Consider the following 86,610-nt stretch of genomic DNA (forward strand, 5'->3'; position numbering starts at 1 on the left):
CCTCGGCCACTTCCGGAGCGCTGCCCTGGGGCGGCGACACGCAGGAGGGTCCCCGCAGGACGAGCGCGCAACCCCGGCCGCCCGGCCGCGACACAGCCCGCACGCGCCGAGCCGAGGAGATCCTCGTGCGGGGCACCGCCCCACCCCCCACCCCGCCAAGCCCCGCACCACACACCCGCCACCACCGAAGCCCCGGGCAGGGAACCCGCACCCGCCCAAGCCCCCGCCGGAGCGAACCCCCACACCGCCGAGCCGCCCGCAGGGCAACCGGCAGGGGGCCGCGCATCGCGCCCCGCCGCGCGACATCCCGCCCCTGGCACCCCGTGAGGGAAACGGTGTAGCAACTCCCCATGACGATCAACGGCGGTATTTCCTTCTGGTACGCGACCGACCACAGCACCCCGGCCACCCCACCCCGCGCTCCCCTCACCGCCCACACCACGGCCGACGTCGTCATCGTCGGCGGCGGCTACACCGGCCTGTGGACCGCCTACTACCTGAAGCAGGCCGCGCCCGACCTGCGCGTCACCGTCCTGGAGCAGAAGTTCTGCGGCTACGGCGCCTCCGGCCGCAACGGCGGCTGGCTCTACAACGGCATCGCCGGCCGCGACCGCTACGCCGCCCTCCACGGCCCGCAGGCCGCCCGGCGTCTCCAGCAGGCCATGAACGAGACCGTCACCGAGGTCGTCGACGTCGCCGCCAAGGAGGGCATCGACGCCGACATCCACCGCGGCGGCGTGCTCGAAGTCGCCCGCACCCCCGCCCAGCTCGGCCGCCTCAAGGCCTTCCACGCCGCCGAGCTCGCCTTCGGCGAGACCGACCGCGAGCTCCACGACGCCGCCGCCACCCGCACGCGCATCGACATCGCCGACGCCGTCGGCTCCGGCTGGAGCCCGCACGGCGCCCGAATCAACCCGCTCAAGCTGGTCAGAGGCCTGGCAGAGGCCTGCGAACGCCGCGGCGTGGTGATCCACGAATCCACCCCGGTCACGGAGATCTCAGCGGGGAAGGCGGTCACCCCGTACGGGACGGCCCGCGCCCCGCACGTCCTGCGCTGCACCGAGGGCTTCACCGCCGCTCTGAAGGGCCAGAAGCGGTCGTGGCTCCCGATGAACTCCTCGATGATCGCGACCGCCCCGCTGTCCGCGGAGACCTGGGCGCAGCTCGGCTGGTCGGGCCGGGAGGTCCTGGGCGACATGGCCCACGCGTACATGTACGCGCAGCGGACCGCCGACGACCGGATCGCGATCGGCGGGCGCGGGGTCCCGTACCGCTTCGGCTCGCGCACCGACAACGACGGCCGCACCCGGCCGGCCACCGTCGAATCCCTCCGCGACCTCCTCTTCTCCTTCTTCCCGGTCCTCACCGGTACGGAGATCACCCACGCCTGGTCGGGGGTCCTCGGCGTGCCGCGCGACTGGTGCGCCACCGTCACCCTGGACCGCACCACGGGCTTGGGCTGGGCGGGCGGGTATGTCGGCTCGGGTGTCGCCACCGCCAACCTCGCCGGCCGCACCCTGCGCGACCTCGTCCTCGGCGAGTCCACCGGGCTGACCGGCCTGCCGTGGGTGAACCACCGCGTCCGCCGTTGGGAGCCGGAGCCCCTCCGCTGGCTCGGCGTGCAGGCCCTCTACGCCGCCTACCGCGCGGCGGACCGCCGGGAGGCGGCCACCCACACCCCGACGACGGCTTCCCTGGCCCGCCTGGCCGACCGCGTCTCGGGCCGCCACTGACGGAGCACGAGAACGCCGGAGGGCCCCGGGCGGATCACCCGGGGCCCTGCGCTGCTGGAGCCCCCTGTCGGATTCGAACCGACGACCTACGCATTACAAGTGCGTTGCTCTGGCCGGACTGAGCTAAGGAGGCACGGTGCACCCGCCGTGTACTGCGAGCGAAACCGCCATCACTCTACACAGCGCGCGAATGCCCCTGCCATCGCATTGGCCGGCCCTCCCCGGGGTACCCCAGCGCCGCCACCGCCGCCGCCGCGGCGGCGAGGTCCGCCTCCGGGTTCAGCGCCTTGACCACATCCCCCGTGAGGGGGCGCAGGGCGAACACGTGGCGGATCGCTTCGAGGTCGGCCTGCCGCCCGTAGTAGCCCTCCGCGAAGGCGTGGTAGGCCTCCGGCGTGCCTGCCGCCAGGACGTGGAAGAGGTGGCCGGTGCCGTCGTCGTCGTACTCCGTGTACTCCACCGGCCCCGCCCGCCAGGCGGTGTCGTGCGTCTCCCGCCAGAAGACGACCGTGGCCACCGGGACCTCGTCGTCGCAGAAGGCCGGCTCGTCGAGCAGCGGCCGGAACACCTCCGGCAGGGTGTCCACCAGGCCGGGCCACAGGGCCATGTCCTCGTTCGTGTAGGGGCTCATGGAGGACTCGTGGTCGAAGCCGCGGCCGAAGACCCCGTCGGGGGTGAAGAGGATCGCGTACTCGTCGCCCGCGCCGTTGTTCATCAGCGCGGCCCCGGTCCCCGGGCCCCACGCCGGGTCGTAGTCGAAGTGGCTGCCGCCCCGGCCGCCCATCAGGACGTCGAGGGCCGCGAGCGCCCTGCAGCGGTCACGCAGGACGGGCACGTCCGGGAGGACGGCGATCAGTTCGTGGACGGTGCGCGGGCGCGGTGCTGTGGTCATGCGCGCCATGGAAGCAGGCGGGTCCGACAGATCGCACAGAGTTCGAATTCACGGCGGCGCGGTGCTGACAGGACGGGGTACGGCGGGTAGCGTCGGGCGGAGTCCGATTTCTGGACTAGACCTTCCACTCGGATCGTCCGGCACGTTCCTGCCGGTAGAAGGGATTCATCACCATGGCTTCTGTCACTTTCGACAAGGCGACCCGTCTGTACCCGGGCGGCGACAAGCCCGCCGTCGACCAGCTGGAGCTGGAGATCGAGGACGGCGAGTTCCTCGTCCTCGTCGGCCCCTCCGGCTGCGGCAAGTCCACGTCGCTGCGCATGCTCGCCGGCCTGGAGGACGTCAACGGCGGCGCCATCCGCATCGGTGACCGCGACGTCACGCACCTGCCGCCGAAGGACCGGGACATCGCGATGGTGTTCCAGAACTACGCGCTCTACCCGCACATGAGCGTCGCCGACAACATGGGCTTCGCGCTCAAGATCGCCGGTGAGGACAAGGCCACCATTCGCAAGAAGGTGGAGGACGCGGCGAAGATGCTCGACCTCACCCAGTACCTGGACCGCAAGCCGAAGGCGCTCTCCGGCGGCCAGCGCCAGCGCGTCGCCATGGGCCGCGCGATCGTGCGCAAGCCGCAGGTGTTCCTGATGGACGAGCCGCTGTCGAACCTCGACGCCAAGCTCCGCGTCTCGACGCGTACGCAGATCGCCGCCCTCCAGCGCGATCTCGGCATCACCACCGTCTACGTCACCCACGACCAGGTCGAGGCCATGACCATGGGCGACCGGGTGGCCGTGCTCAAGGACGGCCTGCTCCAGCAGGTCGACACCCCGCGCAACATGTACGACCGCCCCGCGAACCTCTTCGTCGCCGGCTTCATCGGCTCCCCGGCCATGAACCTGGTCGAGGTCCCGATCACCGACGGCGGCGTGAAGTTCGGCGACAGCGTCGTCCCGGTGTCGCGCGCCGCGCTGTCCGCCGCGGCCGACGCGGGCGACCGCACCGTCACGGTCGGCGTCCGCCCGGAGCACTTCGACGTCGCCGAGAGCGGCGGTCTGACCATCACCGTGAACGTCGTCGAGGAGCTCGGCGCCGACGGCTACGTCTACGGCTCCACCTCGGCCGCCGAGGGCTCGCAGGACCTCGTGGTCCGCGTGGGCGGCCGCCAGGTCCCGGAGAAGGGCTCCACCCTGCACATCGTGCCGCGGGCCGACGAGATCCACGTCTTCTCGACCTCTTCCGGGCAGCGTCTGTCCGACTAGTCGTACCGGCACGGAGGTTGGAGGGGCGTTCCGTCAAGGGGCGCCCCTCCGCCGTTCGTTGCCGGAGCACATCCCACAGGAACCCCGGCAGACCGGGCCATTCGGGCGCGGTCGTCAACCCGAAATTCGAAAAACCACGTCGAACCATCCCCCGACAGGGTGACTAAATGTCGCCAAATCTTCACCGAGCGCTACTCTCGCCCTCGTGACCCACACTGCCCGCCGTATCGGCCGTTCCCTCGCCCTGGTCCTGCCCGTCGTCCTGGTCCTGTCCGGGACCCTCGCGGTCACGATGGTCCCCTGGGCGGACACTTCCTCCTCCCAGCTCGTGACCGCTTCCGCCGAAGGCGTCTCCACGCCCGCGAAGCCACGCGCCGCCCACGAGGTGCTGCGCACGCGGCTCGTCGGCGAACTGCAGCAGGGCAAGGAGCCGGACGAGGTCCTGACCCACCTCCAGCAGGAGGTGAACCGCCGGCCGTCCCTCGCCGAGCACTGCGTGGGCATCGCCCGGGCGCTCGGACGCGCCGCCGTCGAGGCGTACGGCCCGACGAAGGCCCAGTCGTTCGCCCGCCCCGTCTGCGACACCTCGTACGCCTCCGGCGTCGCCTCCATGGGCTGACACACGCCTCGTCCCTACGCTGGCCGTCATGACCGACGACCCCCGATCCGCCTCCTCCGCAGCCGCGTTCCCCGCCGCACCCACCCAGGCAGTCGTCCTGGCGGGCGGCCAGGGTTCGCGGCTGCGTCCGTACACCGACGACCGCCCCAAGCCGATGGTCGAGATCCCGGGTACCGGGCTGCCGATCATCGGCCACCAGCTGGCCTGGCTGGCGGCCGAGGGGGTCACCGACGCCGTCGTCTCGTGCGGGCACCTCGCCGGGGTGCTCCAGGAGTGGCTGGCCGAGGCGCCGTTGCCGCTGCGGGTGACCACGGTGGTCGAGGAGGAGCCGCTGGGGCGCGGTGGCGGCCTGAAGTACGCCGCACGGCACCTGCCGGACCCCGGCGGCCCCTGGTACGCGACGAACGGCGACGTCTGGACCCGTTTCTCGCTCCGCGAGATGGCCGCCTTCCACGACGAGCGCGGGGCGGTCGCGACTCTCGCGCTGGCCCGGCCGCGGATCCCGTGGGGGGTGGTGGAGACCAACGAGTTCGGGCACGTACTGGACTTCATCGAGGCCCCGCTGTCGCCCTACCCGGTGAACGCCGGCGTGTACGTCTTCGGTCCCGAATTCGCGGCTCTGCTCCCCGACTTGGGTGACCACGAGCGCACCACCTTCCCGCGCCTGGCGCGGGAGCGGCGGCTGGCGGGCTTCCCGCTGCCCCAGGGTGCCTACTGGCGGGCCATCGACACGGCCAAGGACCTCACCGAGGCGGCACGGGAGTTGGCGGCACAGACGGGCGCCTGAGGCCCCTCACGGCCCCCGCCGCGCCCCCGCCGCGCCCCACCACACCCCCCGAGCACACCACCGGGGCCCGGCACGCTCGCGCGTACCGGGCCCCGGTGTGCCGGCCCCTGGCGGAGGGCTCAGCCGATGAGCCCGCCGATCAGGCCGGGCTGCTTGGTCGGGGCGGTGCCACCCCCGCCGGTGCCGCTGCCCGACGAGGACGACGGCGACTTCGGCGCCGTCGACTGCCGGGGGGTGCTGCGCGGGGTCTGCTTGCCGGTCGTGCTGCCCCGGGTCGCGGTGGGCGACCCGGAACCCGTCCCGGCCGTCTCCCGGGAGGGCGCACCCGACGCGGTCCTCCCGGCCTTGGCGGAAGGCTCGGACGGGGAGGGCGTCGGCGACGCGGGCCGCGTCGGCTGCTGCTGCGCGGGCTGCTGCCTGGTCGGCGTCTGCGGCAGCGGGCGGCCCGGCAGGTAGTTGCTGGGGGCCTCGCCGGGACCGGGGACGGTGACCACGGTGGTGGAGCGGACAGCGCCGCCCAGGAGCGAGCCCACCAGCAGGGTGAGCCCGCACACCACGGTCGCCATGACGGCACCGCGCCGCAGCACCCGCCGGCGCAGCCGCCAGATCTCGGAGCGCGGCCCGAGGGTGCGCCAGGCCTCGCCGGCGAGCCGCCCGTCGAGGGAGTAGACCGGCGCGCCCGCGATGATCAGCGGGCTCCAGGCGGCGAGGTAGATGATGTCGGGCGCGTCGTAGGCCGGGACGGTCTTCCAGCTCACCGTCATCAGCAGCGCGGCGGACAGCAGCGCCCCGAAGCAGGCGGCGAACCGCTGCCACAGGCCGAAGACCGTCAGCACGCCGACGATGACCTGGAGGAAGGCCACGCTGAGGCCCGCGCCCACCGGGTGGGCGAGCGCGAAGTCGCGCAGCGGCTCGGCCAGCGCCCACGGGGTCAGGGTGTGCAGCCAGGTGACCATGGAGCCGCGCTCGCCGCCGTCGAAGTAGACGGGGTCGCACAGCTTGCCCATGCCGGCGTAGATGGAGATGAAGCCGAGGAAGACGCGCAGCGGGAGCAGCACGACACCGAGGTTCATCCGGCGGCCGGGGTAGTAGGACGCCTGGCCGCGATTGTCGGCGGCGGGGCGCCGCGAGTCCGGCCCGGGACCGGCCCCGGGGCCGGACGGCTGCTCGTACGGGAGGTCCCGTACGGCGGCCAGGGGGCGGGTCTCGGCGGGGTCCCCGTAACTGCGCTGGCCGATGACGGTCGGCGTGGCCAGGGTGTCCTCGGCGAGGTCGTGGTCCAAGTCGATGCGCGGGATGACCTGGGTGGCGCCGCCGTCGTGCTCGTCGTGGCCGCGTACGGCCTGGAGCAGGCCGCCCATGGCCGCGGCGGCGTCTCCGGTGTCGGACTTGCCGCTCCAGACCACGGGGGCCCGGCGGCGGGTGGCCCCGGCGGCGGCCACCGCGGCGCCGCCCAGGACGGGCGCGCGGCCGGGGGCCTTCGCGGGCTTGGAACGCGCGCTCGGGCTCGGTGCGAGCCGCACGCGGAAGCTGGCGTGGTTGACGATGACCTGTGCGGGGTCGCACGGCACCTTGACCATGCTCAGCGCGGGCTGGTCGTCGAACCCTGACGTTCTGGTGTCCACACTCATCTAACCGAGTGATCAGTGTTTAGGACACTGCCTTGACATCAGGGATCTGTCCGAGACCCGTCAAGATCAAGCCACCCCGCCCGGAACGGGCGGGGTGACACGCTCACGGGTCATATTCACTGAGCCGAGTGGATCAATGCGATCAGGTGCGGGGGCGCACGGCGCGGCGGCGGGCCGCCTCGTACAGCACGACGCCCGCCGCGACACCGGCGTTGAGGGACTCGGCGCCGCCCGGCATCGGGATGCGCACGAGGTAGTCGCAGTTCTCGCCGACCAGGCGGCCGAGACCCTTGCCCTCGGAGCCGACGACGATGACGACCGGGCCGCCGAGCGCCTCCAGGTCCTGCACCTCGTGCGTGCCTTCGGCCGCGAGGCCGACGACCGCGATGCCGGCCTTCTTGTAGTCCTGCAGGGCGCGGGTGAGGTTGGTGACGCGGGAGACCGGCGTACGGGCGGCGGTGCCGGCCGAGGTCTTCCAGGCACCGGCGGTCATGCCGGCGGCGCGGCGCTCGGGGATGACCACGCCGTGGCCGCCGAAGGCGGATACGGAGCGGACGATCGCGCCGAGGTTGCGCGGGTCGGTGACACCGTCGAGGGCGACGATGAGCGGGTCCTCGCCGTTGTCGTGGGCGGCGTCGGTGAGGTCCTCGGGGTGCGCGTACTCGTACGGCGGGACCTGGAGGACGAGGCCCTGGTGGTTGAGCCCGTTGGTCATGCGGTCGAGCTCGGGGCGCGGGGCTTCCATCAGGTTGATGTTGCCGCGCTCGCCCGCGAGCTGGAGCGCCTCGCGGACGCGCTCGTCGTTGTCGATGAACTGCTGCACGTAGAGGGTCGTGGCCGGGACGCCGTCGCGCAGCGCCTCGAAGACCGGGTTGCGGCCGACCACCATCTCGCTGGTGCCCTTGGGGCCGCCTCGGCGTGGGGCCGGACGGCGCTTGGCGGCCTGGCGGGCCATGGCGTTGGCGATGCGGTTCGCCTTGTGCTTCTTGCGGTCCTCGGCCTTGGGCGTGGGGCCCTTGCCCTCCAGGCCCTTGCGCCGCTGGCCACCGCTGCCGACCGTGGCGCCCTTCTTGTTGGACGTGCGGCGGTTCCTGCGCTGGCTGTTCCCGGCCATGACCTCTACCTGTTTTCGTTGGTGCTGCGATATGTACGTATGAAGAGTGTGCCGCCCGGGACGCCGGGCGGCACAGTCGGACTGCTCCGGGTGCCGGGGGCTCAGCGGGGGCCGAGCGTCCAGCGCGGACCCGTCGGGCTGTCCTCGATGACCAGACCGGACTGCTGGAGCTGGTCGCGGATGGCGTCGGCGGTCGCCCAGTCCTTGCGGGCGCGGGCGGACTCGCGCTGCTCCAGGACGAGGCGTACAAGGGTGTCGACGGCGCCGTGGAGGTCCTCGCCGCGGTCGGCCTCGCCGGCCCAGTGCGGGTCGAGCGGGTCCAGACCGAGGACGCCCAGCATGGCCCGCACCTCGGACAGCCGGGCGATGGCCGCGTCCTTGTCGTCGGCGGCGAGCGCGCTGTTGCCCTGGCGGACGGTGGTGTGGACGATGGCGAGCGCCTGCGGGACCCCGAGGTCGTCGTCCATGGCCTCGGCGAAGGCGGGCGGGACCTCCTTCGCGGCCTCGACGGGCCCGCCGGCCTTCTCCACGACGCGCTGGATGAATCCCTCGATGCGCGCGAAGGCCGACTCCGCCTCGCGCAGCGCCTCCTCGCTGTACTCGATCATCGACCGGTAGTGCGGGGTGCCGAGGTAGTAGCGCAGGACGATCGGGCGCCACTGCTTGACCATCTCGGAGACGAGGACCGAATTCCCGAGGGACTTCGACATCTTCTCGCCCGACATGGTGACCCAGGCGTTGTGGACCCAGTAGTTCGCGAACGCGTCGCCGAAGGCCTTGGCCTGGGCGATCTCGTTCTCGTGGTGCGGGAAGACCAGGTCGAGCCCGCCGCCGTGGATGTCGAACGCCTCGCCCAGGTACTTGTGCGCCATGGCGGAGCATTCGAGGTGCCAGCCCGGGCGGCCGCGGCCCCACGGCGTCTCCCACGACGGCTCGCCCGGCTTGGCGGACTTCCACATGGCGAAGTCGCGGGGGTCGCGCTTGCCCGTCTCGCCCTCGCCGGAGGGCTGGAGCAGGTTGTCGAGCTCCTGGTTGGACAGGCTCAGGTAGTCGGGGAACGAGCGCACGTCGAAGTAGACGTTGCCGTCCGCCTCGTAGGCGTGGCCGCGCTCGATCAGGCCGCGCATCATCTCGATCATCTCGGGGACGTGGCCCGTGGCGCGCGGCTCGTAGGTGGGCCGCAGGCAGCCGAGGGCGTCGTACCCGTCGTTGAAGGCCTGCTCGTTGTCGTAGCCGATGGACCACCAGGGGCGGCCCTGCTCGGCCGACTTCGTGATGATCTTGTCGTCGATGTCGGTGACGTTGCGGATGAAGGTGACGTCGTATCCGCGGTACGCGAACCAGCGGCGCATGACGTCGAAGTTCAGGTAGGACCTGATGTGCCCGATGTGCGGGGCAGCCTGCACGGTGGCGCCGCAGAGGTAGATCGAGACGCAGCCCGGAACGAGCGGGGTGAAGTCGCGGATCTGCCGGGCGCTGGTGTCGTACAGGCGAATAGTCACGGCATCCAGGGTAGTGCGCCTGTAGCAGTGCCCCGCGACCTTTGGGGGCGCGGGGCCGCTTTGTTGCCGAAGATGTGCCGTCTCCGCGGGCGTTCAGGCCCGGTTCGTCCGGTACACGAGAGCCGTGGCGATCGCCGCGAGGCCCTCGGCCCGGCCGGTGAGGCCCAGTCCGTCGGTGGTGGTGCCCGATACGGAGACGGGGGCGCCCGCGGCGGCCGCGAGCGCCTTCTGCGCCTCTTCGCGCCGCTTGCCGATCTTCGGGCGTACGCCGATCACCTGGATGGCGATGTTGCCGATCTCGAAGCCCTCCGCGCGCACGATCCGGGCGGCCTCCGCCAGCAGGGTGACCCCGGCGGCGCCGGACCACTCGGGGCGGGAGGTGCCGAAGTGCGCGCCGAGATCGCCGACTCCGGCGGCCGAGAAGAGGGCGTCGCAGGCCGCGTGGGCGGCGACGTCGCCGTCGGAGTGGCCGGCGAGGCCGTCCTCCCCCTCCCACAGGAGGCCGGCGCACCACAGCTCGCGGCCGGTCTCGAAGGCGTGCACGTCGGTGCCGATCCCGACGAGGGGGATCGGCGGGGCGTCGGAACTAGAACCCATCGGTGGCCCTCCTGCGGGCGAGTACGGCCTCTGCGAGGACCAGGTCGAGCGGTCGGGTGACCTTGAAGGCCTCTTCGTGTCCGGGGATCACCACGACGGGGACACCGAGGCGTTCCACCATGCCCGCGTCGTCGGTGGCGCCCTCGCCGGCGACGGCGATCGCGGCGTGCGCCTCCAGGAGCGTGGCGAGGTCGAAGCCCTGCGGGGTCTGCACGGCGCGCAGCCGGGACCGCTCGGGCGTGGCGACGACCGGCTCGGGCTCGCCCGGCCTGCCGGGCTCGACCTCCTTGACCGTGTCGGCCAGCGGGAGCGCGGGCACCACGGCACGGGCGCCGTCGCGCACGGCCTCGACGACGGCGTCCACGGTGTCCACGGGGACGAGCGGGCGGGCCGCGTCGTGGATGAGTACGGAGGTGACGTCCTGCGGGAGCGCGTCCAGGCCGGCCCGTACGGACTCCTGGCGGGTCTCCCCGCCCGGGACGACGAGGACCTCGGTCCGCTCGGGCAGCGTGTGCTCGCCCAGCAGGAGGCGCACCTCGGCCGCCTCGGCGGCCGGGGCGACGACCACCACGACGGACACCGCACGGGAGCGGGCCATCGCGAGGACGGCGTGCACGAGCATCGGGGTGCCGCCGAGGGCCCGCAGGGCCTTGGGGGCACCGGGACCGAGGCGTACCCCGCGGCCGGCGGCCGGGATCACCGCGGCGGTGCGGCGGGGGCGCGTTACGTCAGACATCAGTAGCTCCGAGCCAGGTTTCCGAGCCAGGTTTGTGACTTCGGCCGACATGGGTATGGCCTGAAGGGTGCCGGGTGCGACGCCCTCGCCCCTTCCGTGACGACCGGTCGAGCAGGCTGCCCGGACCCGGCGCGCCAGTGAGGATTCAGGCGTACGAGTACGGGTACGGCAGTACGGGTACGGGCGAGAAATGCGGATACAGACATGCCGCAGCGCCCGGCAACAGGTTTCTCGTGGAGGAGAAACCTTGTCATCGGGCACCGCGGCAAGCTGTGCACACCGTGCACGGGGCCTCGCGTCAGGACGCGAGAACCTCGTCGAGGAGGGCCTCGGCCTTGTCCTCGTTCGTGTTCTCAGCGAGCGCGAGCTCGCTGACCAGGATCTGGCGCGCCTTCGCGAGCATGCGCTTCTCGCCCGCGGAGAGCCCGCGCTCGCGCTCACGACGCCACAGGTCACGCACCACTTCGGCGACCTTGATGACATCGCCAGAAGCGAGCTTCTCCAGATTTGCCTTGTAGCGCCGGGACCAGTTCGTCGGCTCTTCTGCATACGGTGCACGAAGCACCTCGAAGACCCGGTCCAGCCCGTCCTGGCCGACTACGTCGCGAACGCCGACGAACTCCGCATTGTCCGCAGGCACACGAACCGTCAGGTCGCCCTGGGCGACCTTGAGCACCAAGTAGGTCTTGTCCACGCCTTTGATCTGGCGAGTCTCAATGGCCTCGATCAGCGCGGCCCCGTGATGGGGATAGACCACGGTGTCGCCAACCTTGAACGTCATGTGACAGGTACCCCTTCCGTGGCTATCCAGGGTAACACGAGAACTGACTGTTATGAATGGCGTTTTCGCAGGTCAGGGCACATCTCGGGGCTTGACAACAGCGACAGGAACGTGCTGCGGAAGGCTTCCGGAAGGGGGTATTCGCAGGTCGGGGGCGCTGCGCGGACCAGGCGAAAGGGCCACGCTACACCCGGTCCACACCCCCACCAGTGTGACGTACGTCCCGTTTTGCCGGGTTGAGAGTCGCGAAACCCAACTGCTCCGTTCGGCTGGCGAGTGCCCGTACGAGAGCCGGTTCCGGCCCAATCCGGAATTGATCACCAAGTGGCGTCCGGCAAATCCGGGAATTGATCAACGGTCGGCGGTCGCACGATATGCGAGCGCCGCGTGATCGGCGAGGGGGAACGGCAAGGTGAACCCCGGACGGAATGCAAGATCGAGGACCACCCCCAGGGCGGCGGTCGCCCTGCGGAGGGTCGGGTGCGGGGGCGGGGCGGCGGCTCGGTAACCTAAGCGCGCTGACACACCCTTAGAGCGGCTTTGCCTCGGCCGTTCCGGGGGTACCTCCCAGCGGTTGCCGGGAGAGCCCACCCTTCCGTTCCGTTCGTCCAAGGAGTTGCCGCCGCCGTGAGCCGCAGCCTTCGACGCGGCGCCCTCGCCGCCACCGCCGTCGTGTTCTCGATCGCCTCGCTGGCCGCATGCGGTGCGGGCAACGACGCGCAGTCCCTCCAGATCAAGCCGGACAACGCCGCCGCCACCAAGGGCGACATCGAGATCCAGAACGCTCTGGTGATCACCCAGGGCGAGAAGGACAAGAAGGGCCCGGCCGTCGTCTCGGCGACCGTCTTCAACAACGGCACCAAGGCGCAGACGCTTGACGGCATCACTCTTGCGGATGGCAAGGGCAAGGTAGTGCTGAAGCCCGCCGAGGGCTCCGGCAAGATCACCGTGCCGGCCGGCGGCTCCGTGGTCCTCGGCGGCAAGGGCAATGCCTCCGCCGTGGTCGAGAACGGCTCCGAGGCCGCCAAGAACGGCGACGTGCAGAAGGTCGTCTTCCAGCTGAGCAGCACGGGCGGCGTCGAGCTCCAGGCCTTCGTGGTCCCGGCCGCCGGCATGTACGCGGGCTTCGGCCCGTCCGCGGCCCCGGCCCCGGCCGGCAGCCCGTCGGGCAGCCCCTCGGGCACCCCGGCCGGCTCCCCGTCCGGCTCCCCGTCGGGCGCGGCCTCCGGCAGCCCGGCCGGGTCCCCGTCGGGCGCTGCGGGCGCGTCGCCGTCGGGCTCCGCCTCGCACGCCGCGGGCCACTGAGGCACGCCGTACGCACACGCACACGGAAAGGGCCCCCGTCCGCTTCGGCGGACGGGGGCCCTTTCCGTGCCGGCTCCGGCCCCGCGGGCGTGTGTACGGGGTGCGGGCCTACGGCTCGAACTTGTAGCCCAGGCCGCGGACCGTGACCAGGTAGCGCGGCGCGCCCGGGTCCGGTTCGAGCACCTCCCGCGTGCGCCCCTCGCGCTGCGAGGCCCTGGGGGGCCTCACCGGCTTCGGGACGCTGCGCCGGCCTCCGACCGGCCCCGCGGGTGTGTGTGCGGGGTGCGGGCCTACGGCTCGAACTTGTAGCCCAGGCCGCGGACCGTGACCAGGTAGCGCGGCGCGCCCGGGTCCGGTTCGATCTTGGCGCGCAGGCGCTTGACGTGGACGTCGAGGGTCTTGGTGTCGCCGACGTAGTCGGCGCCCCAGACCCGGTCGATCAGCTGCATGCGGGTCAGCACGCGGCCCGCGTTGCGCAGCAGCATCTCCAGCAGGTCGAACTCCTTCAGCGGGAGGTCCACCTTGCCGCCGGCGACGGTGACCACATGGCGGTCGACGTCCATCCGCACGGGGCCCGCCTCCAGGGCGGCCGGGGTGACCTCCTCCGGCTCGCCGCGGCGGCGCAGGACCGCGCGGATGCGGGCGACCAGCTCCCGCGAGGAGAAGGGCTTGGTGACGTAGTCGTCGGCTCCTATCTCCAGCCCGACGACCTTGTCGATCTCGCTGTCCTTGGCCGTCACCATGATCACGGGCACGTTGGAGCGGCCGCGCAGCTGCCGGCAGACCTCTGTGCCGGGCAGACCGGGGAGCATCAGGTCGAGGAGAACGAGGTCGGCGCCGTTGCGCTCGAACTCGTCGAGCCCGTCGGGGCCGGTCGCCGCGATGGCGACCTCGAAGCCCTCCTTGCGGAGCATGTAGGACAGGGCGTCGCTGAAGGATTCCTCATCCTCGACGACGAGCACTCGGGTCACGGAAGGACCTCCGGGGCAGGGATGGCTGGAGCGGTTCTGGTTCAGGCTGGGGTCGGGTGCGTGCGAGGGGCGGCCGCCGGGGACGACGCGGCCGCTTCGGGGAGCCGCAGGGTGAAGGTGGAGCCCTGGCCCTCCGAGCTCCACACCGACACCTCGCCGCCGTGCGAGGCCGCCACGTGCTTCACGATCGCAAGGCCGAGGCCGGTGCCTCCCGTGGCGCGGGAGCGGGCCGGGTCCACGCGGTAGAAGCGCTCGAAGATGCGCTCGCGGTCCTTCTCCGGGATGCCGATGCCCTGGTCGGTCACGGCGATCTCGATCAGGTCTCCCCCGGGTGCCGTGACCCGGCGCCCGGCTATGCCGACGCGGGTGCGGGCGGGGCTGTAGTTGACGGCGTTCTCGACCAGGTTTCCGAGGGCGGCGGCCAGCTGCCCGCGGTTGCCCCAGACGCGCAGGTCGGCGGTGCCGCCCGCGGCCATGGTGATCTGCTTGGAGGACGCCGTGTGCCGGCAGCGGTCGATGGCCTCGGCGACCAGCGTGTCCACGCGGACGGGCTCGGCGTCCTCCAGCGGGTCGTCGTTCTGCACCCGGGAGAGGTCGATGAGCTCCTGCACGAGGTTGATCAGCCGGGTCGACTCGATCTGCATGCGGCCGGCGAAGCGGCTGACCGCCTCGGGGTCGTCCGCGGCGTCCATGACGGCCTCGGACAGCAGGGAGATCGCTCCGACCGGAGTCTTCAGCTCGTGGGACACATTGGCCACGAAGTCACGGCGTACGGCCTCGATGCGGCGGGCCTCGGTAAGGTCCTCGACCAGCAGGAGCACCAGGCGGGAGCCGAGCGGGGCGACCCGCGCCGAGACAGCGAGGGCCTCACCCCGGCCGGTACCGCGGCGGGGCAGGTCCAGCTCGACCTGGCGTATCTCCCCGTCCCGGCGGGTGTCGCGGGCCATGTGGAGCATGGGCTCCACGGCCAGCTTGCCGCCGCGTACGAGCCCGAGGGCGTAGGCGGCGGACGAGGCCTTGACGACGGCGTCGCCCTCGTCGAGGACCACGGCGGAGGAGCGGAGCACGGACAGGACGGTGTCCACGCCGGGCGGCAGCACCGCGTTGATGTCGGGGCGCATGGAGCTCCGGGTGGGGCGGGCCTGGTCGCGCTCGCTCCAGCGGAACGCCAGCATCGCGATGACGCCGGTGCAAAGACCGGCGATCGCTGCAGCTGCGGCGACCGCCGCGTTCACGTCCATGGATCCAGGTTAAGCAGGCACGACGACACTTCCACAGCCGTTCGGGTGGCACCTCGAACAGTCGTCGCCCAGAGTTCACCCTGGCGACGGGGTTGATTCACTTGTGGTGCCGGAGTCGGACGCGTTTGCGGCTCACCGTGTCAACGTGGGGCAGAAGGCCGCCCCGGCCCGCCCCGGGCACTGCCGCAGTAGTAGGTCGAGAGAGGGACACGAGACATGCGCGACGCGTACCACGAGGAACTGGACTCGATCGGAGAAGGCCTGGTCGAGATGGCCCGGCTCGTCGGTTCCGCGATCGGGCGGGCCACGACCTCCATGCTCGACGCCGACCTCAAGCTCGCCGAGAGCGTCATCGCCGCCGACCAGAAGGTCGACGACCTCCAGCACGACCTGGAGGCCCGCGCCATCGCGCTCCTGGCCCGTCAGCAGCCCGTAGCCACCGACCTGCGGATCGTGGTGACCTCGCTGCGGATGAGCGCCGACCTGGAGCGCAGCGGCGACCTGGCCCAGCACGTCGCGAAGCTCGCCCGGCTGCGCTTCCCGGACCGCGCCGTCCCGCGGGACCTGCACGCCACGATCCTGGAGATGGGGCAGCTCGCGCAGCGCCTGATGGCGAAGGCCGCCGAGGTCATCATCACGAAGGACGTCGACCTGGCGCTCCAGCTGGAGCAGGACGACGACGAGATGGACCAGCTGCACCGCACCCTGTTCCAGCACCTGATGGACGACCGCTGGAAGCACGGCATCGAGACGGCGGTGGACGTGACGCTGCTCGGCCGCTACTACGAGCGCTTCGCGGACCACGCGGTGTCGGTGGCCAAGCGCGTGGTCTACCTGGTGACGGGCGAGCACGCGGACGACCTCCAGCAGCCCACCCAGGTCGAGGGCGCCTGACCGTCGAGGGCGTCTGAACACTGTGTGAAGGCGCGCGACGGCGCCGAGCCACTCAGCGCTCCCGTGCGCCGTTGACGCGCCGGTGCAGCTGGGCATGAATGAGGGGCGAGGGCGGTCAGCCGTACGAAGTCCCGTATGCCGCGGGGCACCGCCCAGCCGAGGAGGAACCATGCCCGATTCCCCCGTCCCCATCACCCCGGAGCAGGAGCAGCCGCCGAAGCCCGAGCCGCTGCGGCTCCCGCTGCTCGCGGCCTGCGGCTGCGGCTCCGGCTGCGGCTGCGGCTGCCAGTCCGGCGCCCCCTGCCAGTGCGGTGGCTGACCGGGCCCACCCGGTCCGCACCCCGCCGCACGACACCGCCGCACCCGGTGCGACGAGAGGCCCCCTGCCCCGCGGACGTCCCGCAGGCGGGGGGCCTTTCCCGGGGTACGGCCTCCCGGGTACGCAGCCGCAGCGCCTGGTCTCCGCGCCCCCGATCCTGAAGACGTCGGACCCGGTCGTTCGCGGTAGGCGCTGCGGGCCAGGCAGCTGTGGTGAACAGGGTGGGCATGGCCGGGGACGTTCCGGGCGGTGCGTCCGGCCACAGCGCCAGGGCCTCTCTTCCGGATCCTGCCGGGCTCGCGGCGCCCGCCCCTTGATCCGGCCGGAGCCGGTGGAAGGGCCCTAGCGCAGGAGCCACTTCCGGGTCAGCTCCATGACCTCCGCGCGGCTGCGACCGCCGTGGTCGGCGGCGATGAAGTGGGAGCCGATCCGCAGGGAGAAGGTGATCAGGGAGCGGACCTCGACGTCGTCCTCGTCGGCGCAGAAGGCGCGGAACAGCGAGCGGAGGTACTCCATGCGCCGACTGTCCGCGCGGCGCAGCCGCTCGGCGACGGCCTCGTCGCGCCGGGCCCAGTCGCGGATCGCCAGATCGGCGTCGACGCCGACCACCGGCCCTTCCTCGTAGGAGGCGACGATCGTGAACAGCCGGTCCAGCCGTGCCCTGGCATCTCCTCCGCCGCTCTCGACCAGCTCGATCACGGCCTCGGTGACCTCGCGCTCCCAGGTGTCGAGCATCTCGGTGAGCAGTGCGCCCCTGCTGCCGAAGTACCCGTAGAAGCCGCCCTTGCTGACGCCGAGCGCCTGCGCGAGCACCTCGACGCGGACAGCCTCCGGCCCGCCGGCGGCCAGCGCCCGCAACCCCTCCTCGATCCACTTGCCGCGCGGCGTGCGGGTCGCGCCCATGGTGTGTCCCTCCTCACGCGCCCCCTGTCTATACGGTGCCGTATAGACGAGTGCTAGCCTCGATCTATACGGCATCGTATAGACAGGGGCTTGACTCATGAGACTCCCCAGCACCGCGCACACCTCCCGTCCCTGGAGGATCCACGAGATCGCCGTCGACTTCCGGGTCGAGGACGTGTGGGCGCTCCCGACCCCGGGCGGTCCGGACGACCTCGCGCGACTGGTGTGCCAGTTCTCGAAGGACACGGGCGACCCCGTCCCCACCCGCGTGGGGCGCGCGCTCTTCGCGATCCGGTGGAAGCTGGGCGCGCTGCTCGGCTGGGACGCGCCCGCCGACGGCGTCCGCTCCAGCGTGCCGACGCTCCGCGACCGGCTGCCGGCGGACCTCCGCGAGGGCGACCGCGGCCCCGACATCCCGTCACTCCCCTTCACGTCCGTCTACCAGACGCACGACGAGTGGGCGGCGGAGACGGCGAACAGGACGATGCACGGCGTTCTGCACATCGGCTGGGTCCAGGACGGAAACGGCGGCCACCACGGCCAGATGACGGTCCTGGTGAAGCCCAACGGCCTCCTGGGCGCTGCCTACATGCTGGCCATCAAGCCCTTCCGCCACCTGGGCGTCTACCCGGCCCTCATCCGCTCGATCGGCGCGGAATGGCAGAAGACGACGGCAAGCGCCTCGAACTGACCCCGCGACACCGAAAAGCCCCCGCCGGCCGGCGAGCCGTGGGCGGGGGCGGGGACGGAGCAGGGGTGGTCAGCGCTCGAGGTCGATCGTGAAGCGCCTCGTGCCCGTGGCGATCGTGTCGGCGTGGACCGAACCGCGAGCCCGGTCGAACTCACCGGTGCCGCCGGTGATCCCGTTGTCGAACGAAGGCGGAGGCCCCGGCACGAGATGGCCGAAGACCATGCCCTGCACGGAAAGCTGACCGCCCGGGAGGGTGTAGGTCACGACGCAGTGCTCGGCTCCGCCGTCGGCGACCCGGGTGGTGGTGCAGGTACCGCCGGTCTCGCCGACCTGTTTGTCGTCCTTGTCGAAGAGAATCGAGCGGAAGACGGTCCGATCGCCCTGGGCGGGCGCGCCGCCGGGATTGACGGGGAAGCGCGTCTGCTCCGCGAGCCGGCCGATGAGGGTGATCACCCGGCCCTTTCCCTTGTCGTGGGCGGAATCGGTGTCCGCCGCGGCGGCGGCCGCGGCAGGGGCACAGGCGAGAAGGGTGACCAGCGCAGCGGCCGTGCCGAGACGGGCGGCTCTGATGGGGCGCATCGTGCGGCTCCTGAGGTTCATGCTCACGGATGGTCGGATGACGATCCCGTCATCCGATTTCCTTGATAGCCCCCTCTCGGCCGCCGCCCGGAGCTTCTCGGCGCGACCCACCGTCAGATCCGACCGATCAGAGCAAAGCAGGGCCCTGGACGGCCGGGCCCGGAACGCACGAAAGCCCCCCACCTGCGCCGTACGGGCAGGTGGGAGGCTTGATCGCGGTTCTCGCTACTTCTTGCCCTGGTTCTTGACGGCCTCGATGGCGGCCGCGGCCGCGGCCGGGTCCAGATAGGTGCCGCCCGGGTTGAGGGGCTTGAAGTCCGCGTCCAGCTCGTAGACGAGCGGGATGCCGGTCGGGATGTTCAGACCCGTGATGTCCTCGTCCGAGATGCTGTCGAGGTGCTTGACCAGACCGCGCAGCGAGTTGCCGTGCGCGGCCACCAGGACCGTGCGGCCCGCCAGCAGGTCCGGGACGATGCCGTCGTACCAGTACGGCAGCATGCGCTCGACGACGTCCTTGAGGCACTCGGTGCGCGGCCGCAGCTCGTTCGGGATCGACGCGTAGCGCGGGTCCTCGGACTGCGAGAACTCCGTACCGTCCTCGAGCACCGGCGGCGGGGTGTCGTAGGAGCGGCGCCACAGCATGAACTGCTCCTCGCCGAACTCCGCGAGGGTCTGCGCCTTGTCCTTGCCCTGCAGCGCGCCGTAGTGGCGCTCGTTCAGGCGCCAGGAGCGGTGCACCGGGATCCAGTGGCGGTCCGCGGACTCGAGCGCGAGCTGCGCGGTGCGGATGGCGCGCTTCTGGAGGGAGGTGTGCAGAACGTCGGGCAGCAGGCCGGCGTCCTTGAGCAGCTCACCGCCGCGGACCGCCTCCTTCTCGCCCTTCTCGGTGAGGTTGACGTCCACCCAGCCGGTGAACAGGTTCTTCGCGTTCCATTCGCTCTCGCCGTGGCGGAGGAGGATCAGCTTGTACGGTGCGTCGGCCATGCGTACGAGCCTAATGGACGCGCGGGCGCGCTCGCGCGCGGTGCCCGGCGGCGCCGATTGACGGTCCGGGTCAATTGACTGGCGCCCCGCACCCACCCCCTCGTAATGTGCACCTCGCCAGAGCGACGCTTACACCCTCGGGGGGATTCCGTATGTCCGCTGCCAGGCTGAGACGGGCCGCCCGGGAAAGCGTCTCGGGGTTGCCCCGGGCGTTCTGGTGGCTCTGGACGAGCACCCTCGTGAACCGGCTCGGGGCCTTCGTCGCGACCTTCATGACCTTGTACCTGACCCTGGACCGCGGCTACTCGGCCTCCTTCGCGGGACTCGTGGTCGCCCTCCACGGTCTGGGCGGCGTGATCTCCTCGCTCGTGGCGGGTGTGATGACCGACCGGCTGGGGCGGCGCCCCACGCTGCTGGCGGCCCAGGCCTCGACCGCCTTCTCGGTGGCACTGCTGGGCTTCATGCAGCACCCGGCGGCGATCGCGGCGGTGGCCCTGCTGGTCGGCATGACCTCGAACGCCTCCCGCCCGGCGGTCGCGGCGATGATGGCGGACATCGTCCGCCCCGAGGACCGCGTACGGGCCTTCGCCCTCAACTACTGGGCCATCAACCTCGGCTTCGCCGTCAGTGCCACGGCGGCCGGCCTGATCGCCGAGTACAGCTACCTGGCCGGCTTCCTGGGCGAGGCCGCCCTCACACTGGCCTGCGCGGTGCTGGCGTACGTCAAGCTGCCGGAGTCCCGGCCGGAGCGCGGCGGGTCCGGCGCGTCCTCGGACAAGAGCGGCGCGGAGCCGGAGATCGGGCTGGGGGCCGTGCTGCGGGACGGGCGGTTCTTGGGCGTGGTCGGCCTGTCGTTCCTGATCTCGCTGATCTTCACGCAGGGGTCGGTCGGCCTGCCGGTCGCGATGGGCTCCGCCGGGTTCTCACCCGGGGACTACGGGCTCGTCATCGCCGTCAACGGCTTCCTGATCGTCGCCCTGCAGATCCCCGTCACCCGCTTCATCGAGCACCGCGACCCGCAGAAGCTGCTGGTGGTATCGGCGCTGCTGGCCGGTTACGGCTTCGCGCTGACGGCCTTCGCGGGACCGGTGTGGGCGTACGCGCTGACGGTGTGCGTGTGGACGCTCGCCGAGATCGTCAACTCGCCGACCCAGATGGGTCTGGTCGTACGGCTTTCGCCGGTGCACGGGCGCGGGCGCTACCAGGGCGTCTACACCATGTCCTGGGCGGTGGCCGCGCTGGTGGCGCCGCTGATGGCCGGCTTCATGATCGACCGGTGGGGTGCGGACTGGCTGTGGGGGACCACCGGCGTGCTCGGCACGGTGGCGGCGGTCGGCTATTGGCTGCTGATGCGGGGGCTCTCCGAGGGTGACGGGGGGACGCCCCCGGCAGCGGCCGGCGGCACCACCGCTGCCCCGCAGGAGGCCCCGCTCCCCATCGGAGAACCGGCTCCGACCGGCCCGCTCCCCGTCCCGGACCCGGCCCGGGCGGGCTGAACGGGGCGAAGGGCCGGACTTCGCCTGTGGTCCCGCTCGTCCCCGCGGTGCGGGCGCCCGGCCCTGGCCGGCACGGGCGACACGCCCTCCCGCACCGTTCGGAGCGGTGCGGTGCGTCAGCCGCTCGGAGTGCCGGGCCCGGCCGCCTCGCCCTGCGGCCGCGTCAGGTGCTTGAAGGCGTCGAGGTTGAAGGTCGGCTCGCCGCGCGAGACCCGCCATTCGTACTCACGCCGGATCGCGCTCGCGAAGCCCAGCTCCAGCAGTGTGTTGAACGAACCGTCCGCGGCCTCCAGCACCGTGCCGAGCAGCCGGTCCAGCTCCTCCGGGGTGACGACCGACAGCGGCAGGCGGGCGGTCAGGTAGATGTCCCCGAGCCGGTCGACGGCGTACGCCATCCCGTACAGCTTGAGGTTGCGCTCCAGCAGCCAGCGGTGGACGCCCGCCTCGTTCTCGTCGGGGTGGCGGATCACGAAGGCGTTGACCGACAGCGAGTGCCGGCCGACCCGGATGGAGCAGGTGGTGCTCAGCTTGCGCGTGCCGGGGAGCGTGACGACGTAGGAGCCCGGCGTCGGGCTCTCCCAGCCCAGCTCCGCGCCGGTCAGCGCGCTCTCGATGATCTCGGCGATCTCGGCGGTGTCAGCCATGGTGGGAGCGTACGCGACGGCGGTGATCGTGCATCGCCGCCGTGTAGACGTCGGCCGTGCCGCTCGCCGCGGTGTCCCAGCCGAAGAACTGCGCGTGCCGCGCCGCCTCCGCCCCCATCCGGTCCGCGAGCCCGGGATCGTCGACGAACCGGCGCAACTGGCGTGCGTAGTCGGCGGGCTCGTGCCCGGGTACGAGGATCCCCGTGACACCGTCGTTGACGGCGACGGGCAGCCCGCCGACCTCGGCGGCCAGCACCGGGGTGCCGGCGGCCTGGGCCTCTATGGCGACGAGCCCGAAGGACTCGCTGTAGGACGGCATGACCAGGACGGACGCCGCGCGGAACCAGTCCGCGAGCCCGTCCTGGGCGACCGGCGGGTGGAAGTGCACGAGGTCGGCGATGCCCAGCTTCGCGGCGAGTTTCTGCAGCCCCTCGGGCTTGGCGAGGCCGCTGCCGCTGGGCCCGCCGACGACGGGCACGAACAGGCGGCGGCGCAGCGAGGGGTCCCGGTCGACGAGGACGGCGACGGCGCGCAACAGGATGTCGGGGGCCTTCAGCGGCTGGATCCGCCCGGCGAAGAGAGGGATGACGGCGTCCTGCGGGAGGCCGAGGCGGGCGCGGGCGGCGGCCCGGCCGTCGCCCACGGTGAAGCGTTCGAGGTTCACGCCGGGGTGGACGACGGCCACCTTGGCGGGGTCGGCCTCGTAGTACCGCACGAGCTCGTCGGCCTCTTCGGCGGTGTTGGCGATGAGCCGGTCGGCGGCGGCGACGATCTGCGTCTCACCTATGACGCGGGCGGCGGGCTCGGGCGTGTCGCCCTCGGCCAGCGCCGCGTTCTTGACCTTCGCCATGGTGTGCATGGCGTGCACGAGGGGGACGCCCCAGCGCTGGGCGGCGAGCCAGCCCACGTGCCCGGAGAGCCAGTAGTGGGAGTGGACGAGGTCGTAGTAGCCGGGGCGGTGGCCGGCCCAGGCCTGCATCACGCCGTGGGTGAAGGCGCACAGCTGGGCGGGGAGCTCCTCCTTGGCGAGGCCTTCGTAGGGGCCCGCGTCCACGTGCCGTACGAGGACCCCGGGGGCCAGCTCGACCACGGGCGGCAGCCCGCCCGTCGTCGCCCGGGTGAAGATCTCGACCTCGATGTTGATCGCGGCGAGCCGCCTGGCCAGCTCCACGATGTAGACGTTCATACCGCCGGCGTCGCCGGTACCGGGCTGGTGCAGCGGCGAGGTGTGCACGCTGAGCATGGCCACGCGGCGCGGTTTGCGGTGGTGGCCGACGGCCGGCAGGCGCAGCCGGGGCGGCTCGTGGCGGGTGGCGGCGCGGGCGGCGGCGAGGCGCCCGCTCAGGCTGCCGCCGAGGCGGGACACGTACTGGCTCAAGGAAGCGGTTCCTCTCGGCTCGGACGGTGCGCGCGCGACGCTCGGACGGCATGACTGCGGGGGCGCGTGGGGCGCCCTGCAAGGAGTGCAACCCGGATGGCCGTCCCCCGCATTCCGGGGGATCCGCATTTCCTGCGGGTTCCTCGTGTTTCTTTGGGCCTTCCCGGGGCGCCGGGCGATTTTCACGGTGTGCGGGCGCTCCGCTTACCCTCGACTCATGGCCTCCCGCACCACCCCGTCACCCAGCCGCGCCTCCGGCCGTCCTGTGGGCTCGGTGACGCGCGGGACGACGAACCCGAACCGGTTGCGCCGGATGGACCGCTGGATCGCGGCCGCCCACGGGGCCGCGTTGCGGCGTGCGGGGGATCCGGTGGCGGTGGACCTCGGCTACGGGGCCGCGCCCTGGACCGCGGTCGAGCTGCTGGCGCGGCTGCGGGACGCGGCGCCGCGCGTGCGGGTGGTCGGCATCGAGATCGAGCCGGCGCGGGTGGCGGGGGCGAAGCCGTACGAGCGGGAGGGACTCGGCTTCCGGCACGGCGGCTTCGAGGTCCCGCTCGAGGGCGGGGAGCGGCCGATGCTGATCCGCGCTGCCAACGTCCTGCGCCAGTACGACGAGGAGCAGGTCGCGGAGGTCTGGGCGCGGCTGTGTGCGCGGCTGGCGCCGGGCGGGCTGCTGGTGGAGGGGACCTGCGACGAGATCGGGCGGCGGCACGTGTGGGTCGCGCTGGGGCCGGAGGGCCCGCGCACGGTGACGTTCGCGACCCGGCTGGGCTCGTTGGAGCGTCCCTCCGACCTGGCGGAGCGGCTGCCGAAGGCGCTGATCCACCGGAACGTGCCGGGTGAGCCGGTGCACGCCTTCCTGCGCGACTTCGACCGGGCCTGGGCGGCGGCGGCCCCGTACGCCTCGTACGGGGCAAGGCAGCGCTGGATCCGGACGGCGCGGACGCTGTCCGCCGACTGGCCGCTGGCGGACGGGCCGGTGCGGTGGCGGCAGGGGGAACTGACGCTGCGCTGGGAGGCGTTGCGCCCGGCGGGGTGAATGCGGGGCGGCGGGGAACCGGGGGGTGGGGGTAGCCCGTTGATCCGTGAGGGGCAGGGCTCGGGGTCCGTTGGGGCAGACAAGATCGAAACGGCATCCACAAGGGTGTCGGAATTCATCGACTCGTGGCACCATCCCGATGGCAGTGCGAAGTTACTGATGAATAGTCAGATCTCATCTCAGGTCTGACTCGGGTGCCTTGGGGGGACCATGGGGTCGGTAAGGCGACGACGAGGCGCAAGCTCTCTCGTGCTGCTGTGCGCGATGGCGGTGCTGACGGCGCCGGGCCTCGCGACGGGCACGGCGTACGCGGCCCCGGCCGTGCCGGGAGCTCCGGCCGCTCCCCAGCCCGGGCCGGGCGGCAAGTCCCTGGAGCAGGTCCGCAAGGACATCGAGGAGCTCTACCGGCAGGCGGGCACCGCGACGGACGCCTACAACCTCGCCGAGGCCGAGACCAAGGCCCAGTCGGACAAGATCGTCGAGATCGCCAACCTGGTCGTCGCCGGCAAGGAGCGGATCGCCACGCTGAAGACCCGCGCGGGCGCCGCGGCCCGCGCACAGTACCGCTCGGGCGGCCTGCCGCCGGGCGCACGACTGGCGTTGAGCCAGGACCCTGACCAGTTCCTCGACGGAGCCGACCGGTTGCGCCAGGGCGAGAAGGCCGCCTCGGACCTGCTGGCCGAACTGGACCGCACCCAGACGGACTTGCAGCGCTACGCGGAGGAGGCGAGCGAGCGCTGGCAGAAGCTGGAGGCGAACCGGGTCAAGCAGGAGGAGTCCAAGAAGCAGATCGAGGAGAAGATCAAGGCCGCGGAGGAGCTGGAGAGCAAGCTCGAGGCCGAGGAGCGGGCCCGGCTGATCCAGCTGGAGCAGGAAGCCCAGTACCGCGCCCAGACGGCGTGGCTGTCCACGGGCGCGATGAAGGACGTCAACGGCAAGGCGACGGACGCCGGCAAGCAGGCCGTCCAGTTCGCCACGGCACAGATGGGTAAGCCGTACAAGTGGGGCGCCGTGGGTCCCGACTCCTTCGACTGCTCCGGGCTGACCTCGCAGGCCTGGCGCGCGGCGGGCCGGGGCATCCCGCGCACCTCGCAGGAACAGCTGAGGCTGCTGCCGAAGATCGCGCTCAAGGACATGCGTCCGGGCGACCTGATCATCTACTTCGACGACGCCAGCCACGTCGGCATGTACGTGGGCGACGGTGCGATGGTCCACGCCCCGCGCCCCGGCCGCAACGTGACGATGGCGGGCGCGGGCTCCATGCCGATCAAGGCGGTGGTCCGCCCGGACGCCTGACCCCTCCCGGGCGGGGCCGCCGGTTCCAGGACCGCGGCCCGTGCCCGGCCCGCCCCCGGCCCGGGCACCAGGGGCGGGAAACCCCCGCCGCGGGGACGCCCCCCGGCGCCACAGACGGAAATCCCCACCGCCGGACGGCCCCTAGCGCGGCGCGCCCGGCACCCGGGCCGTAGGCGCCCCGGGCCGCCGGGGTGCGTACGGCGAGAGCCCACGCACCGGCCCGCGCCCCCCACTCCCCCGCCGCCCCGCCGCCCCGGGCCGCCCCGGGCCGCCCCGGGCCGCAGGCCACTCGATCCGCGTGCCGGCCCAGCCGACGGCGCTCACCGACATCCCACGGGCCCCGAGACAGAGGTGCGGCCACGCCTGCCGCTGCGCTGCCGACCGCGCCCCGACCCTGAGCCGACCCCCAGGCTGCGTGCCCCGACGGCCTGCCCGCCGTGCGGCCCGAGGCCCGGCCCGGACCCCGGCCCACTCCACCGCCGACGGGCCCCGGACGGAGTCGGCGCCGGTGGAGGCGGTGGTTCACGGGTCGGCGCAAGCGCGGGTCGGGGGAAGCGCGGGTCGGGGCGAGGCAACCCGGTGGGGGTCGGGGACGTCTCGGTAGACGGGACGGAACGCGGCCCCGTCGTGACCTTTGTCATCAGTGAGGCCGATTTTCCCCCGTGATGACGGCATATGACGGAGGCCTCCGCCAAGAACGGCATTCCGTTCGCGGGGCCGGGACCGCTAGGGTCTGCCGGAGCGCACCCTCGGGGGGAGGGAAGGAACCGGAAACGATGCCCGTACCCGTACCGCGGCAGAGGGACACCCCCGCCACGGAGAGCGGTCAGGCCGTTCTGCACACCGCCGCACCGCCCGCCTCCATCGGTGCCGGTGTCGCGCAGGCGACCCCTCAGACCACCGCCCTGACCCTCCTGGTCATCGAGGACGATCCCGCCGGCGGGCTCACCGTTCCCGAGATCCTCGACGCCGACGGCCACCGCATCCGGCTCCGCACCGCCCGCAACCTCACCGAGGCCGAGCGGCTGCTCACCCCCGACGTGCACTGCATCCTGCTCGACCTGTCCCTCCCCGGAAACGGAACCGCCACCGGCTCCGGCACCCGCGTCACCGGCGGAGCCACGACGGCCACCGCCACCGTGGAGCAGCAGCTCGCCGTCCTCCACCAGGTGCTGCGCCTCGCGCCCCGCCACGCCGTCCTCGTCCTCACCGACGAGGACGACGCCGAGCGGGCGGCCGAGGCCGTCCGTGTCGGCGCCCAGGACTTCCTCTTCCGGGACGAGCTGGACGGCCGGCTGCTGAGCCGCGCCATCCGCTACGCCGTGGAGAGAAAACGGGCCGACATAGCCCAGTACAAGCTTGCAGAATCGAAACTGCGCGCCCAGGAGAACGCCCGCCTGGAGCGCGGTCTGCTCCCCACCCCCCTCCTCGAGGGCTCCGATCTGCGCTTCGCCGCCCGCTACCGCCCCGGCCGCAGCAGGGCCCTCCTCGGCGGTGACTTCTACGACACCGTCCGCACCCCCGACGGCACCGTCCACGCGATGATCGGCGACGTCTGCGGCCACGGCCCGGACGAAGCCGCCCTCGGCGTCGAGCTGCGCATCGCCTGGCGCGCCCTGACCCTGGCCGGGCTGTGCGGCGACGACCTGCTGGCCACCCTCCAGGAGGTGCTCGAAGTGGAGCGCCCCTGCGAGGAGATCTTCGCGACGCTGTGCACCGTCGACATCGCCCCGGACGGACGCCGCGCGGGCCTGTGCCTGGCCGGCCATCCGGCCCCGCTGATCTCCCGTCCGGGCCGCCGCGCGCAGCTCCTCCCGTACGAGAACAGCGGACCGGCCCTCGGACTGCTGCCGCGGGCCCGCTGGCCGCGCCGGCAGGTCGAGCTCGGCGGCACCTGGAGCCTGATGCTCTACACCGACGGCCTCATCGAGGGGCGGATCGGCGAGGGGAAGGAACGCCTGGGCCAGGACGGCATGGTCGAGATGATCAACCGCCACCTGGACCGGGGGCTGAGCGGCGAGGGGCTGCTGGAGGCCTCGGTCACCGAGGCCCGCCGCCTCAACGGAGGCGAGCTCACCGACGACGTGGCCGTGGTCCTGCTCTCCCGCGCCGAAGGCTGAGCCGAGCCGGCCTCGGCGCGCGGCCGCGCGGCACCGCGCCGCCGCGCCCCGGAGGAGGGCTACCGGCCGCCGTTGTAGGGGCCGTACGGCCCGTCGCTGCTGCTGCCGCCGCTGCGGCGGCCGCCGCCCGAGACCTGCTTGAGGGCGGGCCGCACGTCCACGAAGAACACGATGGTCGCCACCAGGCCCGCGATCTGGAGGAAGAGCATCCCCAGGAAGGCGTCCACGAGCACGGTGATGCCGAGGATGACCAGCCAGAACGTCTTGCTCTGCTTGTCCGCCGCCCGGTACGCGTCGTCACGGGCCAGCAGCGCGAACCCGAAGGCCACCACCGCGAGCACCAGCATGGCGAGCCCGAGCAGCGGGATCACCCCTCGATCGAACCCGTCCATCAACATCGCTTCGACCGCCTTCTCACGCTTCCGCTTCGCACTTCCGTTGCCGGCTCACTCCACGCTACCGGCACGCGCCCCTGCATCAACCACAACGGGCCGGGCCCTGGAAGGGTGCCCGGCCCGTGGTCGCCCATGCGGGCGTGCTCAGCTCGCGTCGTCCGCGGTGACGACGGCCTTCTTGGCCGTGCTCTTGCGCGCGGCGGGCTTCTTGGCCGCCGGACGCTCCTCGGCCGCGTCCTCGGCCGCGTCCTCGGCCGCCGGCCCGGGCCGCGGCTCGACGACGACGGCGATGTCGACGATCTCCTCGGAGACCTCGCCGCGCCAGGCCCGTACGGCCTGCTCGCCGTGCTCGGCGACCTTGTCGTAGGTCTCCTTGGCCCGCACCGCGTACTCGGCGGCCACGCCGACACCGCGCAGCGCCAGATCCTGAGCGGTCTCCCCGATCTTCTTCGGGTCGATCGCGCCGAACACCTCGGCGACCTTGGCGGTGACCGCTTCCTGCACGGCCTTCGGGTCCGTGTTCTTCACGGCCTCGATGCGTGCGGGGGCCTCGGCGCGCAGCTGCTCGATGAGCTCCGGAACCTTCTTCGCCTGCTGGACGGCGAGGTCTGCGGTGCCGGCGGCGAAGTAGAGGGGAGTGGGGTCGGTGAGGGTCTTCTTCAGGTCATCGGCGATGGCCATGTGCTGGTCCTCCCGGATCAACTTCAGTCGGTCTTCGACGGCATCTCGTCGGAGGGTGTGCCGGGCATGTCCGGCCCGTCGGGAACGGCAGGCGCGTCGAGCGCGTTCTCCTTGCGGAACGACTCGTAGATCTGGAGCAGCACCTGCTTCTGCCGCTCGTTGATCGACGGGTCGGCGAGTATGACGGCTCGCGTCTCCACCTCGTCGCGATCCCGCTCGTCCAGGATCCCGGCCTGCACGTACAGCGTCTCCGCGGAGATCCGCAGCGCCTTGGCCAGCTGCTGGAGGATGTCCGCGCTCGGCTTGCGCAGCCCGCGCTCGATCTGGCTCAGGTACGGATTCGACACCCCCGCCGCATCGGCCAGCTGCCGCAGCGAAAGCTGCGCCTGCCGCCGTTGCTCACGGAGGTATTCGCCGAGATTTCCGACGTTGAGCGATGCCATGCTCCAGATCCTGCCCGACCCCGCTAACTTTTGCAAGCAGATGCTTGCAACATCTCCCGCTTGGCCCAGTCGTCGAAGCGGAGCCCGGGCCGGGTCCAGAGGGTGAGGTCGCTGCTGGTGGCGACCGCCAGGGTCAGGCCGGAAGGAGAGAACCCGGCCGCGCGCAGTTCGGAGTGCTCGGAGTGGAAGACGTGCCACCACGTCCCTCCCGGCGGGCCCTTGTGGGACCCGCCGTCGGCGGAGAGGATGACGCGGTCCTGAGGCCACTGGGGGCTGACGACGTCCAGGGTCCAGCCGTCCGGTGTGGTGCTGTGCAGGCCGCCGCCGAAGAGCCCGGCGATACGGACCGCCGTGCCCTCGATCGGGCCGAGCCCGGGACAGGTGAGCTCCGGCGACGCGTCCGGCGTGCTGGTGTCCGGTTCCGGGTCACGGTCGCGGGCGACCTTCTCGCCGGTGACCGCGTCGAAGAGGCCGTGGCCGGCGCCGGACACGACCATGACGAGGTCGTGCCCGCTGTCGGGATGGACGGCGAAGCCGATGCCGAGCAGGCCGCCGACGGGCCTCCTGTGTTCGGTTACGGGCCGCCACGGCTCCGGAGCCGGCATGACGCCGGCGGCGAGGTAGCGCTCGCGCAGCTTCCGCTGGTGTTCGGTGATCATGAGGCACCCTACGGGCAGCCGGCGCCCTCAGGCCGTCCCGATCACCACCGTCGCGTACAGCTCCTCCGAGCTGGCCGCCCGCACCGTCAGGCCGGCCGAGGTCAAGGCCGACGCCGTCGACGGGGCCTGCCGGACGCTCGTCTCGATCAGCAGGTGCCCTCCCGGGGCCAGCCAGGCCGGCGCCCCCGCCGCGACCCGGCGGTGGACGTCCAGGCCGTCGGCCCCGCCGTCCAGCGAGACCAGCGGCTCGTGGTCGCGCGCCTCCGACGGCATCAGCCCGATCTCCTCCGTGGGCACGTAGGGGGCATTGACCACCAGCACATCCACCCGGCCGCGCAGCTCCGGCGGCAGCGCGGCGTACAGGTCGCCCTCCCACACCCGGCCGCCGTACGGGGCCACGTTGCGCCGCGCGTACGCCAGCGCCGCCGGGTCGATGTCGGCGGCGTGCAGCTCCACCCCGCCCGGTGACTGCGCCGCCACCGCCGCGCCCAGCGCGCCGACCCCGCAGCACAGGTCCAGCACCACGGCACCCGGCCGGGTCAGCGCCACCGCCTCCTCCACCAGGAACTCGGTGCGCCTGCGGGGTACGAAGGCACCCGCGCCCACCTGTACGCGCAGGCCGCAGAACTCCGCCCACCCCACGACGTGTTCGAGCGGCTCACCGCCCACCCGGCGGGCCAGCAGTTCCGCCAGGTGGGCGTCGTCCCGGGCGGCGCTGCCCAGCAACTCCGCCTCCTCCTCCGCGAAGACGCAGCCGGCCGCGCGCAGGGACTCCACAAGTGACGTCAAAACCTCAGTCCTTCGATCCGCCATCAGCCGTTCTCCGTTCCCGTCCCCGTCCTCTGCCCGCGGTCCGCGGTCCGCGGGCTCAGAAGACGTCCGGACACCAGGGACGGCGCGCGGTGCGGAACACCGCGTCCGCCAGCGCGACCGCGCCCGGCCGCTCCTCCGCCACCTGACCGAGCGCGGCCAGCCGCGCCGCGGACGCCTCACCGAGGTACAAGGCCCCCAGCGCGGACACGTCCAGCCGCAGGTCGGCCGCCTCCTGCGTGCGCTCGCACACGCCCGCCCCCGCGTCCAGCCGGTAGCGGCCGGCCGCCGGGCCCCCCGCGTCCGCGACCTCCAGCACCAAAACCCCGGGCACCTCGTACGTCCGCGCGCCCAGCGCCCGTACGACGTCCAGGACCCGCACCCACAGGAAGTCGGCGGACGTCACGACGCGGGCCGAGCGCGGGTCCGGCAGCAGGTGCGGGAGGAGGTCGTCGGGGGCCCGGTAGCCGGTGCGGACCTTCACCACCCAGTCGATGGAGCACAGGAAGTGCCACAGCGCCCGCTCCGCCTGCGGGGTGAGCGCCAGCAGGTCCTGCACCTGCACGGTGTTCTGCGGGACCTTCGCGTCCGTCCAGTGGTCGTCGGCGGTGTAGACGGCCACGCCGTCCACCTCGCCCTCCGCCGTCCGGTGCACGGCGTGGAACTTCTCCTTGTAGGGCCGGTGCGACATCTCCTCCAGCCCCGTGGCCACGTTCCACCAGCGCTCGTCCCGGTCCACGGCCCCCGGCACGGCCGCCCGCACCCTGTCGTGCAGCCCGGGGCCGAACCGCCGGAACTCGGCGGCGTCCACCAGGTCGATCCGCCCGCCGTCCGCGGGCACCGACCACCGCCGGTCAAGCCCGGAGCGCGGTACGTCGATCTCCCATTCCGTGACGGTGGTTGCGGGCCCGAACCCGTACCGCCCGTAGATCGGGTATTCGGCGGCGATCAGCGTCGCCAGGACGTCGCCGCGCTCGCCGGCCGCGGCGAACTCGGCGGCCATCATCCGGGTCAGCAGACCCCGGCGGCGGTGGGTGGGCAGCACACCCACGTTGGAGACCGCGGACACGGGGACGGCGGCCCCGCCGGGAACGGTCAACTCCTGCGCGAAGGAACGGAAAGCCCCCACGCAGCGGCCGGTTTCGGGGTCGAACGCGCCCTGGGTACGGGCGAGATCGCCGTACTTGGCGCGCAGGGCGACATCGGAGTCGGTCACCCGGGTCGCGGTCAGGAAACCGGTGTGAACGGCGCGCAGCCAGTCGTGGAGTTCGGATTCGGCGATCGGCCGGACGTCAGCACTCATAGCGGCCCACGCTAATCGCCCGACCGGCGCGGGTCGCCCGAATTTCCTACGCGAGCAGGTCGTCCACCTGCGCTTCTCCCTCCCGGTACCGCCGGGTGATCTCCGCACTGCACTCGTCCACCGTGCGCTGGAGCTGCTGCCGGCGCCACGAGACCTGCTGCTCGTACCGCACCAGCCGCCCCATCCCGTCGTGCAGTTCGCCGTCCGTGCGGGCCTCCAGGTCCGACAGCTCCACGTCGGAGAGCATCTCCGCCGCCAGCACCCGGTACTCCTCGCTGTGCGGGGTGCCGAGCGTGACGTGCCGGGCGGAGGCGCTGCGACTGGAGGGCGCGTCGGCGAGGATCACCGAGAGCCGGTCCACCACCGGCGCCTCGGGATCGGTCCGACGGGCGAGCTCGGCGCGCAGGATGTCGATGCGGCCCTGGAGCAGTCTGCGCACGTAGCTCAGATCGGCCTCGTCGCGCTGCGCGTCACGGCGCAGCGCACGCAGCTCGGGCAGCCCGAGCGCGGTGGCCGGGGCCGCGGGCCCCGGCTCGTGCGTCTCGGCCGTGCGCTGCGCGGGCGGTCGTACCGCGGCAGCTGCGACGGAAGCGGATGATGCTGGTACGGAGGTACCAGAAGTATTCATGTGGTCCGTCCCCTCGACCGGTGCGGCGCACCCGCACCGCCTGCGTGCATCGTGCCACTCTCCGTGGCCCCGGTGCAGTCCCACTCCACCCGATCGGCCCCGGACGGGTGCACGGCTGGTACACAGGTGGTATGCGAGCTGTGGTGCAGAGGGTGGACGGCGCGAGTGTCGTCGTGGGCGGCGAGACCGTGGGCGAGATCGTCGGCGAAGGGCTGTGCGTGCTGGTGGGGGTGACCCACGACGACACGCCGGAGAAGGCGGCGCTGCTGGCGCGCAAGCTGTGGTCCGTGCGGATCCTGGAGGGCGAGAAGTCCTGCAGCGACAACGGGGCACCGCTGCTGGTGATCTCCCAGTTCACGCTCTACGGCGACGCCCGCAAGGGGCGGCGCCCCACATGGAACGCGGCGGCGCCCGGGCCGGTCGCCGAGCCGCTGGTCGACGAGGTCGTGGCACAGCTGCGCGCGCTCGGCGCCACGGTGGCGACGGGCCGGTTCGGGGCGGACATGCGGGTCTCGCTGACCAACCACGGCCCGTTCACCATCGTCGTCGACGTGTAGGCCCGGGCGTCAGGGGGCTACGACGACCTCCTGGGCGGCGGCCGTGCCGCCCACCAGCAGCGGGGCGTCGACCGGGACGTTCCGCTTGACCAGGGCGAGGGCGATCGGGCCCAGCTCGTGGTGGCGGACGGCAGTGGTCACGAAGCCCAGTTGGCGGCCCTCCTCGCCGTCGGCGGCGAGCCGGACCGGGGCGCCGTAAGCCGGGAGGACCACCTCGGAGCCGTCCAGGTGCAGGAAGACCAGGCGGCGCGGGGGCTTGCCCAGGTTGTGGACGCGGGCGACGGTCTCCTGGCCGCGGTAGCAGCCCTTCTGCAGGTGCACGGCGGTGCCGATCCAACCCAGCTCGTGCGGGATGGTGCGGTGGTCGGTCTCCAGGCCGAGCCGCGGCCGGTGTCCCTCCACGCGCAGGGCCTCGTAGGCGAGGAGGCCTGCGGCCGGGCCGTGCGCGGCGGCGAAGGACTCCAGCTCGGCGCGGGGCAGGAAGACGTCCCGGCCGTAGGCGGTCTCGCGTACCACGAGCTCCTTGGCGACCTCGGCGATCGAGCCGGCCGGCAGGTGCACGACCGCGGACTCGTCGGTGCGGTCGGCGACTTCGACACGGTAGAAGAACTTCATCGACTCCAGATAGGCGATCAGATCGCCCTGGGTGCCGGGCTCCACGTGCGCCCACGTCGTCTCGCCGTCGTCGACGAGGTAGAGGGCGTGCTCGATGTGGCCGTTGGCGGAGAGGATCAGCGCCTCGGTGGCCTGCCCGGCCGGAAGCTCGGTGACGTGCTGGGTGATCAGCAGGTGCAGCCAGCTCAGCCGCTCCGGTCCGGTGACGGCGACGACCCCGCGGTGCGAGAGGTCGACGAATCCGCGGCCTTCGGCGAGGGCGCGCTGTTCGCCGTACAGCTCGCCGTAGTGGGCGGCGACGCCCTCGTCGCGGCCTTCGGCCTGGACGGCGCCGGGAAGATGGAGCAAGGGGCTGCTGGTCATGCGACCAAGCCTACGACCCTGCTACGTGTGGGCGGCACGCTGCTTGGCGGCGCACTTCTTGCACAGTCCGAAGATCGCGAAGTGCTTCATGTCGGTCTCGAACCCGAAGGTCGTGCGGAGCTTCGCGGTGAACTCGGCGGCGATGTCGACGTCCGCCTCGATGACGTCGGCGCAGTCGCGGCACACCAGGTGGATGTGGTGGTGGCGGTCGGCCAGGTGGTAGGTCGGGGCCCCGTGCCCGAGGTGGGCGTGCGAGACCAGGCCGAGCTCCTCCAGCAGCTCCAGCGTCCGGTAGACGGTGGAGATGTTGACCCCGGAGGCCGTCTTGCGCACTTCCGCCAGGATCTCGTCCGGGGTGGCGTGCTCCAGCTCGTCCACGGCTTCCAGCACGAGCTGGCGCTGCGGGGTCAGCCGGTAGCCGCGCCGCCGCAGGTCGGTCTTCCAGTCCGCGCCCGGGGTTCCTTCGGTGCTCTCGGTGCTCACCACCCCGTCAGTGTATGTGTGCGAAGGGGACCGCGGTCGAGCCCGCGGTCCCCTTTCGTGCGCAGCGTGGGGAGGTTTCCGCTCAGCGGAAGAAGGCGATGCCGTCGTCCGGCATGTCGGGGAGGTTGCGCGCCATCTCGGCGACCTCCTCGGGCGTGACGACCTTCTTGAGCTGCGCCGACATGTACGGGCGCAGTTCGACCTCCGGGGTGGCCTTCTCGCCCACCCACATGAGGTCGCTCTTCACGTAGCCGTAGAGCCGCTTGCCGCCGCTGTACGGGCCGGAGGCCGCGGTACGGGCGACCGCGTCGGTGACCAGGTCGATCTGGGGCTTCTGGTCGGCGAGCTCGCCGTACCAGACCTCGACGACGCCGTGGTCGCGGACCATGACGATCTCGACCTTGCGGTCCTTGTCGATGCGCCAGTAACCCGACTCGGACTCCAGCGGCCGCACCTTGTTGCCCTCGGCGTCGAGGACCCAGGTGTGGGAGGCGTACTCCAGGAAGTCCCGGCCGTCGTGGCTGAAGACGACCTCTTGGCCGAAGTTGCACTTCTCCTCACCGGGGAAGTCGAAGACTCCCGCGCCCTCCCAGTTGCCGAGGAGGAAGGCGAGGGGGACGAGGCCCGGGTTCAGGTCGGACGGGATCTGGATCATGTGTGGCTGCTCAGGCGATCTGTGGGAGGGGTTCCGGGGCGGTCAGCTGAGCCGGTGCTCAGCGCTGACCCTGGTACAGCTTCTTGACGGCCAGGCCGGTGAAGGCCATGACGCCGACGCAGACCAGGACCAGCAGGGAGGTGAAGACTGCCTCAAGCACGGGGTGCTCCTCGGAATCGTTTCGGGGCTGTACGGGGCCGGTCCCCAAGCCTACTGGCCCGGAGACCGGCGCACGGTGTGAGGTGGGCCGTACCGGTCGGCCCACCGCGGTCAGCTCAGCAGCTGGCTCTGCAGGATCACCGTCTGGTGGAAGGGGACGGGGGCCACTTCTCCCTTGCGGGACTGGATGACCATGCCCAGGACGTCACCCGTCCGGAGGCAGCCGACCTTGGTCTGCTCCTCGCCCGTGACGGGCTTCATCTCCTGGTACACGCTGAGGTCGGTGCCGTCGAAGTTGGCGGCTCCGGGGAAGTCCAGCGCGGCGCTGTTCATCTGCGTGTTCTTGGCGCTGGTCCAGACGTCGTCCAGGTCCAGGGCCGACACGCCGTTCAGCTGCGCGTTGGTGTCGCAGCCCTTGAAGGCGTCCACGAAGCCGGACGAGTGGAAGCGCAGCAGGTAGACCCGGGTCCGGGTGCCGTCAGGCGTCGTCCAGCCCCGGCCGGCGATCTGACGCAGCCCGTCCCATTCGAGGGACGTCTTGAGCTTCTCGCGGGCTTCGGGCGCGTACTCCTCCAGGAAGGAATCGACCGGCACCGCGCCGTCCTTGTCCGTCCTGACCGCGTCGTCGGCCTTGGCTCCCTGGGGAGCGGGCAGGAGCAGGCCGGTGAGCCGCGCGTAGTGCGTCCCGTCCCTGTTGTCCGGGCCCTGGGGCAGCGGGGCGCCGGCGGGCAGCGCGGGCGGGGAGAGCTTCGGGAACACCCAGCGGCCGTCGCCCTCGGTGGACAGACCGGGGATGTCGGTGCGCTCCGGCACGGTGATCCCGTACGCGACCCCCGCGCCGACCGCGGCGAAGACGGCCACGGCGGCGGTCCAGCGCAGGGCGGCGCGCAGCGCCCGCCGGTCCTTCGGCGGTGCGGGCGGGGCCGCCCAGGGGGAACCCTCGGACGAGGGCTCGGCGGCGGGCACGGGCGACGCGTCGGCGGGCACGGCCTCGGGATCCGGAGCGGCCTCGCCATCGGGCACGGGCTCGGCAGCCGGCACGGGCGGCGCCTCGGCGGCAGGCGCGGGCGACGGCTCGGCGGCGGGCACGGGCACGGGCGCGGGCTCCGCCTCGGGGCCGGTGGTGGTCTGCTCGCTGCTCACGCGGACTCTCCGGGGGACTTGAGGTGGTCGAGTTGCTGCTTGAAGAGGCTCGCGGCGTCCTTCGCGGCGAATCCCTTGCTCCCGTACATGCGGAAGGTCACCAGGACGTCCCCTTCGACGGCCACGCAGTCGAGGGCGTCGATCTTCTCCTTGCCGTCCCTCCCGCCCTTGAGCGAGTCGTCCAGCCCGCACTTGGCCTGCGGGTAGCCGTCCACCTGGGGCGCCTCGCCGCCGGCGGCGGTGAGCTCGATCAGCTTCTTGGTGAACTCGGCGAACTTGGCCAGCTGCTGCGGATCCGCCTGGATCAGCCGGATCTCGGCGGCCGCGGCGCCGTGGCCTTCACCGCGGGCGTAGCTGCGACCGGCCATGCCCTTGAGCTTCAGGTCGGCCAGCAACTTGTCCCGTTCGGCCCGCTCACTGCTGGACAGGCCCGTACGGGCGTCCTTGAAGCTCTGCAGCGCCTTCTCGCTCGGAAGGTAGTAGTGGTTGCCCTCGGGGTCGAGGTCGGGGCCCGGCCAGTAGTTGGCGGGCAGCGGCATCAGCTTGCCCGTCAGCTCGTTGGGCGGCACGGACGGGACCGGGGCCGGCGTGCCGCCGGTCGTGTGGTCCTCGGCCATCCAGTACCGCGTCGGCGAGGTCCGGTCGGCGTCCGCGAGCGCGGCCGCTGCGGCGACCCCGCCGCCCGCCAGGACGACGACGCCCACGGCCGCCGAGACCAGCGCGAGCGTCCTGCGGTTCCCCTTGCGCACGGGCGCGGCCGCGGGCTCGACCGCCACTGCGGGTGCGGGCTCGACCGTTACTGCGGGTGCGGGCGCCGACTCGGGCCCGGTTGCGTTCTGCTGCTCGCTCACAGCCGCTCCATCTGTCGCTTGGCCAGTTCGACCAGGGCCTTCTCGTCGACGTCGCCGCGGTTGTTCGTGTACTCGATGCTCATCACGATGTCGCCGCGCCGGACCACGGCGCGGCCCTGCCGGAGCGGGTGGTAACCGGGCTCTTCGTGCGCCTTGGAGTCGATCCACATGTGCCCGAAGTCCGCCGGGGCACCGGGGAGGTCCTTGCCCGTGTTTCCAGCGTTCTCCTTGTCGGGCATGTACTCGACGATCTCGGTGTAGAAGTCGTCGGCGCCGCCGCGGTCGCGGAACTGGAGCAGGTTGATCTCGATGAAGTTGCGGTCGTTCTCGGCCCACCGGGCGGTGGCGAGGCGCTTGGCGTCCCTGATGAGCGAACCGACCGCCTGGGACGGCTCGAGGAAGTAGTCCGCCGAGAACGCGTCCGTGGACACCGGTCCGGAGAAGCTGTCCTGCACGCCGCCGGGGACGTCCACCAGCTTCTTGGCCAGATCCTCGTCCGCCTTGTGCCAGCGGTTGGCGTTGATCGAGCGCCGGCTCGTCGCCTCGTTCATGCCGGCCGGCTTCGGCCCGTCCATCTTCTGCTCGGCCAGCGGCTGCAGCGGGGTGGGCTCGCGGTGGTACTGGACCGCGTAGCCGGTGACGGTGCCGGCGAGGACACCGAGCACGGCGGCGCCCGCGATCAGGAGCGTGGTACGGCCCGCGCGGCGCCGGCGCGGGACCGAAGTGACCGGAGTCGCCGAAGTGGCCGAAGTGTCCGGCTCCGGGGCGCTCTCCTCCTCTTTCCGCTGCTCAGGGCTGGTCTGTTCGTGTTCCAACGGGGTCCCCCACAAAACTGGAAGCGCGGGTTGGTTACCCGCGCGTACCCCATGACCCGCAGCGTGGTGGAGCAGTTGTACGAAGACTGATCACGTTCTTGTCTCGTGGGGGGAGGTCAGTCCTCGCGGCGCCGCTTTCCGTCCAGTTCGTCCCACCACTCGTCGGACTTCGGGTCGCCCGAGGGGTCGTCCCACCAGCGGTCGTCCGGCCCGCGCAGGTTCCCGACCACCGCGGCGACCGGCAGCATGACCATGGCGACGACGCACATGGCCACGGCGGCCTCGACCGACCACAGGCGCACGAAGGACCAGGCGGAGACGAAGAGGAGAAGGCATCCGCCCATCAGTAGGAAGTAGGCGCGTCGGCGCCGGGCGTACATGCTTCCAAGGGTAGGACGGCCCGTCCGGGCAGGGAACGGCGCGAAGGGCCGCACCCCGTTCCAGTGGCGTCCAACCCCCGGGGGTGCGGCCCTTCGGCCGGTCGATCAGGCGATCACATGTGCGGGGCTCAGACCGCGATCGCCACGTCCGTCACGCCGCCGGCCTCGGCGACCACGACGGCACGGTCCGCCTGGGCACCCGGGACGAGCGCGCGCAGCGTCCAGGAGCCGGTGGCGGCGTAGAACCGGAACTGGCCGGTGGCCGAGGTCGGGACCTCCGCGGTGAACTCGCCGGTCGAGTCCAGCAGCCGCACGTAACCGCTGACGGGCTCGCCGTCCTTGGTCACCTGGCCCTGGATCGCGGTCTCACCGGGCTTGAGGGTCGCGAGGTCGGGCCCGCCGATCTGTGCTCCACACATGTTCTCTGTCCTGTCCTAGAGGTCGTACTACGAGGGCGTCGCGTGCCCGGGATTACTTGTTGGGGCCGAGCTCGATCGGCACGCCGACCAGCGAGCCGTACTCGGTCCACGAGCCGTCGTAGTTCTTGACGTTCTCCTGGCCCAGGAGCTCGTGCAGCACGAACCACGTGAGCGCGGAGCGCTCACCGATGCGGCAGTAGGCGATGGTGTCCTTCGCCAGGTCGACCTGCTCGGTCTCGTAGAGGGCCTTGAGCTCGTCGTCCGACTTGAAGGTGCCGTCGTCGTTGGCGTTCTTCGACCACGGGATGTTGCGGGCGCTCGGCACGTGGCCGGGGCGCTGCGACTGCTCCTGCGGGAGGTGGGCCGGGGCGAGCAGCTTGCCCGAGAACTCGTCGGGGGAGCGGACGTCGACCAGGTTCAGGGAGCCGATCGCGGCCACGACGTCGTCGCGGAAGGCGCGGATCGAGGTGTCCTGGGCCTTGGCCTTGTACTGGGTGGCCGGGCGGTTCGGGACGTCCTTGCCGTCGACCAGATCGCGGGAGTCGAGCTCCCACTTCTTGCGGCCGCCGTCGAGGAGCTTGACGTCCTGGTGTCCGTAGAGCTTGAAGTACCAGTAGGCGTAGGACGCGAACCAGTTGTTGTTGCCGCCGTAGAGGACGACGGTGTCGTCGTTGGAGATGCCCTTGGCGGAGAGCAGCTTCTCGAAGCCCTCCTGGTCCACGAAGTCGCGGCGAACCGGGTCCTGGAGGTCGGTCTTCCAGTCGATCCGGACGGCGTTGGTGATGTGGTTCTTGTCGTAGGCGGACGTGTCCTCGTCCACCTCGACGATGACGACGTTGGCGTCGTTCAGGTGGGCCTCGACCCAGTCGGCGTCTACGAGGACGTCGCTGCGGCTCATGGTGATCTCCTCCGGGGCAGTGTGCGGCGGGGCGGTACGGGTTGCGCTGTGCTGCGTGCCTGCGGATGCGCTCGTTTTCCTGCGCGGGGAGGCGTCAGGGATCAGGAGGCGGGTGCGGTCACGCGGGAAAGGCCTGTCGGGGCCGTCGTCCGGCTGATGGAGCGGATGCGCTCACACGTCACATGGATCGACAGAGCATGGCGGCGACGCGACACAGGTCTACTGCCCGTCGCTTCGTGAGGTCCGCCTGCTGATGCTTCATAGCCATGGATCGTAGGGACGAATCAGCCGCCCTGTCACCGGTGTGTCATATTCCGAGACAGGATCGTCCGGATTGTGAGATGGCAGCAGCTTTCCGGACGCCCCCGGCGCCTCCGGGGGCCGCTGCGCGGCCCGGCCTTCTGCGGATCGGACCGCCCTGTCTCACGATCCGGCCATCACCACGTTCGAGCCGCCCAGGGTGAGGTGCACACCGGTCTCGTCCGAGGTCAGGGCCGAGAGCTGGAGGCCCGCCGGAAGCCCGCTCTCGATATTGCGGTCGAAGTCGGTCTGCCGCCGGACCAGCCGCTCCAGGCCGGGGATGCCTTCGCCCGGCACCTCTTCGGCGCGCACCCGGACGATCTTGCCGCCCTTGGTGTCCGGCGCGTCCACGAGCGCGATCGTCGAGATCACGCTGCGCGACAGCTTCCGCCCGGCGAGGTCCACGGACGCGGTGACCTTCACCTTGCCGGGAGCCCCGCCGTAGGACAGGGTCGCGCCGGTCTGGGAGGCCGCGGTCAGATCGGCGTACGTGATGAGCGCGGTGCCCTCGGCCCGCTCGGCCGTGCCGCCGCTGTAGTCACCGTCGAGCCGCACGCCGCGGAAGCTCGCGCCGAGCTCCGAGAGCCGCGTCTTGCGGCCCTCGGCGGCGACCTCGACGCCCTTGAGCTTCAGGTCGACCCTGTCCAGGTCGTGGCTGAGGGCCTGGGTCAGGAAGGGGAACCCGTGGATCTCCACCTCCGTGCTGCCGGCCAGGCCCTGCCGGGCCTGTATTCGGTCGGCCAGCTGGTTCTCGGCGTAGCCGACCGCCCAGCGGTCCACGCCCACGAACAACGCTCCGAGCACCACTCCGACGATCACAACGACGCGCAGGATACGCACGTGCCCTCCCCCTACTTATCGGTACGTGCGGTCTAGTTGACCATGTCCGGCCATCAGGAGACCGTCAGCGGTGGTGGGCCGGCGCAGGTCAGAGAACCACCCGTCCGATCAGGTACACGGCGGGGGCGGCGGCCGCGAGCGGCAGCGCGACCCCGGCCGTCATGTGCACGAACTTCGACGGGTAGTCGTACGCCGCCACGCGCAGCCCGACCAGCGCGCACACCCCGGCGGCCAGGCCGAGCAGCGCCCCGCCGACACCGACGGAGGTGATCCCGCCGACCGCGACGCCCGCGCCGGCGGCCGATGCCAGCGAGACGCCGACGGACGTGGCGGTGGGCAGCGGCAGCGCACGGACGAAGACGGCGACGGCCACGGCGGCCGCCCCGACCGTGACGGCGGCGGTGTCGGCGGCCAGGTAGCCGGCGCAGATGATGGCGAGGGCGGCCGAGGCCACCGAGGCCATCAGCCCGTACATCCGCTCGTCGGGATCGGCCTGGCTGCGCAGCTGGAGCACGAGGGTGAGCAGCACCCAGGCGCCGAGGGTGCCGACGATCGCGCCGGCACCGTACGTCTCCGCCACCGCGAGCACGGCCGCGTCGGCGGCCAGGGCTCCGGCGAAGGCGAGGGCGATGCCCTGCCGGGCCGGCCACATGCCGTTGAGGCGGAACCAGCCGGCCGCGGTGAGGCCTTGGAGCGCGATCAGCGGCGCGAGCAGGGCGTACTGCCCGAGGGCGGCGGCCCCGGCGAGCAGCAGGCCGAGGGCGGCGGTCAGTATGGCCGGCTGCGGGCCGGGGTCGATGATCGGCGACCGGCCCTCGGCGCGGGCCTGGGCCGGGTCCACGGCGCGCACGGTGTTCCCCGCGAGGGTGGGCGGGGACCAGTCGGTGGCCTCCGGCGCCTCGGCGGAGTTCCGGGCAGGGGCCGGGTCGGCGGCCGCCTGGGGCGGGAGGCCGGCAGTCTGCTCGGCGGCGGACATGTGGGGCTCCTGATGCTGCCCGGGACCCGGGTACGGGGGCAGGTACGCGGTCTGCTCCGCCGCGCCGCCCTGCTCCTGCCCGGAACCGCGGTACGGCGGCAGGTACGCGGTCTGCTCCGCCGCGCCGCCCTGCTCCTGCCCGGAACCGGGGTACGGCGGCAGGTACGCGGTCTGCTCCGCCGCGCCGCCCTGCTCCTGCCCGGGACCCGGGTACGGCGGCAGGTACGCGGTCTGCTCCGCGGCAGCGGACCCGGCCACGCCCTGGCCGCCCTGGGACCAGTCCTGCGCAGGCACGGCGGGAGCCTCGTCGCGGAACCAGCCCTCCGGAGCCACGGGCTGCTGCTGGTCGGGCCCGGCGTACTGCCCGGCGGCGGCGCCGCGCAGCTCCTGGCCGGGGCCCCCGTACGGCGGCAGGTACGCGGTCTGCTCCGCGGCAGCGGACCCGGCCACGCCCTGGCCGCCCTGGGACCAGTCATGCACCGCAGAAGCCGCAGAAGCCGCAGGAGCCGGGGGCGGGGCAGGGGCGGGCTCGTCGCGGAACCAGCCCTCCGGGGCCAGCGCCTGCGGCTCCGGGCCGGTGGCCGGCGCTCCCCAGGCGGGCCCCTCGGCCGGGACCTGGGCATGGGACTGCCCCTGTCCCTGGCCCGGGTACGACGGGTAGGCCTCGGCCTGGCCCGGAACGGCCCCCGCACCCGGGACGGCAGCCTCGTCGCGGAACCAGCCCTCGGGCGCGACCGGCTGCCCCGGCACCGCACCCAGCGGCGGATGCACCGGCTGGTAACCGGTGTCCCAGGTGTCGGCCTGCCAGGTCTGGGTCCCGTACGGGTCCTGCGGCGGCTGCTGCTGCGACCGCTGCTGCTGCTGTTCTTCAGGCGTGCTCATCGGCTCCCGCTCACCCGCCCGCGAACGGCGGGAGCACCTCGACGGTGCCCCCCTCGGTCAGCGGTACGGAATCGTGCGGGCGCTTGCCCACAGGTTCTTCGTTCACGAGGAAGGAGCAGCGCAGCAGGACCCGGGTCAGCTCCCCGGGGTGGCGTTCCCGCACGCCCTCGAGCGCCTCGGCCAGTGTCCCCGCCGAGTACGGCTCCTCCGCAGTCCCGGCCGCGGCCTTGGCCGCCGCCCAGTAGCGGATGGTTCCGGTTGGCACTGCAGCTCCTATCGTCGGCTCTCTACCGTCGGCCTCCATGATGGCCCCTCCGGCCGCCGCCCCCGGCGTGCCCCGACGCGCCGTGTGTGCGCCGGGGGGTCCCGGCCCCGCCGCCCCGCATGCCTGCGTTCCGGTGAAAAACGGTGCATACGCAGGGCGGGAACGTGGCAGAAGGGTGGCAGGAACCACAGAAGCCGAAGCAGGAGAAGCCCGGACGGGAAACAGCGGGTGGGCTATTCTGCTGGCGAGAGGATCCGGGCAATGTTGCCCCCGGGTCCTTTTGTGCTTTCAGCACGTTGAACGAACCGAGAACAGTGGTGACCGGGCGGATCCCCAGGGCGCGGGGCGCGAGGGCACCAGGCGACACGTACGAAGCAGTACCGCGCACGTCCTCGACGGGACCGAGGAGGAACCGACGTGATGGACCAGCGAACCGTGCACCACCGTCCGGCCCGGGCAGGTGGTCGGTCATGAGCTCGCTCCTGCTGCTCACCAACGCGCTGCAGCCGTCCACCGAAGTGCTGCCCGCACTCGGCCTGCTGCTGCACAACGTCCGGGTGGCACCGGCCGAGGGCCCCGCCCTCGTCGACACCCCGGGCGCCGACGTCATCCTCGTCGACGGCCGCCGCGACCTGCCGCAGGTCCGGTCGCTGTGCCAGCTCCTGCGCTCCACCGGCCCCGGCTGCCCGCTGATCCTCGTGGTCACCGAGGGCGGCCTGGCGGCCGTCACCGCCGACTGGGGCATCGACGACGTACTCCTGGACACCGCCGGCCCCGCCGAGGTCGAGGCGCGACTGCGGCTGGCCACGGGCCGCCAGCAGCTCGGCTCGGACGACTCCCCCATGGAGATCCGAAACGGCGACCTGTCGGTCGACGAGGCCACGTACTCCGCCAAGCTCAAGGGGCGGGTGCTGGACCTGACCTTCAAGGAGTTCGAGCTCCTCAAGTACCTCGCGCAGCACCCGGGCCGCGTCTTCACCCGCGCCCAGCTGCTGCAGGAGGTCTGGGGCTACGACTACTTCGGCGGCACCCGGACGGTCGACGTGCACGTACGGCGGCTGCGGGCCAAACTCGGCCCGGAGCACGAGTCCCTGATCGGCACGGTCCGCAACGTCGGCTACCGCTTCGTCACGCCGGAGAAGGTCGAGCGGGCGGCGGCGGAGGCCGCGGCCCAGGCGGCGGCCCAGGTCGCCGCGGAAGCGGCCGCGGAGGGTTCCGCCCGGTCCTCGGGGGCGGCCACCCGGTCGGCCTAACGGCCCGGTGATCGTCCGGTCTTCAGGACGCCCTGCCCAGAGGTAGGTCACCCCGCGTAGACTGCCGCGCGTGGCCAAGGTGACGCGGGATGACGTAGCGCGACTTGCGGGTACTTCTACCGCCGTCGTGAGCTACGTCATCAACAACGGACCCCGGCCGGTCGCCCCGGCCACGCGCGAGCGTGTCCTCGCCGCGATCAAGGATCTGGGCTACCGCCCGGACCGGGTCGCCCAGGCGATGGCGTCGCGGCGCACCGACCTCATAGGCATGATCGTCCCCGATGCCCGCCAGCCGTTCTTCGCGGAGATGGCGCACGCGGTGGAGCAGGCCGCCGCCGAGCGCGGAAAGATGGTCCTGGTCGGCAACTCCGACTACCGCACCGAGCGCGAGGTCCACTACCTGCGGGCCTTCCTCGGCATGCGGGTCTCCGGCCTGATCCTGGTCAGCCAGGGCATGAGCGAGCAGGCGGCCAGCGAGATCGAGGCCTGGGACGCCCGCGTCGTGCTGCTGCACGAGCGCCCGGAGGCGATCGACGACGTCGCTGTCGTCACCGACGACATCGGCGGCGCCCAGCTCGCCACCCGGCACCTGCTGGAGCACGGGCACGAGTACGTCGCCTGCATCGGCGGGATCGAGAACACCCCGTCGGTCGGCGACCCGGTCGCCGACCACGTCGAGGGCTGGCGCCGGGCCATGCTGGAGGCCGGCCGCTCCGTCGAGGGCCGGCTGATCGAGGCCCCGTACAACCGCTACGACGCGTACACGGTCGCCCTGGAGGTCCTGGCGCGGCCGGACCGGCCCACGGCCATCTTCTGCGCCACGGACGACCAGGCGATCGGCGTGCTGCGCGCCGCCCGCGAGCTGCGCATCGACGTGCCCGGGGAGCTGGCCGTGGCCGGCTTCGACGACGTGAAGGAGGCGGCCCTCACGGACCCGCCGCTGACCACGATCGCCTCGGACCGCCCGGCGATGGCCCGTGCGGCGGTGGACCTGGTCCTGGACGACGGCCTGCGCGTGGCCGGCTCGCGCCGCGAGCGCCTCAAGCAGTTCCCCTCGGCGCTGGTGGTCCGCCGCTCCTGCGGCTGCCGCTAGGCCCTGTCGTCGACATTCCCGCCGGGCTCACGCCGCCCGGCCCCCGCACCTCGGCGTGTTGTCGGGGCGCTCGTGCCACCGGTACACGGCGGGCCGCCCTCCGCCTCGCGGTGCTTCCCCTCGGCCCTGCGGGCGGGAAAGACCCCATGGCGCCCGACGACGAGGGCTCGGCAGGATCCGAACGATTCGGCCCAGGGGTCTCCCCTCAGAAGCCGGCGAAGCAGTAGGCCACCAGGAGGAACACCGGCGGCAGCACCGCGGCCAGCGCCACCGACGCGCCGCTCGGGGGGTTGTCGCGATCCGCGACGGAGCGGCCAGCAGCAGGAGCGACGCCGGGACGACGGGCCACAGGCCGAACGGCGTCCCGAGCAGCGACACCCGCGGCAGCACCCTCCCCGCGAGCAGGCAGGCACGGGCGAAGGCCGCCGGTGCGGCGCGCCGCAGAAGAGGCAGCGCGGCGACGGCCGGGATTACCAGGTACATCCGGGGCAGGACGTCGCCCGTCCCCATGGTCGCCGCACACACCGTCGCGACACCCGTCACCGCTGCCGCCGTCGCCGCCAGCCTCCACGGGACGCGGGGCACCCACCCCGCGCCGCACGACCTCGTCCACGATCCCCCCACCAGAAATGTGAACACGTTCAAGACAGCCCCGGCGGGAAAGGAACGGGAAGTGCCCTCACATGGGGCATACATGGTTCTGTCGGGCTTCTCAGCCCCGACTCAGGAAGCTCTCATCAACGGCGGGGAGAGTCGTTCCATGACCGACAGCTTCCGCCGCGAAGGCGAGTACCCGCAGGAACACCGCCCCCAGCACGCGCCGTTCGGCGAGGACCGGCAGCACGGATGCGAGCGGCCGGCGCACGAGGCCGGGACCGGTAACGGGACGGGGCCGGGCACCGCAACCGGGGCGTACCCGCCGCCGCCCGCCTACCCGCCGGCCGCGCCCGGCTGGTACGAGGCGCACCAGCCGCCGGTCATCCGGGGAGAGACGGTCCCGGCGGCCGGCGGCGAAGGCAGCGGCGAAGCCGGAGCCGGCAACCAGGGGCCCTCCCACGCCGCCCCGGCCCGGCGCGCCAAGCGGCCCGTCGCCCTGCTGGCCGCCGTCGCGCTCGCCGCGGCCCTGGTCGGCGGCGGCACCGCGGCCGCCGTCCAGCAGCTGATGGACCGGCAGGCCGACACCGCCGGCGGGGTCAGCGGCACGAACGTCTCGCGGTCCAGCACCGGCACCGTCGCCGGCATCGCCGAGCAGGTCGGCCCCTCCGTCGTCCGCATCGACACCCGCACCGGCTCCGGGCAGGGCACCGGATCCGGCTTCGTGCTCACCGGCGACGGGGAGATCGCCACCAACAACCACGTCGTGGACGGCGCCACCCGGATCCAGGTGACGACGAGCGACGGCAAGAAGTACCCCGCCAAGATCGTCGGCACCGACCCCGACAAGGACCTGGCCCTGATCAAGCTCGAGGGCGCGAGCGGCCTCAAGCCCGTCGAACTCGGCGACTCCGGCAGCGTCAAGGTCGGCGACCAGGTCGTCGCCATCGGCTCCCCCGACGGCCTCACCGGCACCGTGACCAGCGGCATCGTCTCGGCCCTGAACCGCGAGGTGAAGGTGCCCAAGTCGGAGCAGAGCCCCCCGCAGGGCCGGCAGCAGGGCGAGGACAGCTGGCCCTTCTCCTTCGGCGGCCGCCAGTTCAACGGGGACACCGGCTCGGACACCACCTCGTACAAGGCCCTCCAGACCGACGCCTCGCTCAACCCGGGCAACTCCGGCGGCGCCCTGGTCAACATGAACGGCGAGATCGTGGGCATGCCCTCCGCGATCTACTCGCCCTCGACCGGCAACTCCGCCGCCGGCAGCGTCGGCCTCGGCTTCGCCATCCCCGTCGACACGATCAAGGCCGATCTGGACTCCCTGCGCAAGGGGGGCCCCGGCGGCCAGGGATCCCCCGGCACCTCCGGCGGCGACTCCTCCGCAGACGGCTTCGGCACGTCCTTCTAGTCGCCGTGCGAGGCTGGAGGCGCCGCCACCCGCCGGATCCCACAGCCGGCCACCACACCTGGGAGACCCATCCATGAACCCCGCCGAAGGCGAAGCGCGGATCCTCGTCGTCGACGACGAACCGGCCGTACGCGAGGCCCTGCGCCGCAGCCTCGCCTTCGAGGGCTACGCCGTGCAGACCGCCGTCGACGGGCTCGACGCCCTCGACAAGGCGGCCTCGTACGCCCCCGGCCTGATCGTGCTGGACATCCAGATGCCGCGGATGGACGGGCTCACGGCCGCCCGCCGGCTGCGCGCCTCCGGCAGCGTCACCCCGATCCTGATGCTCACCGCCCGCGACACCGTCGGCGACCGCGTCACCGGCCTCGACGCGGGCGCCGACGACTACCTCGTCAAGCCGTTCGAGCTCGACGAGCTCTTCGCGCGCGTCCGCGCCCTGCTGCGCCGCAGCTCCTACACCGCAGCGCAGGCCGGCGCCGCTCCCCACGAGGACGCGCTGACCTTCGGCGACCTGCGCATGGACCTCGCGACCCGCGAGGTCACCCGGGCGGGGCGCCCGGTGGAGCTGACCCGTACCGAGTTCACGCTGCTGGAGATGTTCCTCGCGCACCCGCGCCAGGTCCTGACCCGCGAGCAGATCCTCAAGACCGTCTGGGGCTTCGACTTCGAGCCCAGCTCCAACTCCCTGGACGTGTACGTGATGTACCTGCGCCGCAAGACCGAGGCGGGCGGCGAGCCGCGCCTGGTCCACACCGTCCGCGGGGTGGGCTACGTCCTGCGCGCCGGCGAGGGCGGGCCCGAGTGAGCCCGGTAGCCCGCTTCCGCGCGCTGCCGCTGCGCTCCCGGCTGGCCCTGCTGGTCACGGTGGCGGTGGCCGTGGCCGTGGCCACCGTGGCCGGCGTGTCCTGGGTGGTGGTGCGGGCCCAGCTCGACAACCAGCTGAACCAGTCCCTGATGGCCACCAACCCGACCAGCCAGGTGCTGGACCGGCTGCGCAACGGCTGCCCGGCCCGCCCCCCGGCCCAGCCCCAGCAGGACATCGCCGAGAAACTGAACGCGACCGTCCAGATCGTCACGGCGGACGGCAACCACTGCTGGGTGAGCGGCCAGACCGACCTGCCGGTCGTCGCCCTGGACCGGGAGGTCGCGACGGGCCTCAAGAACAAGGCCCTGCACGACGCGACCACGGACAACGGCGTGCGGATGCGCGTCTACACCTTCGCCGCGCAGACCACGCCCGGCGCACCGATCTTCGCGGTCTCCGTGGCACGGCCGCTCTCCGACATCGACAAGCCGCTGTCCACCCTGGCCTGGGTGCTGCTGCTCGTCTCCGCCCTCGGGATCGCCGGCGCCGGCGCGGCCGGCCTGTGGGTGGCCCGTACGGGGTTGCGGCCCGTCGACGAGCTGACGGACGCCGTCGAGCACATCGCCCGCACCGAGGACCTGACGGTCCGGATCCCGGACGAGGGCGACGACGAGATCGCCCGCCTGTCGCGGTCCTTCAACTCGATGACCGCGGCCCTGGCCTCCTCCCAGGACCGGCAGTCCCAGCTGATCGCGGACGCCGGGCACGAGCTGCGCACCCCGCTGACCTCGCTGCGCACGAACATCGAGCTTCTCGCGCGCAGCGAGGAGACCGGCCGGGCCATCCCGCCCGACGACCGGCGGGAGCTGCTCGCCTCGGTCAAGGCGCAGATGACGGAGCTGGCCTCGCTGATCGGGGACCTCCAGGAGCTGTCCCGGCCGGACGCGGCCTCGCCCGGCCCGCTCGGGGTGGTCGCCCTGCACGAGATCGCCGCGGCGGCGCTGTCCCGGGCCCGGCTGCGCGGTCCGGAGCTGGCCTTCGCGTCGGACCTGGAGCCCTGGTACGTACGGGGCGAGGCGGCGGCGCTGGAGCGGGCGGTGGTCAACGTCCTGGACAACGCGGTGAAGTTCAGCCCGCCGGGCGGATCGGTCGAGGTGACGCTGCGGGCGGGCGAACTGACCGTACGGGACCACGGGCCGGGCATCCCCGCGGCGGATCTGCCGCACGTCTTCGAGCGGTTCTGGCGGTCCCCGTCGGCCCGCGCCCTGCCCGGCAGCGGGCTGGGCCTGTCCATCGTGGCCCGTACGGCGGCGCGCGCGGGCGGCAGCGCCGAGCTGCGGGCGGCGGCGGACGGCGGTGCGGGCACGGAGGCGGTGCTCCGCATCCCGGGGGCGCCGACGCCGCCGCCCTCCGAGCCGTCAGTTGTGCCGGATCAGTGAGGCGACCAGGCCGGAGCGGGTGTTGGGGAAGTCCATCGGGACGATCCCGAGCCCGGTCCGGCCGGCCATCTCCGCGCCGTCGACGAAACCGTGCACCTGGGGGTTGAGCCGGTCGGAGTTCCAGCGCGGCGGCATGTAGGCGGAGGTGCTGACGTAGTTGACGAAGAGCTTGCCGGGCTGCTGGACCGCCTTGCGGAAGTGGTTCTCGATCTTCCCGCGCTTGGCGAAGGGTTCGGCGTTCCAGTCGTCCTGGATGTCGAAGACACTTCCGTCGCCGTAGCGCAGGCCCGGCAGGCCGCCGTTGTCGGCGAGCAGGACCACCTTGCCGCGGGCCTGTCCGAGCGTGGGCAGGGCGTCGGCGATCCGGAACAGCGGTCGCCAGCCGCGGTTGTCCAGGTAGTCGTCGAAGACGGCGCGGAAGGTGGCGTCGCTCTCCCCCGAGTACTCCTGCTTGACGCGCATCAGGACGGTCTCGCGGGGATGCGCGGCGAGGAAGGCCGCGCAGGCGACGAGGACGTCGCCGAACATCAGGTCCTGGAAGAAGGACCCGTGGTGGATGGCGAAGGATCCGCCGGTGACCCGGCAGCGGACGTCGAGGAAGCGGATGCCGGAGTCGAGCTGCTGGGCGATCGAGGTGTTCTGGCAGGCGACGTAGAGCCCGCCCCTGGTGGCGCCGGAGTCGTGCGTGCCGGGGATGGTCATCCGCTGCAGGGCGGTGGAGTCGGCGAGGCCGGCCATCCAGTCCTGGGTGCCGAGGGCGGCCGCCGTGGCGGGTGCGGCTCCCAGTCCGACGGCCGCTCCCAGGGCCAGTGCTCCGGCCAGGAACGTCCGCCGGCCCACTGCCGGTGCGGCGACCGCGCCCGCCCCGGGTGCGGGGACCCCGCCCGCGCCCGTACCGGTGACCGTGCCCATGCCGATGCCCATGCCCGCCCCTTCGCCGACCCGATGACGGCCGGATTATGGCGTGCACGCGTCAAGTTTGCCACCCGTGGGCAGTCGTCAGCTTCCGAGCAGCTCGACCATGGAGCGCAGCCCCTGCAGGAGTTCACGGCCGTCCGGCGCCTGCTCCGGATCGGTCAGGGTCTGCACCATCACCCCACTGAGCAGTGCGATGTGCATCGAGCCGAGAGCCCGCACGTCCTCCTCCGAGACCTCCTCCGGCGGCACTCCGCGCAGGGCCGCGGCCACCATGCGCCGGTTGCGGCGCTGCCCCTCGGCGAGGACGGCGAGCAGCTCGGGTGAGGACTGCGCGTGGACGAAGGCCTCGACGGAGGCCAGCCAGAGCCAGCGCATCTCGCCGAAGTCGCGGATCTTGCGGTCCCAGGTGTCCGCGTAGCGCTCCCCCGCGCTCGCGCCCTCGCCGGCGAGGCGGCCGGACCCCGCGGCCCACTCCTCCATGGCGGCGAACAGGGCCTGGTTGAGGAGGGCCTCCCGGGACCCGAAGTGGTAGCCGATCGCGGCCATGCTCACCCCCGAGGCCGTGGCGATGTCGCGCACGGTCGTGCGCAGGTAGCCCTTCTCCTCCAGGCAGCGCCGGGCTCCGGCCAGCAGGTCCTCGCGATTTCCCATGCCGGGATCGTATCCGCGGCATCGTTTGGGCAAGCGCGCAAGACAATCGTATTGCGCACTTGCCCAAACGCTGGCAGGGTGGAGCCGTCGGCAAGATCCACGGGCCCACGGGAGGCACGCGCATGCGCCACGAGCTGAAGATCGACGACCGGACCCTCTCCTACCTGGACTTCGGCGGCGCCGGCCGGCCGCTCCTCGCCCTGCACGGCGGTCTTTCCGAAGCCCTCGCCTTCACCGGGCTCTCCGCCGCCCTCGGCGACACCTGGCGGGTCATCGCCCCTGATCAGCGCGGCCACGGAGCATCCGACCGAGCGCCCCACTACCGCCGCGAAGGCTACGTCGCCGACGCCGTCGCCCTCCTCGACCACCTGGGCCAGGACACCCCCGTGCCGCTCCTCGGCTACTCCCTCGGCGGGCTCAACGCCTACCACCTGGCCGCCGCCCACCCGGACCGGTTCTCCGCGCTCATCGGCGTCGACGCCACCGTCGAGATCCGCATCCCCGACGGGCCGAACTGGTTCGACTTCCTGGGCGGCCTCCCCCACACCGCCCCCACCCGCGAAGCACTCCTCGCCGCCGCCGGACCGGCCGCGCCCTTCGTCGCCGACGGGCTGCGCCCCCTGCCGGACGGCACCGGCTGGCGCCTGGCCTACCACCCGCAGGACATGCTCGACTCCATCCACGCCTGCGCCGGCGACCACTGGGACACCTGGCTGGCGAGCACCTGCCCGGCCCTGCTGGTCCACGGCACCGGCAGCCGGGCCCTCACGCAGTCGGTCGCCGACGCGATGGTCGCCCGGCGCCCCAAGACCTCGTACGCGCCCCTCGACGGCGACCACTTCGTGCCGTTCACCGACCCGGACGGCTTCCACCAGGCGGTCGGGACGTTCCTCGCGACCCTCTGATCCCCGCCGGTCCCCGCGCCACGGGGGTGCACGGGGAAACGCCGAAGGGGCGGCGGGCCGGTCGGCCCGCCGCCCCTTCGGGCACGCTGCGCGCGGGTGTTACTTGACGACGGTGATCCGGTTCGCCGCCGGCGGGGCGATCGGCGCGGACGCCGAGGAGTTCTTCGTCAGGTAGGCGTTGAAGCAGTCCAGGTCGGACGCGCCCACCAGCTTGTTCTTGTGCTCCTTCAGGACGGTGAAGCCGTCACCGCCGCCCGCGAGGAACTCGTTCATCGCGACCCGGTAGGTCTGGGCGGGGTCGATCGCGACACCGTTCAGCCTGACGGAGTCCACGACGATGCGGTCGGCACCGGCCTTCGTCATGTCGAGGGTGTACGTGAAGCCCTTCGACACCTGCAGGATCTTCGGGCTCGTCCCGTTGACCGGGCCGCTGACCTGCTGCTGGAGCGCGGTGATCAGCTGCGCGCCGGTCAGGTCCACGACGTTCATCATGTTGTTGAACGGCTGCACCGTGAAGGACTCGCCGTAGGTCACGACACCGTCGCCCTCGGCCCCCGACGCCTTGTAGGCGAGGTCCGAGCGGATGCCGCCCGGGTTCATCAGGGCCAGCTGCGCGCCGCCCTTGTCCGCCGGGGCGAGCGCCTCGAGCTGGGCGTCGGCGATCAGGTCGCCGAGCGGCTTCTCGGGCTCCGCCGAGCCGCGGCCCGGGATGTCCGCCGAGATGAAGCCCTGCGGGCGGTTGGCGATCGGGGCCGCCAGGGCGTTCCAGCGACCGATCAGCTCGGTCATGTCCGCAGCCCTGGGCTGGTCGCGGTGGACGACCTTGTTGACCGGCTTGGGCGAGCTGATCGGCGTACGGACGATGTCCTTGGTCTGCCGGTCGTAGGTGAGCGTGGTGTCGGTGAACAGACGGCCGATGGAGGCCGCCGAGGTCACCGCGCGCGGGTTGCCCGCCGGGTCGGGGATGTTGCAGGCGTACGCCTGGTGCGTGTGGCCGGTGACCAGCGCGTCGACCTTGGCGTCGACGTTCTTGGCGATGTCCACGATCGCGCCCGAGATGCCGGCGCCGGCGCCCGGCACGTCGCAGTCGTAGTTGTACGCGCCGCTCGCGGGCAGCCCGCCCTCGTGGATCAGCGCGACGATCGACTTCACGCCCTGCTTGTTCAGCTCTGCGGCGTACTTGTTGATCGTCTCGATCTCGTCGCCGAACTTCAGGCCCTTGACGCCCTCGGCGGTCACGACGTCCGGAGTGCCCTCCAGGGTGACGCCGATGAAGCCGATCTTCACGTCTCCCTTCTTCCACACATAGGTGGGCGACATCAGGGGGCGCTTGGTCTTCTCGTCCGTGACGTTCGCGGCGAGGTACTGGAAGGTGGAGCCCGTGAACTCCTTGCCGAACTCGTAGCAGCCCTCGACCGGGTGGCAGCCGCCGTACGCCATGCGGCGCAGCTCGGCCCTGCCCTCGTCGAACTCGTGGTTGCCGACGCTGGAGACGTTCAGCCCCAGCTTGTTCAGCGCCTCGATGCTCGGCTCGTCGTGGAAGAGCCCGGACAGCATCGGGCTGCCGCCGATCATGTCTCCGGCCGCAGCGGTGACGGAGTACTCGTGGCCCTTGCGGGCCTCGCGCAGGGCGGTCGCGAGGTACTCGACCCCGCCCGCGGGTATGGCCTTGGTGGTGCCGTCGGCCTGACGTTCGGTCACGGTGCCGGAGGAGCCCTGCGGGGGCTCCAGGGTGCCGTGGAAGTCGTTGAACGACAGCATCTGCACATCGACGGTCCGGCTCTTGGCCGCACCGCCACCACTCGCGGCTCCGGCCGGCAGTGCGGCGGCGACCATCGCCCCGGCCCCGGCCGTGACGGCGAGGGCGGTGAGGGTCAACCGGCGGGTTCGGCGGTGCCGTTGTGGCGTCGCTGACATTTAGTCCCCTTTGTGGACAGCGATACTGCTCGGGAGGTCCGCCGAAGCCTATGGTCAACGCGCGTAGCTCTACCAGGGGGTAACGGGTATCGCGTTGGTTACACGCAGAAGAAGGACCGACCCCGCGCCCGTACTCCGCTCGGCGGCCCCGACGGTCGTAGGCTCGTTCCATGACTGACGCAAGCGCGGCCCTGGAGCCGGGACGGCAGATTCAGACCCTCGACGAGCTGACGGGGGAACAGGCCGACGCCGTACTCGACCTGATCGAGGACGCGGCGCGTACGGACGGCACCACCGCCGTGTCCGAACAGGGAAGGCTCCAGCTGCGCGGAGGACCGCGCCCGGGGATCCGGCACTTCCTGCTCACCGACGGCGGCCGGCTCGCCGCCTACGGGCAACTGGAGGACACCGACCCGGTGGAGGCCCCGGCCGCCGAACTCGTGGTACACCCCGAGCTGCGCGGCCGCGGCCACGGCCGGGCGATGGGCATGGCCCTGCTGGCCGCCTCCGGCAAGCGGCTGCGGGTCTGGGCCCACGGCGGCAAGTCCGCCGCCCGGCACCTCGCCCAGGTGCTCGGCCTGACCCTCTTCCGGGAGCTGCGCCAGCTGCGCCGGCCCCTGGCCGAAGGGGCCCCGCTGCCGGATCCGGTGCTCCCGCCCGGCGTGAGCGTACGGACCTTCCTGCCCGGCACCGACGATGCGGCCTGGCTTGCGGCGAATGCGGCCGCCTTCGCCCACCACCCCGAGCAGGGCTCGCTCACCCAGCGGGACCTCGACGACCGGATCGCGCAGCCCTGGTTCGACGCCAAGGGCTTCTTCCTCGCCGAGCGCGACGGCGAGCTCGTCGGCTTCCACTGGACGAAGGTCCACGCCGCGCAGCAGCTGGGCGAGGTCTACGTCCTCGGCGTCCTCCCGGGCGCCCAGGGCGGCGGCCTCGGCAAGGCCCTCACCGCGATCGGCCTCCAGCACCTGGCGGCCCTGGGCCTGCCGACGGCCATGCTCTACGTCGACGCCGACAATCCGGCGGCCCTGGCCGTCTACGAGCGCCTCGGCTTCACCACCCACGAGGTCGACCTGATGTACCGCACCGAAAGCTGACCCGCCCGCGTGTTCAGCCTCACCGGCGATCGAGGCGCGGGGGTCCGGGGGCGGCGCCCCCGGCAACCGCGCCGCACCAGCGCACGCGCCCCTGCTCCGGCCCCCTGCCTCCTGCCTCCTCCCTCCTGCCCCCGCAGAATCCGCGCCCCCGGGAAGGACTCGTGCGCCGGCCGGAGCCGGGATGCCATGCGCCATTCACCGGGCATTCAGAAGCGCTTGCGACTCTCCCCCAATGCAGCCCCGACTCCGACTGACGGCCGACCCGTCCGACGCGCCTGTCCTGCCGCTTGCGCGGAAGAATGGAGTCATGAGTCACAAGCCCAGCGCCGGTCCCACCGAGGTCCCCGCCCAGCACCCGTCTCACACGTCCGCCTCCGCCGCCGGCAAGGCGACGGGCAAGGCGGCAGGCAACGACACCGGAAAGGCCGCCGCCCCGGCCCCCGGCGCCGCAGCGCACGCCCGCATAGGCTCCATCGCCGCGCACCGCCCGCACATCGGCCTCGACCCCGATCTCGACGCCGACCTGGACGCCTACGACGACAAGGACGGCGGGGAGCTCCCCCCGGACCGCTTCCTCGACCGGGAGCGCAGCTGGCTCGCCTTCAACGAGCGGGTGCTGGAACTCGCCGAGGACCCGACGACCCCGCTCCTGGAGCGCGCGAACTTCCTGGCGATCTTCGCGAGCAACCTCGACGAGTTCTTCATGGTCCGTGTGGCCGGCCTCAAACGGCGCATCGCGACGGGTGTCGCCACACGATCGGCCTCCGGCCTGCAGCCCCGCGAGGTGCTGGACCTCATCTGGACGCGCTCGCGCGAACTCATGGCCCGCCACGCCGCCTGCTTCCAGCAGGACATCTCCCCGGCGCTCGCCGAGGAGGGCATCCACCTCATCCGCTGGCCCGACCTCACCGAGAAGGAGCAGGCCCGCCTCTTCACGCTGTTCCGGAACCAGATCTTCCCGGTGCTCACCCCGCTGGCCGTGGACCCCGCGCACCCCTTCCCCTACATCTCCGGCCTCTCCCTGAACCTGGCCGTGGTCGTACGCAACCCCGTCAGCGGCCACCGCCACTTCGCCCGGGTCAAGGTCCCGCCGATCCTCTCCCGCTTCCTGGAAGCCTCGCCGCAGCGCTACGTCCCGCTGGAGGACGTCATCGCCGCGCACCTGGAGGAGCTGTTCCCGGGCATGGAGGTGCTCGCGCACCACATGTTCCGCGTGACCCGCAACGAGGACCTCGAGGTGGAGGAGGACGACGCGGAGAACCTGCTCCAGGCCCTGGAGAAGGAGCTCATGCGGCGCCGCTTCGGCCCGCCCGTGCGCCTGGAGGTCGAGGAGTCCATCGACCCCGGCGTCCTGGACCTCCTCGTGCAGGAACTGAACGTCAACGCCTCCGAGGTGTACCCGCTGCCCGGGCCCCTCGACCTGACCGCCCTCTTCGGGATCGCCTCCCTGGACCGGCCCGAGCTCAAGTACCCGAAGTTCGTCGCCGGCACCCACCGGGACCTCGCCGAGGTCGAGTCCGCCCACGCGCCCGACATCTTCGCCGCCCTGCGCGAGCGGGACGTCCTGCTCCACCACCCGTACGACTCGTTCTCCACCTCGGTGCAGGCCTTCCTGGAGCAGGCCGCCGCAGACCCGGACGTCCTCGCCATCAAGCAGACGCTCTACCGCACCTCCGGCGACTCCCCGATCGTGGACGCCCTGATCGACGCCGCCGAATCCGGCAAGCAGGTCCTCGTCCTCGTCGAGATCAAGGCCCGCTTCGACGAGCAGGCCAACATCAAGTGGGCGCGCAAGCTGGAAGAGTCCGGCTGCCACGTCGTCTACGGGCTCGTCGGCCTGAAGACCCACTGCAAGCTCTCCCTCGTCGTCCGCCAGGAGGGCGACCAGCTGCGCCGCTACGCCCACGTCGGCACCGGCAACTACCACCCCAAGACCGCCCGGCTCTACGAGGACCTCGGCCTGCTGACCGCCGACCCGCAGGTCGGTGCGGACCTCTCCGACCTGTTCAACCGGCTGTCCGGCTACTCCCGCCGCGAGACCTACCGCCGGCTGATGGTCGCGCCCCGCTCGCTGCGCGACGGACTGATCGCACGGATCGACAAGGAGGCCGCCCACCACAGGGCCGGCCGCCCCGCATACGTACGCCTCAAGATGAACTCGATCGTCGACGAGGCCCTCATCGACTCGCTCTACCGGGCCGCCCAGGCGGGCGTGCCCGTCGACATCTGGGTGCGCGGCATCTGCGCGGTGCGCCCCGGCGTCCCCGGACTCTCGGAGAACATCCGGGTCCGCTCGGTCCTCGGCCGCTTCCTCGAACACTCCCGCGTCTTCGCCTTCGGCAACGGGGGCGAGCCCGAGGTGTGGATCGGCAGCGCCGACATGATGCACCGCAACCTCGACCGCCGCATCGAGGCGCTGGTCAGGGTCGCCGACCCGGCCCACCGCGCGGCGCTGGACCGGATGCTGGAAACCGGGATGTCCGACGCCACCTCCTCCTGGCACCTGGGCCCGGACGGCGAATGGACACGGCACAGCACGGACGCGGACGGACAGCCGCTGCGGCACGTACAGGAGACACTCATAGACGCGCGGAGGCGCCGGCGTGGCTCAGCAAAACCGTAACCCGTCGACCGGGGAGCCGGACGCAGGTGACGTGCTCGGCACGTACCTGCGTTCGCAGGCCACGGCCTTCCTGCGCGCAATGCGTCAGTTCAGTCCGAGCGCCGTGAGCGGGGCCGCCGCCGCGGAGAACAGCGACGCGGCGCGCAGCCTGCGGGGGGCCGCGCGCCGCATCAGCGGATCACTGGCCACGTTCCGGGTGGTGACCGAGCCGTCCTGGGCCGACGGACTGCGCACCGAGCTGGTGTGGCTGTCCTCGACCCTGGCCGACGAGCACGCGTACGCCGCCCGGCTGGCCCGCCTCACGGCCGCGCTGCACCGGCTGTCGGGGCCCCCGGAGCTCCCCGCGCCGCGCGGCTCGGCCGGTGCGCTGACGGTGGGCTCGGCGCGCGCGGGCGCACTGCTGGACCGCCAGCTGACCCTCGCCCGCACGCGCGCCCACTCGGTGACGCTCCAGGCGCTCGGCTCGTCCCGCTTCCACGCGGTGGCGGACGCGGTGGCGGTATTGGCCTCCGAGGTCCCGCTCGATGCCGTCGCGGCCCGCGGCCGGGTCGGGGAGGTCCTCGTCCCCCTGGCGGCCGTGGCCGAATCCCGACTGTCGGCCGCGGTGTCGGCGCTGCCGCCGATCGACGCCCGCGAGGCGACGCCGAGCCCGTACGACGCCGACCACGACGGCCTCTGGCACGAGGTGCGCCGCCTCCTGCGGGTCCACCGCTACGCGCAGGAGGTCCTCGGCGAGGACGTGAGCCGGCCGGCGGCCGCGAGCGAGGCCCTGGACCGCCACCGTGACGCCGCCGAGGCCGCCACCGCCTCCGCCACCGCGGCCCGTACCCCGCGCATCGCCCCGGCGACCGCCTACGCCTTAGGCGTCCTGCACGCCGACCAGCGCCACGAGGTCGAGGCAGCCCGGGCGGACTTCCAGCACCTCTGGATCCGGGAGCCCGCGGCCGCACCGCGGTAACAGCGGGATAACGGATGATGGCGACTGTGGGCGGACGGGCCGGAACGCACCGGGTCGTCCGCCACGGTTCACCGTCCGTTCACTCGGGCCGGTCGGCTGCTTCACCTGTTCTGCCTAATTTCGGTCGTGCACGGAGAAGGCGGCCCGCAGACGGAGCGGCCGGCCCGCGCACCCGATGTAGTAGTCCTCTTCGCACGCCGCCCGGTACGAACGAAAGCGGCCGGCGGCTTCTGGAAGGAACACCCGAAAGTGAAGCTTCAGCGCAAGAACATGCTTCGTGCCTCCGCCCTCGGTGCGCTTGTCGTGTCCGGCGCCCTGGTCCTCACGGCGTGCGGCTCGGACGACAACACCAAGACCGGCGACGGCGCGTCCAAGGCCGCCGCTCCGGCCGCCGGCGACATCAAGTGCGACGGCGCCAAGGGCAAGCTGCTCGCCTCCGGCTCCTCCGCGCAGAAGAACGCGGTCGACCTGTGGGTGAAGAACTACATGGCCGCCTGCTCCGGCGTCGAGGTCAACTACAAGTCCTCCTCCTCCGGTGAGGGCATCGTCGCGTTCAACCAGGGCACCGTCGGTTTCGCCGGCTCCGACTCGGCGCTGAAGCCGGAGCAGATCGAGGAGTCGAAGAAGATCTGCACCGGCGGCCAGGGCATCGACCTGCCGATGGTCGGCGGCCCGATCGCCCTCGGCTTCAACGTCTCGGGCGTCGACAAGCTGACCCTCGACGCCGCCACGATCGCCAACATCTTCAACGACAAGATCAAGAAGTGGGACGACGAGGCGATCAAGAAGCTGAACCCCGGCGTCACGCTCCCCTCCACCGCGATCCAGCACTTCCACCGCTCCGAGGACTCGGGCACCACCGAGAACCTCGGCAAGTACCTCAAGGCCACCGCCGGTGACGCGTGGCCGTACGAGGCCGCGAAGAAGTGGCCGGCCCCGGGCGGCCTCGGCGCCAGCGGCTCCTCCGGTGTCGCGACCCAGGTCAAGCAGGTCGACGGCGCCATCGGCTACTTCGAGCTTTCCTACGCCAGCGCCCAGGGCATCAAGACGGTGGACCTGAACACGGGCGCCGCCGCCCCGGTCAAGGCCACCGGCGAGAACGCCTCCAAGGCCATCGCCGCCGCCAAGATCTCCGGCACCGGTTCGGACCTGGCGCTCAAGCTCGACTACACCACCAAGGCCGAGGGCGCGTACCCGATCGTCCTGGTCACCTACGAGGTCGTCTGCGACAAGGGCAACAAGGCGGAGACCCTGCCGACCGTCAAGTCCTTCCTGAACTACACCGCGTCCGACGCGGGCCAGAAGATCCTCCTCGAGAACGGCTACGCGCCGATCCCGGCCGAGATCAACGCCAAGGTCCGCGAGGTCATCAACTCGCTGAGCTAGTCCTGAGCTCCGAGGCCCGGTCCGTCCGCTCCCCCCGTCCGGGGACCGGACGGGCCGGCCCCGGAGCCCCTTCCCCTCCACCCGGGGGAATCCGGTGCACCGCCGCCAGGGGGCCTGCCCCCCACACAGACCGGAAAGACCATGGCTTCCACCACACCCACCCAGATAGACACGGCTCCGCCGGTCGCCCCGAGCAAGGGATCCACCGGCCGCGCCGGTGACAAGATCTTCGCCGGACTCTCCAAGGGCTCCGGCATCCTGCTCCTGGTGATCATGGCGTCGATCGCCGTCTTCCTCACCTACCGCGCCTCGATCGCACTGTCGGAGAACGAGGGGAACTTCCTCACCACCTTCGACTGGAACGCGTCGGCCGACCCACCCGTCTTCGGCATCGCCGTCCTGCTCTTCGGCACCATCATCAGCTCGATCATCGCGATGGTCATCGCGGTTCCGATCGCCGTCGGCATCGCCCTGTTCATCTCGCACTACGCGCCGCGCAAGCTGGCCGCGCCGATCGCCTACGTGGTCGACCTGCTGGCCGCCGTACCGTCGATCATCTACGGCATCTGGGGCGCCCTCTTCCTCGTGCCGCAGCTGGCCGGCCTGAACCTCTGGCTCGACGAGTACATGGGCTGGACCTACGTCTTCGACAAGACCGAGGTAGGCGTCGCGCGCTCCCTCTTCACCGTCGGCATCCTGCTCGCGATCATGATCCTGCCGATCGTGACCAGCGTCAGCCGCGAGGTCTTCCTCCAGGTCCCGCGCATGAACGAGGAGGCCGCCCTGGCCCTCGGCGCGACCCGCTGGGAGGTCATCCGGATGTCGGTGCTGCCCTTCGGCCGCTCCGGTGTCATCTCCGCCTCGATGCTCGGCCTCGGGCGCGCCCTCGGCGAGACCATGGCCGTCGCCACCGTCCTCTCGCCGAGCTTCCTGATCTCCGGCCACATCCTCGACCCGGGCGGCGGCACCTTCGCGCAGAACATCGCCGCGAAGTTCGACGAGGCCAACGAGTTCGGCCGGGACGCGCTGATCGCCTCCGGTCTGGTCCTCTTCCTGCTCACCCTGCTGGTCAACGGTGCAGCTCGCCTGATCATCGCTCGCCGCAAGGACTTCTCGGGGGCGAACGCCTGATGAGCCACACACTCCAGGACAAGCGGCCCTCCCGGGCCCCCCGGTCCGCCGCCCCCGCCGGCCTCACCCGAGGCGGCCTGCCCCGATGGGCCCCCGCCGGCATCGCGGTCGTCTCGATCGCCCTCGGCAGCGGCATCGGCATCGCCTTCGGCCTCGACAGCAAGATCCAGTGGGGTCTGATCGCGGCCCTCCTGTTCGTCGCGATCACGTACACCGCAAGCGCGGTGATCGAGAACCGGCGGCAGGCCAAGGACCGCATCGCGACCTCCGTCGTATGGGTCTCCTTCGTCCTCGCCGTCATCCCGCTGCTCTCGCTGATCTGGACCACCATCAGCCGCGGCGTCAAGGTCCTCACCGGCGACTTCCTGACCCACTCGATGAACGGCGTGACCAGCTTCGAGGAGGGCGGCGGCGTCTACCACGCGCTGCTCGGCACCATCGAGCAGATCGCCCTCGCCACCCTGATCGCGGCGCCGATCGGCCTGCTCACCGCCGTCTACCTGGTCGAATACGGCAAGGGCACGCTCGCCAAGGCCGTGACCTTCTTCGTCGACGTCATGACCGGCATCCCCTCGATCGTCGCCGGCCTGTTCATCCTGACGACCTGGAACCTGGCACTCGGCTTCGGTCCCTCCGGCTTCGCCGGCGCGATGGCCCTGTCGATCCTGATGATGCCCGTCGTGGTCCGCTCCACCGAGGAGATGCTCAAGCTCGTCCCGAACGAGCTGCGCGAGGCCGCCCTGGCCCTCGGTGTCCCGAAGTGGCGCATGATCCTCAAGGTCGTCCTCCCCACCGCCATCGGCGGCATCGCCACAGGCCTGATGCTGGCCGTCGCCCGCATCGCCGGCGAGACCGCCCCGATCATGCTGCTGGTCTTCGGCACCCAGCTGATCAACGGCAACCCCTTCGAAGGCGCCCAGTCCTCGCTCCCCCTCTACATTTGGGAGCAGTACAAGGTCGGCAGTGACGCCTCCTACGACCGGGCATGGGCCGCTGCGCTCGTCCTGATCGCCTTCGTCATGATCCTCAATCTGGTGGCCCGCGGCATCGCCCGCTGGAAGGCCCCGAAGACCGGTCGCTGACGCGACTGTATGAAAGCGAAGTGACCCCCATGGCGAAGCGAATCGACGTCAGCGGACTGTCCGCCTTCTACGGCAGCCACAGGGCCATCGACGACATCTCGATGACCGTCGAACCCCGATCGGTGACGGCCTTCATCGGCCCCTCCGGCTGCGGCAAGTCCACCTTCCTGCGCACCCTCAACCGCATGCACGAGGTCACCCCCGGCGGCCGCGTCGAGGGCAAGGTGATGCTGGACGACGAGAACCTGTACGGCGCCGGCGTGGACCCCGTCGCGGTCCGCCGCACGGTCGGCATGGTCTTCCAGCGCCCGAACCCCTTCCCCACCATGTCGATCTTCGACAACGTGGCGGCGGGCCTGCGGCTGAACGGCAGCTTCAAGAAGTCCGAGCTGGCCGACATCGTCGAGCGGTCCCTGCAGGGAGCCAACCTCTGGAACGAGGTCAAGGACCGCCTGGGCAAGCCCGGATCCGGCCTCTCCGGCGGCCAGCAGCAGCGTCTGTGCATCGCCCGCGCCATCGCGGTCGAGCCCCAGGTCCTGCTGATGGACGAGCCCTGCTCGGCCCTCGACCCCATCTCCACCCTCGCGATCGAGGACCTGATCGGCGAGCTCAAGGAGCGCTTCACGATCGTCATCGTGACGCACAACATGCAGCAGGCCGCCCGCGTCTCCGACCGCACCGCCTTCTTCAACCTCGCGGCGGTCGGCCAGCCGGGCAAGCTCATCGAGATCGACGACACGGACCGGATCTTCTCGAACCCGTCCGTGCAGGCGACCGAGGACTACATCTCGGGCCGCTTCGGCTAGAGCGAGATGTGAGAGCGTCCCGCGGTGCTGCATGGCGGTGCCACCGCGAGGGCGGAAGAAAGAAAGAGGGCCGGCTCCCCCTGGGTGGGGGGAGCCGGCCCGCTTTCGTGTGCGGCAGGGGACGGCGGCCGCGCTAGCCGAAGGCCAGGTTCACGACCCAGAAGCTGACGGCAGCGACCAGGGCCGCGGCGGGCATCGTGATGAACCAGCCCAGGATGATGTTCTTGGCGACGCCCCAGCGGACCGCGTTGACGCGCTTCGTCGCGCCCACACCCATGATCGCCGAGGTGATCACGTGGGTGGTGGAGATCGGCGCGTGGAAGAGGTAGGCCGAGCCGAACATGATCGAGGCGCCGGTGGTCTCCGCCGCGAAGCCCTGCGGCGGGTCCAGCTCGATGATCTTGCGGCCGAGCGTGCGCATGATGCGCCAGCCACCCGCGTACGTACCCAGGGACAGCATCACGGCACACGCGACCTTGACCCACACCGGGATCGGCGCGTCAGCGGTCTGCACGTCGGCGATGACCAGGGCCATCACGACGATGCCCATCGTCTTCTGCGCGTCCTGCAGACCGTGGCCGAGCGCCATCGCGGCGGCCGACACCGTCTGCGCGATGCGGAAGCCGTGCTTGGCCTTGTGCGGGTTGGCCCGGCGGAACATCCACAGGATGGCCACCATCACCAGGTAACCGGCGACGAGGCCGACGACCGGCGAGGCGAACATCGGGATGACGACCTTGTCGACCACACCGGACCAGATCACCTCCGTGCCGCCGGCCAGGGCCGCGCCCACCATGCCGCCGAAGAGCGCGTGCGAGGACGACGAGGGCAGGCCGAAGTACCAGGTGACCAGGTTCCAGACGATCGCGCCGACCAGCGCCGCGAAGAGGATCCACATACCCGTGGAACCGTGCGGCGTCTCGATCAGCCCCTGACTGACCGTCTTGGCCACCCCGCTGCCCAGGAAGGCACCGGCGAGGTTCATCACCGCGGCCATCGCGAGGGCGGCGCGCGGGGTCAGCGCACGCGTCGAGACCGAGGTCGCGATCGCGTTCGCCGAGTCGTGGAAACCGTTCGTATACGTGAAACCGAGCGCGACACCGATGGTCACGACCAGAGCGAAGGTGTCCACGAGGTTCAGGACTCCTTGACCGCGATGGTCTCCACCGTGTTCGCGACGTGCTCGAACGCGTCGGCCGCCTCTTCGAGCACGTCGACGATCTGCTTGAGCTTCAGCACCTCGATGGCGTCGTACTTGCCGTTGAAGAGGTGCGCGAGCAGCTTGCGGTGGATCTGGTCGGCCTGGTTCTCCAACCGGTTGACCTCGATCCAGTACTCGGTGAGGTTGTCCATCGTGCGCAGGTGCGGCATGGCCTCGGCGGTCAGCTCGGCCGCCCGCGCCAGGACCTCGATCTGCTGCTCGACACCCTTGGGGAGCTCTTCGACGTTGTAGAGGACGACCAGGTCGACGGCCTCCTCCATGAAGTCCATGATGTCGTCGAGCGACGACGCCAGGGAGTAGATGTCCTCGCGGTCGAACGGCGTGATGAAGGAGGAGTTCAGCTGGTGGAAGATCGCGTGGGTCGCGTCGTCCCCCGCGTGCTCCGCCGCCCGCATCCGTTCCGCGATCTCGGCCCGGGCGGAGGTGTCCGCTCCGAGCAGTTCCATCAGGAGCTTGGAGCCCGTGACGATGTTGTCCGCGGATGCGGCGAACATGTCGTAGAAGCTCGTCTCCCTGGGGGTCAGACGAAATCGCACGTGAGGTCCTCGGGGTGCATCGGATTCGGTCAGGCTGATGCTAGGCGCATCCCCCGGCCACGGCTAACCGGCCGTTCACCAGTGTCCTCCATCAGGCAGAGTGAGGGCCACGGGCCCCTGCCCGACGGGTGCGAGCCCGGTATCCTATACCCACGAGGGGTATCTACCCCCTTGTTCCGGACCACGGGAGAACCTATGACGACCATCGAGGCGGAGGGCTCCGGAGCCGTGTCCGGCGCGGCGGCCACCCCCGGCACCTCCCACGACGCCGGGGCCGTCCACGGCTACCACCACCAGAAGGACGAGCACCTCAAGCGGCTGCGCCGGATCGAGGGCCAGATCCGCGGCCTCCAGCGGCTCGTCGACGAGGACGTCTACTGCATCGACATACTCACCCAGGTCTCGGCGAGCACGAAGGCGCTGCAGTCCTTCGCGCTCCAGTTGCTGGAAGAGCACCTGCGCCACTGCGTCGCCGACGCCGCGGTCAAGGGCGGCGCAGAGATCGACGCCAAGGTCGAGGAGGCCTCCAAGGCCATCGCACGGCTGCTGCGCACCTGATCGCCAGGCCCCGCCGCCGGAGACCGCGGGGCCCGGAGCGCCACCCGTGCCGGGCTGGTGCTGTGCCCGGAAAGGTTCACCGGGTCACAGCGCTAGCGGCCCAGCAGGACCTCGTCGATGCGGTCCAGGCTCAACCGGTCCTCGGCTGCCGCGGACGCGGCGATGATCAGCTCACCGCACAGTTCGATCTCGGCGAGCGCCACGTGGTCCTGCACCGTCGTACCGCCTGCGGGAGTCACGCGTGTCACCTCTGTCTGCCACCGGCCACCGGCCGTCACGGTCATGCCGCACCACTTGCCGGCGCCCGGCTCCTCAGCGTAGGGAGGACGCCCGTCCCCCCGCATGACACGGATGGACCATTTCCGGATACCCGGCCATGGCCCGATCGCGCCGCCCCCGGACCGCCCGCCCCACTAGTCGGCGATCTTTCCGGCGTAAATGTCCCTGCTCGCGGGCAATACGACAGTCACCGGCGTCCCGAATCCGTACAGCAGCGTGGTCGATGACACATCGATCACGCCATTGTTGACGTACGTGAAGCGGTGCCGGACCTTCCGCAGCCGCCCCTCCTCGTCCAGGTACGCGTCGAAGGGCACCGTGTCCTTGCTGAACCCTTTCGCCGCTGCCGCCAGCGCCCCGCGCATCTCCGCCGACGCGCGCGCCGCGGCCAGCCCGATGTCGGTGGTCCCCCGGTAGTGCCGCACCTTGGTGCCCGCCACCTCGGTCTCCCCGACGTACGTCACCTCCTGCGCCACCCGCAGCAGCTCGGCCGCGATCAGCGGGTCGGTGGCCCCGCCGGTGACCAGGTTCCCGTCGGCGAGGGTCGTCGTGTCGACGCGGACCCACTTGTCGGCGGGGACGCCCGCGCCGCGGTTCTTCATGTAGAGCGCGCCCGGGACCAGGAGCTCGGTGATGGGCCGGTGCTCGTCCTCGCCCTTCACACCGGCGGGGAGCAGCACAAGGAGCTGCCCCATCCGCTTCTTGAAGTCGACGCCGCCCTCACCGCGGATGGTGACCCGGGTCCCGCCCGTGGCCATCTCCATGGCCGTACGGGCCCGGGCGCTGCCCGTGCGTGCCAGGGCGTCGGCGGCCCCGCGGACCACCAGGGCCGCTTCCGCCGGCGACCGGTCGTCGCCCCCGCCGTCTCCGGCGCACCCGCTCGTCGCCGTGACCGCCAGGGTGACTCCGGCGGCGAGCACCACCTCAGCCGCCCGCCCGCGCAGCCGCTTGTGCCGGTGAACCACCATCGCCTGCCAACCCCCAACGCATGACCGATGTTTGCCCGAGGCCCCACCCGCTCCGCTTAACGAGGCCCCGGGTCTCCCGTCACGGGGTCGCCCTCCCCGCCCCCGTCGGCCCCGGGTACCGTGGAGAAGTGGAACCGCACATCGACGCGACCCCGGTCCCTCCGCTCGACTCCGTACCGCCTCCGCGGCCGCCGTCGCAGCCGCCGACCCCCCACACCACATCCACCGCCGACCGCGGATCGTTCTGTCTGGCCGTCTGCTCCTGCGGCTGGAAGGGCCCGGCCCGCCGCTCCCGCGACCTGGCCCGCAAGGACGCCGCGGGCCACGAGGCCGCAGGCACCGTCTGACGTCCCTCGCCCGTTCGGACGGCCCGGCTGGCCGGGGGGCGCCGCAGCGGATGCCCTTGACTCATGCCAGGTTCCGCAGCCCGCCTCGCGACCCTTCTCGGGGCCGCGCTCATCGCGTTCGCCCCGGCCGCCGCGGCCCGGGCCGGACCCGTGGCCGCGGCGGACAGCCCGGCCGACGTGGCCCTGGCCGTCGGGCTCACCTGCGCCGCCGCCCTGGCCGCCGCGCCGTGGCTGCGCTCCCGCCACCGCCGCGGGGGCGACACCGGCGCGGGTGACCGGTGACGCCCCGGCCCCGCCCGCGGGCGGTCCTGGTGTGCTTCGGGGTGGCCGCGCTCTGCCTGCTGACGGCCGCGCTGCTCGCCGTCTGGGACTCGTACGGGACGGGGTAGTGCTGGGGCGGCCCCGGCCGGGCCTCCGTCAGGCGGCGAGGTCCTTGTCCTGCGGGCGCCGGCCCGCGGGCGGGGTGGTCCGGGGCTGCGCGAGGTCGACCGGCCGGGGATGCGTCCGGCCGCCGGACCGTACGAGCCGTCCGAGGCGCCGGGAGCCGGCCACCGCCCGCACCACCGGGTTCAGCAGGGCCAGCGTGAGCGGCGCGAGCACGAGGACCACGGCCGTGCCGAGCGCGAGCCCGCCGATCACGTCGGTCGGGTAGTTGACGCCCATGTAGACGCGGCAGAATCCCTCGACGAGAGCCAGCCCGATCCCAAGGATCCCGAACTTCCGGTGGGCGACGAACAGGCCCACGCCCAGGGCCATCGCGACGGTGGTGTGGCCGCTGACGAACGAGTACGCGGTGTTGCCCAGTCCCACGCCCCAGTCCGGGTCGAGGACCTGCAGCCCCTCGTGCTGGCGAAACGGCCGCTGCCGGCCGACGAGTTCGCGCAGCGGCACGTTCACGAGCAGGGCCAGGCCGGCGGCGAGTGGCGCCCACACCAGCGCCGTGAAAGATTCGACGGCGGCGGCCTCGTCCTGTCGGCGGGCGCCGCGCCAGCACCACAGGACCAGCAACACCAGGGCCAGCAGGATCCCGTACTCGCCGGCCGTGCTCACCGCGGTGTCCAGCCACGCGGGGGCCCGCCGGGCCGCTCCGTTGACCTCGTACAGCAGGCTGACATCCACGTTCGGCCCACCTGTCGTGAGTCCAGCCATGGTGACGCGGCCCCTTGCTCTTGCCCTGGTTCCCCTGCGGGCGCACCCGGGTGTGCGCCCCTTCGACACCCACTTGATCAACCCCCGCGTTCATGGAACGCCCGTTCTGACAGCCGGGTTCCACTCTCCACGCAATGATCACGGCAACGTTATCGAAGAGTGACTGGCCGTCGCAGCTCAGGGCCTTTGCATCACGGAGAGTTGCTAGGACGGCCGACCCGGACCGGACCGCTGCGGGAGGGACTCCGCCCCGTCCTTCGTCACGCGGGTCGCTCCGAAGTAGTCGGGAGTATCGATCTTGTCGAAGCGGATGACCGCTCCGGTGAACGGGGCGTTGATCATGTATCCGCCGCCCACGTAGAGCCCGACGTGCCGGATCTCCCGGGAGTTCGTCAGATCATCGGAGAAGAACACCAGGTCTCCGGGCAGCAGTTCGTCGCGCGAGGGGTGCGGACCGGCGTTGTACTGGTCGTTGGCCACGCGCGGCAGCTCGATCCCGACCGTCTCGTACGCGGCCTTCGTCAGCCCCGAGCAGTCGAACCGCCCACCCTGGTCGGGCGTGCCGTTGCCGCCCCACAGGTACGGCGTGCCCAACTGCTTCTGCGCGAAGTAGATCGCGCCGGCGGCCTGTTGCGAGGGCGCCACCCGGCCCACGGGCCGCGCGAAGCTCTTCGCGAGCGTGGTGATCGCCTTCACGTACCCCTGGGTCTCCTTGTACGGCGGCACTCCCCCGTACTTGATGACCGCGTAGGCGCCGGCGTTGTAGGCGGCCAGCATGTTCGACGTCGCGTCGCCCGGCACGCTCTTCACGTCCCCGGCCAGCTCGCAGTCGTACGAAGCCGCCGAGGGGATCGCGTCGTTCGGATCCCAGATGTCCCGGTCCCCGTCCCCGTCCCCGTCGATGCCGTGGCCCGCCCAGGTGCCGGGGATGAACTGCGCGATGCCCCGCGCGTCCGCCGGACTGACGGCGCTCGGGTTCCAGCCGCTCTCGGAGTACAGCTGCGCGGCGAGCAGCGGCGGGCTGATGGCCGGGCAGAGATTGCCCCACTTCTCCACCAGCGCCTGGTACTTCGCGGGCACCGCCCCCTTGGTCAGGCCCACGGCACGACCGCCGGCACCCGATCCCACCAGCCCCGCCGCCGCCGAGTACGTCCCCACGACGAGGAGCGCCACGAAGGTCAGACACAGCCCGATCCCGATCCCGCCGGCCATCCAGAATCTGCGCACCCGTCAACCCTCCCCCATGCCGGTCGCTTTCACGTGCGAATCGCCCGTGTCGCCGGATCCACTACTCCACTTACTCCACCCGGAAGCCCGTGCAGTGGATGCTCGCGTACTGCGTAGGGTCATCCTCGACGTGATAGAAGACCAGCGTCCAGTCCCCCGGGTCGTTCGCCAGGGGCACGCCGGGGTACGTCTTGCCGTTCACGTGCTCCGCGAAGTCGTCCGGGTACGTGAGCGTCAGGTATTCGCCCGTCTTCCACTTTCCGTAGATGTCGACGGGCTTGCTGGTGAAGCCCACGGACCGGTTGTCCATCGGGAACGGCTGTCCGGTCTGCGGGTCGAGGTCGTGCGGGGCCCTGACCGCCACCGACACGTAGTACGGATCGGGTTTGGTCGGGCTGCTCTCGGCGTACTTGACGCGCATGCTGATCTTCACGGACTTGCCCAGCACCTCGGCGCCCGCCTGGAAGTCCGCACCCGGCGGCTTCTGCTCCGTCCCCAGGTTGCACGCGCCGGTGCCGTGCGCCGCGCGCTCCGGGTCGGTGGAAGGCAGCCAGAAGTAGCGCGAGATCCGGTTGCCCTCGATGTACTCGGCCGGCGGCTTGCCGGCGGCGCCCCCGGTCACCGAAGGGGCGGGGCCGACGCCTCCCCCGCCCGGCGTCCGGGCGGGCGTGCCCGCGGCACCCGCCGAGGCGCCCTCGCCCCGGCCGGCCTCACCGTCCTCCCCGCCGAACGGGACGAGCTTCCAGGCGGCCAGCGACAGGGCCGCGGCCACCGCCACGGCCGCCACCCACACACCCGCCCGCCCACGCCTCGCCGGGGCCGGAACCGCGGCCGGGGCCGCGTGGTCGGTCGGCGTGTAGCCGTACGGGAGACCCGGCCCCTGCGTCCGCATCTCGTGCACCGGCACGGCCTCGCCCAGCGCCCCCAGCCCCAGGTACACGGGATCGTCGATCAGTGCGTCCCGTACTCCGCACCGGGCGATGACCTCCGGCAGGCCTGGCCGGGCCGCCGGGTCCTTCGTGACGCAGGCACCGATCAGCGCCGCCAGGCCCGGCTCCACCCCGGCCAGGTCGATCGGCTCGTGCACCGCCCGGTAGCTCACCGTCGCCGCGTCGCCCGTCCCGTACGGCGGGCGCCCGGTCGCCGCGTACGCCATCGTCGCGCCCAGGGCGAAGACGTCCGCCTTGCCGTCCCCGGTCCCGCCGCCGACGAGCACTTCCGGCGCGGTGAATCCGGGCGTGCCCGGGGCCTGCCCGTCCTGCGTGAGCGCGGTGGTCCCGACCCCCTTGGCGATGCCGAAGTCGATCAGCTGCGGCCCCTGTGCGCCCAGGACGACGTTCTGCGGCTTCAGGTCCCGGTGCGTCACCCCGTACGCGTGAACGCTCGCCAGCCCCTCGGCCAGGGCCGCGAACAGCCGCAGGCAGGTGTCCGCCGGCAGCGCCCCGCGCGTCGCGACCGCCCGGCCCAGAGTGGGTCCGGCCACGTACTCCGTGGCCAGCCAGTACGGCGGGGCGGCGAGCGAGGCGTCGATCAGGTTCGCCGTGTAGGCCGACCGGACCGCCCGCACCGTCTCGGCCTCCCGCCGGAACCGTGCCAGCGCCTCCGGGTGGCCGGTGATCTCGTCCCGGATCACCTTGACCGCGACCAGCCGCCCGCCGGGCGAGCGCCCGAGGTACACCTGCCCCATGCCTCCGGCCCCCAGCCTGGCCAGCAGCGTGTGCTCCCCGATGCGGGCCGGGTCGGTCCCCCTCAGTGCGTCCATCCGCACGAGCCTGCCATACCGACTCCGTTGCACCGCACCGGGGTTGGCGCCCCGGCGCCGTTTCAGCGCGGCGCCACGTACAGGCTCTGCGCGCTCCGGCCGATCGGGCCCTTCTCGTCGTGGAGCTGCGCGTCGGCGAGCCCGATACCGGCCGCGTCCACGCTCGTACGGGCCTGCACGCACGCCCACTCGCCCACCGGATGGCGGTGCAGGTGGACGGTCAGGTCGCTGTTGATGAAGACGTAACGCCCGAAGTCCATCACCGCGCTGATCCCGTTGCCCGAGTCGGCGGCGATCAGGACCCGGTCCAGCGGCCGGGTCTCCTCCCCGGCCACGAGCGGCACCTTCATCCGCATCCAGCAGGTGCCGGGCCCCGGTTCGACGAAGGCGCCCTCGGTGAAGCGGGTCTCCATGGCCGAGTGGTAGCCGATCTCCCACGGCACCGGGAAGAACGGGGTCGCCTCCACCTCCCCCGGCGTCGGCAGCTGCGGCCCGCTCACGACGGCCGGCACGGACTCCTCTGCAACCCGGATCCGCAGGGCCCTCGCCAGCATCACGGACGCGGCACCCGCCGGGCCGATCGCGGCCTCGACCACCTCGGTACTGCGGCCGGAGCGCAGCACGCTGGTGGTGACCTCCAGCTCGCCGATGGGCACCGGGCGCAGGATCTCGTACGTGATCCGGGCGATCCGCATGTCCGTGCGCGCACCCGGCCGTTCCTCCACGGCCCGCCCGAGCAGCGCGGCCGGCGGACCGGCGTGCTGCGAGCCCGCGTCCCACGGCCCGCGCGTGTACTCGGTGGCGGTGAACCGCCCGGCATCACGTCGTTCGAAGAACCCCTCGCCAGTGCCCATGGCCCGAACGCTACCGACAGGTAACCAGCGGCACCAGCCCCGCTCCGCCACTCAACGGGCGAACCCCAGCCCCACCCCCAGCCCCACCAGCACCGACCCGATGGCCCTGTTCAGCGTCCTCTGCGCCTTCAGCATCCGCTCGCGCAGGCTGGAGACGGAGAAGAACACCGCCACCGCCCCGAACCAGCCCAGGTGCGCCGCCGACATGAACAACCCGTAGCCCGCCTGCTGCCACAGCGGCGTACCCGGATCCACCACCTGCGTGAAGGTCGACACCACGAACAGCGTCGTCTTCGGGTTCAGCACATTGGTCAGGAACCCCGACCGCATCGCCCCCGGCCGGGTCAGGCCCGGCTTCGACTCCAGGTCCACTGTCACCTCAGCCCGCGCCCGGAAGGTCCGTATCCCGATCCACACCAGGTAGGCCGCACCCGCCAGCTTGATCACGGTGAACAGGGCGGTGGAGGAGGCGATCAGCAGACCGACACCCAGCATGGTGTACGAGACGTGGACCAGCACGCCGGCCGCGACCCCAGCGGCGGCGAACAGCCCGGTGGGCCGCCCGTAGAGGTAGCTGTTGCGGACCACCATGGCGAAATCGGCGCCGGGGCTGATCACCGCGAGCAGGGTGATGACGGCGACTGCGATCACTTCTGTCATACGGCGATGCTCGCCGCCCCCTCCCCCTCGATCAACCCCTCTCCCGCGAAGCACACTTGGCGCACGGGCCTCCCGCGGCCGCTCGCCTGCGCCCCTTCCGCCCGGCCGACGACGCCCAGCTCGCCGCATACGCCGCCGGGCCGGGCCGCTGCGCGTGGACCGCCGGGCCGGGCCGCCGTGCGTCGACCGCCGCGCGTGGACCGCCGCGCGTGGAGACCGCGGTGTCCCCGGACGGCACCCCGCTCGGGCACGTCTCCCTCGCCCGGACACCGGCCGCATGGCCCGCGTCATGATCGCGCCCGAGGCCGGCGGCAGGTCTTCTGCGGGCGAGCGGCTCGTCCCACGCCGTCTCCATCGGCCTCGACGAGCCGGCCCTCCCGGAGTCGGCCCCCGCGTCCGGCCCCACAACCCGGTGCGGTGCGTCTCCCCGAGAAGCTCGGCTTCCGCACCACGGCGGCCGTCGAGACAGTTGCGACGGTTGCGACGGCGTGCCCTGGAGCGGGCACCGGATGCGCCCGGCCGCCTCCGACCGGCGACAATGAACGCGTGTCCCAGAGCCTGCCCAGCCAGCCCGACCAGCCCGGCCTGCCGCTCCTGCGAGCCGACTGCGCGAACTGCTTCGCGCTCTGCTGCGTCGCCCTGCCGTTCGCCAAGTCCAACGACTTCGCCGTCAACAAGCCCGCCGGCACCCCCTGCAAGAACCTCCGGGAGGACTTCCGCTGCGGCATCCACACCCGACTGCGCGACCAGGGCTTCCCGGGCTGCACCGTCTTCGACTGCTTCGGCGCGGGCCAGCAGGTCTCCCAGGTCACCTTCGGCGGCCGCGACTGGCGCACGCACCCCGAGACCCGGGCGGAGATGTTCGACGTCTTCCCGGTGATGCGCCAGCTGCACGAACTCCTCTTCTACATGGCCCAGGCCCTCAGCCTCCCCGACGCGACCCCCCTCCACCCCGGCCTGCGCAGCATGCTCGCCGAGACGGAGCAGTGGACGCGCGCCGACGCCGGGGCCCTCGCCGCCCTGGACGTCACGGCCCTGCGGGGCCGGGTCAACACCCTGCTGCTCGAGACCAGCGAACTCGTACGGGCCAAGGTCCCGGGACGCAGGAAGAACCACCGCGGCGCCGACCTGATGGGCGCCCGCCTCTGCGGGGCGAACCTGCGCGGCGCGAACCTCCGCGGCGCCTACCTGATCGCCGCCGACCTCTCCCGCACCGACCTCCGCACGGCCGACCTGATCGGCGCCGACCTCCGCGACGCGAACCTGCGCGGCGCGGACCTCCGCGGCGCAATCTTCCTCACCCAGCCCCAACTGAACGCGGCCCACGGCGACCCGAAGACCCGCATTCCCCCCACCCTCACCCGCCCCGCCCACTGGACCTGACCCGGCCTGCACTCGATGCGCGGGGCCGGGCGGAGCCGCCCTCTCAGGCCCCGCCGGCGATTGAGGCGCGCGGCCGGGGCGGAGCCCCGACCTTCCGGTCCCCGCAACGCGGCGCCGCACGCGACCCGCGGGCCCGGAGCCGCCGGCCCCGGCTTTGGCCCCGGCTCCGGGCCCGGCTCCGCCAAGCCCGCGGCCGGCGAAGGGTCAGCCGGCCGAAGCCGGGATCTCCTTCAACCGGTCGACGACGGTCCGGGTCATCACGGCCGTGGTGAACACGACCGTGCCCGGCTTGATCAGTCCCCCCTCGCCGGCCTCACCTTGCACCTGGACGGTCCGCTCACCGAGGTACGTGAGCGTCTGCCGATCGAAGATCCACTCCTCCCGCTGCCCGCTTTGCTCGTCGAGCCGGGCGACCGCAAGCCCCTGGCGCCCCGCGGCGTCGACCGCGTCGTCCACGACCACCACACCGGGGATCTTCGCCGCGGCCTTGTAGAGCGCGACGGTGAGTTCGGCCGGCGGATAGCTCGAACGCAGCAGGTCACCGATCGTGGTGAAGGCTTCCTGGTCGGGCCCGCGGCCCATCCCCCGGGTCTCCTCGTAGATCTTCTTCAGCAGCACGTCGGGATCGGTGGGCAGCCCGGCGAGGTAGTTGTAGGTCGGCGCGTTGAGGTACGGAGTCGGGGTCTCCCCCTTCTCGTCCTTCCCCGCCAGGGTCATACCTTTCGGGCCGGTGTTGCCGGGCTCGATCAGCCAGCCGTCACGGCCGTCCGGGGAGTTCCACTGGTGGCGCATGTGCAGCTCTTCGCTGACCAGGGTGTGCTTGTCCCCGACGCTCTTCACGTAGGTGGTGGCCGTCTTGCTCCCGATGTAGATGAACTGGTCCGCGCGCACCTTCGACCCGCCGCCGGTCGAGGCGGCCGCCAGGGAGATGCGGTCCAGGAGCTGCGGCGTCCCCTTGGCGTCGGCGGTGCCGATGCGGGTGGTCATCGCCGGACCCGTGGCGATCGTGGAGCCGGTTCCGTCCGCCGCGCCCCGGTCCACGTAGGTGAGGAAGCCGGCGGCGAGCGCTCCGGCCAGGGCGAAGGCCGCGGCGGGAACGAGGAACGCGCGGTTCAGGAAGGGCTTGCGCGTCGCCCTGCGCGGGGCAGGGGCGCTGGTGGTGCCGGCGTCGGCGGTTCGGAGGTCTTCGTGGATCTGGGCCATCAGCCGCTCCTTGTGGAACCGGTGGCGGCCCGCGGGCAGTTCCCGTTCGGCGAACGGCAGGGGGAGGGGACTGTCCTCCCGGCCGGCCGGGTGGCGCCGGGAAAGGTCGGCGTTCATCAGATTCCCTCCTGTGCGGACCGGACCGTCTTCGCGCGGTCGTCATATGTCTGTCGGGAGCGGCCCTCGGGTTCCCGTCTGTTCTTCTTCATTTCCGCGTCGGCGAGTTTGCGCAGCTTCGTACGGGCCCGGGACAGCCGGGAGCGCACGGTTCCGACGGGGATGCCGAGGACCCGCGCGGCCTCGGCGTACTCCAGCCCCTCGCACAGGCACAGCAGGAGGACCTCGCGCTCGGGTCCGCGCAGTGCGCTCAACTGCGTCAGCGTGGCCGCGATCTGCTGCCGGTCGTCCAGCCGGCCGGCCACCTCTTCGGCGTGATCGGGCACGGACGCGGCACCCGCGGCCGCCGCTGCGGCGGCCGCGGCTGCCCGGAAGCGGCGGTTGCTGCGGCAGTGGTTGCGAGCCAGGTTGGTGGTGATCCCCAGGAGCCAGGGCCGGAGGGAGCCGCCCTCGGGATCGACCGTGCCGCGCAGCCGCCACGCCTCCATGAAGGCCGCCGACATGACGTCCTCCGCGACGGCCCAGTCCCCGGTCATCCGGAAGGCATGGTTGTACAGGGTGCGGGAATAGCTGTCGAACAGCTCCGCATAGGCATCCGGATCCCCGGACCGCACCCGAGTTCGCATCTCTGTGGTCACTCCTGTCGGCTGTCCGGCAACCCCGGCGGAGTTCCCGTGACCTGCGTCACAACGCCCTGCAACCCAGGAGCACCCTACGAACCACCCGCGGGCCGCCCGACGACGGCGCACTCCCCGCCCGGTCACGCGGCCCCACCACGGCGGGCCGGCCCCCCGAGGGCCGGCCCGGAGCCCGACGCGACCCGAAGCCCGCAGGCCGGATCACCGGGCAGCCGGGCAGCCGGGAACACAGTCGCACCGGCTGCCGAAGGTCCCCACGGCACACGGGCGACCAGGCAGCACAACCGCCCGGCAGCCCTGCCGACCCGCGTCCTTGCCGCCCGCGGCCATGCCGCCCCGGCCCGACCGGAGCCTCGCCGCCCAAGCGGTGACCCTGCCCTCGCGAGGCGCGGCATCCCGCCCGGCCCGGCGACCAGGCAGCGGCGGCGATCAGGCAGCGGCGGCGGCCCCCGGGCCGACCCGCGCCAGGAAACCCCGCACCGCGGCGAAGTACCCCTCCGGGTCCCCCTCCCGCACCGCGTGCCCCGCCGGCAACTCCACCAGCCGCACCCCCGCCCTCCGTACCGTCATCTCCCGCGCGTGCTCGGCCGACAGCACCCCGCTCCGGTCCCCCCGCACCAGCAGCGTCGGTGCCTGCACCCGCAGCCAGTCCCCCCAGTGGTCCCCGTTCAGCTCCTGCTGGGACACCACCATGTCCTCCACGTCGAACGCGGCCCCCCAGCCGTCCGCATGCTCCCGGACCGACCCGTCCAGATACGGCGCCGAGCTGCCCACCCCCGCCAGGAACCCGGCCCGGGTCTCGGCGCGCCGCGGCCACGCCCGCGCGAACGACAGGTCGCCGTCGACCACCGCCCCGATGTCCTCGACCACCACCGCCCGCACGAGATCCGGCCGCCGCGCGGCCAGCTGGTACGCATTGACCCCGCCCAGCGATTGCCCCAGTACCACCGCCGGACCGAGCCCCACGTGCTCCAGCAAGGCAGCCGCGTCGGCCACGTACCCCTCCCGCGTGTACTCCCCCGCCCGGTCGGAATCCCCGTGGCCGCGCTGGTCCAGGGCGATCACCCGCCAGGACGGGCCCACCTCCCGGGCCAGCCGCTCGAAGGCGGCCCCCGACCCGAAATGCCCGTGCAGCGCCAGCAGCGGCGCCCCCGGCCCGCCGAAGTCCGTGTACGCCAGGCGCCGCCCGTCCTGCGCCACCATCACCCCCGGCAGCGGCCCCAGCTTGTCGATGACCCGCTGCCGCAGCAGCTGGTACTCCTCCCAGCGCCGGTTCAGCCGCCCGCCCGGCCGCTTCACCACACGCCCGGGCGTGACCGTCTCCCCCCGCCGGAACTGCTCCCGCGTCAGATCGACCCGGATACCGCCGGGCAGCAGGTTCCACCAGTGGTAGCCCTCCTGCCGGCCTTCGCGGAACACCTCGCCCAGCACCAGGTCCCCGCCCACGAGGTCCTGCACGACCAGGGCAGTGATGTCGCACTGCCCCCAGGCCGGATTCTCCGGAGTCCAGGGCACCCGGCTGATGTCGGCCGGCTCGGCGGTATCGGCGGACCACCCCGCCCGAATGGCCGCCTCGAGATCCGCAAGAGTCCAGGTAGTCGTCATCCCTCCAGCCTGCCGCACCCCACTGACAACGCAGCGGTCCCGAAGATCAGGGATTGATGACCGCGGCCCAGCCCAGGGTGCAGGTCAGTGTCAGCGTGCACGAGGTCTCGAAGACGGCGCCGGAGGTGGTGAGCACCTTCACGTAGACCCGGTCGGCGACCTTGACGGACACCCCGCAGGCGTTCCGCGGATATCCCGGCGTCTGCCGGTAGTTGGTCAGGTCCTTCCACGCGTAGGCACCGGTCGGCGCGCTCCGGTAGCCGACGTACGTCCGGCCCCGGGTCAGCGCCGCGCTGTACTCCGCGCCCGACATCGACCCCGGCACCCCGACCGTGTCGATGTCCACGCACGGCCCCGGCGGCCCCTGCGGCCCCGCCGGACCCCGCTCCGCCTTGGGCTTCGGTCCCAAGCGCCGCGTCGGACACGCCGTGCCGCGGGCGCCGGGCGCCGCCTTCGACTTCCCCTTCGCGGTGGCCCCGGTCTTCTTCCCGCAGGCCCCGGCCACCCCCGCCCCCTGCGCGCCGACGGCGTCCGCGGCCGCCACGGGTGCCGAAACGCCCCCGAGCACCAGCACCAGCGGCACCGCCAGACCCGCCGCCGACCCCAGCCGCCGGCCCGCCCTCATCGATGAACCCATCCTTCACTCCCTGCGTCGTCCTACCTGACGACGTGGAGCTTCGCCCCCGATCGCATGTACGGATGGATTACTGACGGAATGTCGGACATATGTCAGCGAGTCGGCCCAACGACACGCGACCCCACTGCTCCGAACGGCGGCCCCTCGCCCCGCCCCCCGTACGCCGACAGGACAATCATTGCCCGGCGTCACCCCCCGTGATACACAGAGTGACCGCACGTTCTTGCGGATGGACGGCAGCCCGGCCCAGGTCAGAGCGCGGAAGCCGGTCGCGGGCCGCGAGATCGGGTAAAGAGAGCCGACAAGTCGACGACGGCGGCGGTTTCATCAGCGAAGATAGTGCGTGACCCCTGCCGTCGGGCAGCGGGCATCCGGAACTACCCATACAGGGGCGGTGAGTTACATGATCCTGGCAGCCGAAAAGGGCGACATCACCACCATCATCGGCGGAATCGCCCCGAACTGGGGGCCGTTCGGCAGTCTCGGCAACGAAGCGAAGGTCATGATCGAGGTGGTCATGGCCGTGGCGATCCTCCTCTGCCTCGGCATCGCCATCTGGGGCGCGGCCAAACAACGCATCGGCGCGACCGCCCTGCGCGACACGTTCAGCGCGGAACAGGGCAAGGGCCTGATCGTGGCCGGCCTCACGGGCGTCTTCATCATCGGCTCCCTCGGCACGCTCTTCACGATCGTCTACGGAATGGCCGTCTGACCCGACCGACCACCGGTGTCCCCGCCTGATGAGGACTCACCACACCGCATCCACGCGGGAACCAGCGCTACCGTCGTACGACGCGGAGGGGGCGGAAACGGAATGAGCAACGACGACCAGTACGGCGGCGCCGGCTACGGCGAGGTCGGCGGCACGGGCCAGACCCGCACCCGCCTCCCCGAAGCCGCCGCCGACCCGTACGGCCCCGCCCGCCGCACCTCCCGCGCCCCCCGCAGCCTGGTCACCGTGGTCGGCGTGGTGGTCCTCCTGATCGCCGCCATCGCCTTCGCCAACCAGTCCCCGGACACCCCCGACGACCGCCCCTCGGACGACGCCCCGGCCGCCGCCTCCACGGCCGCCACGGGCACGGACCCGGTCACCGGCAAAACCGCCGGCATCCCCAAGGGCTTCACCCAAGACGAACAGGGCGCCCAATCGGCCGCCGCCAACTTCGCGGTCGCCCTGGGCTCGGACGGCATGTTCCGGAAGAACACCCGCCACGCCCTCGTCGACGGCATCTACGCACCCGACGTCGCGTCCAGAATGAAGGGCCCCCAGGACGAGGCCTACTCAGCGGCCTTCCTCGCCAAGCTCGGCCTCGACGCGAACGGAAACGCCCCCCAGGGCAGCACCTTCGTCACCCGCACCGTCCCGATCGGCACCCGCGTGGAGAGCTACACCCCCACCGCCGCCAAGGTCTCCGTCTGGTACACCGGCCTGATCGGCATGTCCGGCACCAAGTCCACCGACCCGGTACGGACCCTCTGGAAGACCTGGACCTTCGAGCTGAGTTGGGTCGGCGGGGACTGGAAAGTCGTCGACGACACCCAGCAGGACGGGCCCGCCCCGGTTCCCGGCGATGTCCCCGTGTCGACGTCCGACGACATGAGCAAGGCCATCAAGGAATTCGGAGGATTCACCTATGCCCGCTAGCCTCCGGCTTCCCGCCCGGCTGGGCGTGATCGCCTCCGCCCACGTGGCCCTCGCGTCCCTGGCGACCCGCGCCTACGCGGCGCCCGATCCGACTTCGCCCGCCTCCACACCTCAGCCCACCAACGACCCCTGCGCCCTGCTCGACGGCCCCTCCAAGCAGTACTGCCAGAACGGCACAGGCGCATCCGGTGCCACACCCGGAACGGGACTGGCCCCCAGCGACGGCGGAGACGCACTCAACCCCCTCGCCTCCCTCGCCAAGGGCTGCGCCGACGCCGCAGCCTGGATCGTCACCAAGCTCAGCGAAGCGGTCAACGGCAGCGCCAACGTCGACTTCACCAACGCCACCTTCCTCAAGCAGTACGCCGTCGTCTTCGCCGCCTCCACCATCCTCACGCTCGTGCTGTGGCTCTTCGCCGTCGCCAAGCGAGCCGTCCGCGGCGTCCCCCTCACCACCGCCATCTCCGAAGCCATCGGCTTCCTCTGGCTCACCGTCCTGGCCTCCGCCTTCACCCCCCTGATCCTCTACACCGTCGTCTCCGCGACCGACGGCGTCACCGAGGTCATCGCCTCCGCCACCGGCGGCCAGACCGACGTCTTCTTCGGCTCCTTCTCCGAGGCCCTCAAGAAGGGCGACGACATCGGCGGCGGCCCGATCATGCTGATCGTCGTCGCCCTCGTCACCGTCCTCGCCGCCGGCATCCTCTTCCTCGAGCTCTTCATCCGCGCCGCCCTCCTCTACGTCGGCGCCCTCCTCGGGGTCGTCGTCTACTCAGGGCTCGTCGACCGCAACCTCTGGGGCCACGTCCGCCGCTGGGCCGGCATCATGATCGCCGTCATCCTCGTGAAGCCGGTCATCGTCATCGTCCTCGGCCTCGCCGGAGCCCTCACCGGCGAACAAGGCCCGGGCGCCTTCTCCGCCGTCGTCACCGGCCTCTCCATCATCCTCCTGGCGATCTTCGCCTCCGCGGTGATCTACCGTTTCGTCCCCGGCTTCGGCGACGAGATCGCCTCCGCCCGCGCGGGCCGCAGCAAAGCCACCGACGGAGCCCAGGCCGCCGCCGTCATCAGCTCCCCGGCCTCCCTCGTCTCCCAGGGCATCAAGACCCACAGCAGCCGCGGCGCCCACCGCGGAGGCGACGGCGGCGGCGCGCCCCGCCCCGCCAACCCCCTCTCCGGAGGCGTGGCCGCCCACAGCAGCCGCCCCGCCTCCGGCGGCGGGGGCGGCGGCGGATCTGTCCCCTCCGCCGCACCCCCGCCCCGCACGAGCTCGAGCACGAGGAACACAGGAGGTGACGGGCGTTGACGTCCCAGTCCCACCAGCTGCACCCGGTCGCGCCCCGCCGCACGTATCTCATCGGCCGCGCCCGGCCGAACGCGATCGTCGGCAAGAACCGCGAGACCGGCGAGATCGCCCTCATCATCACCGGGGCGTTCTTCGGCATGATGAGCGGACTTCTCGTCCCCGACCTCACCCTGCGCATCGTCAGTCTGGTCGGCTTCCCCGTGCTCGCGCTCGCCGCCGTGTACGTCCCGTACAAGGGCCGCACCTTCTACCGCTGGTTCGAGATCAGCCGCAGCTACAAGCGCACCCTGCGCCGCGGCACCACCTACCGCTCCGGCGCCATGGAAGCCGGCGTCCGGGCCGCGGACGGCCGCGAGGTCGAGGTCGGCCCGCCCCCGGGCATCGGCCGCATCAACTGGCTCGCCGCCCCCTTCGGCCCCGACGAGATCGCCGTACTCCTCCACGCGGACCGCCGCACCGTCACCGCCGCCATCGAGATCGAGGGCCCCGGCGTCGGCCTGCGCGACAGCGAGGACCAGGAAGCCCTCGTCGACCGCTTCGGCACCCTCCTCAAGCACGTGGCCAACGGCGACGGCTTCGTCACCCGCCTCCAGATGCTCGCCCGCACCCTGCCCGCCGACCCCGACGCCCACGCAAAGGACGTCGCCCAGCGCGGCGACACCCAGGCCCCCGTCTGGCTGCGCGACTCCTACGACCAGCTCCAGTCGATGGTGTCCACCTCCTCCGAACAGCACCGCGCCTACCTCGTCGCCTGCATGCACTACACCCGCGACCTGGCCGCCGAAGCCGTCACCATCGCCCGCGCCTCCACCCCCCACAAGGGCCGCAAACTCGACCGCGACGCCGGCCTCGCCATCGTCATGGCCCGCGAGCTCACCGACATCTGCGCCCGCCTCGCGGAGGCCGACATCCGCGTCCGCCAGCCCCTCGGCCAGGGCCGCCTCGCCTCCCTCGTGCACTCCATGTACGACCCGGACCACCCCATCGACCACATCCAGGCCATGACCAAGCGCAACGCCTGGCCCGCCGAACTCGACGCCGTCGAACCCACCTTCCTCCAGGCCAAGACCCGCGAGTCCTCCACCCGCGCCCCCTGGTGCCACGCCACCGCCTGGGTCAAGGAATGGCCCATGACCCCCGTCGGCGTGAACTTCCTCGCCCCCCTCCTCGTCCACACCCCCGACGTCATCCGCACCGTCGCCGTCACCATGGACCTGGAGCCCACCGAGGTCGCCATCGAACGCATGCTCACCGAGAAGACCAACGACGAGGCCGACGCCTCCCGCGCCGCCAAGATGAACCGCACGGTCGACCCCCGCGACATCGCCGCCCACGGCCGGCTCGACCAGAGGGGTGAAGACCTCGCCAGCGGCGCTGCCGGGGTCAACCTGGTCGGGTACATCACGGTGTCGTCGCGTTCACCGGAGGCCCTCGCCCGCGACAAGCGGACCATCCGCGCCTCGGCCGGCAAGTCCTACCTGAAGCTGGAGTGGTGCGACCGCGAGCACCACCGCGCCTTCGTCAACACCTTGCCGTTCGCCACCGGCATCCGACGCTAGCTGGAGGGAAAGCCGCCCATGCGAGATCCCATGACAGCGCTGACGGACGCCTTCACCAGCTTCCTCTTCGGCAAAGTCGAAACCACGCGCCTGCCCGTACGCACCTCCACCGGGCAGGCGCAAGCCGTCTACCTGCCCACGGCCGCCCCCGGCCTCGGCGACTCCGGCGTCATCATCGGCCGCGAGGTCTACAGCGGCAAGGGCTACATCTACGACCCCTTCCAGCTGTACGGCCAGCAGCTCCCGGCCCCCCACTGGCTGGTCCTCGGCGAATCCGGCAACGGCAAGTCCGCCCTGGAGAAGACCTACGTCCTGCGCCAGCTCCGGTTCAAGGACCGCCAGGTCGTCGTCCTCGACGCCCAGGGCGAGGACGGCGTCGGCGAATGGAACCTGATCGCCCAGCAGCTGGGGATAACCCCCATCCGCCTGGACCCGATCGCCGCCAACGACACCGGGATCCGCCTCAACCCCCTCGACCCGGCCATCACCACGACCGGCCAGCTCGCGCTGCTGCGGACCATCATCGAGGTGGCCATGGGCCACGGCCTCGACGAGCGCGCCGGCTTCGCCCTCAAGGTCGCCCACGCCCACGTCGTCGACACCATCCGGGACCGCCAGCCCGTCCTGACCGACATCGTGGAACAACTGCGCCACCCCGAGGCCGAATCCGCACTCGCCATGAACGTCGACATAGACGACGTCCGGGCCTGGGGCCTCGACGTGGCGCTCGTCATCGACCGCCTCGTCGACGGCGACCTGCGCGGCATGTTCGACGGCCCCACGACCGTCGGCATCGACCTCGACGCCCCCCTGATCGTCTTCGACCTCTCCCACATCGACCGCAACTCCATCGCCATGCCCATCCTCATGGCGATCGTCGGCGTATGGCTCGAGCACACCTGGATCCGGCCCGACCGCAAGAAGCGCATCTTCCTCGTCGAAGAGGCCTGGCACATCATCAACAGCCCCTTCGTCGCTCAGCTGTTCCAGCGCCTCCTGAAGTTCGGCCGCCGTCTCGGCCTGTCCTTCGTCGCCGTCGTCCACCACCTCTCCGACGTCGTCGACGGGGCCGCGGCCCGCGAAGCAGCAGCCATCCTCAAGATGGCCTCGACCCGAACGATCTACGCCCAGAAGGCGGACGAGGCCCGCGCCACGGGCCGGGTCCTGGGCCTGCCCCGCTGGGCGGTGGAAATCATCCCGACCCTCACCCCCGGCATCGCCGTCTGGGACGTCAACGGCAACGTCCAGGTCGTCAAACACCTGATCACCGAAGCCGAACGCCCCCTGGTCTTCACCGACCGCGCCATGACCGAGTCCTCCGCCTCGGCCCGCCTCCCCGCGGACCTCCTCGCCGCCGAACTGGAAGCGGAGGAACGCGCCCTGTCCATCGAACGCAGCCGCGGCAGCGGCAGCCCCGGATCCGCGACCACGGTGGCCTGACCATGCACGACGCACGACGTACGGAGCCCGCGGCGCGCGGCGGCGGAATCCCGGACGGCCTGCTGGTCGCCCTGCTGGCCTTCCTCCTCGGCCTGGCCGTCCTCGTCTGGACGGCCACCGGGCTGGCCTCGCTCTTCGCCAAGGGCTCCTGGCCGGGCACCGTCACCTTCACCCGGACCCCGACGGCCGTCCGCGCCCTGATAGCACAGCCACACGACATCCCGGCCGCCTGGCCCGACACCGACCCGGCTGCCCTCTCCGGCTGGGGCCTGTTCTGGGGCCTGTTCGTCAGCCAGCTGCTGATCCTCTTCGTCGTGACGGTCTTCGCGATCGGCGTGGTGGCCCGCACCAAGGCCCGCCGCGCCCTGGCGAAGCAGGAGTCACGGGCGCCCGTACCAGGCCCCTACCAGCCGGCACCGGCGCAGACGGCGATCCCGCCAACGGCCCCCACACCTGCGACCCATCCGGCCTCGACGACCCCCACTCCCGCGCCGGCGGCGTCGGAGGCGCGGGGGTCCGGGAGCAGCGCCCCCGACGGCCTGCGCCCCGCACCCGTTCCCGTCGCGGCCGGTCCGGCCCCGACGGCGCCCGTGGCGCTGGAGCCCGGCCCCGGCAGCCCCGGCAGCCCCGGCAGCCCCGGCGACGACGCCTACCGCTACGGCTTCGGCTACGCCCCGCTCGGGCCGGCAACCAGCACCGTCACCCCCGCTCCAGCCCCGCAGGGCCTCGCGTACGGCGGCCCCGACGACCGTCTGCGCGCCGCGGCCCACCGCATCGGCGAGGCGGAAGGCGCCGCCCTGGTCGTGACCTCCTCCCCCACCCTGTGGGCGGAGACCAAGGACGCCCGCGCCAAACTCGGCCCGGTCCTCCTCTACGACCCCTCCCACCTGTGCGACACCCCGGCCCGCATGCACTGGAACCCCGCCGAGGGCTGCGCCGACCGCGACGCCGCATCCGCCCGCGCTGTCGCCCTGCTGGCCCCCGTACGCCCACAGGCCCGGATGGACGAAGCTGTCGCCGACACCGCCGAAACGCTCCTGCGCAGCTGGCTCCAGGCTGCCGCCCTCGACGACCGCCCGTTCAAGCAGCTGCACCGCTGGGCCCAGGGCAACAGCGCGCAGGACCCGGTACGCATCCTGCGCACGCACCCCGGTGCCGCCGCGGGCGCGGCCGGTGAACTGGAGAGCGCCCTGACCGCGCACCCGGAACGCCGCGAACTGGCGCAGAACCTGACGGCCCGTGCCCTCTCCTGCCTGACATCGATCCACATCCGCGAGGTCTGCACCACGAACCGAACGGATTCGCTCACCCTGGCTTCGTTCCTGGCCGAAGGGGGAACCCTGTATGTGGTGGGTGAAGCTCTGGAGGACCCTCGCACCCACCCGGGTGCGATGCCGTTGCTGACCGCACTCGCCTCTCACGTGGTCGAGCACGGCCGCCGCATGGCCGCACGGTCATCCCACGGTCGGCTCGACCCACCACTCTCGCTGGTGCTGGACGATGTGGCGGCCGTGGCCCCGATCCCCCAGCTCCCGGAGCTGCTGACCGGGGACCCGCTTCCCCTCCTGGCCCTGTGCCGCAGCCGCGAGCAGGCCCGCTCCCGCTGGCCCGGAGCCGGCCTCTAGGCCGCGTCGGGCCGACGGAGGGCGTACTCCAGCTCCTTGGCCTCCGGGTTCCCGGGCATCGGCACGACCGTGCCGGTCGCCTTGAACCCGTACCTCCGGTAGAAGGCCCCGGCCCGCGCGTTGTCCTCGTGCACGAAGAGCCGTACGCGTTCCAGGACCGGCGCCTCCAGCCCCCAGGCCCACTCCAGCGCGGCCGCGAACAGGGCCTCGGTCAGCCCGGTGCCGCGCTGCTCGGGCCGTACGAACACCCCGACCAGGTGCCCCTGTGTCCGCTCGACGGCCTGGCCGAAGAAGTCGATGGTCCCGCCCTCCTCGACGAGCACGGACACCGTGCCGACCCAGCGCCCGTCGGGGGCCTCCGCCACGAACTGTCGCGCAGCCCGCCCGTGGGACGCTCCCGCGGCTCGCCCCTGCCAGAATTCGTCGGGGTGTTTTTCGGCCTGCTCCACCGTCTCGAGGAACGCGACCGGAGCAGCCGGGTCCTTGAGGCCGGCTATCCGCAGCTCCTTGACCTTCGCCCACTCGTCTGCGCGCACCGGACGTATCACGTGCTGGACTCCGTTCATGAGCGAAGATCCTAGCCATCCATCCGCCCGACTTCCTTCATGATTACGCACGTCAGAGCCATCGAGCACGTCACCACCCGGTCGTTGGGCCGTCCTTCGGACCCGGCCGTCGCGGCGAAAGCACCCTTAAACGCAGAAAAGCCCCGCACCAGAAGGTGCGGGGCTTTCCCACAATGATTGTTCGGCGGCGTCCTACTCTCCCACAGGGTCCCCCCTGCAGTACC

87 protein-coding genes, 1 tRNA gene and 2 pseudogenes are annotated in these 86,610 nt (G+C 72.0%); 36 read left to right on the forward strand and 54 right to left on the reverse strand.

Annotated features, from left to right (window positions below; all coding sequences use genetic code 11):
- Positions 1-350: 350 nt before the first annotated feature.
- Positions 351-1,733, forward strand: coding sequence for an NAD(P)/FAD-dependent oxidoreductase (locus tag ACZ6JS_RS33535; protein ID WP_469303644.1), 1,383 nt, complete (start codon positions 351-353; stop codon positions 1,731-1,733).
- Positions 1,734-1,788: 55 nt separating this feature from the next.
- Here ACZ6JS_RS33535 and ACZ6JS_RS33540 read toward each other — a convergent pair.
- Positions 1,789-1,866, reverse strand: a tRNA-Thr gene (locus tag ACZ6JS_RS33540).
- A gap of 42 nt (positions 1,867-1,908) precedes the next feature.
- A complete protein-coding gene (locus tag ACZ6JS_RS33545) occupies positions 1,909-2,625 on the reverse strand; it encodes a hypothetical protein (protein WP_469303646.1) in 717 nt (238 codons plus the stop codon).
- Between the two features lie 173 nt (positions 2,626-2,798).
- Here ACZ6JS_RS33545 and ACZ6JS_RS33550 point away from each other — a divergent pair, with 173 nt between their 5' ends.
- The 3 genes from ACZ6JS_RS33550 (at position 2,799) to ACZ6JS_RS33560 (ending at position 5,293) form a co-directional block, all read left to right on the forward strand.
- Positions 2,799-3,887: an ABC transporter ATP-binding protein gene (locus ACZ6JS_RS33550; RefSeq protein WP_469303647.1), complete on the forward strand. Its 1,089-nt coding sequence runs from the start codon at positions 2,799-2,801 to the stop codon at positions 3,885-3,887.
- Between the two features lie 205 nt (positions 3,888-4,092).
- Positions 4,093-4,506 carry a hypothetical protein gene (locus ACZ6JS_RS33555; RefSeq protein ID WP_469303649.1) on the forward strand — a complete coding sequence of 138 codons (414 nt, stop codon included), beginning with the start codon at positions 4,093-4,095 and terminating at the stop codon, positions 4,504-4,506.
- Positions 4,507-4,534: 28 nt separating this feature from the next.
- A complete protein-coding gene (locus tag ACZ6JS_RS33560) occupies positions 4,535-5,293 on the forward strand; it encodes a nucleotidyltransferase family protein (protein WP_469303650.1) in 759 nt (252 codons plus the stop codon).
- A gap of 119 nt (positions 5,294-5,412) precedes the next feature.
- Here the strand turns inward: ACZ6JS_RS33560 and ACZ6JS_RS33565 are convergent, their stop codons facing one another.
- The 6 genes from ACZ6JS_RS33565 to ACZ6JS_RS33590 form a co-directional block, all read right to left on the reverse strand.
- Positions 5,413-6,924: a DoxX family membrane protein gene (locus ACZ6JS_RS33565; protein WP_469303652.1), complete on the reverse strand. Its 1,512-nt coding sequence runs from the start codon at positions 6,922-6,924 to the stop codon at positions 5,413-5,415.
- A gap of 142 nt (positions 6,925-7,066) precedes the next feature.
- Positions 7,067-8,038 (reverse strand): 23S rRNA (guanosine(2251)-2'-O)-methyltransferase RlmB, encoded by a 972-nt coding sequence (gene rlmB / locus ACZ6JS_RS33570; RefSeq protein WP_469303654.1) that lies wholly within the window; start codon positions 8,036-8,038, stop codon positions 7,067-7,069.
- Positions 8,039-8,139: 101 nt separating this feature from the next.
- Positions 8,140-9,540 carry a cysteine--tRNA ligase gene (gene cysS / locus ACZ6JS_RS33575; protein ID WP_469303656.1) on the reverse strand — a complete coding sequence of 467 codons (1,401 nt, stop codon included), beginning with the start codon at positions 9,538-9,540 and terminating at the stop codon, positions 8,140-8,142.
- Between the two features lie 93 nt (positions 9,541-9,633).
- Positions 9,634-10,137 (reverse strand): 2-C-methyl-D-erythritol 2,4-cyclodiphosphate synthase, encoded by a 504-nt coding sequence (ispF, locus tag ACZ6JS_RS33580; protein ID WP_381754902.1) that lies wholly within the window; start codon positions 10,135-10,137, stop codon positions 9,634-9,636.
- Entirely contained in the window at positions 10,127-10,873 is a 747-nt protein-coding gene (gene ispD / locus ACZ6JS_RS33585; RefSeq protein ID WP_469303658.1) for a 2-C-methyl-D-erythritol 4-phosphate cytidylyltransferase, read from the reverse strand. Before ispD ends, ispF begins: the two co-directional genes overlap by 11 nt.
- Positions 10,874-11,171: 298 nt before the next feature.
- Complete coding sequence (locus tag ACZ6JS_RS33590) at positions 11,172-11,654, reverse strand: CarD family transcriptional regulator (RefSeq protein ID WP_003953493.1); 483 nt, start codon at positions 11,652-11,654, stop codon at positions 11,172-11,174.
- Between the two features lie 627 nt (positions 11,655-12,281).
- Between ACZ6JS_RS33590 and ACZ6JS_RS33595 the strand changes: the two genes are divergently transcribed.
- Positions 12,282-12,959, forward strand: a complete 678-nt coding sequence (locus ACZ6JS_RS33595) for a DUF461 domain-containing protein (RefSeq protein ID WP_469303660.1) — start codon at positions 12,282-12,284, stop codon at positions 12,957-12,959.
- Positions 12,960-13,067: 108 nt separating this feature from the next.
- Here ACZ6JS_RS33595 and ACZ6JS_RS33600 read toward each other — a convergent pair.
- The 3 genes and pseudogenes from ACZ6JS_RS33600 to phoR all read right to left on the reverse strand — a co-directional run.
- A pseudogene (locus ACZ6JS_RS33600) lies at positions 13,068-13,154 on the reverse strand (DNA-binding response regulator); the annotation flags it as partial.
- Between the two features lie 95 nt (positions 13,155-13,249).
- Positions 13,250-13,921 (reverse strand): two-component system response regulator PhoP, encoded by a 672-nt coding sequence (gene phoP, locus ACZ6JS_RS33605; protein WP_465270294.1) that lies wholly within the window; start codon positions 13,919-13,921, stop codon positions 13,250-13,252.
- A 104-nt stretch (positions 13,922-14,025) separates the two neighbouring features.
- Positions 14,026-15,171 (reverse strand): annotated as a pseudogene (gene phoR, locus ACZ6JS_RS33610) (two-component system sensor histidine kinase PhoR); the annotation flags it as partial.
- 216 nt (positions 15,172-15,387) lie between these two features.
- Between phoR and phoU the strand changes: the two are divergent.
- Positions 15,388-16,065: a phosphate signaling complex protein PhoU gene (gene phoU, locus ACZ6JS_RS33615; RefSeq protein ID WP_469303662.1), complete on the forward strand. Its 678-nt coding sequence runs from the start codon at positions 15,388-15,390 to the stop codon at positions 16,063-16,065.
- Positions 16,066-16,234: 169 nt separating this feature from the next.
- Positions 16,235-16,384, forward strand: coding sequence for a hypothetical protein (locus ACZ6JS_RS33620; RefSeq protein WP_167350612.1), 150 nt, complete (start codon positions 16,235-16,237; stop codon positions 16,382-16,384).
- 342 nt (positions 16,385-16,726) lie between these two features.
- Here the strand turns inward: ACZ6JS_RS33620 and ACZ6JS_RS33625 are convergent, their stop codons facing one another.
- Complete coding sequence (locus ACZ6JS_RS33625) at positions 16,727-17,287, reverse strand: TetR/AcrR family transcriptional regulator (RefSeq protein WP_469303664.1); 561 nt, start codon at positions 17,285-17,287, stop codon at positions 16,727-16,729.
- Positions 17,288-17,384: 97 nt separating this feature from the next.
- Here ACZ6JS_RS33625 and ACZ6JS_RS33630 point away from each other — a divergent pair, with 97 nt between their 5' ends.
- Positions 17,385-17,978, forward strand: a complete 594-nt coding sequence (locus tag ACZ6JS_RS33630) for a DUF2867 domain-containing protein (RefSeq protein ID WP_469303666.1) — start codon at positions 17,385-17,387, stop codon at positions 17,976-17,978.
- A 69-nt stretch (positions 17,979-18,047) separates the two neighbouring features.
- Here the strand turns inward: ACZ6JS_RS33630 and ACZ6JS_RS33635 are convergent, their stop codons facing one another.
- Both ACZ6JS_RS33635 and ACZ6JS_RS33640 read right to left on the reverse strand, forming a co-directional pair.
- On the reverse strand, positions 18,048-18,557 hold the full coding sequence (locus ACZ6JS_RS33635; RefSeq protein WP_469303667.1) for an allene oxide cyclase barrel-like domain-containing protein: 510 nt from the start codon (positions 18,555-18,557) through the stop codon (positions 18,048-18,050).
- A gap of 225 nt (positions 18,558-18,782) precedes the next feature.
- On the reverse strand, positions 18,783-19,541 hold the full coding sequence (locus ACZ6JS_RS33640) for a phosphoglyceromutase (protein WP_030855401.1): 759 nt from the start codon (positions 19,539-19,541) through the stop codon (positions 18,783-18,785).
- A 152-nt stretch (positions 19,542-19,693) separates the two neighbouring features.
- Between ACZ6JS_RS33640 and ACZ6JS_RS33645 the strand changes: the two genes are divergently transcribed.
- On the forward strand, positions 19,694-21,037 hold the full coding sequence (locus tag ACZ6JS_RS33645; protein WP_469303669.1) for an MDR family MFS transporter: 1,344 nt from the start codon (positions 19,694-19,696) through the stop codon (positions 21,035-21,037).
- A gap of 116 nt (positions 21,038-21,153) precedes the next feature.
- Here the strand turns inward: ACZ6JS_RS33645 and ACZ6JS_RS33650 are convergent, their stop codons facing one another.
- Positions 21,154-21,681: a type III secretion system chaperone family protein gene (locus ACZ6JS_RS33650; RefSeq protein WP_469303671.1), complete on the reverse strand. Its 528-nt coding sequence runs from the start codon at positions 21,679-21,681 to the stop codon at positions 21,154-21,156.
- The gene (mshA, locus tag ACZ6JS_RS33655) at positions 21,674-23,059 is read right to left on the reverse strand and encodes a D-inositol-3-phosphate glycosyltransferase (RefSeq protein ID WP_469303672.1); all 1,386 of its coding nucleotides are present in this window, start codon (positions 23,057-23,059) and stop codon (positions 21,674-21,676) included. Before mshA ends, ACZ6JS_RS33650 begins: the two co-directional genes overlap by 8 nt.
- Positions 23,060-23,276: 217 nt before the next feature.
- Between mshA and ACZ6JS_RS33660 the strand changes: the two genes are divergently transcribed.
- From ACZ6JS_RS33660 to ACZ6JS_RS33670, 3 genes are all read left to right on the forward strand, one after another.
- Entirely contained in the window at positions 23,277-24,098 is an 822-nt protein-coding gene (locus ACZ6JS_RS33660) for a class I SAM-dependent methyltransferase (protein WP_469303674.1), read from the forward strand.
- Between the two features lie 210 nt (positions 24,099-24,308).
- Positions 24,309-25,394, forward strand: a complete 1,086-nt coding sequence (locus ACZ6JS_RS33665) for a C40 family peptidase (protein WP_469303676.1) — start codon at positions 24,309-24,311, stop codon at positions 25,392-25,394.
- 776 nt (positions 25,395-26,170) lie between these two features.
- Positions 26,171-27,514 (forward strand): PP2C family protein-serine/threonine phosphatase, encoded by a 1,344-nt coding sequence (locus tag ACZ6JS_RS33670; RefSeq protein ID WP_469303678.1) that lies wholly within the window; start codon positions 26,171-26,173, stop codon positions 27,512-27,514.
- Between the two features lie 59 nt (positions 27,515-27,573).
- Here ACZ6JS_RS33670 and ACZ6JS_RS33675 read toward each other — a convergent pair whose 3' ends face one another.
- From ACZ6JS_RS33675 to ACZ6JS_RS33705, 7 genes are all read right to left on the reverse strand, one after another.
- Positions 27,574-27,912: a DUF2516 family protein gene (locus ACZ6JS_RS33675; protein ID WP_030964647.1), complete on the reverse strand. Its 339-nt coding sequence runs from the start codon at positions 27,910-27,912 to the stop codon at positions 27,574-27,576.
- Positions 27,913-28,053: 141 nt separating this feature from the next.
- Positions 28,054-28,590 (reverse strand): hypothetical protein, encoded by a 537-nt coding sequence (locus ACZ6JS_RS33680; protein ID WP_469303680.1) that lies wholly within the window; start codon positions 28,588-28,590, stop codon positions 28,054-28,056.
- A gap of 23 nt (positions 28,591-28,613) precedes the next feature.
- The gene (locus ACZ6JS_RS33685) at positions 28,614-29,033 is read right to left on the reverse strand and encodes a helix-turn-helix domain-containing protein (protein ID WP_469303681.1); all 420 of its coding nucleotides are present in this window, start codon (positions 29,031-29,033) and stop codon (positions 28,614-28,616) included.
- Positions 29,034-29,056: 23 nt separating this feature from the next.
- Positions 29,057-29,692, reverse strand: coding sequence for a hypothetical protein (locus ACZ6JS_RS33690; RefSeq protein WP_469303683.1), 636 nt, complete (start codon positions 29,690-29,692; stop codon positions 29,057-29,059).
- Between the two features lie 27 nt (positions 29,693-29,719).
- Positions 29,720-30,505: a putative protein N(5)-glutamine methyltransferase gene (locus ACZ6JS_RS33695; RefSeq protein ID WP_469303684.1), complete on the reverse strand. Its 786-nt coding sequence runs from the start codon at positions 30,503-30,505 to the stop codon at positions 29,720-29,722.
- Between the two features lie 55 nt (positions 30,506-30,560).
- On the reverse strand, positions 30,561-31,805 hold the full coding sequence (locus ACZ6JS_RS33700) for a GNAT family N-acetyltransferase (protein ID WP_469303686.1): 1,245 nt from the start codon (positions 31,803-31,805) through the stop codon (positions 30,561-30,563).
- 46 nt (positions 31,806-31,851) lie between these two features.
- The gene (locus tag ACZ6JS_RS33705; protein ID WP_469303688.1) at positions 31,852-32,433 is read right to left on the reverse strand and encodes an RsiG family protein; all 582 of its coding nucleotides are present in this window, start codon (positions 32,431-32,433) and stop codon (positions 31,852-31,854) included.
- 131 nt (positions 32,434-32,564) lie between these two features.
- Here ACZ6JS_RS33705 and dtd point away from each other — a divergent pair, with 131 nt between their 5' ends.
- Positions 32,565-32,990 carry a D-aminoacyl-tRNA deacylase gene (gene dtd / locus ACZ6JS_RS33710; protein ID WP_030771205.1) on the forward strand — a complete coding sequence of 142 codons (426 nt, stop codon included), beginning with the start codon at positions 32,565-32,567 and terminating at the stop codon, positions 32,988-32,990.
- A gap of 9 nt (positions 32,991-32,999) precedes the next feature.
- Here dtd and ygfZ read toward each other — a convergent pair whose 3' ends face one another.
- From ygfZ to ACZ6JS_RS33775, 13 genes are all read right to left on the reverse strand, one after another.
- Positions 33,000-33,968: a CAF17-like 4Fe-4S cluster assembly/insertion protein YgfZ gene (ygfZ, locus tag ACZ6JS_RS33715; protein WP_469303690.1), complete on the reverse strand. Its 969-nt coding sequence runs from the start codon at positions 33,966-33,968 to the stop codon at positions 33,000-33,002.
- A gap of 21 nt (positions 33,969-33,989) precedes the next feature.
- Positions 33,990-34,454 (reverse strand): Fur family transcriptional regulator, encoded by a 465-nt coding sequence (locus tag ACZ6JS_RS33720; RefSeq protein WP_469303692.1) that lies wholly within the window; start codon positions 34,452-34,454, stop codon positions 33,990-33,992.
- 79 nt (positions 34,455-34,533) lie between these two features.
- Positions 34,534-35,106, reverse strand: a complete 573-nt coding sequence (locus tag ACZ6JS_RS33725) for a heme-binding beta-barrel domain-containing protein (RefSeq protein WP_469303694.1) — start codon at positions 35,104-35,106, stop codon at positions 34,534-34,536.
- Between the two features lie 270 nt (positions 35,107-35,376).
- Positions 35,377-36,408 carry a hypothetical protein gene (locus ACZ6JS_RS33730; protein WP_469303695.1) on the reverse strand — a complete coding sequence of 344 codons (1,032 nt, stop codon included), beginning with the start codon at positions 36,406-36,408 and terminating at the stop codon, positions 35,377-35,379.
- Positions 36,405-37,259 (reverse strand): hypothetical protein, encoded by an 855-nt coding sequence (locus tag ACZ6JS_RS33735; protein ID WP_469303697.1) that lies wholly within the window; start codon positions 37,257-37,259, stop codon positions 36,405-36,407. The genes ACZ6JS_RS33730 and ACZ6JS_RS33735 overlap by 4 nt, the downstream gene beginning before the upstream one ends.
- Entirely contained in the window at positions 37,256-38,074 is an 819-nt protein-coding gene (locus tag ACZ6JS_RS33740; RefSeq protein WP_469303699.1) for a hypothetical protein, read from the reverse strand. The genes ACZ6JS_RS33735 and ACZ6JS_RS33740 overlap by 4 nt, the downstream gene beginning before the upstream one ends.
- A gap of 116 nt (positions 38,075-38,190) precedes the next feature.
- Entirely contained in the window at positions 38,191-38,454 is a 264-nt protein-coding gene (locus ACZ6JS_RS33745) for a DUF3099 domain-containing protein (protein ID WP_469303701.1), read from the reverse strand.
- Between the two features lie 128 nt (positions 38,455-38,582).
- Positions 38,583-38,873: a DUF1416 domain-containing protein gene (locus ACZ6JS_RS33750; RefSeq protein WP_030030422.1), complete on the reverse strand. Its 291-nt coding sequence runs from the start codon at positions 38,871-38,873 to the stop codon at positions 38,583-38,585.
- A 52-nt stretch (positions 38,874-38,925) separates the two neighbouring features.
- Positions 38,926-39,771, reverse strand: a complete 846-nt coding sequence (locus tag ACZ6JS_RS33755; RefSeq protein ID WP_469303703.1) for a sulfurtransferase — start codon at positions 39,769-39,771, stop codon at positions 38,926-38,928.
- Positions 39,772-39,949: 178 nt separating this feature from the next.
- The gene (locus tag ACZ6JS_RS33760) at positions 39,950-40,039 is read right to left on the reverse strand and encodes an Ms5788A family Cys-rich leader peptide (protein WP_350875872.1); all 90 of its coding nucleotides are present in this window, start codon (positions 40,037-40,039) and stop codon (positions 39,950-39,952) included.
- A gap of 155 nt (positions 40,040-40,194) precedes the next feature.
- Positions 40,195-40,911 (reverse strand): LmeA family phospholipid-binding protein, encoded by a 717-nt coding sequence (locus ACZ6JS_RS33765; RefSeq protein ID WP_469303705.1) that lies wholly within the window; start codon positions 40,909-40,911, stop codon positions 40,195-40,197.
- Between the two features lie 88 nt (positions 40,912-40,999).
- A complete protein-coding gene (locus ACZ6JS_RS33770) occupies positions 41,000-42,769 on the reverse strand; it encodes a hypothetical protein (protein WP_469303707.1) in 1,770 nt (589 codons plus the stop codon).
- 10 nt (positions 42,770-42,779) lie between these two features.
- The gene (locus ACZ6JS_RS33775; protein ID WP_469303709.1) at positions 42,780-43,034 is read right to left on the reverse strand and encodes a MoaD/ThiS family protein; all 255 of its coding nucleotides are present in this window, start codon (positions 43,032-43,034) and stop codon (positions 42,780-42,782) included.
- Between the two features lie 470 nt (positions 43,035-43,504).
- Here ACZ6JS_RS33775 and ACZ6JS_RS33780 point away from each other — a divergent pair, with 470 nt between their 5' ends.
- The gene (locus ACZ6JS_RS33780; RefSeq protein WP_469303711.1) at positions 43,505-44,287 is read left to right on the forward strand and encodes a response regulator transcription factor; all 783 of its coding nucleotides are present in this window, start codon (positions 43,505-43,507) and stop codon (positions 44,285-44,287) included.
- Between the two features lie 70 nt (positions 44,288-44,357).
- Positions 44,358-45,380: a LacI family DNA-binding transcriptional regulator gene (locus ACZ6JS_RS33785; RefSeq protein ID WP_469303712.1), complete on the forward strand. Its 1,023-nt coding sequence runs from the start codon at positions 44,358-44,360 to the stop codon at positions 45,378-45,380.
- A 205-nt stretch (positions 45,381-45,585) separates the two neighbouring features.
- Here the strand turns inward: ACZ6JS_RS33785 and ACZ6JS_RS33790 are convergent, their stop codons facing one another.
- Positions 45,586-45,729, reverse strand: coding sequence for a hypothetical protein (locus tag ACZ6JS_RS33790; protein WP_469303714.1), 144 nt, complete (start codon positions 45,727-45,729; stop codon positions 45,586-45,588).
- Positions 45,730-46,140: 411 nt separating this feature from the next.
- On the opposite strand from ACZ6JS_RS33790, the gene ACZ6JS_RS33795 reads away from it, so the two are divergent.
- The 3 genes from ACZ6JS_RS33795 to ACZ6JS_RS33805 all read left to right on the forward strand — a co-directional run bounded on the left by ACZ6JS_RS33795 (position 46,141) and on the right by ACZ6JS_RS33805 (position 49,626).
- Complete coding sequence (locus ACZ6JS_RS33795) at positions 46,141-47,382, forward strand: S1C family serine protease (protein WP_469303716.1); 1,242 nt, start codon at positions 46,141-46,143, stop codon at positions 47,380-47,382.
- Between the two features lie 73 nt (positions 47,383-47,455).
- The gene (locus ACZ6JS_RS33800; RefSeq protein WP_469303717.1) at positions 47,456-48,187 is read left to right on the forward strand and encodes a response regulator transcription factor; all 732 of its coding nucleotides are present in this window, start codon (positions 47,456-47,458) and stop codon (positions 48,185-48,187) included.
- Positions 48,184-49,626: a sensor histidine kinase gene (locus ACZ6JS_RS33805; protein WP_469303719.1), complete on the forward strand. Its 1,443-nt coding sequence runs from the start codon at positions 48,184-48,186 to the stop codon at positions 49,624-49,626. The genes ACZ6JS_RS33800 and ACZ6JS_RS33805 overlap by 4 nt, the downstream gene beginning before the upstream one ends.
- On the opposite strand, the gene ACZ6JS_RS33810 is transcribed toward ACZ6JS_RS33805, so the two are convergent.
- Together ACZ6JS_RS33810 and ACZ6JS_RS33815 are read right to left on the reverse strand one after the other, a co-directional pair.
- Entirely contained in the window at positions 49,606-50,550 is a 945-nt protein-coding gene (locus tag ACZ6JS_RS33810) for a phosphatidylinositol-specific phospholipase C (RefSeq protein WP_469303721.1), read from the reverse strand. The genes ACZ6JS_RS33805 and ACZ6JS_RS33810 overlap by 21 nt on opposite strands.
- Positions 50,551-50,625: 75 nt before the next feature.
- Positions 50,626-51,195 carry a TetR/AcrR family transcriptional regulator gene (locus tag ACZ6JS_RS33815; protein ID WP_469303723.1) on the reverse strand — a complete coding sequence of 190 codons (570 nt, stop codon included), beginning with the start codon at positions 51,193-51,195 and terminating at the stop codon, positions 50,626-50,628.
- Positions 51,196-51,317: 122 nt separating this feature from the next.
- Between ACZ6JS_RS33815 and ACZ6JS_RS33820 the strand changes: the two genes are divergently transcribed.
- The gene (locus ACZ6JS_RS33820) at positions 51,318-52,100 is read left to right on the forward strand and encodes an alpha/beta fold hydrolase (protein WP_469303725.1); all 783 of its coding nucleotides are present in this window, start codon (positions 51,318-51,320) and stop codon (positions 52,098-52,100) included.
- A gap of 99 nt (positions 52,101-52,199) precedes the next feature.
- Here the strand turns inward: ACZ6JS_RS33820 and ACZ6JS_RS33825 are convergent, their stop codons facing one another.
- A complete protein-coding gene (locus ACZ6JS_RS33825; protein WP_469303726.1) occupies positions 52,200-54,017 on the reverse strand; it encodes a bifunctional metallophosphatase/5'-nucleotidase in 1,818 nt (605 codons plus the stop codon).
- Between the two features lie 170 nt (positions 54,018-54,187).
- On the opposite strand from ACZ6JS_RS33825, the gene mshD reads away from it, so the two are divergent.
- From mshD to pstB, 7 genes are all read left to right on the forward strand, one after another.
- On the forward strand, positions 54,188-55,114 hold the full coding sequence (gene mshD / locus ACZ6JS_RS33830) for a mycothiol synthase (RefSeq protein WP_469303728.1): 927 nt from the start codon (positions 54,188-54,190) through the stop codon (positions 55,112-55,114).
- Positions 55,115-55,421: 307 nt separating this feature from the next.
- Positions 55,422-57,737 (forward strand): RNA degradosome polyphosphate kinase, encoded by a 2,316-nt coding sequence (locus ACZ6JS_RS33835; protein ID WP_469303730.1) that lies wholly within the window; start codon positions 55,422-55,424, stop codon positions 57,735-57,737.
- A complete protein-coding gene (locus tag ACZ6JS_RS33840; protein ID WP_469303732.1) occupies positions 57,718-58,695 on the forward strand; it encodes a CHAD domain-containing protein in 978 nt (325 codons plus the stop codon). The genes ACZ6JS_RS33835 and ACZ6JS_RS33840 overlap by 20 nt, the downstream gene beginning before the upstream one ends.
- A gap of 249 nt (positions 58,696-58,944) precedes the next feature.
- Positions 58,945-60,081: a phosphate ABC transporter substrate-binding protein PstS gene (gene pstS / locus ACZ6JS_RS33845; protein ID WP_469303734.1), complete on the forward strand. Its 1,137-nt coding sequence runs from the start codon at positions 58,945-58,947 to the stop codon at positions 60,079-60,081.
- A 141-nt stretch (positions 60,082-60,222) separates the two neighbouring features.
- Positions 60,223-61,212, forward strand: a complete 990-nt coding sequence (gene pstC, locus ACZ6JS_RS33850) for a phosphate ABC transporter permease subunit PstC (protein ID WP_469303736.1) — start codon at positions 60,223-60,225, stop codon at positions 61,210-61,212.
- Positions 61,212-62,294 (forward strand): phosphate ABC transporter permease PstA, encoded by a 1,083-nt coding sequence (gene pstA, locus ACZ6JS_RS33855; RefSeq protein ID WP_469303738.1) that lies wholly within the window; start codon positions 61,212-61,214, stop codon positions 62,292-62,294. Before pstC ends, pstA begins: the two co-directional genes overlap by 1 nt.
- A gap of 29 nt (positions 62,295-62,323) precedes the next feature.
- The gene (gene pstB, locus ACZ6JS_RS33860) at positions 62,324-63,100 is read left to right on the forward strand and encodes a phosphate ABC transporter ATP-binding protein PstB (RefSeq protein ID WP_469303739.1); all 777 of its coding nucleotides are present in this window, start codon (positions 62,324-62,326) and stop codon (positions 63,098-63,100) included.
- A 133-nt stretch (positions 63,101-63,233) separates the two neighbouring features.
- Here the strand turns inward: pstB and ACZ6JS_RS33865 are convergent, their stop codons facing one another.
- Entirely contained in the window at positions 63,234-64,232 is a 999-nt protein-coding gene (locus ACZ6JS_RS33865) for an inorganic phosphate transporter (RefSeq protein ID WP_469303741.1), read from the reverse strand.
- 5 nt (positions 64,233-64,237) lie between these two features.
- Entirely contained in the window at positions 64,238-64,858 is a 621-nt protein-coding gene (locus ACZ6JS_RS33870; protein ID WP_031154207.1) for a DUF47 domain-containing protein, read from the reverse strand.
- Between the two features lie 195 nt (positions 64,859-65,053).
- Between ACZ6JS_RS33870 and ACZ6JS_RS33875 the strand changes: the two genes are divergently transcribed.
- A complete protein-coding gene (locus ACZ6JS_RS33875; protein WP_469303743.1) occupies positions 65,054-65,416 on the forward strand; it encodes a metal-sensitive transcriptional regulator in 363 nt (120 codons plus the stop codon).
- A gap of 92 nt (positions 65,417-65,508) precedes the next feature.
- On the opposite strand, the gene ACZ6JS_RS33880 is transcribed toward ACZ6JS_RS33875, so the two are convergent.
- Both ACZ6JS_RS33880 and ACZ6JS_RS33885 read right to left on the reverse strand, forming a co-directional pair.
- Positions 65,509-65,700 (reverse strand): hypothetical protein, encoded by a 192-nt coding sequence (locus tag ACZ6JS_RS33880; RefSeq protein WP_469303745.1) that lies wholly within the window; start codon positions 65,698-65,700, stop codon positions 65,509-65,511.
- Between the two features lie 129 nt (positions 65,701-65,829).
- The gene (locus ACZ6JS_RS33885; RefSeq protein ID WP_469303746.1) at positions 65,830-66,663 is read right to left on the reverse strand and encodes an SCO4651 family lipoprotein; all 834 of its coding nucleotides are present in this window, start codon (positions 66,661-66,663) and stop codon (positions 65,830-65,832) included.
- 128 nt (positions 66,664-66,791) lie between these two features.
- On the opposite strand from ACZ6JS_RS33885, the gene ACZ6JS_RS33890 reads away from it, so the two are divergent.
- A complete protein-coding gene (locus tag ACZ6JS_RS33890; RefSeq protein WP_469303748.1) occupies positions 66,792-67,010 on the forward strand; it encodes a hypothetical protein in 219 nt (72 codons plus the stop codon).
- 63 nt (positions 67,011-67,073) lie between these two features.
- Positions 67,074-67,292: a hypothetical protein gene (locus ACZ6JS_RS33895; RefSeq protein WP_469303750.1), complete on the forward strand. Its 219-nt coding sequence runs from the start codon at positions 67,074-67,076 to the stop codon at positions 67,290-67,292.
- Between the two features lie 135 nt (positions 67,293-67,427).
- Here ACZ6JS_RS33895 and ACZ6JS_RS33900 read toward each other — a convergent pair whose 3' ends face one another.
- From ACZ6JS_RS33900 to ACZ6JS_RS33920, 5 genes are all read right to left on the reverse strand, one after another.
- A complete protein-coding gene (locus ACZ6JS_RS33900; RefSeq protein ID WP_469303752.1) occupies positions 67,428-68,159 on the reverse strand; it encodes a phosphatase PAP2 family protein in 732 nt (243 codons plus the stop codon).
- A 204-nt stretch (positions 68,160-68,363) separates the two neighbouring features.
- Positions 68,364-69,371, reverse strand: coding sequence for a C40 family peptidase (locus tag ACZ6JS_RS33905; RefSeq protein WP_469303777.1), 1,008 nt, complete (start codon positions 69,369-69,371; stop codon positions 68,364-68,366).
- Positions 69,372-69,456: 85 nt separating this feature from the next.
- Positions 69,457-71,148 (reverse strand): serine/threonine-protein kinase, encoded by a 1,692-nt coding sequence (locus ACZ6JS_RS33910; RefSeq protein ID WP_469303754.1) that lies wholly within the window; start codon positions 71,146-71,148, stop codon positions 69,457-69,459.
- Positions 71,149-71,210: 62 nt separating this feature from the next.
- A complete protein-coding gene (locus ACZ6JS_RS33915) occupies positions 71,211-72,002 on the reverse strand; it encodes a thioesterase family protein (protein WP_469303756.1) in 792 nt (263 codons plus the stop codon).
- A gap of 51 nt (positions 72,003-72,053) precedes the next feature.
- Positions 72,054-72,662: a LysE family translocator gene (locus ACZ6JS_RS33920; RefSeq protein ID WP_469303758.1), complete on the reverse strand. Its 609-nt coding sequence runs from the start codon at positions 72,660-72,662 to the stop codon at positions 72,054-72,056.
- Positions 72,663-73,208: 546 nt separating this feature from the next.
- Between ACZ6JS_RS33920 and ACZ6JS_RS33925 the strand changes: the two genes are divergently transcribed.
- Positions 73,209-74,045, forward strand: a complete 837-nt coding sequence (locus ACZ6JS_RS33925) for a pentapeptide repeat-containing protein (protein ID WP_469303760.1) — start codon at positions 73,209-73,211, stop codon at positions 74,043-74,045.
- A 204-nt stretch (positions 74,046-74,249) separates the two neighbouring features.
- On the opposite strand, the gene ACZ6JS_RS33930 is transcribed toward ACZ6JS_RS33925, so the two are convergent.
- From ACZ6JS_RS33930 to ACZ6JS_RS33945, 4 genes are all read right to left on the reverse strand, one after another.
- On the reverse strand, positions 74,250-75,365 hold the full coding sequence (locus ACZ6JS_RS33930) for a CU044_5270 family protein (RefSeq protein WP_469303761.1): 1,116 nt from the start codon (positions 75,363-75,365) through the stop codon (positions 74,250-74,252).
- Complete coding sequence (locus tag ACZ6JS_RS33935; protein WP_469303763.1) at positions 75,365-75,991, reverse strand: RNA polymerase sigma factor; 627 nt, start codon at positions 75,989-75,991, stop codon at positions 75,365-75,367. The genes ACZ6JS_RS33930 and ACZ6JS_RS33935 overlap by 1 nt, the downstream gene beginning before the upstream one ends.
- A gap of 441 nt (positions 75,992-76,432) precedes the next feature.
- Positions 76,433-77,608 carry an alpha/beta fold hydrolase gene (locus ACZ6JS_RS33940; RefSeq protein ID WP_469303764.1) on the reverse strand — a complete coding sequence of 392 codons (1,176 nt, stop codon included), beginning with the start codon at positions 77,606-77,608 and terminating at the stop codon, positions 76,433-76,435.
- 46 nt (positions 77,609-77,654) lie between these two features.
- Entirely contained in the window at positions 77,655-78,245 is a 591-nt protein-coding gene (locus tag ACZ6JS_RS33945) for a hypothetical protein (protein WP_469303765.1), read from the reverse strand.
- Between the two features lie 403 nt (positions 78,246-78,648).
- Here ACZ6JS_RS33945 and ACZ6JS_RS33950 point away from each other — a divergent pair, with 403 nt between their 5' ends.
- The 6 genes from ACZ6JS_RS33950 (at position 78,649) to ACZ6JS_RS33975 (ending at position 85,820) form a co-directional block, all read left to right on the forward strand.
- Positions 78,649-78,957: a hypothetical protein gene (locus ACZ6JS_RS33950; protein ID WP_008742356.1), complete on the forward strand. Its 309-nt coding sequence runs from the start codon at positions 78,649-78,651 to the stop codon at positions 78,955-78,957.
- Positions 78,958-79,059: 102 nt separating this feature from the next.
- On the forward strand, positions 79,060-79,890 hold the full coding sequence (locus ACZ6JS_RS33955) for a DUF8175 domain-containg protein (protein WP_469303767.1): 831 nt from the start codon (positions 79,060-79,062) through the stop codon (positions 79,888-79,890).
- Positions 79,880-81,196 (forward strand): hypothetical protein, encoded by a 1,317-nt coding sequence (locus ACZ6JS_RS33960; protein ID WP_469303769.1) that lies wholly within the window; start codon positions 79,880-79,882, stop codon positions 81,194-81,196. Before ACZ6JS_RS33955 ends, ACZ6JS_RS33960 begins: the two co-directional genes overlap by 11 nt.
- Positions 81,193-82,755, forward strand: a complete 1,563-nt coding sequence (locus ACZ6JS_RS33965; protein WP_469303770.1) for an SCO6880 family protein — start codon at positions 81,193-81,195, stop codon at positions 82,753-82,755. Before ACZ6JS_RS33960 ends, ACZ6JS_RS33965 begins: the two co-directional genes overlap by 4 nt.
- 18 nt (positions 82,756-82,773) lie before the next feature.
- On the forward strand, positions 82,774-84,195 hold the full coding sequence (locus tag ACZ6JS_RS33970; protein ID WP_469303772.1) for an ATP-binding protein: 1,422 nt from the start codon (positions 82,774-82,776) through the stop codon (positions 84,193-84,195).
- Between the two features lie 2 nt (positions 84,196-84,197).
- Positions 84,198-85,820, forward strand: a complete 1,623-nt coding sequence (locus ACZ6JS_RS33975) for a P-loop NTPase family protein (RefSeq protein ID WP_469303774.1) — start codon at positions 84,198-84,200, stop codon at positions 85,818-85,820.
- Here ACZ6JS_RS33975 and ACZ6JS_RS33980 read toward each other — a convergent pair.
- Positions 85,817-86,386: a GNAT family N-acetyltransferase gene (locus ACZ6JS_RS33980; RefSeq protein ID WP_469303776.1), complete on the reverse strand. Its 570-nt coding sequence runs from the start codon at positions 86,384-86,386 to the stop codon at positions 85,817-85,819. The two genes, ACZ6JS_RS33975 and ACZ6JS_RS33980, sit on opposite strands and share 4 nt — an antisense overlap.
- Positions 86,387-86,610: the final 224 nt, after the last annotated feature.

It is taken from the genome of Streptomyces sp. NPDC046349, from assembly GCF_055587885.1.

Bases quoted from the DNA above. Each gene is read 5' to 3' on its own strand.
- ACZ6JS_RS33535 (WP_469303644.1), top strand. From the start codon at position 351: ATGACGATCAACGGCGGTATTTCCTTCTGGTACGCGACCGACCACAGC.
- ACZ6JS_RS33545 (WP_469303646.1), bottom strand. From the start codon at position 2,625: ATGACCACAGCACCGCGCCCGCGCACCGTCCACGAACTGATCGCCGTC.
- ACZ6JS_RS33550 (WP_469303647.1), top strand. From the start codon at position 2,799: ATGGCTTCTGTCACTTTCGACAAGGCGACCCGTCTGTACCCGGGCGGC.
- ACZ6JS_RS33560 (WP_469303650.1), top strand. From the start codon at position 4,535: ATGACCGACGACCCCCGATCCGCCTCCTCCGCAGCCGCGTTCCCCGCC.
- ACZ6JS_RS33565 (WP_469303652.1), bottom strand. From the start codon at position 6,924: ATGAGTGTGGACACCAGAACGTCAGGGTTCGACGACCAGCCCGCGCTG.
- rlmB (WP_469303654.1), bottom strand. From the start codon at position 8,038: ATGGCCGGGAACAGCCAGCGCAGGAACCGCCGCACGTCCAACAAGAAG.
- ispF (WP_381754902.1), bottom strand. From the start codon at position 10,137: ATGGGTTCTAGTTCCGACGCCCCGCCGATCCCCCTCGTCGGGATCGGC.
- ispD (WP_469303658.1), bottom strand. From the start codon at position 10,873: ATGTCTGACGTAACGCGCCCCCGCCGCACCGCCGCGGTGATCCCGGCC.
- ACZ6JS_RS33590 (WP_003953493.1), bottom strand. From the start codon at position 11,654: ATGACGTTCAAGGTTGGCGACACCGTGGTCTATCCCCATCACGGGGCC.
- phoU (WP_469303662.1), top strand. From the start codon at position 15,388: ATGCGCGACGCGTACCACGAGGAACTGGACTCGATCGGAGAAGGCCTG.
- ACZ6JS_RS33620 (WP_167350612.1), top strand. From the start codon at position 16,235: ATGCCCGATTCCCCCGTCCCCATCACCCCGGAGCAGGAGCAGCCGCCG.
- ACZ6JS_RS33625 (WP_469303664.1), bottom strand. From the start codon at position 17,287: ATGGGCGCGACCCGCACGCCGCGCGGCAAGTGGATCGAGGAGGGGTTG.
- ACZ6JS_RS33630 (WP_469303666.1), top strand. From the start codon at position 17,385: ATGAGACTCCCCAGCACCGCGCACACCTCCCGTCCCTGGAGGATCCAC.
- ACZ6JS_RS33635 (WP_469303667.1), bottom strand. From the start codon at position 18,557: ATGCGCCCCATCAGAGCCGCCCGTCTCGGCACGGCCGCTGCGCTGGTC.
- ACZ6JS_RS33640 (WP_030855401.1), bottom strand. From the start codon at position 19,541: ATGGCCGACGCACCGTACAAGCTGATCCTCCTCCGCCACGGCGAGAGC.
- ACZ6JS_RS33645 (WP_469303669.1), top strand. From the start codon at position 19,694: ATGTCCGCTGCCAGGCTGAGACGGGCCGCCCGGGAAAGCGTCTCGGGG.
- ACZ6JS_RS33650 (WP_469303671.1), bottom strand. From the start codon at position 21,681: ATGGCTGACACCGCCGAGATCGCCGAGATCATCGAGAGCGCGCTGACC.
- ACZ6JS_RS33660 (WP_469303674.1), top strand. From the start codon at position 23,277: ATGGCCTCCCGCACCACCCCGTCACCCAGCCGCGCCTCCGGCCGTCCT.
- ACZ6JS_RS33665 (WP_469303676.1), top strand. From the start codon at position 24,309: ATGGGGTCGGTAAGGCGACGACGAGGCGCAAGCTCTCTCGTGCTGCTG.
- ACZ6JS_RS33670 (WP_469303678.1), top strand. From the start codon at position 26,171: ATGCCCGTACCCGTACCGCGGCAGAGGGACACCCCCGCCACGGAGAGC.
- ACZ6JS_RS33675 (WP_030964647.1), bottom strand. From the start codon at position 27,912: ATGTTGATGGACGGGTTCGATCGAGGGGTGATCCCGCTGCTCGGGCTC.
- ACZ6JS_RS33680 (WP_469303680.1), bottom strand. From the start codon at position 28,590: ATGGCCATCGCCGATGACCTGAAGAAGACCCTCACCGACCCCACTCCC.
- ACZ6JS_RS33685 (WP_469303681.1), bottom strand. From the start codon at position 29,033: ATGGCATCGCTCAACGTCGGAAATCTCGGCGAATACCTCCGTGAGCAA.
- ACZ6JS_RS33690 (WP_469303683.1), bottom strand. From the start codon at position 29,692: ATGATCACCGAACACCAGCGGAAGCTGCGCGAGCGCTACCTCGCCGCC.
- ACZ6JS_RS33695 (WP_469303684.1), bottom strand. From the start codon at position 30,505: ATGGCGGATCGAAGGACTGAGGTTTTGACGTCACTTGTGGAGTCCCTG.
- ACZ6JS_RS33700 (WP_469303686.1), bottom strand. From the start codon at position 31,805: ATGAGTGCTGACGTCCGGCCGATCGCCGAATCCGAACTCCACGACTGG.
- ACZ6JS_RS33705 (WP_469303688.1), bottom strand. From the start codon at position 32,433: ATGAATACTTCTGGTACCTCCGTACCAGCATCATCCGCTTCCGTCGCA.
- dtd (WP_030771205.1), top strand. From the start codon at position 32,565: ATGCGAGCTGTGGTGCAGAGGGTGGACGGCGCGAGTGTCGTCGTGGGC.
- ygfZ (WP_469303690.1), bottom strand. From the start codon at position 33,968: ATGACCAGCAGCCCCTTGCTCCATCTTCCCGGCGCCGTCCAGGCCGAA.
- ACZ6JS_RS33725 (WP_469303694.1), bottom strand. From the start codon at position 35,106: ATGATCCAGATCCCGTCCGACCTGAACCCGGGCCTCGTCCCCCTCGCC.
- ACZ6JS_RS33745 (WP_469303701.1), bottom strand. From the start codon at position 38,454: ATGTACGCCCGGCGCCGACGCGCCTACTTCCTACTGATGGGCGGATGC.
- ACZ6JS_RS33750 (WP_030030422.1), bottom strand. From the start codon at position 38,873: ATGTGTGGAGCACAGATCGGCGGGCCCGACCTCGCGACCCTCAAGCCC.
- ACZ6JS_RS33755 (WP_469303703.1), bottom strand. From the start codon at position 39,771: ATGAGCCGCAGCGACGTCCTCGTAGACGCCGACTGGGTCGAGGCCCAC.
- ACZ6JS_RS33760 (WP_350875872.1), bottom strand. From the start codon at position 40,039: ATGGCTATGAAGCATCAGCAGGCGGACCTCACGAAGCGACGGGCAGTA.
- ACZ6JS_RS33770 (WP_469303707.1), bottom strand. From the start codon at position 42,769: ATGAGCACGCCTGAAGAACAGCAGCAGCAGCGGTCGCAGCAGCAGCCG.
- ACZ6JS_RS33780 (WP_469303711.1), top strand. From the start codon at position 43,505: ATGAGCTCGCTCCTGCTGCTCACCAACGCGCTGCAGCCGTCCACCGAA.
- ACZ6JS_RS33795 (WP_469303716.1), top strand. From the start codon at position 46,141: ATGACCGACAGCTTCCGCCGCGAAGGCGAGTACCCGCAGGAACACCGC.
- ACZ6JS_RS33800 (WP_469303717.1), top strand. From the start codon at position 47,456: ATGAACCCCGCCGAAGGCGAAGCGCGGATCCTCGTCGTCGACGACGAA.
- ACZ6JS_RS33810 (WP_469303721.1), bottom strand. From the start codon at position 50,550: ATGGGCATCGGCATGGGCACGGTCACCGGTACGGGCGCGGGCGGGGTC.
- ACZ6JS_RS33815 (WP_469303723.1), bottom strand. From the start codon at position 51,195: ATGGGAAATCGCGAGGACCTGCTGGCCGGAGCCCGGCGCTGCCTGGAG.
- ACZ6JS_RS33820 (WP_469303725.1), top strand. From the start codon at position 51,318: ATGCGCCACGAGCTGAAGATCGACGACCGGACCCTCTCCTACCTGGAC.
- ACZ6JS_RS33825 (WP_469303726.1), bottom strand. From the start codon at position 54,017: ATGTCAGCGACGCCACAACGGCACCGCCGAACCCGCCGGTTGACCCTC.
- mshD (WP_469303728.1), top strand. From the start codon at position 54,188: ATGACTGACGCAAGCGCGGCCCTGGAGCCGGGACGGCAGATTCAGACC.
- ACZ6JS_RS33835 (WP_469303730.1), top strand. From the start codon at position 55,422: ATGAGTCACAAGCCCAGCGCCGGTCCCACCGAGGTCCCCGCCCAGCAC.
- pstC (WP_469303736.1), top strand. From the start codon at position 60,223: ATGGCTTCCACCACACCCACCCAGATAGACACGGCTCCGCCGGTCGCC.
- pstA (WP_469303738.1), top strand. From the start codon at position 61,212: ATGAGCCACACACTCCAGGACAAGCGGCCCTCCCGGGCCCCCCGGTCC.
- pstB (WP_469303739.1), top strand. From the start codon at position 62,324: ATGGCGAAGCGAATCGACGTCAGCGGACTGTCCGCCTTCTACGGCAGC.
- ACZ6JS_RS33875 (WP_469303743.1), top strand. From the start codon at position 65,054: ATGACGACCATCGAGGCGGAGGGCTCCGGAGCCGTGTCCGGCGCGGCG.
- ACZ6JS_RS33880 (WP_469303745.1), bottom strand. From the start codon at position 65,700: ATGACCGTGACGGCCGGTGGCCGGTGGCAGACAGAGGTGACACGCGTG.
- ACZ6JS_RS33885 (WP_469303746.1), bottom strand. From the start codon at position 66,663: ATGGTGGTTCACCGGCACAAGCGGCTGCGCGGGCGGGCGGCTGAGGTG.
- ACZ6JS_RS33895 (WP_469303750.1), top strand. From the start codon at position 67,074: ATGCCAGGTTCCGCAGCCCGCCTCGCGACCCTTCTCGGGGCCGCGCTC.
- ACZ6JS_RS33900 (WP_469303752.1), bottom strand. From the start codon at position 68,159: ATGGCTGGACTCACGACAGGTGGGCCGAACGTGGATGTCAGCCTGCTG.
- ACZ6JS_RS33905 (WP_469303777.1), bottom strand. From the start codon at position 69,371: ATGGCCGGCGGGATCGGGATCGGGCTGTGTCTGACCTTCGTGGCGCTC.
- ACZ6JS_RS33910 (WP_469303754.1), bottom strand. From the start codon at position 71,148: ATGGACGCACTGAGGGGGACCGACCCGGCCCGCATCGGGGAGCACACG.
- ACZ6JS_RS33915 (WP_469303756.1), bottom strand. From the start codon at position 72,002: ATGGGCACTGGCGAGGGGTTCTTCGAACGACGTGATGCCGGGCGGTTC.
- ACZ6JS_RS33920 (WP_469303758.1), bottom strand. From the start codon at position 72,662: ATGACAGAAGTGATCGCAGTCGCCGTCATCACCCTGCTCGCGGTGATC.
- ACZ6JS_RS33930 (WP_469303761.1), bottom strand. From the start codon at position 75,365: ATGAACGCCGACCTTTCCCGGCGCCACCCGGCCGGCCGGGAGGACAGT.
- ACZ6JS_RS33935 (WP_469303763.1), bottom strand. From the start codon at position 75,991: ATGCGAACTCGGGTGCGGTCCGGGGATCCGGATGCCTATGCGGAGCTG.
- ACZ6JS_RS33940 (WP_469303764.1), bottom strand. From the start codon at position 77,608: ATGACGACTACCTGGACTCTTGCGGATCTCGAGGCGGCCATTCGGGCG.
- ACZ6JS_RS33945 (WP_469303765.1), bottom strand. From the start codon at position 78,245: ATGGGTTCATCGATGAGGGCGGGCCGGCGGCTGGGGTCGGCGGCGGGT.
- ACZ6JS_RS33950 (WP_008742356.1), top strand. From the start codon at position 78,649: ATGATCCTGGCAGCCGAAAAGGGCGACATCACCACCATCATCGGCGGA.
- ACZ6JS_RS33955 (WP_469303767.1), top strand. From the start codon at position 79,060: ATGAGCAACGACGACCAGTACGGCGGCGCCGGCTACGGCGAGGTCGGC.
- ACZ6JS_RS33960 (WP_469303769.1), top strand. From the start codon at position 79,880: ATGCCCGCTAGCCTCCGGCTTCCCGCCCGGCTGGGCGTGATCGCCTCC.
- ACZ6JS_RS33970 (WP_469303772.1), top strand. From the start codon at position 82,774: ATGCGAGATCCCATGACAGCGCTGACGGACGCCTTCACCAGCTTCCTC.
- ACZ6JS_RS33975 (WP_469303774.1), top strand. From the start codon at position 84,198: ATGCACGACGCACGACGTACGGAGCCCGCGGCGCGCGGCGGCGGAATC.
- ACZ6JS_RS33980 (WP_469303776.1), bottom strand. From the start codon at position 86,386: ATGAACGGAGTCCAGCACGTGATACGTCCGGTGCGCGCAGACGAGTGG.